A 111,311-nucleotide genomic window follows, 5' to 3' on the forward strand; every position below is an offset into this window, starting at 1 on the left:
ACGCGCGTCTGGCACCAATGCTGTGCGTTATGGGACAATGAAAGATAATGTGCTTAGCCTTGAGGCCGTGATGCCGGACGGGCAAGTGATCCGCACGGGGCATCGTGCGCGAAAATCTTCGGCGGGTTTTGATCTGACCCGCTTGCTAATCGGTGCCGAAGGCACACTGGGAATAATCACCGAAATCACATTGCGATTGCAGGGTATCCCCGAGGCCATCAGTTCAGCTCGCTGTTCGTTTCCATCGGTGGATGCAGCCTGTCAGGCTGTGATGATGACTATTCAGTATGGTATCCCGGTTGCGCGGATCGAATTGCTGGATCAGATGTCGGTCAAAGCGGCAAACGCTTATTCGGGACTGGATTTGCCAGAAACGCCACTGCTGCTGCTGGAATTTCACGGTTCGGACAGCGGTGCAGCGGAACAGGCAGAGACCTTTGGCCAAATCGCGGAAGAATTTGGTGGCAGCGATATCACCACCACTACGACAACCGAAGAGCGCAACAAGCTGTGGCAGGCCCGGCACGATATGTATTGGGCCAGCCTACAACTGCGCCCAGGCGCGCGGGGCATTTCTACGGATGTATGTGTTCCGATCTCGCGTTTGGCCGAATGTGTGACCTCCGCACAGGATAAGGCCGCTGAATTGGGTTTGCTGGCCCCAATCGTGGGTCATGTTGGTGACGGTAACTTCCATACACTTCTGTTAATCGACATGGATGACGCAAAAGAGGTCGCAAGTGCAGAGGAATTCGTCGGTTGGCTAAATGATCTTGCAATTGCGATGGAGGGCACCTGTACCGGAGAACACGGAATCGGGCAGGGTAAGCGCCCCTATCTGGTGAAAGAACTAGGTGCGGCGACAAATTATATGGCGGCGATCAAAGCAGCGCTGGATCCCGATAACATCATGAATCCGGGAAAGATTCTGTAGCCATCAGATCGATTGCCAAATGACGGAATTTTCCAAGCATCAGACACACCTGCGCCTCAATGTTGTGGGACAGATTCTTCACAGAAGAGTATCTGATTCTGAGGTTTTTTATGGGCGCGCTGCGTTTCATTGGTTTTTTGCTGATTGCGGCGATTTTTATCGCGGGTCTCGATTATTACCAGCAAGACAAAAAGCACGATGGATCACTATCGTTCAGTGGATATCTTGAGACGATCAATGACCGTTTCGGTGTGTTTAAGGCAGAACAGGTTGCCAAGCAGGCCGAGCGTGACCGTAAGAAGCGATGGGATGCGGGTGCAAAGCCCTATCTGCCATCGCCGCCAGAGGGTTGGGCCCGGTTTGATCTGGCGGATAGCGAGAGCAAAGCTGTTCAGACGGTGTTGTCCTGGTTCGAGCTTTCGCCCTTGGTCAGCTCGATTTCCAGCCAGGTGGAATTGCAGCGTCTAACGAATGAAGGGCGGGACAGTTTGATACGCAAACTGGCTCAGTCAGGTTATGTGTATGAAAAAGATGGCGACATTGTCTGGTTCGATATCACTTTGAAGCCCAAGAAAGCGCGCAACACGCTTATTGGGTTGGCGCTGGGACGGCAGGCCGATTTCATGAACGCGATGGAGCAGTCCAGCGGGTTCGCGGTTATTGATGGCGTGGCCTTTGCAGAGGTGACCGGTGATATCTCTGGCAGGAACGAAGAAAGCGATATCCGCAAGATCAAAGGTCGCATCGGATTTGATGAAGAAATTGTCCTGCGGTTGCACTCCAATACTAATGACGCGACGATTATTCAGTTTCTGGAAACGGTTGATCTGGCCAGTCTGAACGATCTGCTGGAATTCCCCTCGGTCGCGACGGGGCAGGGCATAGTCATACCGGTCGAAGAGCAGCCCGAGAAGGCGGATAAAATGTTGCATCTCTATGACAAGATGCTGGTCATGCAAGACAAGGTAACGCAGCAGAAAATCGAAAACATGGATATGGGTGCGATGATGCTGAACACGTTGACGGCGACAGAGTTCAATGCCGAAGGATTGGCGGACATCACAGGCGGCAAGGTTTTTGAGAATCAGGACAATCTGCAGATGGCATATGGAAAGGCGCTTGAGATGATTTTGCTCTCGGATCAGCGTCACGTCGATTCTGGTCCGGCGAAATCTGGTGGTGGTTTCCTCAAGGGTCTAATTCAAAAGCTTCCCGGACTCGGAGCATTGAGCGGAGGTAGTGAAGTTGCTGCGGCAACCAAATCAATGCCATCCGAAGTCCGTGTGCGAAAAGGTAACGAAGGTTCCTCTTGCGCGATGAGCGGGAATACCAAGCGTTGTTCGTTCGGTAAGAACTGATCTGCCAAATTGTTGCAAACGACGACTCGCGGCATTAGCGGGTCGTTTTTCTATTATCACTGGTCGGATGAATGTCGCGTCGAGCCCCTCAAATGCGCCATATGGTGTCAACTGAATTCAAGGGGAGACACCCGGCTATGAAAACCCAAGTCAAAGCACTGGTCGTTGGCGGCGGCGCCGTCGGGACCTCGATTGCCTATCATCTGGCCAAAGCGGGCTGGGATGATGTGATGCTGATCGAGCGGGACGAACTGACATCCGGTTCCACCTGGCACGCAGCGGGCCTGTTGCCGTTGTTTAACATGTCGTATGCCACCACCCACATCCACAAGTACTCAGTCGATTTCTACAAGACACTAGAGGAAGAAACCGGCTTGAATGCAGGCTTCGCCGTAGTCGGAAACCTGCGTATGGCACAGACACAAGAGCGTATGGATGAATACATGCTCTATGCATCCACAGCGGAAACTTGTGATGTTGCATATGAGTGGCTGACGCCCGAGCAAATCAAGGAACGTTGGCCTCTGATCGAAACTTCCGACTTGAAAGGCGCGATCTATCACACTGAAGACGGCTACATTAACCCTGCGGACGTGACCCAGGCGATGGCCAAAGGTGCGCGTCAGCGCGGTGTCGACATCGTTCGCAAGATGCAGGCCGATGCGTTCCGCTGGAACGGTACTCACTGGGAAGTCACCTGCACTAAGATGGTCGAAAAGGGCGGCAACCTCATTCCGTCAGATGAGCAGGTTGTGATCACCGCCGAACATGTTGTGACCGCGTCAGGCAACCACGCACAGCGGACCGCGAAAATGCTGGGTATCAAGATGCCCGCGATCCCGGTCGAGCATACCTTCATCGTCATGGACAAAGACCCCGAGCTGGTCAAATGGCGTGAAGCGGGCAACCCCGAGCATCCAGTTGTGCGTGATGCCGACAACGAGTCGTATGCGCGCGAAGAACGTGGCGGCTGGATTCTGGGTATCTACGAACATGGCGCTCCTGCGCAGTTCGAACACGGCGTGCCGGACAGCTTCCGCGCTGACCTATTCCCGCTGGATCTGGATCGGATCGCCGATCAGTACATGGCGATGGCCGAACGCGTGCCGTCCTGTGCTGAGTCCGGTCTGAAAGACGATTTCAACGGCCCGATCTGCTACACACCTGATGGCAACCCGCTGGTCGGTCCCGCTCCGGGGCTGCGCAACATGTGGCTTGCTGAAGGCTTCAGTTTTGGCATCACCGCTGCGGGCGGCACCGGTTATTATCTGGCTCAGATGATGGTCGATGGCGAAGCCGAGATCGACATGGCTTCGCTGGACCCCAAGCGGTATTCGTCGAACTGGATGACCACCGAGTTCGCGGCGCGCAAGAACGAAGAGTGCTATGAGCACGTCTACATCTTGCACCACCCGGATGAAGAGCGTGAAGCTTGTCGTCCGTTGCGCACCGTTCCGGCCTACGACCGTCAGAAAGCTCGTGGCGCACAGTTTGGCTGGGTCAACGGCTGGGAGCGTCCGAACTATTTCGGCCCGCTGGATGCGCCTGATAACTTCGACAAAGAAAGCCGCAGCTTCCGCCGCGGTGGTTGGTGGCAGTATGCCGTCGAAGAAGCCAAAGCGATCCGAGAAGGCGTTGGCCTGATCGATGCGTCGGCCTTCACCAAGCATGTAGTCAAAGGCCCCGGTGCGACCCAGTTCCTAGATTGGTTCACCTGCAACAAGCTGCCCAAGGTCGGTCGCATCAACCTGACCTACGCGCTGACCGCGCACGGCACCACCCGCACCGAATACACCATCGTCCGCAATGGCGAGAACAATTACTACATCGTCTCTGCCGGTGCCTGGACCGAGTACGACGCCGACTACCTTTGCAAGGCGGCCGAGGACAAGATGGAGGAGTTCGGCTACATCGAAATCCAGGACGTGACCACCCAGTGGGGCGTCTTCGCGATCGCCGGACCCAAGTCGCGTGACGTTCTGAAAGAGGTCATCAAGGACGCCGATCCGGAAACCGCGCTGTCCAACAAGCGCTTCCCTTGGTTGTCGGCCCGTCAGATCGAACTGGGCATGTGCCCGGTCAACGCGATCCGCGTGGCCTATACGGGTGAGCTGGGCTGGGAACTGCACCACCCGATCGAGATGCAGAACTATCTGTTCGACCTGCTGGAGAAGGCCGGTGAAAAGCACGGCATGAAACTGGTTGGTGCCCGCGCCCAAAACTGGCTGCGCCAGGAGAAATCCTATCGCGCCTTCGGCACCGAACTGGGCCGCGACGCGACCCCGCTGGAAGCTGACCTGCCGCGCTTTATTGATCTGTCGAAAGACTTCTACGGCAAAGCCAAGCTGGAAGAGACCGGCGTGCGCGTGAAGTGCTGCACTCTGCTGATCGACGGACCGGACGATGCCGACCCCTGGGGCCGCGAGGCGCTGTACACGCCGGAAGGTGAGCGCGTGGGTCGTTTGACCTCGGGCGGGTACTCGGTGGCGTTCGAGAAATCCATCGGCATGGGGTATGTGAAGCCTGAGCTGGCGGTCGAAGGCACCAAGCTGCAGGTCAAAATTCAGGACAAGCTGTGGGATGCGGTCGTCACTTGTGACAGCCCGTATGATCCGAAGAACGAGGTCATCCGCAAGGACGGCTGACGCTTTTTAGAAATAAGGCGGTACTCACGTAGCACCGCCTACCAAAAGCCCGCTCTCGGTGGGCTTTTTTCATGCGCTCAATTCATCAAAGCAGTCTAGTGCCTTGGCGGCGTACATCATGGACGGCCCACCGCCCATCTGGATGGCCATTGCCAGAACGTCCGAAACCTCATCGCGGGTGGCTCCCGCCTTGGCCAACGCCTCGGAATGCAGGGTAATGCAAGGCTCACACCGTACTGCGATTGACATGCCTAACGCGATGAACTCTTTGGTTTTGTAGTCCAGCGTCCCGCCTTCCTTGACAGATTTTCCCAGCGCCCCAAAGGCACGCGCCGTATCAGGAATGGCTCCGTTAAGGTTACGCAAGCTTTTGCGCGTTTCGTTCAGTGAATCCTGCCAGCTCATCATAACGTCCTTCTTGATACATATGATAATCTGCATATGAATGATGAAGAGCAAAGCAGACTTTGATCCTGATCAGATTCCAGTTTTTTGGGCGACAAATGCCAAGTTGTTCGCAGGCATCTTTACGATTTCGACCAGTTCGAGGGCGTTGTCCTTTAACATAGACAATATATATGTGTCGTCTTTGTACCCGATATCAGGGTCTTGTTGGACCAGTGCGTCGTGAAATCGCTGGTCGCCATCGCTTGTCAGGTGTCCGTCACGTTTGAAAGGGCCATAAAGCACCAAACGCCCATCCGTTTTCAGAGCGCACGCTGCTTCGGCAACGAGGGTTTCAGCCTCGGGCAAACTGATCAGGTGCAAGAGGTTGATCAGTAAAACCAAATCTTGCTGCGCCATTGATTTGTGCCAACCCTCCGCAGTCGCATCCAGATGAACGGCTGCGGCGGTGTTTGGTAAACCCTTGGTGTACGCATCGATGCTGGCGCGCCGTTCAGAGGTGACTTCGCTGGGTTGCCAATGCAACCCGGGCATCCGCTGGGCAAAGGCCGAAATGTGTTGTCCGGTTCCACTGGCCAGTTCCAGGGCCTGTCCTGATGACGGGGCGACCCGTGCCAGAAGATCGCACAGCACAGCCGTGTTTCGGCTGGCGGCTGGGGCGACGAGTTTGCTGCCGTCGCCCTCGGTGGCGACGCTGGCATTCGGGGGCAGTTTGCGTTTTGTCATCGTTACAGCCTACCGGGTGTCAGCGCTTTCACAATCGCCGCATCAAGGCGCGGCGACGCGCCAGTCACAAGATCCGCCACAAGTTGCGAGGCTGCAGGAGCGGTCTGAAACCCATACCCTCCCTGTGCTGCCGACCAGATAAACGATGGATCGGTTGGATCAGGTCCGAGCACCAGCGTGCCATCGGCAACAAAACTACGTAACCCCGCCCAATTGGTTTCTACCCGAGTTACAGTTTCAGTAACCATCGCTTCGTATCGTGCCAGTCCTTCTGCGAGAACCATGTCATCGGCGTAAGCGTCATGGGGTGTGGTTGGGTCCGCCTCGCAAGGCGAGACCAGTAGCTTGCCCGCATCAGGTTTGGCGTACCAGCTCTCGCCTGCGCCCAGCATCATTGGCCAGTTTCGCAGGTCATGTTCGCCCGGTGCGGGGATGCGCGCAATCGATCGACGGTAAGGTGTGATCCCGATGGGGGAGATTCCTGCCATCTGCGCCACCTCATCGACCCAGGCTCCGGCGGCATTTACCAGATTGCGTGCCTCAAAGGATTCTGAGGTTTCGACGGTCCAATGAACCGATTTGCGGATGCTGCTGACCCTCTGACGGGTCAGGACTGAACCGCCATTCTTGCGGACGGTTCGCGCAAAGTCCTGCAGGACGCGATCTGTATCGATATCATATGCGCTATTACTTATGGCTGCATAACCGACAGTTTCAGCATTCAGGACAGGAATGTGTCCGATGGCATCATCCGGCGAAATCTCTTGCACACCAAGATCTTGGGCGTCTTTTTGAAACAGCGCCTGTTGATCCCTTCCGCCAATCAGCATCAGGCCGCGTGGTGTTAGGTACGCATTTGTTTCAAAAAACGCAGCACTTGCCTCGTTCAATGCCTTGACCGAGTTTGGACCGTAACCCTTTTCGAACAGGGCGGCTGAACGACCCGAAGTATGATATCCCAATCCGTCCTCGGCCTCTAACACCGTAACTGTGCCGTGCTCTGACAGGCGCGCACCTGCGCTTAGCCCGGCGACACCGCCACCGATTATGAGAAAATCAATCATGCGTTTTGTTCCGTTTCCGGCCGCCAAGTGATCGAGCCGGTGGTAGGTTGACTGGCGACATTGGCGGACCATGGCACGCGTACTGCCAAACGAAAAGACACAAGCCCACCGCAATGGAAACTTGATCGTAGGCGGCCAGCCTGCTTTTAGTGCAAACAACATAAGATTCGGAGGCGGACGTGAACGCGGCAGATATTCACCCGATGGCAACGGGGCACATTCCGTCATATGTGACACAGGCAGATGGTAGCGACTTCCTCTTCACTTTCATGTTGTTTTTTACCGTCGGGATGGTCGTGCTGATCGGGGTTGCCTACTTCACGTTGCATTCGATCCCGGAAAAAATGGCGCATGAAACCAATCACCCGCAATTTCAATTGGTTGGGATTCTGGCGCTTTTGGCTTTGTTTACGCATAACGGCCTTTTCTGGGTTGCCGCCATCCTTGTGGCTGGGTTCCAGTTCCCTGATTTCGCGGCACCGCTGCGCTCGATTGCCGATGCCATCCGATCTTTGGCGCCTAGGCAGGACAAAGAACACGCTTCACCCCCTCCTGAGCCGGAAACTGAGCCCGAACAATCCAAACCCTCCGAACCGGCAGCACAGGGGCACTGAACAATGATCGAGACGATGCTGTGCGCCCTGATTACCGTGCTTCCTGACTATCTGTTTCGCCGCTTTGTGCAGGGCAAACGGATCGGACACGAGATCACGCTGTTCACCATGTGGTACGAGTTGCGCTGGGGGCTGACGACTTGCGCTATTTTGGCGCTAACCGTTATCACAACGCTGTTCTATTTTCACCCGTCCAGCAAAACAGCGGCTTCCTACTTCCGGACGGTAACGATCCTTCCGCAGCTAGGGGGGCGCGTTTCCGAAGTCTACGTGCGCAACAATGAGCAGGTGACAGCTGGACAGCCGATTTTCCGGATCGAAGACTTCACGCAAACCGCGCAGGTCGAAGCGGCGCATGCCCAGATTGCTCAGGTTCAAGCCTCGTTGAAGGTGGCGGAAACCGATCTGGCCGAGGCTGAGGCCGGGATTGCAGGCGCGCGCGCAGCTCTGGATCAGTCGCTCGAGGATCTGGAACGCAATACCACCTTACGTGACGAGGGATCCAGTGCGGTGCGCTTGGCCGAGATTGATCGGTTGGAAAATCTGGTTGCCGAGCGTGAAGCGCAGGTGAAAGCAGCCGTCTCAAAACGCGCAGCGGTTGTACAACAGATCGAAGAGCTGATCCCGGCCCAACTTGCCAGTGCCAATGCGCAGCTGGATGCGGCATTGACCGAGTTGGACAAGACTGTGGTCAATGCTGGAGTGACGGGCAGGGTTGAACAATTCGGGCTTCAGGTCGGCGACTATGTCAGCCCTTTGCTGCGCCCGGCGGGTATTCTGGTGCCATCCTCCTCCGGACATGACCGATTCCAGGCGGCGTTCAGTCAGCTTTCGGCCCAGGTGGTCAAACCGGGTATGATTGGCGAATTGGGCTGCATGACCAAGCCCTTTACCGTTATCCCGGTGGTTGTCGTCGAGGTGCAGGATGTGATCCCATCAGGGCAGATCAGGCCATCTGATGAGTTGCGGGACGTGCAGAGCAACACCAATCCGGGTTCGATCCTTGTCTACCTTGAACCGCTCTACAAAAGCATGGCCGATGATGTGCCTCCAGGCAGCAACTGTCTGGCGAATATCTATACGGATAATCATGCAAAGCTGGAGGATGAGAGCCTCGGCTTCTGGGAAAAATCGTTCCTGCATGTGGTAGACACGATTGGCGTCGTTCATGCGGCAGGCCTGCGCCTGCGACTGATCCTGATGCCAGTGAACACTCTGGTGCTGGGCGGACACTAATTTCACGCCCTAGAACCTAACCATTGCGGCGATTCAATCGCTTGAAGTCCTGACCCGACGACAGCTGGGTATCAAAACGCTCGTGGCTAATATTGCCCACGGTCCGATGGTGTTGGGTCGCCAATAAGACTGGCCACCAAGTAGACCTTCGCCGTGCGTGCAGCATTTGCTTTCTTTGAATGCAGCTATGCGGACTTAGCGGCTGTTTAGCGATTTGCTCATGCTTTTGAGAACTCGTTGATGGAGTTCGGTTGGTGCATCCTCAACTGCAGGTCTTTCGACCCATTCCAAATCCAAGTTCAGTGATCCCGCAGGTACGATTTTTCTTGCGATTTCGGGCGGCGTGGTATCGTCAGTCGTTCCATTCTTCCAGTCGTGAAAGGCTGATGAGTAACGAACGACCGCTCCGCTGGTCGACAATTCGAGCAATCCGCCCTCGGCAAAGAACGTCAGCCTATCTCCCATTTCCTCACCAATAAGTTTGAGCCTGTTTCCCAATCGATGTTTGAGGATGGCTACAAACACTATCGCTGCGGAAAACGTGAATTTATCGACAAGCATAACAACCTGCTTGTTTGCGCTTTCTGAGATCGCGTCGATCAAGGGCATCGTTAGAAGAAAGTCGCCACCAGTGTTTCCGCGAACATCAATTAGTAGTGTTTTGTTCGAGGATGCGCGCACGCATTCCACCGCGGCTGAGATGGCTTTAGGCAGCGCATTTTCCTTCGGATCAAAGAAGCTTGGTAACGCTATTGATAGCCCTAGCTCTTGCCAGTCCTTTATCTCTACAAATATCTCGGGTTCCCAGGCTGGATCAGCCTTGCCGTGCTCGTTTCTCGGGTAGAGCATCGATCCAGGAACTGTATGTTCATTGGCCACTTTCAGATTGGCTATCCGCCCATTTTCGTCCTGCACACGGAACTCGGTCGTGCCGCCGTTTGACGAAAAACCCAAACGTGCCAAAGCGTACGGCCAAGCCAGTAGAATCGGGCCGATGACCCGTTTCCTTTGGCACGTTCCCGCCAGAAATTTCTCTGCAGTGGCTTCAATCTGGCTCAAAGCTGAGCCGTTGACCGCTATCAACTCTCCTCGCGGTGCGGCTATCTCTGGCGCCGCGTCGATGAATTGAACGGAACGTCCAACGCTCACGAATCTCAGCGGTAGCACCTCGATCGCATCATTCGGGATCAGCCGTGTGTGCCCATTGCCGGGAAGTGCCAATAAACGCATCGCTGACAAAAGGAAGGCTTCGACAGAGCCCTCTGAGGCATATTGCCGGGTTTCACCAATACAGTCGTCAATCACGGCCTTTTCGATCTGTCGAAAACTGGGATCGGTCGGCAGGGCAGTTTCTAAAATTTGGTTCAGGTCTTCCGTGAGCGACATGTTTCACGATGCGCATAGCCATTCGTCAATGTCCAGATTGGGCTCAGGGCGACTAAAAAGGCCCGCAAAAACATGCGGGCCTTGTTGTTAGTTTCCAGGTCAGTTTTTACTGCGGAATTTCGCCTTCCAGCCCCTCAACGTAGAAATTCATGCCCGCCAGCGTACCGTCATCGGCGGTCTCGCCTTCGGCCAGCCAGTCACTGCCGTCCTGCTTTTTCAGCGGGCCAGTAAAGGGATGGTATTCACCGGCTGCCATCGCGGCTTTCAGCGCCAGTGCTTCTTCTTTAACGTCGGCGGGAACGGCGTCCGAAATCTCACCAATTGCTACCATGCCTTCCCGGATGCCATCCCATGTGTTGGCACTTTCCCATGTTCCGTCCATCACGGCCTGGGTCCGCGCGATGTAGTAGGGAGCCCAATCGTCGATGATTGAAGACACACGCGGGAAGGGTGCGTATTCGCTCATGTCGGAGGCCTGGCCAAAGGTGACAACGTTTCCTGCCTCTTGCGCGGCTGCCTGCGGTGCAGTCGAGTCAGTGTGCTGCAGGATCACGTCCGCGCCCTGTTCGATCAAAACTGTGGCGGCGTCAGCTTCTTTCGCAGGATCGAACCAAGTGTAAGCCCAGACGATCTTGAACTCGACGTCGGGGTTTACCTTCTTGGCGTGGATGTATGCCGAGTTGATGCCGCGGATCACTTCAGGGATCGGGTAGGAACCGATATAGCCGATGATGTTCGACTCGGTCATTTTCCCGGCGATGTGACCCTGAACGGCGCGACCTTCGTAGAAGCGGGCCGAGTAGACCGAGACGTTGTCGGCGGTCTTGTAGCCGGTTGCGTGCTCGAATTTCACATCCGGGAATTTCTTCGCGACGTTGATGGTCGGATCCATGTAGCCGAACGAGGTGGTGAAGATCAGGTCCGCGCCTTCCAGTGCCATCTGGGTCATCACGCGTTCTGCATCTGGGCCCTCAGGCACCGACTCGACGAACACGGTTTCAACCTTGTCGCCAAAGTGCTCTTCCACGGCCAGACGGCCCTTGTTGTGCTCATAGGTCCAGCCGCCGTCGCCCACTGGGCCGACATAGACGAAGCCGACTTTGGTCTTATCTTGGGCCATGGCTCCCGAGGCCAGACCCAGCGCCATTGCGGCGCTTGCCAAAAGTGTAGTGAATTTCATGTGTTACTCCCCAAGTTGGTTCAGTTGGCCTCGCTTAGTGCGAGGCATGGAAGGTCCGGCCCAATGCGGCAGGTGCGCTGCTCTTGTCGGCCGAAAGGATCACAAGCACAAGGATCGTGATGATGTAGGGCGACATTGCCAGATACTCGACAGGAATGGCAACGCCCGCTGCCTGCAAATTAAGCTGCAACACAGTGATGCCGCCGAACAAATAGGCGCCCAGCAAGACACGCCATGGTTTCCAGCTGGCAAAAACCACCAGCGCCAAGGCAATCCAGCCGACACCGGCAGTCATGCCCTCGGTCCACTGCGGCACGCGGATCAGGCTGATGTAGGCGCCGCCCAAGCCAGCGCAAGCACCACCAAACAGGATCGCCATGATGCGAATCTTGATGACCTTGTAGCCCAGCGCATGCGCCGCATCGTGGTTCTCGCCAACGGCGCGCAATATCAGGCCGATGCGTGTGTATTTCAGCGTGGCCCAGACGGCGGCCGTCAGGGCAATTCCGACATAGAGGATCGGGTCGTGCTGAAACAGGATTGGTCCAATAACAGGGATATCGCTGATTACCGGGATATGGATTTCACCCATGCTGGGCGGCTTTATTCCTACGTAGCTCTGCCCCATCAGCGCGCTGAACCCGAGGCCGAACAATGTTAGGGCCAGGCCACTGGCAACTTGATTGGCCAGCGCCACCTGCGTCAGCAGCACAAACAACAGCGATAGCACCGCGCCACCGATTGCTGCCGCAATAAAGCCCAGCCAGGGCGAACCGGTCTCGACTGAGATTGCGAAGCCGCTGATTGCGCCCACGATCATCATGCCCTCGACACCGAGGTTCAGGACGCCTGCTTTTTCGACCACCAATTCTCCGATTGCGGCCAACAAAAGTGGGGTTGCGGCCACCATTAGCGAGGCGACCAGAAGGACGGGGTTAATTTCACCAAGGTCCATATCACGCTACCTCGCTACGGGCCGCACGGATGCGGTAGTTTGTCAGAAGATCGAATGCCAGCAGGAAGAACAGAAGCATCCCCTGGAATACCTGAATGGCTGCGGCGGGCAGACCCAGCTGAGATTGGGCGATTTCACCACCAATATAAGTCAACGCCATCAGGCCTCCGGCCAGCAGGATGCCCACCGGATGCAAACGGCCAAGGAAAGCCACGATGATCGCGGTAAAGCCGTAACCGACGTTGAAATCGATGCTGACCACGCCAGCAGGGCCCGAGACTTCGAACATCCCCGCAAGACCGGCCAGCGCGCCGGCCAGACCCAAACAGAACAGGATCAGGCGGGCAGGGTTTACACCTGCGAACTTCGCCGCACGCGGGGCCTCACCTGTCAGGCGGATGTGGAAGCCCAGCATGTGCCGGTTCAGCAAGACATATGCAAAGATAACAGCGATCAGGGCAGTGACTACGCCCCAGTGCATGCCTGAACCCGCAATCAGCTCGGCATTATACGCGCTGTCGTAGGATTGCAGATTGCGCGAACCCGGAAAGCCGAACCCTTCGGGATTCTTCAGCAGGCCTAGCGAGACCGAGGCCAGCATCTGTTCGGCCACATAGACCAACATCAGCGACACAAGGATTTCATTGGTACCGAAGCGCACTTTCAGGAAGGCTGGGATCATTGCCCATAGCCAGCCGCCAAACGCGCCTGCAATCACCATGATCGGAAAGATGTAGAATGCATCCAGCGGATAGAATGCCAGACCGGCACCCGCACCGAAAATGGCCCCCATAATGTACTGACCCTCGGCCCCGATATTCCAGATACCGGCGCGGAAGCCTAAAGACAGGCCGATAGCGATCAAAACCAGGGGCGCGCCCTTAACCAGCAATTGCGGCCGATAATAGAAGGCGAACTCGCCAAACAGGGGTTCCCAGAAAATGGTTCCAATAGCCTCGACCGGGTTTTTGCCCAGAATGGCGAACAGGATGCCACCAAAAACCATCGTCGCCAGGACCGCGACCAGAGGGGTGGCATAAGACCACGCCTTGGACGGCTGAGGCCGTTTCTCCAACACAATCATTTGCTCATACCCCCGCGTTTCTCTTTTCTTTTAACTGTTTAGACATGGGCCACCTCCATGCCATGCGCGCCGCCCATCATCAGGCCGATCTCATCGACCGTCAGACCCGTAGTTTCACGCGGGGCGCTTAGTCGTCCTTCGTTCAAGGCGGCAAAGCTGTCTGAGATTTCCATCAGTTCATCGAGGTCTTGCGAGATACAGATGACCGCAGTTCCCTTGGCCGCCAGATCCAGAATGGCCTGCCGGATCGAGGCCGCCGCCGCTGCATCCACGCCCCAAGTCGGCTGGTTCACGACCAGAACATCCGGGTTTTGCAGCACTTCGCGACCAATCACGAACTTCTGCAGGTTCCCGCCCGACAGCGACCGGGCGGCATTTTCAGGACCCGGCGTACGCACGTCAAAGGCGCTAATGATCTTTTCGGCAAAGCTCTTGGTCTCGGACCACTTCAGAAAGCCGTTATTCTCTAGCCCCTCGCGGACCGACCCAGTCAGCAGAGCGTTTTCGGTCAGGCTCATATCAGGGGCAGCCGCGTGGCCCAGCCGTTCTTCGGGCGCGGTCAACACGCCCAGCTTACGCCGCGCGGTCGGGCCGAGTTTGCCGATGGGTTGACCGCTGAATTTGATCGCATCTGCGGTGGTCGGAATTTCGCCAGAAAGCACACCCAGCAATTCATCCTGACCGTTCCCCGCGACACCCCCGATCCCCAGAACCTCGCCCTTGCGGACGGTCATGTGGACGTTGCGAAGCGCGGTTCCGAATTCCGACGGCGACGGCACTGACAATCCGCTGACATCCAGCGCAACGTCACCGAACTCCCGGCCGGAACGTTCAGGTGTCTGCAGGGTCGAGCCCACCATCATCTCAGCCATATCGCGCGCTGAGGTTTCAGCTGGTACACATTCGCCCACATTCTTACCCAGCCGCAGAATCGTGGCGTGGTCGCATAGCGTTCGAATCTCTTCCAGCTTGTGCGAGATATACAGGATCGATGTCCCTTCCGAGCGCAATTTGTTCAGCGTTTTGAAAAGGATTTCAACCTCTTGCGGCGTCAGAACCGAGGTCGGCTCGTCCATGATCAGCAACTTTGGGTCCTGCAGTAAGCAGCGGATGATTTCGACCCGCTGACGCTCACCTGCAGACAGATCGCCAACCGTGCGGAAGGGGTCCAAGGGCAGGCCGTAGGTTTCGGATACTTCGCGGATACGCGACGCCAGATCACCCATTGGGGGCGGGTTCTCCATCCCCAGAGCGATATTCTCGGCGACGTTCAACGCATCGAACAGCGAAAAATGCTGGAACACCATCGCGATCCCGTCCGCACGGGCGGCGCGCGGTTCAGGCGGTGCATAGGACTGCCCCCGCAGCAGCATTGAGCCGCTGTCGGGCTTCACCAGCCCATAGATCATTTTGACAAGCGTGGATTTGCCTGCGCCGTTCTCGCCCAGCAGCGCGTGAACTTCGCCTTCACCGATGTCAAAGGACACCTGATCATTGGCCACGACGCCGGGATAGGCTTTGGTCAGCCCTTGCAAGCTCAGAAGTGGAGTGGTCACGCGCTCAGGTCCTTCTTCAATTCGTTCTGTCGGGCGGGGCGTAACAGTTGCGCTGCCACGCCAACGGCGATCATCTGCGGGTGTTTGCCCAAGCCTGGATCGCCGATCGGACAGGTGATCCGGCTGATCCGCTCGGGCGGATGCCCAAGGGCTGCAAGTCGCGACCGGAATCGCGCCCATTTCGTAGCCGAGCCGATAAGCCCCGCAAAGAGGAAATTGTGCGAAAGCAGCCGGTTGCACAGTTCCAGATCCAGATTGTGCGAATAGGTCAGCACCAGATGCTCGGCATCGGTTGGCGCGTGGCGAACCAGCTCGGCGGGTTTTGCGGTCGGAACCGGGGTTACACCGGTTGGAACCACATCGGGAAACCGCTCGGGTCCGGTATCGACCCAGGTGATTGCCAGATCGGGTAGGGGGGACAAAACGTCCACCAGCGCCCGGCCTACATGGCCTGCGCCCCAGATCCACAGATTACGCGTCGGTTTGTGAACGGGTTCGACCATCCAACCTTCGATCAGTTGGGGCTCGGGCGCGACACCCTGTCCTCGCGCTGCCGCCAGCCGACGTTTGACCGATAGCGGCATCTCTCCGCCCGAGGCCGAACGCGCGATGACGGTATCGTCCAGTGCATTCAGCGCTTCATGATCAAATACTTCACTCAGCAATGAAACTGCACCGCCGCAGCATTGCCCCATGTCGGGGCCAAGAGCGTGATGCGTTAGTCGGGTGGCGGTGGTTTGGGATCGCGCAGCTTCGGCTGCCTGATACTCCAACGTGCCTCCACCGATGGTGCCACTTTGCCCGTCCTTCCAGACTAGCATCGCGGCCCCCACTTCACGTGGAGACGACCCTTTGATGCCGGCGATGACCACCCGGACCACTGTTCCGTGGGTTTTGACCGCCTCCCTCAAAGCCTCCAAGTCAATTCCCATCAGATGCCTCCCTTCATCTTTTGGACGCCGCGCCAAACCTCTTCAGCCGTGGCTGGTGCATCAAGAGCGGGGTAGACCTCTCCACAGGCCGCGACCGCATTCGACAGGGCCAGCCATGCGGAAATCCCGAGCATAAACGGAGGTTCGCCCACCGCTTTCGAACGATAGATCGTGTCCTCACGGTTTTCGGCATCCCAGAGTGCGACGTTGAATACGTCGGGTCGATCTGAGCAGGCGGGGATCTTGTAAGTCGAGGGTGCGTGTGTGCGCAGGTTGCCCGTGCCGTCCCAGACCAGTTCCTCGGTCGTTAGCCAGCCCGCGCCTTGCACATAACCTCCTTCGACCTGCCCGATATCCAACGCCGGGTTCAACGAAGCACCGGCATCATGCAGGATATCGGTGCGTAGAATGCGGTTCTCACCAGTCAGAGTGTCGACGGCCACTTCGGTGACCGACGCTCCGTAGGCGAAGTAGAAGAACGGACGGCCTCGTCCGGCGATCCGGTCCCATTCGATCTTGGGTGTCTTGTAGAAACCGGTCGCCGACAGGCTGATCCGACCCTGATAGACCAGCGCCGCAGCTTCAGCGAAGGTGTAGCGTTCTGCGCCAACCGAAACATGGCCATCAGAGAAGGTGACAGTCGACGGATCGGCCTGATGCCGCTCGGCCAGATAGTCCGCCATTCGATCGCGGATCGTATCGCAGGCCGCCTTCACGGCCATGCCATTCAGGTCGCTGCCCGAGGATGCTGCCGTGGCCGAAGTGTTCGGCACCTTGGCCGTATCCGTGGCGGTGATTTTGACCATCTCCAGGGGGATGCCAAAGCGCGAAGCCGCCACCTGTGCCACCTTCTGGAACAGACCCTGACCCATCTCGGTGCCGCCGTGGTTCAGATGGACCGAGCCATCCTGATACACATGCACCAAAGCGCCTGCCTGATTCAGGTGGGTCAGCGTGAAGGAAATCCCGAACTTGACCGGAGAAAAGGCAATGCCCTTCTTGATCACGCTGTTCTCGGCGTTCCATTTCGCAATGGCGGCCTTGCGCGTTTCGTAATCGCTGGATTTCAGTAGGGCCTGAGTCATCCCGTGCAATTCGAAATCGCTGACCTCCATTCCGTAGGGTGTGGTATTGCCACCAGCGGGCAGAGGGCGCACGGGGGCGTCCCCGGTTTCGACCGCGCCGCGGCTTGTTAGGTCCTCATGCGGGTCGGGATGACCCAAAGGCTTTTCGGACGGCGTGATCTCGGCAATCGCATGGGCCGGTTCGTAGTAGTTTCGGCGGCGCAGTTCCACCGGGTCCAGACCCAGCTCATACGCGGCGTGGTCCATCACGCGTTCGATGCCAACCATGCCCTGCGGGCCGCCGAAGCCGCGATAAGCGGTGGCGGATTGGGTGTTGGTCTTCAGCCGGTGGCTTTCGATCCGTGCATTTGGCAACAGATAGGCATTGTCCGAATGCAGCATCGCGCGGTCGGCGACGGGCAGGGACAAGTCCTGCGCCCAGCCGCAGATGGCGTAGTGGTGGAACGAGACGCCCTGAATATGGCCGTTCTCGTCAAATCCGGCCTTATAGGCGATGCGGAACGCGTGGCGTTTGCCGGTGATGGTCATATCATCGTCGCGGTCATAGCGCATCTTGCACGCCTTGCCAGTTGCGCGAGCGGCGACCGCGCAAGCAACTGCCAGCGCATTGCCCTGGCTTTCCTTGCCGCCAAAACCGCCGCCCATACGGCGGGTCTCGACCCTGACGGCGTGCATCGGAACGCCCAATGCATCGGCCACCTTGTGTTGGATCTCGGTCGGGTGCTGGGTCGAGCTGTGAACCAGCATATCCGCGCCTTCATTCGGCACGGCCAAAGCGGCCTGACCTTCCAGATAGAAATGCTCCTGCCCGCCAAGCTCGAATGACCCTTCGATCACATGGGCGGATCCTGCAATAGCCGCATCAGCATTGCCTTTGGCATAGATGCGCGGGCCGTCTTCGAACCGACTGTCGGCGGCCAGAGCCTCTTCGACGGTTAGGATCGGGGTTTCCTCGGCATAGTCGATCTTGCCCAAACGGGCCGCCTTGCGGGCGGCCAGATGGCTGCTGGCGATGACCAGAAACACAGGCTGGCCGATATAGTGAACCGTGCCGTCCGACAGTAGCGGTTCATCATGGATCGAAGGCGATACGTCGTTGGCGAAGGGCAGATCATCCGCAGCCATAACCATCACGACGCCCTCGGCAGCCTTCACCGCAGATAAGTCCATTGCGGTGATCTTGCCTTTGGCAATCGGGCTGAGGCCAAAAGCCAGATGCAAACTGTCCCTGGGTGTTGGGATATCGTCCACATACCGCGCGGTTCCTGAAACGTGCAGCGGTGCTGCGTCGTGGGGGAGGGGTTTGGTCACGCTCATGCCGATACCTCCAGCACATTGGTCACTTCGCCCTGATCTTCCAGGAAGTATCTTTCGAGCATCGCTTTGGCGGTTTCCAGTCGATAGGTGGCCGAGGCGCGCATGTCCGTGAGTGGTGAATAATCGTCAGCAAAGGCAGGCAGCGCGGCGTCAATCGTCTCGCGCGCCCAAGGTTTACCGACCAATGCGGCCTCGACATGGGTTGCCCGTTTCGGGATGCCGGCCATGCCGCCGAACGCGATGCGCGCCTGCGTGACGATGCCGCCCGAGACGGTGATGTTGAAACACCCGCAGACGGCCGAGATGTCCTGATCGAACCGCTTGCTGAGTTTATAGGCCTTCAGGCGATCCAGCTGACGGGGGAAGCCGACAGCTTCGACGAATTCACCGGGAACGCGGTCCTGTTTGCCATAGTCGATAAAGAACTCTTCCAGCGGAACGGACCGGCGGGTGTCGCCTTTGCGCAGATGAAGGGTTGCGTCCAGAGCAATCAGCGCAGGCGGGTTGTCCCCAATGGGCGAGCCATTGGCTATGTTGCCGCCCACCGTTGCAGCATGGCGCACCTGTACACTGGCGTAGCGGCGGATCATTTCGGCGTAAGAGGGGTGAAGATCGGCCAGAGCCTCACCCATCCGATTCATGTCGACCATTGCGCCAAAGCGAATTTCATCGTCGGTGATGGTGATTTGTTTGAGATCATCGCAACGGTTGAGGAAGATTACTGGATCCAGGTCGCGCAGTTGCTTTGTCACCCACAGGCCGACATCTGTTGCTCCGGCAACCAGCGTGGCATCTGGGTTTTCAGCATAAACAGCTGCCAGTTCATCGGAAGATTCAGGCAGCATGCGCGACGCAGCAGAAGATGCGAGTGGCTTGTCTTTGACCCAGACTGGCACGGGACGGTCCTCGACCGCTTTCGCAGCGCGAATAATCGGTGCATAGCCAGTGCAGCGGCACAGGTTTCCGGCAAGCTGGGTGTCATGATCCGTGGCGCCCGTCGCATGACTGGCGACCATCGACATGACAAAACCCGGAGTGCAAAAACCGCATTGCGAGCCGTGCAGGTCAACCATTGCCTGTTGAACGGGATGTGCTTCGCCATCCGGGCCGCTTGCCCCTTCGACTGTACGAACCGCTTTGCCATGCAGCTGGGGCAAGAACAGGATGCAGGAGTTCAGAGCTTTTGCGCCGTCTTCGTCCGTCACCATGACCGTGCACGCGCCGCAATCGCCTTCGTTGCAGCCTTCTTTGGTGCCTGTCAGACCGCGATCTTCACGCAGCCAGTCCAGTAGGGTGGCCGTCGGATCGACATCCGGCAGCTCCACTGTCTCTCCGTTCAGAAGAAACGTGATGTTCATTCGAGAAACCCGTCGCGTTACCCGGTTGCGCCCGTTCGGCCCTCCTTCGATGCGACGTAGAAAGAGTGGCGGGCGGTAGCTTGCCGTCAGATGTTAGAAACAGCGCACCTTATCTGGCAAGAAAAACTGCCTATATGATACACCATTGCACCCGAGCGGCCCATGATTGTAGTGTATGTGTGAAACTTAATAAATTGAAAATAAACACTTTTTGTGAAGGTGTGCGTTCCTGCGCCCGAAGCACCTTCTGAAAAAGCCGAATAATCACCGATGATTTTTTCGGCATTCGATGGTGCCGGTTCCCGCTTTTGCAACGTCGCTGGCTGAGATAGCTTAGCCTGTATGAGCAGTTCCCCCCGATTCATTCACCTCCGCGTTCACACTGAATATTCGTTGCTGGAAGGCGCCGTGCGGCTGAAGAAGCTGCCGGACCTGTGCCAGAAGATGCAGATGCCCGCCGTCGCGGTGACGGATACCAATTCAATGTTCTCGGCCTTAGAGTTTTCGGTCACCGCCAGCGGGGCAGGTGTGCAACCGATCATGGGCTGTCAGGTCGATCTCAGTTACGTTCAGGCGCAGCCGGGAGAAAAGCCCAAAGCACCCGCGCCGCTGGTGCTGCTGGCACAATCCGAGGTGGGATATGAGAATCTGATGAAGCTCAGTTCCTGCCTGTATGTAGACAAAAGCGGGCAGTTGCCGCAGGTCACTTTGGACGAATTGGCGGAACGAGCAGATGATTTGATCTGCTTAACCGGCGGTCCAGACGGGCCCGTAGGGTTGCTGTTACAGCAAGGTCAGCGCCCTGCTGCCGAGGCTTTGGTGGATCGTTTGTCCGCGATTTTCCCGGATCGCCTTTATGTTGAGTTGCAGCGTCACCCAGGCGAAGGAGGCCAACCTGAGGCCGAGCGCTTGACCGAGCGCGGTCATGTCGAGATGGCGTATGACAAGAACCTGCCGCTGGTGGCCACCAATGACGTCTATTTTCCGACTTCGGACATGTACGAGGCCCACGACGCGCTGATCTGTATCGCCGAGGGGGCTTATGTCGACCAGCAGGACGGTCGCCGACGTCTGACCGCGCAGCACTATTTCAAGTCGCAGCAGGAGATGGTGACGCTGTTCGCCGATCTGCCCGAAGCCGTCGAGAATACGGTTGAAATCGCGCAACGTTGCGCCTTCATGGCTTATCGCCGCGACCCGATCCTGCCGAAGTTTGCAGATGATGAGGTCGCCGAACTGCGTCGCATCGCCAACGAGGGTCTGCAAAAACGTCTGGCCGTGATCCCGCACGCCGTGACACCTGAAGAATATCAGGAACGGCTGGATTTCGAACTTGGCATCATCGAAGGGATGGGCTTCCCCGGCTATTTCCTGATCGTTGCCGACTTTATCCAGTGGGCCAAGGATCATGACATTCCGGTGGGTCCGGGGCGAGGCTCGGGTGCGGGATCACTGGTGGCTTATGCGCTGACAATTACCGACCTTGATCCGCTGCGGTATTCGCTCCTGTTTGAACGGTTTCTGAACCCCGAGCGGGTTTCTATGCCCGACTTCGATATCGACTTCTGCATGGATCGCCGCGAAGAGGTTATCCGCTACGTGCAGCAGAAATACGGGCGCGACAAAGTGGGGCAGATCATCACCTTCGGTGCCTTGCTGTCGAAGGCGGCTGTGCGCGATATTGGGCGTGTATTGCAGATGCCATACGGGCAGGTTGATCGCCTGTCCAAGATGATCCCAGTCGAAGGCGTCAAACCCGTTTCCATCGAAAAGGCACTGAAGGATGAGCCGCGCCTGAGGGAAGAGGCACGCAATGAAGAGGTCGTGGACCGTCTGCTCACATATGGCCAGCAAGTCGAGGGGCTGCTGCGCAACGCCTCGACACACGCTGCCGGCGTGGTGATCGGAGATCGGCCGCTGGATGCACTGGTTCCAATATACCAGGACCCGCGTTCGGACATGCCTGCGACCCAATTCAACATGAAATGGGTAGAGCAGGCCGGGCTTGTAAAGTTCGATTTTCTGGGCCTGAAAACACTGACCGTGATCCAGAACGCGATGGATTTGATCTTTAAGTCAGGGCGTGACCTTCACATTGCTCCCGATGGCACGGAACTCTATGAACCCGCCGAAGGGGCAATAAATCAGATCAACGCCATCCCGCTGGATGACGAGGCGACGTACAAACTCTATTCGGCGGCCAAGACGGTGGCGGTGTTCCAGGTTGAATCCTCGGGCATGATGGATGCGCTCAAGCGGATGAAGCCGGATTGTATCGAGGATATCATCGCCCTCGTCGCGCTTTATCGACCCGGCCCGATGGAGAACATCCCCAAGTTCTGCGAAGTCAAGAACAAGCTTAGCGAACGCGACACGCTGCACCCGTCCATCGACCATATCTTGGATGAGACGCAGGGCATCATCGTCTATCAGGAACAGGTGATGCAGATCGCGCAGGAAATGGCGGGTTACAGCCTTGGGGGCGCGGACTTGCTGCGCCGCGCGATGGGTAAGAAAATTCAGGAGGCGATGGATGCAGAGCGACCCAAGTTCCTCAAAGGTGCTGCCGAAAACAATGTGGATGAGGCCAAGGCGACCGAAGTCTGGAACCTGCTGGACAAGTTCGCCAACTATGGCTTCAACAAATCCCACGCCGCCGCCTATGCGGTGGTCAGCTATCAAACCGGCTGGCTAAAGGCGAACCACCCGGTCGAGTTCATGGCAGGTGTCATGAACTGCGATATCCATCTGACCGACAAGCTCGCGATCTATTTTGAGGAAATCCGCAAGGGGCTGCAGCTGCCCTATGTTCCGCCGTGCGTGAATCGATCCCAAGCGACCTTTGATGTGGCCGATGGGCATTTGGTCTATGCGCTGGGCGCGCTCAAGAACGTAGGCGTCGAGGCAATGAATCTTGTGGTTGAGGGGCGTGGCGAAAAGCCTTTCGTAAACCTGTTCGACTTCGCCCGCCGTGTTGACCTGAAGAAGGTCGGCAAACGCCCGCTTGAGATGCTGGCTCGCGCCGGTGCCTTTGACGAGCTCGATAAAAATCGTCGCCGTGTGTTTGAAAGCCTTGATCCGTTGGTTCAGTATTCGGCGGCGATTCACGAGCAGAAGAATTCCAACCAAGTTTCCCTGTTTGGCGAGGCAGGCGATGACCTGCCCGAACCGCGTCTGTCCCCTTCGCCTGATTGGCTACCTGCCGAACGCCTGAGCGAGGAATTCAAGGCCATCGGATTCTACCTATCCGGCCATCCGCTGGATGACTATATGCCGGCCCTGAAGCGCAAACAGGTACTGACACTGGATCAGGTGACTGAAAAGGCGCGCTCTGGCCCATTTATTGCCAAGATGGCAGGTGTCGTTGCCGGACGGCAAGAAAGGAAATCAGCGCGCGGCAATCGGTTCGCTTTTGCCCAGCTCTCTGACCCCACCGGAGCATTCGAGGTCACGTTATTCTCGGAAACACTGGAGAAATCCCGAGAGTTTCTGGAAACCGGCGCACAGGTGGTACTGACGGCCGAAGCGACCATGGAGGCCGATCAGCTGAAACTGCTGGGCCGGTCCGTTGGTCCGGTTGATACAGTTGTGGCCGATGCGGGTGCAACGGGTTTGCGTGTGTTTGTCGAGGATTCGAAGGTTTTGCCGAACATGGCCACGGTACTGGAAGGCGCAGAGGCTTCGGCCAAAAGGGTGGCCAAGGGACCTGTTTATGTTTGTCTATTCGATCCCGGACTGCCAGGCGAGGTCGAGATGGATCTGGGCCGGGAATTTCCGATCAACCCAGAAATCAAAGGCGCGCTGAAGTCGCTTGAGGGGATATCGGAGATCGAAGAAATCTGATCCCGAACCGTAATGTTGCCACACGCGATGGACCCCGCTAGGCTGGGTGAACATCCTCAAAGGCCATTTCACAGGAGGGTTCCTAAATGGCAAGTTCAGGCAATGTTTTCAGGATATTTACACTCGCCGCGGCATGTTCACTTGCATTGGCCACTGCGGTACATGCAGACGACAAAAAGAAGAAAAACACTCTTACCGGGGCCTTGGTCGGCGCGGGCGTTGGCGCGCTGGTCGGCGATGGTAAAGGGGCTGCGGTCGGTGGGGTGGCCGGTGCGATTATCGGACATAACTGGAAGTGATCATGATGTTGAAAAATCCCATCAAATCTTCCTTCTGCGCCATGCTGTTTGTTCTTCCGACGTTTGCTTTCGCGGATGAGGCTGCTGAGCAGATGGTGCAAGACGTCCTGCCTATGATGCACTATACATGCGCCTCGATCGCCGAAGAGGCCGACGGGGACGAAGCCTTTGTTGTCGAAGTCGTAGGAAAGATGACGGCCCTGTCACTTTACAACCGCCAGATTAATATCCAGGATCATGCAGCCTCTGACGAGGAAAAGGCCCAACTGCGCGAAGCCTTCATCGCCGCGCTGTCTGAAGGTTGTGCCGCAGATAAGAACGCCCTTCTGGGCGGGGTGGTCGACAATGCAGTGAAGTCGACGCTGGGGTTGTAAGCGAGCGCTTGGTCTTGCGAGCGCTAAAGCCTGCCCACTGGACAACGCACAAGGCCCCAGCCTCTGTCCATTTGGGCGTCTTTCAGGCCTGAGACGAGACGGTCGGACAAAAAGAGAAGGTTCGGAACTTTCGGGTCCAGCCAGATGTCCGGTCCACCAAGCGCTTCAGGTATGACTACCAGTTTAGATTCCTGATTGCTTCTAGGAAGGTAGCAGGTTCCCTTGCCGATGTTGTCCAGCGGTGAACGGATATCGCCCTCTGGCCCCAAAACATCGTAGTTGCCCATGGATCGCTTGTTGCACACGTTCAGAAAATAATACCGCTCGGACGTGGTCAGGTGGTTTTCAGTCGAATCCATCAACGTCAGCGGATGAAATACCGTGCTCCCCAGATCGAACTGTTCCAGAACGGATTTGGCCGCTTCTGAAACCAGAGGATAGCCGCCGCCGCTGATAAACGGCGCAGTGTAGTATTCGGCTTTTGAGTTGTAGTACCACAGACTACCAATATGCGCTTTGGTCAGCAGCTCACCGCGTTTCCAGCCCAAGTCAGATTCCTGAACCATTCGCTTGGACCACTCAACATCCTCGGGCGACTGCCTTTCACGCCATTGAGGGGTGTATTCCTTTCGGATTACCGCTGAGATGACGTTGATGTTGTTCACCGTCGTGGCAATCCACACGCATTGCGCGTTGCTGTCCTCACTCGCCATCAGCTTGCCCTCAGTAATGCGGTGGGCGTTCGTCGCCGAACACAACGCCACCTGAGCCTTCCTGTGCGCGCTCTGCCTCGCGCTGCAGCAACATCTCAACACGGCGGGTCAGGCGGTCGATCTCGCTCTGTTGGTTTGTGACGACCGAGTTCAGCTCTTCAACCGTGCGGGTCAGATGGGCGATCTGCTCTTCCAGATGCTGCATGGGGCTCTCCTTATAGGCGTCTCATAGCGACCCTGTGACGCCCTGGCCAGAGAAACCCCGCCTTGCCCCGAAACAGACCATGGGATAGACCGCGCGCGGAACACTAAATCCCAAGGACGCCCCACATGGCCAAGCCCAAGAAACAGCCCCGCCCCAAGGCCGTAACGCCGAAAGGGTTCCGTGACTATTTCGGCGAGGAAGTCACGCAGCGCACCGAGATGCTGCGGACGATTGCAGGCGTCTATCATCGTTACGGGTTCGATGCCTTGGAAAGCAGCGCGGTTGAAACGGTTGAGGCGTTGGGCAAGTTCCTGCCCGACGTGGACCGCCCGAACGAGGGCGTATTTGCATGGCAGGAATTTGACGAAGGCGGCAATGGCGACTGGATGGCGCTGCGCTATGACCTGACTGCGCCTCTGGCCCGTGTCTATGCGCAGCACCGCAACGATCTGCCGACGCCTTATCGCCGCTATGCGATGGGTCCGGTCTGGCGGAACGAGAAGCCGGGGCCGGGGCGGTATCGCCAGTTTTATCAGTGCGATGCGGATACGGTGGGCACGGCCTCAATGGCTGCGGATGCCGAGATTTGCGCTATGCTGTCGGACACGCTGGAAACCGTTGGAATCCCGCGCGGTGACTATCTGGTGCGGGTCAACAACCGTAAGGTTCTGAATGGTGTGCTCGAAGCGATGGGTTTGGGTGAAGACGCCGCCGCCCGAGATAATGTTCTGCGCACGATCGACAAGTTCGACAAGGTGGGCGAGGCTGGTGTGCGTGAGCTTTTGACCAAAGGCCGATTGGATGCCTCTGGCGCTTTTATCGATGGTGTTGGTCTTAGCGGTGATCAGGCCGAGCCGGTGATTGCCTTCCTGACTTCTAAAGCTGCAGATACCGCCGGAACGCTGGCCAACCTGCGCGCCGCTGTGGGTGACAGCAAGATCGGTGCGGACGGGATCGCTGAGTTGGAGCAGATTGGTGCGCTGCTGGATGCAGGCGGGTATGGTTCGGACCGGATCGAGATTGATCCTTCGGTCGTGCGTGGCCTCGGCTATTACACCGGGCCGGTCTATGAGGCCGAACTGACCTTCGAAATATACGACGAGAAGGGCCGCAAGCGGCAATTCGGGTCGGTCTCGGGTGGTGGTCGTTATGACGATCTGGTCAAGCGGTTTACCGGACAGGAAGTACCCGCGACCGGCATCTCCATCGGTGTTGACCGATTGCTGGCCGCTTTGCGTGAAAAGGGGCGGATCGCGGCGCAAGCGACTGGCCCGGTGGTTGTGACAGTCATGGATCGCGACCGCATGGCGGATTACCAGACGATGGTCGCTGAACTGAGGAATGCAGGAGTCCGTGCCGAGGTCTACTTGGGCAACCCTAAGAACTTTGGAAATCAGCTGAAATATGCGGACAAGCGGAACTCTCCGATTGCGGTGATCGAAGGCGGTGACGAAAAGGCAAATGGGATCGTGCAGATCAAGGACCTGATCCTTGGCGCCAAGATTGCCGAAAGCGCCACGCTTGAGGAATGGAAAGAACGGCCCAGCCAGTTCGAAGTGCCCCGCGGAGATCTGGTTGCTAAGGTGCGCGAGATTCTGGACAATCAGGACTGACCCATGCCGAACCGTTCCCAAATACAGGCCCGCGCCGCCATGATGCGTGTCCGGTTCGAGGCGGCGGGCGCGCAGGTGGTTGATACGCCTCTGCTGCAGCCAGCCGGGACGCTGTTGGACCTCTATGGAGAAGATATCCGCGCCCGTGCTTACGTAACCTCGGACGCGCTGCGGGGTGAGCAGATGCTGCGCCCGGATTTCACCCTGCCGGTGGTGCAGATGCACATGTCCGACGGGGCTGAACCAGCAAGATACACCTATTCCGGCGAAGTGTTCCGCCGTCAGGAACACGATCCGGATCGTGCTAATGAGTATATCCAAGTCGGCTACGAAGTATTTGATCGCGAAGACCCCGCCGGAGCCGATGCCGAGGTGTTTTCGTTATTTGCCCTGCAATTGCGCGGGCTGCCTTTGCGGGCAGCGACAGGTGATATCGGTATTCTGATCGCCGCGGTCGGGGGTCTCAAGACCACTAGTCGTCGTAAGGCTGCACTGATGCGGCATCTCTGGCGGCCTCGCCGGTTCCGCGTTTTGCTGGACCGATATGCCGGACGCAAAGCTAGTCTCGAGGGGCGCGATGCTCTGCTTGACGCGGTCGACCCATTGGCGATTGACGTGCCCATGATAGGCAAGCGCCGCACGCCCGAAATTCTCGAACGGATTGATGCCCTGCGCGAAGACCGCGCTGCGCCGCCGATCTCGGACAATGAACTGGCCGGTTTGGAGACGCTACTTAATGTGCGAGAAACCATGCCTTTCGCGCTGGAACAACTGCGTGACATTGCGGTTGATCTGCCACAGATCACATCTGCTTTGGATCGTTTGGAGGCTCGTATCGCAGCCCTGCAAGCGCGGGGCGTAGATGTGGATACACTGGATTTTGAGGCGTCTTATGGCAGGACCTCGATGGAGTACTACGACGGGTTTGTATTTGGCTTTTATGCCGAAGGCCGCCCTGATCTGCCACCGGTTGCAACCGGTGGGCGCTATGATGCGCTGACCAGGCAATTGGGTGGTGGGGCCGAGATTCCGGCAATTGGCGGCGTGATCCGCCCGGACCTGATGCTCGAAATCGAGGAGGCTGCGCAATGAGCCTGAAACTCGGTGTGCCTTCGAAGGGCCGGTTGATGGACAAGACCTTCGCATGGTTTGAAAAGCGCGGCATTACACTGTCGCGCAGCGGATCAGACCGGGAATACGCGGGCAAGGTTGATGGGATTGGTGGCGTCTCGCTGATCCTATTGTCTGCAGGAGAGATTCCGCGCGAGCTGGCGGCGGGACGCATTCATTTGGGCGTGACCGGCATCGATCTTGTGCATGAAAAGCTGCCGCGCTGGGAACAGCAGGTGGAAGAGGTTGCACCTTTGGGGTTCGGCAAGGCGGACCTTATCATCGCAACCCCAGCCTGCTGGGTCGACGTGGACACTCTGGATGATTTGGATGCAGCGGCGGCAGGTTTTCGCAGGGCGCATGGCCATCGGCTGCGGATCGCTACCAAGTACCACCGTCTGGTCCGCGAATTCCTGACCGAAGCGGGGGTGGCCGATTACACGCTGGTCGACAGCCAGGGCGCAACCGAGGGGACGGTGGTGAATGAGACAGCCGAGGCGATTGCCGATATCACCTCGACCGGGGAAACACTGCGGGCGAACCACCTGAAAATCCTGTCGGATGGGCTGATCCTGCAATCGCAGGCCACGCTGTGGCGCAGCCGCGTGGCCAAATACGATGCGGCTGAAAAGACGGCTTTGAATGAGCTGCTGGACAGGTTGGCCTAAAGCACCCCAATTTCCGCTAATGCGCGGTTCAGATCGTCGGGCAGGGCGTCGTCCTGCTCGCGATTTTTAGGCAAGTCGGCAGGGGTGTCCTCAGGCTTGAGATACCGCCAGCCCTGGAATGGACGCTTCAGAGCGTTCTGCGTTCTGTGTACCTCGGGGTCCAGGACGATGGCGCAGCGGCGGATGCCATCCTCACCACGGACTTCATCCAGCCGCAGGATGCGCTGGCGGCACTGGACCACACCTTTGATCACCCAATAGATCGACCCGCCATTCAGAATTTCAGCGTCGCGCTTGGGCCACATGCGGGTGACGTGGCGCGGGTATCCGTCCTCATAGAGTGGTTTGCGGCTGTCTTGCCATGCCATCAACGTGTCGACGCTTTCTGACCCAACCGAAAGTTTGATGAGGTTTACGTACTTATCCACAGCTTTCCCACAGAGTCGTCCCAAGGGTGATCCCTATATTGTAGCCCTCATGCGCTTGTCATCAAGGTGTTGTGGTTTAGATGTGATCTGGGCTAATCTGAATGCCTCTTTCAGTACAGGGAATCACCGATGAGCCGCTTTGCCGCCCCCATCGCCGAGCAGATCTGGGATATGAAATACCGCTTCAAACAGGCGGATGGTACGCCCATCGATCAGACAGTCGAGGACAGCTGGCGGCGCATAGCTCGTGATCTGGCGCGTGTGGAAGAAGACCCGGCGCATTGGGAAAAAAAATTCTATGAGGCGCTAGAGGATTTCAAATACCTTCCTGCTGGCCGCATCACCGCCGGGGCGGGCACCGCGCGACAGGTAACCCTATTCAACTGCTTTGTGATGGGGACGATCCCCGACAGCATGGGCGGTATCTTCGACATGCTGAAAGAGGCCGCGCTGACCATGCAGCAGGGCGGGGGGATCGGTTACGATTTCTCAACCATCCGTCCGCGCGGCGCCGATGTGAAAGGGGTCGCAGCGGATGCCTCGGGCCCGCTAAGCTTTATGGACGTCTGGGACGCCATGTGCCGCACGATCATGTCTGCAGGCTCGCGTCGTGGTGCGATGATGGCGACCATGCGCTGCGACCATCCGGATATCGAACAGTTCATCACCGCGAAATCCGACCCGGCGCGTTTGCGCATGTTCAACATGTCGGTTCTGGTCACCGATCCATTCATGGAGGCCGTCAAGGCCGATGGACCGTGGGATCTGGTATTTGACGGAAAGGTCTATCACACCGTTCAGGCGCGCGATCTTTGGAATAAGATCATGCAGGCCACCTATGATTATGCCGAGCCGGGCGTGATCTTTATCGACCGGATCAATCAGGCGAACAATCTGAATTACGTCGAGACGATCTCGGCGACCAACCCGTGCGGAGAACAACCTCTACCGCCTTATGGTGCCTGTTTGCTGGGCTCGATCAATCTGGCACGGTTGGTTGCCGAGCCGTTCGAGGATGCCGCGCATCTGGACGAGGAGGCCTTGCAAGAGCTGGTGGCCACCGCCGTTCGCATGATGGACAACGTGGTGGACGCGTCGAAATTCCCGCTGGCCGAACAAGAAGCCGAGGCGCAAGACAAGCGCCGCATCGGGCTGGGCGTGACTGGTCTGGCCGATGCGCTGTTGATGTTGGGTCTGCGCTACGGCTCGGACGAGGCGGCGCGTCAGACCGAGCGCTGGTTGCACGCAATCGCGCGCGCCGCGTATCTGGCGTCGGTCGATTTGGCGAGGGAAAAGGGCGCTTTCCCACTGTTTGACGCCGAGAAATATCTGGCCAGCGGCACCATGCAACAGATGGATGACGATGTGCGCGACGCAATCCGCGAACACGGCATCCGCAACGCGCTGCTGACCTCGATCGCGCCGACGGGTACGATTTCGCTGTATGCGGGCAACGTGTCTTCGGGGATCGAGCCGGTTTTTGCCTATGCCTATACGCGCAAGGTGCTGCAAAAGGACGGTTCGCGCACCGAAGAAGAGGTTGTGGACTATGCGGTGCAGATGTGGCGCGACAAGTTTGGCGACGCCGAATTGCCCGAGTATTTCGTGAATGCGCAAACACTAAGCCCGTCCCATCACGTAAAAATGCAGGCGGCGGCGCAAAAGTGGATCGATAGTTCGATATCGAAGACAATCAATTGCCCCGAAGATATCAGCTTTGATGCCTTCAAAGACGTCTACATGCAGGCCTGGGATCAGGGATGCAAAGGCTGCACAACCTATCGCCCCAATGATATCACCGGTTCGGTTCTGAGCGTATCGGAAAGCGACGACAAAGCGCCGGGTGAAAGCGCGGATGCCCCGCATGAGGTTGACGGGGGCGAGGTCGTTTATATGTCCGAACCGCTTGATCGCCCACAATCGCTTGAAGGGTCGACTTACAAGCTGAAATGGCCGGACAGCGAGCACGCAATTTATCTGACAATCAACGATATCGTCATTGGCGGACGCCGCCGTCCCTTCGAGGTGTTCATTAACTCGAAGAATATGGAGCATTATGCTTGGACGCTGGCTTTGACCCGGATGATATCGGCCGTGTTCCGACGCGGTGGCGATGTGTCCTTTGTGGTCGAGGAACTGAAAGCTGTGTTCGACCCGCGCGGCGGGGCCTGGGTCAAAGGCAAGTACATTCCGTCCATTCTGGCCGCGATTGGCGGCGTGATCGAGCAACACATGGTCAATATCGGCTTCCTTGAGGGCGAAGGCATGGGCCTGAAATCCGATCCTCAGGCGCAGGTGGTCAACATGGACGCCCCGCGTGGCAAGACTTGCCCATCCTGTGGTCAGTTCGACATGGTGATGATCGAAGGCTGCATGACCTGCCGCAGCTGCGGTCATTCTAAGTGTGGCTGATTTGGCGTAAAAGCTATCTGCAATCAATCAAAGTCGGCTATCTTCGCGGACTTCGGATCGAAGCGAACTTAGCGCGGTGCGCCAGACGTTCACCAACATTCGACGAAAAGTATCAATATGAGGCTGTTCTTTAGCAACATTTTCGTGATTGCTACATTTCGGTCTCTTTTCCGCCCATTTTTTCGTTGATACACAAGCACAGTTACTTGTGGGATGAGTAAAAGTGCGGGCGGACAGATGAGAACCGGTTATAACGGTCGAATAGCAATATTTTGGACACAGACGGAAGTTGACGGGCTTGAGGCGGCGCCTTTGGCCCACTTGTGCGTTGGTAGCTCTTGGTCCTGGAGGGGGCGAGGGGTCCAACTCGCCGCAAGTGCTGACCAAGTTGCGCTGCACGCAGGCTCCACCGGTCTTGGATCTATATTGGCGGCCAGAGCCAGTTTCGCCAACCCCGGCGAGATCAACGAAAGTGCCAAGATCGAGTTGTCAAACGGGGCTCAGACTTTCGTTGCCGAGCTGGTGCGTGAGGTGAACGAAGCGTCTCTGGTGCTTGTGTTTGAGGATGGATGCCCTGAGCCTGATCAAGATTTCTGGGTCAGTTCGGCAGCTTCGCATATTGAACCTGTTGAGATTGACAGCGGTTATGACGACAAGGTTGTCGTGTTCCCGGCGGCTCGCGCAAATGCAAGTTCAGTGCCGGTAAGTCTGTCAAATACTGCCGGTTGGGCCGCTGAATAACGGATACTTCTCAGAAAGATTCCAACTCTAAGCAGAAATCCTACCCTTTGCTTGCTGTGGCGTGTTGACTCTGGCCGAAGCAGGGATATAAGCGCGGCTTCATTGGTGTTGGTGGCCCCCGCGAGGGGATGCCTGTCATGGGGGAAACCTCAAGAGGACAACGCCCTTCATAGTGGCCCATCGGGGCCTCGATCTAAAGAAGGAGATCAGCCGTGACCAAACGCACGTCTGCCAAGTACAAAATCGACCGCCGGATGGGCGAAAACATCTGGGGTCGTCCGAAATCCCCGGTTAATCGTCGTGAATACGGCCCCGGCCAGCATGGCCAGCGCCGCAAGGGCAAACTGTCTGACTTCGGTCTGCAGCTGCGTGCCAAGCAGAAGCTGAAAGGCTACTACGGCGACCTGACCGAGAAGCAGTTCCGCCGCATCTATGCAGAAGCCGAACGTGTCAAAGGCGACACCGGTGAAAACCTGATCGGTCTGCTGGAGCGCCGTCTGGACGCTGTTGTTTACCGCGCCAAGTTTGTTCCGACCGTGTTCGCCGCACGTCAGTTCGTGAACCACGGCCACGTTAAAGTGAACGGCAAGCGGGTCAACATCCCGTCCTACCGCGTCAAAGAAGGCGACGTTATCGAAGTGCGTGATAAGTCCAAGCAGTTGGCCGTTGTCCTGGAAGCTGTCGGCTTGGCCGAGCGTGATGTGCCTGACTACATCGACGCCGACCACTCGAAAATGACCGCGACCTTCGTGCGTGCACCGGGCCTGAGCGATGTGCCTTACCCGGTTATGATGGAACCGAACCTGGTCGTCGAATTCTACGCGAAGAACTAATCTTCGCCGACCTGTTGAGTTTAAGGGCCGCGCTTTCAGCGCGGTCTTTTTTTTATGGGGCTCTGCCCCAGTCGCTGCGCGACTCCCCCGAGATATATTTGGCCAGATGAAGAGGCGGATCAGATAGGAAGCGGGCGACTTTCGGCAATGGCCTCCATTGCGAAATAGGAGGTGACGCTGTCCAGTTCGATCTTATCGATGAGGCGTTGATAGACTTTGTCGTAAGAGGCCATATCTTCTGTAACGACCTTGAGTTGATAGTCATAGTCGCCGCCAATGCGATGGAAATCGACCACTTCAGGAATGGTCAGGACATGACTGCGAAAGGCCTGCAACCATTGGGCAGAGTGGTGGCGCGTGCGCAGCATGACGAAAACCACCAGATTCAGCCCAAGCTTTTCACGCGCGATGCGCGCCGTAGAACCTTGCAGGACACCTGTGTCGTTCAAGGCCTTTATTCTTCGCCAGCAGGCATTTTGGGACAGGCCGACCCTATCTGCCAATTCTCGCTGGGAAAGTGTTGCGTCTTTTTGCAGTTCCTTCAGAAGACGCGTGTCAATTTGATCTAATTTTTTCTCCATATAAACTCATATGACACAAAACTCGGACATATAAAGCATAAAATTGTGAGGTTTCCACAGGATGGATCAATCATATTGGAGTTAGCAATATGGAGCCTGTGTTATGACCTTGTCCAACTTTCGCGCAGAAATTCAATCTGCTGCTCACGGAAATACTCTGCGTGATGGGCTGATCGGTGAGGGGGTACTCATCCCGGGTCTGCATGGGGACGTGCCGCTTGTGTATGCGGACTACGTTGCCTCGGGTCGCGCGTTGCGACAGGTCGAAAATTTCGTGGCTGAGCATGTGTTGCCGTTCTATGCCAACAGCCACACCGAAGCCTCCTATTGCGGTTCCTATATAACCCGTTTGCGCCGCGAGGCGCGGGCCGAGATCGCCTGCATAGTTGGCGCCAAGGAAGAGGACGCGGTGATCTTTACCGGGTCTGGCGCTACAGCGGGTCTTAACCGGCTGGTTAGTCTGCTGGGAGTGCAAGAGGCTAATCAGCCGGTCGTTTTGATTGGTCCGTATGAGCATCATTCGAACATTCTGCCGTGGCGTGAAAGCAAGGCGCGGGTGATCGAGATTCCAGAAGCCGTTGACGGCGGTCCCGATATGCAGGCGCTAAAGGCGGCACTGGTAGAGCACGCAGATTCCGATCTTGTGATTGGGTCATTCTCAGCGGCGTCAAACGTCACCGGCATCATCACCGACTCTGATCCAGTGACGCGGATGCTGAAAGAGCATGGTGCGCTTGCGGTATGGGACTATGCGGGTGGTGGACCTTATTTGCCAATGGACATGGGGCCGGAAGATGCGCGGAAGGACGCGATCGTTGTCTCTCCGCATAAGTTTCCGGGTGGGCCGGGGGCGTCGGGTGTTCTGGTCGTTAACCAATGCGTTGTGAAGCGGACGTGTCCGAGTTGGCCCGGAGGTGGGACTGTCAGCTTTGTCTCGCCTTGGCGGCACGACTACAGCGCCGATCTCGCGACGCGGGAAGAGGCGGGTACACCAAATGTGATCGGAGACATTCGTGCGGCCCTGGCCTTCATTGTCAAGGATGCGGTCGGAACGGATGAAATCGCACAGCGTGAGGCGCAGTGTAACCGCATGGCGTTGGATGGGTGGTCCGACAACCCACATCTGACATTGCTAGGTGCCGAGAATGCACACCGCCTGCCGATATTCTCGTTCCTCGTGTGTGATCGGAATGGGCAGCCGGTGCATCAGCAGCTGTTTACCCGGATGCTCAGCGATATCTACGGCATCCAGGCACGTGGCGGCTGTGCCTGTGCCGGACCCTATGCGCATCGTTTGCTGGGCATTGATCGGGCAACGTCGGAAGAATTGCATGCGGCCCTGTCGGAGGGTGAGGAAATGAAGAAACCGGGTTGGGTGCGGTTGAATTTCTCTTACCTCATGAGCGAAGAGACCGTTCAGTTCATTATCGACAGCGTTAACGAGCTGTCGCGCCGGACCGAGGAGTTCGTCCCATTCTACAATGCCGATCCGGCGACGGCGCGCTTCAAAGCGGCGTAAGATAATTGCCGCTTTTCTCAACCCGTTGAGAAAGGTATGAGGGGCCAAGCTAGTGGAGCCCCTCATGAACCAGATCACACCTCAACCCGGCATAATGGACATCGCGCTGTATCAGGGCGGACAGTCGCATGTTGACGGTGTTGCGGATGTCATCAAGCTGAGTTCCAACGAAAACCCGTTTGGGCCAAGTCCCAAGGCGATCGAAGCGGTGCGCGAAAGTGCCGTTTCGCTGCATCGTTATCCCAGCACCGATCATGCCAGCCTGCGCGCCGCAATTTCTGAACGGCACGGACTGGATGCCAATCGGGTCATCTGCGGTGTCGGCAGTGATGAAGTGTTGCAGTTCGTAGCGCAGGCCTATGCTGGTCCGGGTGATGAGGTGATTTATACCGAGCATGGATTCTCCATGTATCCAATCATCGCGCGAATGGCGGGCGCGACCCCGGTCATGGTGCCCGAGAGGGATCGCCGTGTAGACGTAGATAGCATCCTTGCCGCGGTCACTGGGCAGACACGGATTGTCTTTGTGACCAATCCGGGAAATCCTACTTCAACCATGGTCTCTGACGCCGAATTGCAGAGGTTGGCGGATGCATTGCCAGCCAATTGCCTGATGGTGCTGGATGGTGCGTATGCCGAATTTGTCGATGGTTTCGATGGAGGCGCAGGGCTGGTGGACCGGTTTAGCAATGTCATCATGACCCGGACGTTTTCGAAAGTGTACGGTCTAGGTGGGATGCGCGTTGGCTGGGGCTATGCGGCGAAAGAGATTATTGATGTGCTGAACCGCGTTCGTCAGCCGTTCAACCTATCGCTGACGGCTCTTGCGGCGGCCGAGGCCGCCGTGCGGGATGAGGAATATCTGCGGTTCTGCCTGTCTGAAAATGCACGCCTCCGGATTTGGTTGTCTGATGAACTGGCGAAGGTCGGCGTTTCATCCGATGTGTCATGCACGAATTTCATCCTCGCCCGTTTTGCTGACAGGGCCGAGGCGGAAGCCTGCGATGACTATTTGAAAACGCAGGGTTTGATCGTGAGGCGGGTCGCGGGCTACAACCTGCCAAACGCGCTGCGGATCACCGTAGGTGACGAATTCGCCTGCGGCCGCGTGGTTGCAGCGATTACTGCGTTCAAAGGGGGCGCTGCATGAGCCAGATTTACGACCGTGTTGCGCTGATCGGGTTGGGCCTGATTGCATCGTCCATGTTCTGGGCGATCAAACGGGCTGGGCTTGCGGGGGAAGTGACGGGCTATGCGCGATCCGAGGCAACCCGCGAGACGGCGCGCCAGATCGGCCTCTGTGACCGGGTTTGCGAGACCGCGGAAGAGGCGGTCGAAGGTGCTGATCTAGTGGTTTTGTGTGTCCCCGTTGGCGCAATGGGACCTGTGGCGCAGCAGATTGCGCCGGTTCTGAAATCCGGTGCCACCGTTTCAGACGTGGGGTCGGTAAAGCGTCACGTGATTGACGCCGTCTCACCCCACATACCCGATAGCGTTCATTTCATTCCGGCACACCCTCTGGCCGGGACCGAGCATTCCGGGCCTGAATCGGGATTCGCCGAACTGTTCGACAACCGTTGGTGCCTGTTGGTGCCGGTCGAAGATTCCGACCCGGATGCAATCGCTCGCCTGCGGGCTTTGTGGGAGGGTCTGGGATCGAATGTCGATGAGATGGACGCCGCGCATCATGATTTGGTGCTGGCGGTCACCTCGCACGCACCTCACCTGATTGCCTATACGATGGTGGGAGTTGCGGATGATCTCCGGCGGGTTACAGACACCGAAGTCATCAAGTATTCGGCAGCTGGTTTCCGCGATTTCACCCGCATCGCGGCTTCGGACCCGACGATGTGGCGTGATGTGTTTCTGACCAACAAAGACGCAACGCTGGAGATTCTGGGCCGGTTCACGGAAGAGCTCTTTGCGCTACAGCGGGCCATCCGAACAGGTGACGGAGAGCAATTGTTCGACTACTTTACGCGCACACGGGCGATCCGCCGCGGCATCATTGATGCGGGCCAGGATACGGATGCGCCAGATTTCGGGCGGGGAAAAAAATCGACATGAGAAAGATCGGTTGCAGCCATTTGATTTTCTGCGTTGCTTTGGCGGCAACGACTGCAAATGCGGCGGCGCCTGAAACTTCTATTGTGCCGTTGACGCGCCCGGAAACCACCCAAGCGATGGTGGCAATCGTCACCCCCAACATCCGGCCGGTGCTACGGCCCGCTTCGCCGCAGGTAACGGCCGCTGCAGCCCGTCCCGCTGAATTACCATTGCTCGGGCCCGAGTATTCGATCCGCCCGTTTGTGCGCCCAGAAGAATTGGAACAACGCGTCTTTCTTAAGAAACGCAAGCTGCGTAAGGGTTCAGTCTGTGGCGATATCGATATTCAGGGTAAGCCGGTTGGACGTGTGAAGGGCAAGATCAAAGCCTGCGGGATTAAGGATGCAGTGCAAATCACCTCAGTATCGGGGGTCGGGCTGAGCCGCCCAGCGACGATGGATTGCGGCACTGCACAGGCGCTGAATAATTGGGTCGACAAAACTGTAAAGCCCACGTTCAAACGCCGAGGTCCGGTGGTCGAGCTACAGGTCGCCGCGCATTACGCCTGTAGAACACGTAACAACCGTAAAGGGGCGCGGATCTCTGAGCATGGTAAAGGGCGCGCCATCGACATTTCGGGCTTCAAGATGGCCGATGGTGAGGTGGTGACGGTTCTAAATGGCTGGCGCAAAAATCCGTCCAAGAAGCAACTGACCAAGGTTTGGCGCGGCGCGTGTGGGCCATTTGGCACGGTTCTCGGACCAAACTCTGATCGCTACCATCGGGATCATTTCCACCTAGACACCGCGCGCTACCGCAGCGGCACCTATTGCCGTTAACGCAGCACCAGTCTCGGGGCAGGACCAAGGGGCAACGGACCTAAGGCGACGAACCCATCTCGGAAATTCAGCTGTAAATCCAGCGCATTTGGATTGCCGCCCAATCCGGCCATGAACCCCAATGCGCGGGTTACCGGATCAACCGCCTGATCGGGCAGCGCACCTGCGGCGTTTGCCATCGCAATCATGTCGCGCCAATTCTCGGCCTTCATCGCGATTTCACCCGTTGGAATGCCCTGTTCGTCAACTTCCAGTTCGCCGGTGGCGAACAGACGCAGCTCACCCCATTTCATTTCTGCCAAACGCAGATCAATCGCAACGGGTTGGGGGCGACGCTGCTCAAGTGCGGTGCGGTCCCAGGGTTTGTCGAAAGTGACAAACATATCCATTTCCAGCGTTTCGAACGATTGCGGCAGGGTCGATGCTGAACGCATCAGGCGTCTCAGATCATCGCCGGGGGTAAATCCGTCGATCTTCGCAGTAATCCCATAGCTTTCGGGCGCTCCAGATTGCTCCATCACAAGGCTCAGCGACTGGCCTCCGGCTTGCGGATCACCTTCGGTTGTCAGCAGCCAGCGCTTTGAGGTCAGCGCCATTTTCTCGAGCACCAGCGCGACACCGGGTTGGAGCTGCAATTCGGCTTGTAGCGCTTCGGCCTGAACGGTCGTGGTCTGGTCGAAATAGGAAAGGCGCTGCGGCGTACTGGCAAAGCGCAGCATCTGGCGGCCGGGCCAGATTGCTGGGCTTTGGAACTCGACCCAGTCCGCACTCCACGCCGTTCCGTTGACCGGATCGGCCAAAGCGGGATTATTCAGGCGTGTGATGTGCTGAAACGGATATCCGGCCGTCGACACGTCCGAGAATTCGGCCTGCCAGCCCAGTTCTTGCTGTCGGTCAAACCAACCGGTCAGGGCGTTTCGCAGACCATAACCGGCGACAAACCAGTAGGCGCTCCACGCGAGGGCGATAAATACGAAAACGCGTACAAGACGGCGCATGATGAATGGCCCTTTTTCCTGCCTCGGATTTGATGTTTATAGGGCCAAACGGGCAAGGACCAGTGCAATGACGATGTGGGTATTCGGATATGGATCGCTGCTGTGGAACCCGGGCTTTCCGGTGGCACGCAGCGAACGCGCTAAATTGCACGGATATGCGCGGTCGTTTTGCATGCGCTCTATCCACCATCGCGGCACGGAAGAAGACCCCGGTTTGGTATTGGCGCTGGACGAACAGCCAGACGCGCATTGCACTGGATTGGCGCTTGCTGTCGAGGCAGGTCACGAAGAGCGCACTTTGGCTGAATTGCGTGAGCGTGAGCTGATCTCGTCAGCCTATCTGGAGCGGATGCTGGACGTGCATCTGGACTGCGGGCAGATCGTAAATGCAGTGACTTACGTCATCGATGCTCACCACGTTCAGTATTGCGGTGGTCTTCCATTGGAAGAGCAGGCTCAGATCATCGCCCACGCGGTTGGCGGACGTGGGCCAAATACCGAATATCTCTACAATACTGCCTCGCACTTGACCGAGATCGGACTGCACGACCCTGATCTTGAGTGGTTGTCGCAACGGGTGCGGACAATCAGCGCATAAACTCTTGGCGTCACGGGGCGAACTTCGATAGGTTCAGCCCAGAGCAGACAATACCAGGAGCCACGCGCATGGCGCAGGCACAACAGGGCGTGAGACCACATTTCTCACAACCGATCCGTCAGATTTTGATGATGCTGATCGCAATAGGGCTGTCAGGACTTGGCGTGTTCATGGCGTTGCCATATGTGCTGCCGGTTATTCAGGCCAATCTGTATCTTAACGGGTTCATTTTGCTGGTCTTTGTCATCGGTGTCGCTGCCTGTTTTCTGCAAGTCACACAACTGATCGGATCGGTTCGTTGGATCGAAGCCTTTGCCGGAGGGGTCGAACGTGACGATGTGCGCCCGCCGCAACTGCTTGCCCCACTGGCGTCGTTGTTGAGGGAACGCGGGGCGCGGTCTCAGATCAGCTCTAGCTCTACCCGATCGATCCTCGATTCCGTCGCCGAACGGGTCGAAGAAGAGCGCGAGATCACCCGCTACATCACCAACGTGCTGATCTACCTTGGCCTACTGGGGACATTTTTTGGTTTGGCCACCACTGTCCCCGCCATCGTTGATACGATCCGCAGCCTGAACCCGCAGGAAGGTGAAGAAGGTCTGGCCGTCTTCAACCGTCTGATGACAGGATTGGAAGCGCAGCTGCAGGGCATGGGCGTTGCTTTTGGGTCGTCATTGCTGGGTCTGGCCGGATCCTTGATCGTCGGTTTGCTGGAACTATTCGCGGGCCATGGCCAGAACCGGTTCTATCGCGAATTGGAAGAATGGTTGTCCTCAATCACCCGCGTTGGCTTTGCTGCGGGCGATGAGGGCGGCGCGGAACTGGCCGTGCTGACCCCAGTACTGGACGCCATGTCTGAACAAATGGATGCACTGCAGGACATGTTCTCGGCGCAAGAAGTTGATCGTACGAACGTCACGACCAAACTGGGACATTTGGTCGATGTCATCGGGGAAATGAACCAGCGTCAGGCCCAGACCGAAGGTGTTACGGCTGCGCTTGAACGTGTGGCGCTGGGGCAGGACGCTTTGTTGGATCACATGCGCGAACATGGCGCGGGCGAGGGGATTGATGCGGAAAGCCGCATGCGCCTGCGGTCAATGGATGTTCAGTTGCTGCGTATACTCGAAGAAATCTCCGCTGGTCGTCAGGACAGCATGAACGAACTGCGCAAGGATTTTGAGCTGCTGGTCAAAGCGTTGACTTTGCCACGGGGCGCCGTACGTACCCCCCCGGAAGGAGAGTAACCCATGGCGCTGTCCCGCCGCACAGGTCAACGGTTTTCGGGCTCGGTCTGGCCCGGCTTCGTGGATGCGATGACGGGATTGTTGATGGTGCTGACCTTTGTGCTGACCATCTTCATGGTCGTGCAATTTGTGCTGCGCGAAACCATTTCAGGTCAAGAGGATGAACTGACTGCGCTGTCCGACGAAATCGCCGCGCTGGCCGGGGCGCTGGGGCTGGAAGAGCGGGAAAACAGCCGTCTTCAAGCGCGTCTTGGGAACTTGAATGCAACGCTTAATCAGGTCGAAGATGATCTGGCGCAGGCACAAACCCGCATAACCGACTTTGAAGCACAGGTCGCGGCTTTGCTGGCTGATCAGGCGCGTGCGCAGGGGGATATCGCCGCGCTAGAAACGCAACGCGATGAGTTGCTAAATGAACAAGATGCCTTGAATTTGGCACTTGCTCAAAGCAGACAAGAAATCGACGCACAGGCTGAAGCCGCCCGCCTTGCCGCGGCTCGACGCGAAGCACTTGAAGCTCTCGTCGCCGAACTTGAAACCAGCGAAGATGCACAGGCAGCTCAGATATCCGAGCTAGAACAGCAACTGACCGAGGAAGAAGCCGCGCGTCTGGCCGAAGCCGCCGCTGCTGAGGCGTTGCGTGATCGATTGCAGAATGCAGATGCCGAACTGACAGCGATGACCTTGGCGCTGGAAGCGCAGCGAAAGGAAGCAGAGGATACCCTGACTTTGCTAGCTGCGGCACAGGCTGCCAAGGCAGAGCTTGAGCGTCAGTTCGGTGAGATCAATGCCGAAGAACTGAGGGAACAACTGCAGGCGGCGCTGGATGCCCAAACCCAAGCACAAGCAAATGAAGCTGAACAAAGGTCGCTGGCCGAGGAGCGCGCGGCGCTGCTGGCGCTCGCCCGAGAGGCGCTTGCATCGGAACAGGAAATCTCGACCGAAGCGCAACGTCAGACCGCGCTGCTTAATCAGCAGATGGCAGCCCTGCGCAGCCAGTTGGGATCGCTGCAGGCTTTGTTAGACGATTACGAAGAACGTAATACCGCCGCCGAGATCCAGATACAGACGCTGGGCCAGGATCTGAATGCCGCTCTAGCGCGCGCAGCCTCGGAAGAACGCCGTCGCCGACTGCTGGAAGAGGCTGAACGTATTCGGCTGGAAGCCGAGGCCGAGAAACTGGCGGGCCAAAATCAGGAACTAGCCGCACAGGCCGAGGATTTGCAGCGCTATCGCTCGGAATTCTTCGGGCGGCTGCGCGATGTGCTGGGTGATCAGGATGGCGTGCGCATCGAAGGTGACCGTTTCGTGTTCTCGTCTGAGGTGTTGTTTGCCACCGGGTCCGCAAACCTGTCTGCGGAAGGTCGTCAGGAGGTTGCCAAAGTTGCCAATATCCTGCGAGGCGTTGCCGCAGAAATACCCGAAGGGTTGAACTGGGTCATCCGTGTCGATGGTCACACCGACAATGTGCCACTTGCAGGAAGCGGACGATATCGCGACAACTGGGAGCTCAGCCAGGGTCGTGCCCTTTCTGTGGTGCGCTACATGGTTGATGCGCTGGGCATTCCACCTGATCGTTTGGCGGCAAACGGGTTCGGAGAATTCCAGCCCGTTAATCCCGCCGACACACCCGAGGCGCGCGCCCAAAACCGTCGGATCGAGTTGAAGCTGACAGAGCGGTAAGGCTGGTTCGAACCGCTGTGGATTACCTGCCAAACAAGAAAAACGCCCACCGAGAAGGCGGGCGTTTTTCGTCATAGAGGCTGTAGGTTAGTCCGCAGTCAAAAGCGGGGGCTTGTCGCCCGGAATGCGGGGCTGATCGGGGCCCAGGATTTCCAGATTCAGCTCGCCCTTCTTCATCGAGACACGGACCACGCCGCCTTTGGCCAGTTTGCCGAATAGCAGTTCCTCGGCCAGAGGTTTCTTAATGTGTTCCTGAATAACACGACCCAGAGGTCGCGCACCCATCTTGTCATCATAGCCCTTGTCGGCCAGCCATTCGGCGGCGCGGGGTGTCAGATCGATGGTCACGCCACGATCCAGCAACTGCGCTTCCAGCTGCAGGACGAACTTTTCGACGACCTGCAAAATGACCTCTTTCGGCAGCGGCGCGAATGAGATCACGGCGTCCAGACGGTTGCGGAATTCCGGCGTGAACATACGTTCGATCGCTGCGGTATCCTCACCTTCGCGCCGGTCGCGGCCAAAGCCGATGGCGGCTTTCGCCTGCTCCTGCGCACCTGCGTTCGATGTCATGATCAGGACCACGTTGCGGAAATTCACCGTCCGGCCATTGTGGTCGGTCAATTCGCCGTGATCCATCACCTGCAACAGGATATTGAACACGTCCGGGTGCGCTTTTTCGATCTCATCAAGCAACAAGACGCAATGTGGGTGCTGGTCGACACCGTCGGTCAGCAAACCACCCTGATCAAACCCGACATAACCCGGAGGCGCACCGATCAGACGGCTGACCGCGTGCTTCTCCATGTATTCCGACATGTCGAAACGCAGCAGTTCAACACCAAGCGTGTCAGCCAACTGTTTCGCCACCTCTGTTTTGCCAACACCGGTGGGGCCAGCGAACAGATAGTTGCCGATGGGTTTTTCTGGCTCACGCAGACCGGCGCGCGCCAGTTTGATCGCACTGGACAGCGCTTCGATCGCTTCATCCTGACCAAACACCACACGTTTCAGCGAGGTTTCGAGATCTTTCAGAACCTCTGCATCATCCTTGGTGACGTTCTTGGGTGGGATTCGCGCAATCTTGGCAACCACCGCCTCGATCTCTTTGACGCCGATGGTCTTGCGACGTTTGCTTTCGGCCAGCAGGTGCTGCGCTGCCCCGGCCTCATCGATCACGTCGATGGCCTTGTCGGGCAGTTTGCGGTCGTTGATATAGCGCGCCGACAATTCGACAGCTGTCTTGATCGCGTCGGCAGTATATTTGATCGAGTGATGCTCTTCGAAATATGGTTTCAGACCGCGCAGAATTTTGACACTGTCCTCGACCGACGGCTCGTTCACGTCGATTTTCTGGAACCGGCGGCTCAGCGCGCGGTCTTTTTCGAAATGCTGACGGAACTCTTTATACGTGGTCGAGCCCATGGTGCGCAGTTTGCCACCCTGAAGCGCTGGCTTCAGCAGGTTCGACGCATCCATCGCACCGCCCGAGGTTGCACCCGCTCCGATCACAGTGTGAATCTCGTCGATGAAGAGAACCGCATCAGGGTGCTCTTCCAATTCGGTCACAACCGCTTTCAGACGCTCTTCGAAATCGCCGCGATAGCGAGTTCCCGCAAGCAGGGCACCCATATCGAGCGAGTAGATGGTGGTTTCCGACAACACGTCCGGGGCCTCGCCCGCAACGATCTTATGCGCCAGACCTTCGGCGATGGCGGTTTTGCCGACACCGGGGTCACCTACCAGCAACGGGTTGTTCTTGCGCCGGCGACACAGCACCTGAATACAGCGTTCAACCTCGTCCGAGCGTCCGATCAGCGGATCTACATCACCGGCGCGTGATTTGGCGTTCAGATCAACGCAATATTTGCCTAGCGCGCTTTCTTTCTGCTCGGCGTCACCAGAGGTCGTCTGAGCCTCTTCTTCGGCTTCATCAGCACCCGTTACAGGACGATTCTCTCCATAGGCCGGGTCTTTGGCCACACCATGTGCGATGAAGTTTACCGCGTCATAACGGGTCATGTCCTGCTCTTGCAGGAAATAGGCTGCGTTGCTTTCACGTTCGGCGAAGATGGCCACCAATACATTGGCCCCGGTCACCTCTGTGCGGCCAGAGCTTTGAACGTGGATCGCGGCGCGCTGAATGACACGCTGGAAGGCTGCCGTGGGCACGGCTTCGGACCCGTCGATATCAGTGACGAGGTTTGACAGATCTTCGTCGATGAATTCGACCAAGGTGCTGCGTAACTCGTCCAGATCGACGCTGCACGCTTTCATGACGCGCACCGCATCGGGTTCTTCCAACAGCGCCAGCAGCAGATGCTCTAGCGTTGCGAATTCATGTCGCCGTTCATTCGCCGCCGCAAGGGCCGCGTGGATGGCTTGTTCAAGTGTGCTCGAGAATGAAGGCACGCGGGTGCTCCTCTGTATTGCGCCGGAAGGGGGCGGGCTGCAGGCCGGATCCCCATCCCAACCATGTCCTCATACTATTAGAGTTTGGTTGATCCCGCCCCGGCTTCAAGGGTTTTCTTTCACTTGACAGTCACATTTGTTGTGACCGTGGCCGTGATTGGGGCTTGAAACGGGTTAAAAGCTGTCTTTTTGGGCTCGAATTTCGGCGAATACGGACACGGGATCAGAGTTTTCCATGCCCAGATGGGCCTGAATCGCCGGATCAGTGGCCCTTAGAAACGGATTTGCCGCCTTTTCCAGGCCCAAAAGCGAGGGTACCGTGGGTTCTCCGGCAGCGCGGGCGCGATTAATATCGGCCACGCGGTCAAGCAAGGCTGGGTTGTTGGGATCGATGGTCAGGGCGAACTTGGCGTTTGCCTGTGTGTATTCGTGGCCTGAGCACACGATTGTTTCATCGGGCAGGGCCGCCAACTTGCTGAGAGAGGCCCACATTTGCGCAGGCGTGCCCTCGAACAATCGTCCACATCCCAGCGCCATCAGGCTGTCAGCGGTGAATACAACGCCAGTTTGGGGCATGTAGAATGCAATGTGCCCAATTGTATGACCGGACACATCAAGAACCTCGACCGGCTCACCGCCGATATAAAAAGTGTCACCTTCAACCACCGCCTGATCAAGTTTTGGCAACCGATGCTCATCTGCTTTTGCGCCGATCACACGCGCGGGCTGTTTCGCTAGAATGCCGCTCAGCCCGTCCACATGATCCCAATGATGATGGGTCAGCAACACATGGCTTAGCTGCCAGCCGCGCGAATCCAGTTCAGCCAGAATCGGAGCTGCCTCTGGCGCATCGATCAAGGCAGTCTCACCGCTGGCCGGATCATGGGCGAGAAAGGCGTAATTATCGCTGAGGCAAGGAATGGTAACGATCTCAAGAGGCATGGCCTTTTGCCCTTTCATTGCTAGACTGCGCCCAGCTAAGCCGATTGACCGGGTGTCCGCAATGCATCTTGATGTGCAGGATCTGAGGAATTTCTACTATCGCAGCACCCTGGGTCGCGCGGCCCAGGCAGCGATCCGTGGTCGGTTGGTGGATCTTTGGCCCGAAGCCAAAGGGCAAACTGTGGTCGGATTTGGTTTTGCCGTACCTTTATTGCGGCCTTACCTCAAAGATGCGCGTCGTGTGATTGGTCTTATGCCTGGTCCGCAGGGTGTAATGCCATGGCCTGCGGGGATGCCCAATGTTTCCGTTCTGACCGAAGAGACGATGTGGCCAATCGAAACTGGCCATGTGGATAAACTCGTGGTGATGCATGGTTTGGAAACTTCAAACCGACCCAGCCAATTGCTGGAAGAATGCTGGCGCGTTCTGGGGCCCGGAGGGCGTGTGCTATTTGTCGTACCGAACCGGGCCGGGCTTTGGTCGCGCTCAGACCGGACGCCGTTTGGCTTTGGGCAGCCCTATTCAACGACCCAATTGGAAAACCAATTGCGCGCGCACCACTTCGTCCCGGAAAACCATTGCTCGGCGCTTTACCTGCCGCCTTCGTTCCGTCGGTTCTGGCTAAAATCGGGCAGCCTGATCGAGAAGACTGGACAACGCATCCCAACCGTCATGGCCGGAGGCGTGCTTATGGTTGAGGCCAGTAAACTCATTCGTCCGCCTAGCGGGAGCGTTACTAAAGACACCGCGAAGCGCCCGATCAAAGCGTTGGATGGTTTGTTAAAGCCTGCGTGACAGTCCGGCGCATTTTGAAAGGAAAAAATGCGGGAAAAAGGTCACAGGAATCGCAAAAACCTGCATATTCGTAACATTTTTCAACTGCCCCAATCGGTCCAAAGGGTCGCACTTGGGTTAAGTGTATGAAAAATAATAATTTGTGGATAAAACTGTTACCGCTATAGCGTATTGCTTGGTTGGAACACCTCTGCTACATCCCCGGTGATTTTGATCCCCGCCCTAAATGGACGGGGTTTCCTCACGCCCCAAGGTAGCGGCCGCTACTCAAAATCGGGGCCTCAAATATCGGAAGGGTGGACGTGTCCGAACCAGCTTCGATTTCCACTGGCATCGCCGAGCGCTATGCCACCGCGATCTTCGAGATCGCTAAAGAGAATAATGACCTTGCAGGTCTGGAAACCGGAATCAACGATCTGGCAGCAGCATTGAGTGACAGCGCTGAATTGCGCGACCTGATCGCATCGCCTTTGGTTTCGCGCGCCGAACAGGAAAGCGCAATCACCGCTGTTGCGGACAAGATGGGCCTGCATGCCATCCTGCGCAATACGCTGGGTCTGATGGCGCAGAAACGTCGTCTGTTCGTTGTACCGCAACTGGTGCAGGTTCTGCGCGACATGCTGGCTGACGAGCGTGGCGAGGTGACCGCCGATGTCGCCTCGGCCAAGGCGCTCACCAAGACCCAAATGGATAAACTGTCCAAGACGCTGTCCGAGCGTGTGGGCAAGACCGTGACAATCAATGCGACCGTTGATGAAAGCCTCATCGGCGGTCTTGTCGTTAAAGTGGGCTCGAAAATGATCGATAGCTCGATCCGTTCGAAGCTGAACTCCCTACAGAATGCAATGAAAGAGGTCGGATAAATGGGAATCCAAGCTGCAGAGATTTCTGCAATCCTGAAGGACCAGGTCAAGAATTTTGGTCAGGAAGCCGAAGTGGCCGAGATCGGCCGCGTGCTGAGCGTCGGTGACGGGATTGCCCGTGTATACGGCCTGGACAATGTGCAAGCCGGTGAGATGGTCGAATTCCCCGGCGGCATCATGGGTATGGCGCTGAACCTGGAAAGCGACAACGTCGGTGTTGTTATCTTCGGTTCTGACCGTGACATCAAAGAAGGTGACACTGTTAAGCGCACCAACTCGATCGTGGACGTTCCGATCGGTGACGAGTTGCTGGGCCGCGTTGTTGACGGTCTGGGCAACCCGCTGGACGGCAAAGGCCCGATCAACGCGACCAAGCGTGGCGTTGCAGACGTTAAAGCGCCGGGCATCATTCCGCGTAAATCGGTTCACGAGCCGATGGCAACGGGCCTGAAATCGGTTGACGCAATGATCCCAATCGGCCGTGGCCAGCGTGAGCTGATCATTGGTGACCGTCAGACCGGTAAAACCGCCGTTGCTCTGGACGCGATCCTGAACCAGAAAGTTTACAACGACGCAGCAGGCGACGACGAGTCGAAGAAGCTGTACTGCGTGTACGTTGCGATCGGTCAGAAGCGTTCGACCGTTGCTCAGCTGGTGAAGAAACTGGAAGAGTCCGGCGCGATCGACTACTCGATCGTTGTGGCGGCAACCGCGTCCGACCCGGCACCGATGCAGTTCCTTGCACCTTACGCCGCAACCGCGATGGCCGAATACTTCCGCGACAACGGCCGCCATGCGCTGATCATCTATGATGACCTGTCGAAGCAGGCTGTGTCCTATCGTCAGATGTCGCTGCTGCTGCGCCGTCCACCCGGACGTGAAGCCTATCCTGGCGACGTTTTCTACCTCCACTCGCGTCTGTTGGAACGTTCGGCAAAGCTGAACGAAGACTTCGGTGCGGGCTCGCTGACCGCTCTGCCGGTTATCGAAACTCAAGGTGGTGACGTTTCGGCGTTTATTCCGACCAACGTGATCTCGATCACCGACGGCCAGATCTTCCTGGAAACCGAACTGTTCTATCAGGGTATCCGCCCCGCCGTGAACACCGGTCTGTCGGTTTCGCGTGTGGGCTCCTCGGCTCAGACCGACTCGATGAAGTCGGTTGCCGGTCCAGTTAAGTTGGAACTGGCTCAGTACCGCGAAATGGCTGCCTTTGCGCAGTTTGGTTCTGACCTCGACGCCGCGACCCAGCAGCTGCTGAACCGTGGTGCGCGTCTGACCGAGCTGATGAAACAGCCGCAGTACTCGCCGCTGACCAACGCTGAAATCGTCTGCGTAATTTTCGCCGGTACCAATGGTTACCTCGATAAGATCGACGTGTCCGATGTTGGTCGTTACGAAGCTGGCCTGCTGGCGCATCTGCGTGGCAAGCACGCGGATCTGCTTCAGTGGATCACGGACGAAGATCCCAAGATCAAGGGTGACGCTTCCGACAAGATCAAGGCTGCGCTGGACGAATACGCCGCAACCTTCGCTTAAGGGAGAGGCGGGCATATGCCAAATCTTAAGGACCTTAAAAACAGGATCGAGTCGGTCAAATCGACCCGCAAGATCACCAAGGCCATGCAGATGGTCGCGGCTGCAAAACTGCGTCGCGCCCAGGAATCTGCCGAAGCCTCGCGTCCCTATGCCGAGCGGTTCAATGCCGTGATGGCGGGGCTGGCGGCTTCGGTCGGGGGCAGCGACAGCGCCCCCAAGCTGCTCCGTGGCACGGGCAGTGATGATGTCCATCTGCTGGTTGTCATGACAGCTGAACGCGGCCTGTGTGGCGGCTTCAACTCGAACATCGCCAAGCTCGCTCGCCAAAAGGCGGACGAGTTGCGCGCCAAAGGCAAGACGGTCAAGGTTTTGACCGTCGGCAAAAAAGGTCGCGACGCGCTCAAGCGTGATTTTAGCGATCTGTTCGTTGGACATATCGACCTGAGCGAGGTCAAGCGTCTGGGGTATTCCAACGCGCAAGACATCGCCAAGGACGTCCTGTCCCGCTTTGACGGGAGTGAGTTCGACGTTGCCACGATCTTCTACTCGAAGTTCGTCAACGTTGTGACCCAGATCCCGACGGCACAGCAGGTCATCCCCGCCTCGTTCGAAGACGAAGCGACGGGTGACGACAGCGGTGCGGTATTCGACTACGAGCCCAGCGAAGAGGCCATCCTGGCCGACCTGCTGCCCAAGGGGGTTGCCACCGCGATCTTCTCGGCTCTGCTCGAAAACGGAGCGTCTGAACAGGGTGCACGGATGTCCGCAATGGACAACGCGACACGCAACGCGGGTGAGATGATCGACAAGCTGACGATCCAGTTCAACCGCTCGCGTCAGGCCGTGATCACCAACGAGCTGATTGAAATTATTTCCGGCGCCGAAGCGCTGTAGAGACATACCGGAGACGAAACATGGCGAATGCAAAAGGCAAAGTCACACAGATCATCGGGGCCGTCGTCGACGTGCACTTCGAAGATCAGCTGCCTGAAATTCTGAACGCGCTGGAAACCACCAACAACGGCAAGCGCCTGGTGTTGGAAGTTGCTCAGCACCTGGGTGAAAACACCGTCCGTACCATCGCGATGGACGCGACCGAGGGTCTGGTCCGCGGCGAAGCCGTGACCGACACTGGTGCACCGATCTCGGTTCCGGTTGGTAACGCCACTCTGGGCCGCATCCTGAACGTGGTTGGCGAGCCGATCGACGAAAAAGGCCCGGTTGAAGCAACCGAAGCCCGTGCGATCCACCAGCCCGCACCGACTTTTGACGAACAATCGACCGAGTCGGAAGTTCTGGTAACCGGCATCAAGGTTGTTGACCTGCTGGCCCCATACGCCAAAGGCGGTAAGATCGGCCTGTTCGGCGGCGCCGGCGTTGGTAAAACCGTTCTGATCATGGAACTGATCAACAACATCGCAAAAGTGCACTCGGGCTTCTCGGTGTTCGCGGGTGTTGGTGAACGGACCCGTGAAGGCAACGACCTGTACCACGAGATGATCGAATCGAACGTTATTAAACCGGACAACCTGTCGGAATCGCAGGTGGCCCTGGTTTACGGTCAGATGAACGAACCTCCGGGTGCGCGTGCGCGTGTTGCTCTGACCGGTCTGACCCTGGCCGAGCAGTTCCGCGACCAATCCGGTACTGACGTTCTGTTCTTCGTCGACAACATCTTCCGCTTCACGCAGGCGGGTTCCGAGGTTTCGGCTCTGCTGGGTCGTATTCCTTCGGCGGTGGGCTACCAGCCGACCCTGGCCACCGACATGGGTGCCCTGCAGGAACGCATCACCTCGACCAAGTCGGGCTCGATCACGTCCGTGCAGGCGATCTACGTGCCTGCGGACGACCTAACCGACCCGGCGCCAGCAACCTCGTTTGCTCACTTGGACGCGACCACCGTTCTTAACCGTGCGATCTCGGAAAAGGGTATCTACCCGGCGGTTGACCCGCTCGACTCGACCTCGCGTCTGCTCGACCCGGCCATCGTTGGTGAAGAGCACTACAAGGTCGCAACCGACGTTCAGCAGATTCTCCAGCGCTACAAGTCGCTGCAGGACATCATCGCCATCCTCGGCATGGACGAACTGTCGGAAGAGGACAAACTGACCGTGGCACGTGCCCGTAAGATCGAGCGCTTCCTGTCGCAGCCGTTCGACGTGGCCGAAGTCTTCACCGGTTCGCCGGGCGTTCAGGTTCCTCTGGATGTGACCATCGCGTCGTTCAAAGCGGTTGTTGCTGGCGAATACGATCACCTGCCCGAAGCGGCCTTCCTGATGGTTGGCGGCATCGAAGAAGTGATCGCCAAAGCGGAGAAGATGGCCGCAGAAGCCGCCTAAGGAGTATCCCTGATGGCAAACACGATGCAATTCGACCTCGTCAGCCCCGAGCGGAGCCTTGCTTCGCTCGAGGCCACCGCGGTCCAGATTCCCGGCGCGGACGGGGACATGACGGCAATGCCCGATCATGCCCCCACAATTACAACTCTGCGCCCGGGCATCCTGAAGGTCGAAGCACCCCAAGGCTCCAGCGAATACCTGGTCACCGGTGGGTTTGCTCAGATCAATGGTGATGGCCTGTCGGTTCTGGCCGAAAAGGCCATTCCGGTTGCCGAAGTAACACGTTCGCATCTGGACGATCTGATCGCCGAGGCCCGCACCTCGCACGAGGCGGCCAAGGCCGGTGACGATCAGACGATCGTCGACGATGCTGCCAAGTTGCTGGCTGACATGGAAGCCCTAGGAACGCATATGAGCCTGTAAGGGTTCATGACATTCTGATCACTTGGAACGGCCCTGTATACGCGGGGCCGTTTTTTTGTCGTGATTTTGCCATTCGCTGAAGTTAAGCTGCAGGAATTGAACAATAAAAGACGATAGATGAAAAAGTTTCAAACCCATCCCATCGGCATTGATCAGGGCGAGGAGGTCTTGTTTTCCGATTTCGCCGATGGTGGCGTGATGTGGACTGGTGAGGGCCCGCGAGAGCGTCGCGTAAGCGTCCGTTTTTCAGAAGTGTTCCGCTCTGTGCCAATCGTCCAGATAGGCGTGGTGCTTTGGGATGTGGATACGTCTTCCGCTTTACGCGCTGAAGTTCAGGCCGAAGATATAACGCCGGAAGGATTCAATGCGGTGTTTCGCACCTGGTCTGATACGCGTATCGCCAGAATTCGGGTGAATTGGACCGCAATTGGAGATGTTTCGCATGAAGACGATTGGGACATCTCGTGAAGCAGGCCTGTTCGTGACATAAGATTGCGCACCTTCGCGCGTCGTCCCATAAAGAAGACTGGCCACCCCAAATAGCGGCTAACGCAACCGGAGGATCATACAGGTGTTTGCAAGAGATCATATCGAATACGAAGCCTTGGACCTTCCGGATCGTATGGACTTGTCTGATGAAGAAATGCTGGCCGAAGCGCGAGCGTTCTACGACAAGATGAAACGCCGCCATACCGTGCGTGACTATTCGGACCGGCCCGTCGAGCGCACGGTCATCGAAGAGTGCATTCGCGCAGCCGGAACAGCGCCCTCAGGGGCCAATCATCAGCCCTGGCACTTTGTGGCCATCTCGAACCCTGAGATGAAACGCCGTATTCGGGAAGAGGCAGAAGCTGAGGAGCGCAGGTTTTATGAAGGCGGTGCCGGAGATGAATGGCTGAAGGCGCTTGAACCAATCGGGACTAACGATCAGAAGCCGCATCTGGAAGACGCACCGTGGCTGATAGTGATTTTCGCCCAACGTTGGGGTCATTTCGATGATGGAGATCGGTTCAAAAACTACTACGTGCCTGAAAGCACGGGCATTGCCACGGGCTTTTTGTTGACGGCGCTGCACCATGCAGGGCTGGTTTCACTGACCCACACACCCAACCCGATGAAGTTCCTGAATAAACTGCTAAACCGCCCTGATCATGAAAAGCCTATTATGATCGTAGCTGTAGGCCACCCGCAAGACGACGCGAAGGTGCCAAAAGTTGCAAAGATGAAAAAACCGTTGGAAGAAATCATGACGGTCGCCGAATAGGTAGGCCGTCATGAATTCAGACATTATCTATGGTAGCCAGCAGTTTTTTCGATCAATCCATATGATAAAGTGACTCGTAGATCGGCGTCAGTGTCTTGTCTTCGAACAAAGATGACACGCTGGTGCCATTCCAAATGTTCAGGATCGCCTGCGTAAAGATCGGCGCGGTGGGCACGATGCGGATATTGGCGGCCTTGTTGATCTCAGCCGTAGGCTGGATCGTGTCCGATAGGACCAGAGATTTCATCACCGAATTGGTCACACGTTCAACCGCCGGTCCACTCATGACACCGTGGGTGATGTAAGAGTGTACTTCCTTGGCGCCGTTATCCATCAGCACCTGGGCAGCTTTGCACAGAGTGCCAGCGGTATCGCAAATGTCATCGACAATCAGGCAGATTTTGTCTTTCACGTCACCAATGACAGTCATCTCGGCCACTTCGCCTGCCTTTTCGCGGCGTTTGTCAACGATCGAAAGGGGCGCATTGATGCGTTTGGCCAATTCACGGGCACGTGCAACACCGCCGACATCCGGCGAGACCACCATCAGGTCGTCCATCTGATCCTTGAATTGTTTCTTCACATCCAGGGCAAAGATCGGAGAGGCATAAAGGTTGTCCACCGGCATGTCGAAAAAGCCCTGAATCTGGGCTGCGTGCAGATCCATGGTTAGAATCCGTTCGATACCCGCACCAGTCAGCATGTTTGCCACCAGCTTGGCGCTGATTGGTGTGCGCGCCTTGGTGCGGCGGTCCTGACGGGCGTACCCGAAATACGGAATGACAGCGGTGATCCTGGCTGCGGATGAACGGCGCAGGGCATCTGCGATGATCAGCAGCTCCATCAGATTGTCATTGGCGGGGTTCGAGGTTGGTTGAACGATAAACATATCCTCACCGCGCACATTCTCGAAAACCTCGACGAAAATCTCTCCGTCGTTGAACCGTTCGACCCGTGCATCGACCAGCCCCTGGTCAACGCCGCGATGCAGGCTCATGCGACGTGCAATGGTTTCGGCAAGCGGAAGATTGGCGTTCCCAGCGATAAGCTTGGGTTCGTGAAGTGTCGGCATCGGCTGATTTTCCCCGGGCAGCAGTGGCAATGTGACAGATTCGTGATGTTGACACCGCTTAGCATGGGTCTACCGTCCCGCAAAGATAACGCAGCGGAGAAAGTGAACATGGCCCAGATTGACTACTTTTTTGCGACACTCTCGCCCTATTCCTATCTGGCGGGAATGCGCCTTGAAGAGATCGCGGCAAAACACGGTGCGACGATCAACTATAAACCATTGGATATTGTTGCCCTGTTCGGCCGGACAGGTGGAACGCCACCAAAAGACCGACATATATCTCGCATCGAATACCGCGGGCAGGAATTAGTGCGCCAAGCGCGTAATCTGGATATGCCGTTGAACCTGCAGCCTGCGCACTGGCCGACGAACATGGCACCGTCCTCTTACGCTGTGATCGCAGCAGTACAGGATGGATCAGGTGATGTGGGTAAACTTTGCCATTCCTTCTTGCGTGCCTGCTGGGCAGAAGAAAAGGACATCTCTGATGATGGCGTGATCCGGGATTGCTTGGAACAGGCAGGATTTAGTCCAAATCTAGCTGATAGTGGCCTGTTGGTAGGTGCGGAAACCTACGCCGCAAATCTGGAAGAAGCCGTGGACCGGGGTGTTTTCGGGGCACCTTTCTACATCACACCGGACGATCAGAGGTTCTGGGGACAGGACCGTCTTGATGATCTGGACAAGCATCTGGCTGAGATGAAATAGCCGGGGCAGGGAGGCACGGCTACAAGAGGTTCAGAAACCGATCGATCTGGTCGGTTTCGATGGACCAGTCACAGACAAGGCGGCAGGCCAGCATCTCGTCTTCGTCGACACCGTCCAACGTATCGCCCCACAGGTGATAAACGGCGCCGGCCTCGTGCAGGCGCTTGTGTTGGCTGCGAGGAAAGCTTGCGAAAATCATGTTTGCCTGGGGTTCATGCAGGAATTCTGCCCCGACTGCCCGCAGACCACCCGCCAATCGCGCGCAATTGGCATTCGCTTTGCGAGCTGATTTCAGCCACAGGTCATCCTGCAGATAAGCAGCCATCTGGGCCGACAGATAACGGTGCTTGGAAAACAGGTGCGCCCCGCGCTTGCGCCGCAGCTCGAACTCCCAAGCTTTGCTTTCGTCGAAGAAGATTACGGCCTCGACACCCATCAGCCCGTTTTTGGTGCCGCCAAAGCTGACTGCGTCAACACCAGATTTCCACGTCATCTCTGCCGGTGAGCAATTCAAAGCGACCAGAGCGTTAGTGAAGCGTGCACCATCCATATGCACCGGCAACCCATACTTCTTGGCAACGCCACACAAGGCTTGAAGTTCGGCAAGCGAGTAAACCGAGCCACGCTCGGTCACCTGAGTGATCGAGACAGGCCCGCGCTGCGGACCATGCACGCCGCGGGTTTCTTCCCCCTCAATGGACTTGGTCAATGCTTCGGGGGTCATCTTGTCGCCACCCGGCACCAGAGTCAGTTTCGCGCCGGTGTAGAATTCGGGGGCATTGCACTCATCCTCATGGATATGAGCAACGGGTGAACAGAACACGGTTTCCCACGGCTTGCTCAGCGTTGCCAACGCCAGTGAATTCGCTGCCGTTCCCGTAGCGACCAGATAAACTGCCGCACCCGGTGCTTCGAAAATGCCGCGGATTTGGTCGCGCACTTCGTTCATCAAGGTGTCGGCGCCATAAGCCATCTGATAGCCCTGATTGGCTTCGGCCAATGCGGCCAGAACTTCGGGATGAACAGGCCCGGAATTATCAGAGGCAAAATGCATTAATTCGGCTCCTCGATGATGTAGTCTTCCCACTCTTCCATGGGCGTTTCGAATTCAGATACGGTTCGCCGCTGCACGGAGACTCCGGCGGTGTGAACGCTTTCAGGCGTACCTGATAGCAAAGGGTGCCAGTCGTAAAGCGGTTTGCCTTCCCAGAGCAGTCGATAGGCGCAAGTCTGGGGCAGCCAATAGGCATGGTTGTCGATGTTATCGGGTGTCATGACGATGCATTCGGGCACGAATTGGTGGCGGATATCATATTGGGTGCACCGGCAAGTTTCGTCATCCAGCAGGCGACAGGCAACACAGGTCAATGCGACCTCGCCCGTATCTTCGTCTTCCAGCTTGTTAAGACAGCATTTGCCGCAACCATCACACAGGGCCTCCCACTCACGCTGGTTCATCTTGCGCAGCGGCTTGCGTTCCCAGAATCGGGGCGCGAGGCCAGCTCGATCGATTGGATCCGTAGTCATGTACTGGCCAGTATCTCTCTCGCGCGCGCGCAATCGGCATCCATCTGCGAGATCAACCCGTCAAGGCCGTCGAATGTCATTTCGGGCCGCAGATAGTCGACCAGACCAACGGACAGCGTGGCACCGTAAAGATCACCTGAGAAATTGAACAGAAATGTCTCGATGTTAGGAACCTCGCCTTGGAACATGGGCCGGGTCCCGACCGATGCCGCCCCGTGATAGCTGCCCTGATGCGGGCCATCCAGGACGTCGACCAAAACTGCATAAACGCCGAATCTCGGAGGGTGTAGTCCTTCGATCGACATATTGGCTGTCGGGTACCCCAACTCTCGTCCGCGTTGCTCGCCTCCGACGACCTCACCCTCGATCCGGTGCCAGTGCCCCAGCATTGTTGCCGCATCGCGCGGGCGCCCCTCTGACAGAGCTGTCCGGATCGCAGTCGACGAAACCACATTCTCGGTGCGCTCCAACAGGGGCGCGATTGTCACACCGAACCCCATCTCTTCGCCAAAGCGAACCAGGTCCTGAGGGTTACCGCTGCGCCCTTTGCCAAAACAAAAATCGGCACCCACGACAACATGAGAAAGCCCCAGACCATCGCATATGACATTTCTCGCAAAAGCTTCGGGCGTCATACCCGCGAGCGTTGAATTAAAAGGCAGTTCATAAAGCTTCTGCACGCCGAGTTTTTCCAGCCGGTGCGCGCGTGCATTGCCGCGCATCAGACGAAAGGGCGGTGCCTCTGGGGAAAAATACTCTCGTGGATGCGGCTCAAATGTCATGACCCCCAGCGGCGCGTTCAATTCAGCATTGCGCGCCAACTCGATGACGGATTGATGGCCAAGATGAACACCGTCAAAGTTCCCGATGGCGACACTTGCGCCTCGGTCTTCTGGTTCAACAAACTGGAAGTCCCGGATGATATGCATGCGGCTTGCCTAGCGGGACTGCCCGTCAGGTTCAAGCCGCAGTTCGGTTAAGGTGGATTATCAGTCGAACTTGCGGCTCGGAGCCAGCACCATGGCCTCACCCACCAACACTTTCTTTCCGTCAACTGCGCAGTGGCAATCCAGTTTCACCCGACGTTTGGCAAAATCGATATCGATCACCTTGACCTCGGCATAAACCATGTCGCCCGGACGCACCGGCGCCAGAAATTTAAGCGATTGTCCCATGTACACGGTTCCATGTCCGGGCAGCTGCTCTCCGATCACGGCAGAGATCAGGCCGGCGGTCAGCATGCCATGCGCAATGCGCCCTTCGAAAATCGTATCGCGGGCATAGTCATCATCCAGATGAACCGGATTCCGGTCGGTCGATACTTGAGCGAACATCTCGATATCTTCATCGGTCACGACTTTGCGCAAGTGCCGTGACATGCCCATTTCGATGTCTTCGATGCAAATCGTTCCGCGCGGAAGGTTGTCCAACATGCTGCCCTCATTCGAGATCGAAAGAGCAACAAAAGACCATCATCTGCCGCTCGTCGGCAACTTTATTACTTCGCAGTTGCAGAAAATCAAGTCTTTTTTGCTATCTCAGGCGACCAATCGAATAGGTTGGATTGATCTGTTCCTTCTCGTTATGAGCTTTCAACGCGTCTTCGTCTGGATGATGTGATGTTTTGGTTTCTGCGGCTGCCAAACCGCCGGTGATGAAGAGGGTATCAATGCCTTCCCCCATGCCTCCAGCGATATCTGTTTGCGGCCCGTCCCCTATGGCAAGTATTTCAGAATCCGACACATCAACCCCAATCGCCTGCAACCTGCGCCGGGCCAGATCGTAGATCGGCGGGTGTGGCTTACCGAAATATAGGCTTTCACCACCCATCTCGGTATAAAGTCGGGCCAAAGCACCTGCGCACCATTCGCGCGTTTCGCCTCGGTCCACCACGATGTCCGGATTTGCGCAGAGCAGTTTCATCCCTTTCTGCTTGGCATAAAGAAAGTCGGGCCGGTTCACATCTGGGTCCGCCATCGGGTCGAACGGGCCGCAACACACGATGCCTTCGGCCGCGTCCAGCGGAACGCGTTCAATGTGGATCGGATGATCCAGCAGTTTCAGGGGTTCAAAAAAACCGGCATCCCGCTGCCATTCCCCCATGAAGTAGACTTTTTCGCCAATCGCCCCGCGAAACATCGCTGAACGCGCCGAATCACCGCTGGTTGCAATCGTGTCATAGGAATCTGCCGGCACATTGAAATGTAAAAGCTGCTCGGCAACCCCGGCCCGAGGCTTGGGGGAATTGGTTACAAGAACCACCGTGCCACCACGTTGACGATAAGCTTGCAGTGCCGCGACGGCCTCTGGGTAGGCAGTTATCCCATTATGAACGCAACCCCACAAATCAACAAACAGCGCTTTGTAGCGGTCAGAGATTTCAGCGAGTGAAGAAACGATCTGGGTCATGGCGCGCCTCGTGCAGCAGGGAATGCGAGATGTCAAAGCCTATGGCAGAGCGTGGCGCAATTGGCCAGAGGTGCAGCCCAAGGCGGAGCGGCCGAAATCAACCCCCCTTGTTCATCTGGCCAAAAATATCTCGGAGCACGAGGCAGAGCCTCGCAAAAAAAAGCGCCCGGTTTCGGGCGCCTTTGATGATCTAAATTCAAACCTTGAGGTTCGGAATGATCTGCTTTTTCCGGCTCATCACGCCGGGCAACACAACCGCGTCACCGTCCACGGTTGCGCCAAAGCTCTTCTCAGCGACGCTTTTCACCAGATCATTTGGAACCAATAGCGTCGCTTCTTCGTTCAAAATATCGACCACGAACAGCAACACCTGATCAACGCCGTCTTCCTTGGCCACATCAGCCATCGAGCTTACGATGCTGTCCTTGCGATCCAGCACGACACCGGGGGCAGTGGTTTCCAGAACCGAGACCCGGAACTTGGTGCCGTCGACTTCGTATTCTTTGCTGTCCATGCGGATCAGTTCGGCGTCCGAGAATGACGATACATCCGATTTTGCTGCAAACATGTCGGCGGCGTAGGCCGAGACATCCAGACCAAGTTCAGCCGCCAGTTTCTCAGCCACGGCGCGGTCGTGCGCGGTGGTTGTGGGTGAGCGGAATTCCAGTGTGTCCGACAGGATGCAGGTCAGCGCGGCACCTTTGATCGCGTCGGGCATCTTGGCGGCGTCGTCACCCATCAGGTCGACCATGATGGTTGCCGTGCAGGCCAGCGGGCGCACAGTGATGTCGATGGGGCCTTTGGTTTCAAGCCCGCCAACCAGTTTGTGGTGGTCGATTATGGCGCGGATATCGGCGCTGTTGATGCTGGCGGGCAGCTCGGCCGGATTGTTGGTGTCGACGATGACAACCGGTGCATCCTCGGCCACGTCCTCGATGATTTGCGGCTTGAGCAGGTCCCAACGCTCAAGCATAAAGGCGGCTTCGGTGTTGGGTTCGCCTAGCAAAACGGGCTGTGCCTGTTCACCTTTCACTTCGTTCAGATACCACGACCACAGGATTGGAGAGCCGGTGGAATCGGTGTCGGGAGATTTGTGGCCAAAAACTAGCGTTGTCATGTCTCGTGTCCTGAAGAATATGGATTTGCGCGCCTTATAGGGTGGTCAAACACGGTTGTCACCCGGAAGCAAACTTGCTGCGACCCTTGGTCTGAAAACCTAGAATTCAGCGCGTTCCAGTGTATATCCGGCTTGATGTAGCTGGTTCAGTAAGCCGTAGTCGTTGCTCAGATGTCCGGCCCCGACAGCGATCACCGCGGTCTGATCCTTCAGGTCCAGAATCTTTTCCATCCAGTTGGCGTTGCGTTGCACCAGAAGCTGATCCTCGAACCCTTTCCATTCGGCGTTAAACTCTTCTGGTGTCATCCCTGAAGCTTCAAGTCCCTGAATTTTCGCAAGCTCAATGATCGCGGCGTGCTGCTCTTCGATATAGGCGTTCGCCATGGTGATCATTTGGTCGTCCCCGGCCTGCAGCGCCCCGGCCAGCCTGGTCAGTGACGCCACTTGTTCCTCCAGAGGATGGCTGTCGAACATGGCGATCAGATCCTCGATCCGCTCTAGCGAATACTGGGGTATCCCGTGTTGTTCGGCCAGTTCCGTCAGGCGCGTGTCCATGCCGCGATCAAAGTCTGGGGTATTCATCAGGCAAGGCGGAATGCCCAACATCATGCTTAGAAACCAAGGGCGCATCTTGGCGGCCATCCAGGCGGGAATGCCACGCTCGGCCAGAGTCGCGGACAGCGCTGTCCAATCTTCTTCCGACATCAGGTCAATCAAAGTGGGGCCGGACGTAATCAGGACCGGGCTGAAATCATCGGCCAGATCTTTTTCGAACGCGTCCATTTCGTCCTGCGTGACCTCGAAGAAAAACGCGTCGGCCTGACTCAGAGCTGGCTCCAAGCGCTCGACCACGGGTGCCATGCGGGGGTCGCTGGTGTGGAGGGTGCCGATCAGGTGCAAGACGGTCCCGTCTTTTGTCGCGATCCAGTGGTTGCCCTCCGGAAACGGAATGTCACTGATTGTCTTCTCGAGATCAGCTTGACTTTCGGCCGACAGGTCAAGCCTAAGATCTCTCCCTTCGCAGGCCGCATGGGCGGTAATCGGAAGCAAAAGGCCGAGACAAAAGCTGAGCAAGCGCATATGGAACCTTCCGGAAATGGCGAATATGACCAAGACGTACTCCTGCCTTCTTGTAAGTTGCAATGTAGTTTGTCTTCAAACCGTGGCTGGCAATCCGCGCGAAACTACATAGCATAGCGTTATGAAGCTCGAGCAGGATCTCTATCCACCCATCAAAGCCTTGTTGGAACGTCAGGGATATACCGTGAAAGGTGAGGTTGGCGCCGCCGATATTGTTGCTCTGCGGGATGGGCAGGAGCCGGTGATCGTGGAACTCAAGCTGCGCTTCAGTCTCGCGCTGTTTCACCAAGCCATCACACGACTGAAAATAACCGATCAGGTCTATATTGGGGTCTGTAAACCAAAAGGCCGGGTAGCGAGACGGGCGTTGAAGGATAATCTGGCGCTGTGCCGCCGCCTGGGATTGGGCCTGATCACCGTGCGCTCTGATGGAGCGGTCGAGGTTCAATGCGATCCCGGCCCCTATGCGCCGCGCAAGGATAAGGTCAGGGCTAAGCGATTGCTGCGCGAGTTTGAAAGGTTGCAGGGCGATCCCAATGCGGGCGGTGCCACGCGTCATGGGATCGTAACGGCCTATCGGCAAGATGCGCTAAAATGCGCGGCCCATCTGGCAGAGAACGGAGCGGGCAAGGGGGCCGATGTCGCAAAGGCCACTGGCGTAAGTGCGGCGACACGTTTGATGTACGACAATCATTACGGCTGGTTCGAAAAAGTGGAAAAGGGCGTCTACGCGCTGTCTGAGGCAGGGCAAGAAGGTCTGAAACACTGGGCGTACAGCTGGGATCAGCCAGACTAGGTGCCTTGTTCTTGCCTGCTTATCGCGCCAGGCAAAAAAATCTTTCACATATTGTTGACTCGCTTCCTGCAACTCCCTAGCTATGCGTCGTTATCACTCATGAGACCCGAGTGCTAACGCCTCGTCAGTCGGCGAGGGGAGGATAACAAACTTTGAGCCCAAGGAGCTGCAAAGATGGCATTGAAACCGCTTCATGACCGTGTGCTGGTTCGTCGCGTAGAAAGCGAAGAGAAAACCGCAGGCGGACTGATCATTCCCGACAGCGCAAAAGAAAAGCCCAGCGAAGGCGAAGTCGTTGCAACCGGCGAAGGCGCGCGCAAGGACAGCGGCGAACTGATCGCGATGGCTGTAAAAGCTGGCGACAAGATCCTGTTCGGCAAATGGTCGGGCACCGAGGTTCAGGTCAACGGCGAAGAGCTGCTGATGATGAAAGAAAGCGACATCATGGGGATCATCGAGTAAGCGCACCCGCTTTCTCTGATCTTCATTTCAACAGATATTCTCAAGGAGAGACAACATGTCTGCAAAGGACGTCAAGTTTGACACCGATGCCCGTAACCGCATGCTGGCCGGTGTAAATGTTCTGGCCGATGCTGTTAAAGTGACCCTGGGCCCGAAAGGCCGCAACGTGGTTCTGGACAAATCCTTTGGCGCGCCGCGCATCACCAAAGACGGTGTTTCGGTTGCCAAGGAAATCGAACTGGAAGACAAGTTCGAAAACATGGGCGCGCAGATGGTGAAAGAAGTCGCCAGCCGCACCAATGACGAAGCCGGCGACGGCACCACCACCGCAACCGTTCTAGCCCAAGCCATCGTTCGCGAAGGTCTGAAGCAGGTTGCTGCTGGCCTGAACCCGATGGACCTGAAGCGCGGCATCGACCTGGCAACTGCCAAGGTTGTCGAAGGCATCAAAGACGCTTCGCGTGAAGTCAAAGACTCGGCAGAAGTTGCTCAGGTTGGCACCATCTCGGCCAACGGCGAAGCCGAAATCGGCCAGCAGATCGCAGACGCGATGCAGAAGGTTGGCAACGAAGGCGTTATCACCGTCGAAGAAAACAAAGGTCTGGAAACCGAGACCGATGTTGTCGAAGGTATGCAGTTCGACCGTGGCTACCTGTCGCCTTACTTCGTCACCAACGCAGACAAGATGATCGCAGAACTCGACGACTGCATGATCCTGCTGCACGAAAAGAAACTGTCCTCGCTGCAGCCGATGGTTCCGCTGCTCGAGCAGGTGATCCAGTCGCAGAAGCCGCTGCTGATCATCGCGGAAGACGTTGAAGGCGAAGCGCTGGCGACCCTCGTGGTCAACAAACTGCGCGGCGGCCTGAAAATTGCTGCTGTCAAAGCACCGGGCTTCGGCGACCGCCGCAAAGCCATGCTGCAGGACATCGCGATCCTGACCGGCGGTCAGGTGATCTCGGAAGATCTGGGCATGAAGCTCGAGTCTGTCACCATGGACATGCTGGGCACCGCCAAGAAAATCGAAATCACCAAAGACGAAACCACCATCGTGGACGGTGCTGGCGAGAAAGCCGAGATCGAAGCACGTGTTGCTCAGATCCGCACTCAGATCGAAGAAACCTCGTCGGATTACGACCGTGAGAAGCTGCAAGAGCGCGTTGCCAAACTGGCAGGCGGTGTTGCCGTTATCCGCGTTGGCGGCATGACCGAAGTTGAAGTGAAAGAGCGTAAGGACCGTGTGGACGATGCTCTGAACGCAACCCGCGCTGCCGTTCAGGAAGGCGTTGTTGTGGGCGGTGGTGTTGCTCTGGTTCAGGCCGGTAAAGCACTGGAAACTCTGGAAGGTGCAAACGCTGACCAGAACGCAGGTATCAACATCGTTCGTAAGGCAATCGAAGCGCCTCTGCGCCAGATCGCCGAGAACGCTGGTGTCGACGGTGCGGTTGTTGCTGGCAAAGTTCGCGAAAGCGACGACGCAGCATTCGGCTTCAACGCTCAGACCGAAGAATATGGCGACATGTTCTCGTTCGGTGTGATCGACCCGGCCAAAGTTGTCCGTACCGCTCTGGAAGATGCGGCATCGGTTGCGGGCCTGCTGGTCACCACCGAAGCAATGGTTGCCGATAAGCCCGCCAAAGAAGGCGCGGCACCTGCCGGCGGCATGCCCGACATGGGCGGCATGGGCGGCATGATGTAAGCTGCTTAAGCCTTAGTGCTTATTTATGGGGTCGCCTTTGGGCGGCCCCGTTTTTTTGTTCGGAACACCGTTGTGCCTTCGTACCATCGGCGACAGAACGTTCTGATCCGAGGAGGATCGGGATTGGTTTGGCAATCGGGAATGTAGTGTGCAAATCCCTTTGAAACGGCTATGCGGTTGATATGCGACTGTTTCTTCTGACCGCTTTAACCATGTGCGCCTTCGCTGCGAATTCGATCCTGAACCGCCTTGCTATCGACAGTGGCGCAAGTGATCCGGCGGGATTTGCCATCATCCGGGTTTTGGCTGGTGCCTTGGTTTTAACGGTATTGGTGGCGCTTCGGGGTAGCTCGATCCCTGTTTTTAATCGTCGACGTATTGTTGGGGCCGGGTCACTGTCGCTTTATATGATCGGGTTTTCAGTAGCTTATCTGACGCTTGATGCCGGGCTTGGTGCGCTGATCCTGTTCGGGGTTGTGCAAATTACCATGTTTGCGATTGGTGCTATGACCGGTTCTGCACCCACGTTGAGACAGATATTGGGTGCCGGTATTGCGCTTGGTGGACTGGTGTTTGTTCTTTGGCCTGCTGGGACGGTTCAGGTCGACCCGACAGGGGCCGGCTTAATGACGGCTGCCGGGGTCGGGTGGGCCATATATTCCATCGCGGGCCGGTCCGAACCAGATGCATTGTCGGGAACTGCAGCAAATTTCATCATGGCGTTGCCCGTCACGGGATTTGCCCTGTTCCTGCTGGGAAGCAATTGGCAAATGTCTCCGCTTGGCTATGGGCTGGCTGCGCTTTCCGGAGGCGTCACGTCCGGTCTCGGCTATGCGCTATGGTACCGTGTCGTGCCACAGCTTTCACCGGCGGTGGCCGCGATCGTGCAACTCAGCGTTCCAGTTATCGCAATTGCTGCCGGGGTCATCCTGTTAGCCGAGATGGCAAGTCTAAGGCTTCTGCTCGGCGCCGGATTTGTACTCGGCGGCATCGCACTGGCGGTGCTGCGCCGGAACCGTGGCTAGGGGTTCCCTCGGCCTGGGTTAGGCCTTATCTGGCGTGTATGAAATTTCTTGCTGTTCTCCTCTTGTGCCTTATGCCTGCGGTGGCCAATGCGAAATGCGTGGTCCTTCTGCACGGCCTCGCGCGCACAGAGGCCTCGTTTACCGTCATGGAACAGCTTTTTCATGCGCATGGTTACACTGTGGTTCGTCCAGGTTACCCTTCGACAGACCTACCAATACCAGACCTCGCCAACCAGACTTTACCAGCTGCGTTCGCCGCCTGCGGGGAGGATACGGTTAACGTTGTAGCGCATTCGATGGGGGGCATTCTGCTGCGCTATTGGTTGCAGGACAACGACCCCGAGAATCTGGGACGCGTTGTCATGCTCGGACCTCCTAATCAGGGCAGCCAACTGGTAGACGAGCTTGGCGCCTGGGAGGTTTTCGGCTTTCTGAATGGCCCTGCAGGGCTTGCGTTGGGAACCGGACCAGAGGGTATTCCACGCCGCCTGCCGCCCGTGGAGTTCGATTTGGGGGTGATTGCAGGCGAGAACTCATTGAACCCATTGTTCTCGTCTCTGATCGATGGTCCAGATGACGGCAAGGTATCGATAGAGACCACAAAGGTTGAGGGTATGGCTGATCACATCGTCTTGCCGGTAACGCATACGTTCATGATGAACAACCCGCGGGTCATGGCGCAGACCCTGCATTTCATCGAATTCGGACAGTTCGATCCACAAATCACCTGGCTTGACGGGGTGATGGATATCATCGACCAGATCTGTCTTGGGGAAGATTGCTCGGAACCGGACTCGGAGCCCACTCAATGAACTCATTGGAACTGACATTGACCGGCGCGAATGTTCTGTTGCCCGGCGAAGGGGTGTCGCGTGCTGAACTGACGATCGCCGAAGGTACCATTCAATCCGATAGGGCAGGGCGGCAGATTGATTTGTCAGGATACCTCATCCTGCCTGGCATCATTGATTTGCATGGCGACGGTTTTGAACGTCACATCGCGCCCCGGCGCGGTGCCATGAAGCAGATGGCAGAGGGCATTTTATCGGTCGAGGCGGAACTGGCCGCGAATGGAATAACCACAGCTGTTCTGGCGCAGTTCCACAGTTGGGAAGGCGGCGTGCGCGGGCCCGAGTTTGCTGGTCAGGTTTTTGACGCCATCGCTGCGGTTCGGGATGATGTTGTAACCCAACTGATCCCTCAACTGCGCTTCGAAACCCATATGCTGGACGACTATGACGGGCTGCCCGAACGTATCGCGGATTGGCAGGTGCCTTATGTGGTTCTGAATGATCATCTACCTCATGACCGGCTGGCTGAGGGGCGAAAACCACCCCGCTTGACGGGGCAGGCACTGAAGGCGGGACGGAATCCCGAAGTGCATTTTGAGATGCTGAAGGCAATGCACAACCGCAGCGCCGAGGTGCCAGCAGCACTGGACAGCCTTTGCACTGTCCTTGCGAACCGAGGAATTCGGCTCGGCAGCCATGATGATACAACGCCGCAGGATCGTGCTGAGTGGCGCGAGCGCGGGGTGATGATCTCGGAATTTCCGGAAACGCTGGAAGCCGCCGAATGTGCCCGGGCGGGCGGAGATCACATCATCCTCGGCTCACCCAATGTTGTGCGGGGCGGCTCACATAAGGGAAATGCCAGCGCGGTGGATCTGATCTCGATGGGTTTGTGTGATGCATTGGCATCGGATTACCACTACCCCAGCCCGCGCCGCGCTGCGCTGATGTTGGTAAAATCTGGCCTGCTGGATATTGCGAGCGCCTGGGCGCTTGTCTCGTCCGGTCCCGCGCGGGTTTTAGGCCTGAAGGATCGCGGAACGTTACAGCCCGGATATCGTGCTGATCTGGTGATACTCGATGCGACAACCCACAAAGTCGCCGCCACACTATCAGGCGGGTGTGTCAGCTATATGTCCGGTAGTATCGCAACACGTTTCTTGAGCTGATCCCGGCTTCATCTGGCTAAAAATACCTCCGCCGGAGGCATCGCGCTTAAGCGCGATCACCTCATCGCGAAATCCGGTTGAAATGCCCCATCTTGCGGCCGGCCTTGACCTCGGCCTTGCCATAGAGATGCAGTGCTACGTCCCGTTCGCGTGAAAGCTCGGGTACGCGGTCCATGTCATGCCCGATCAAATTCTCCATCACGACGTCCGAGTGGCGCTGACCGTCGCCCAAAGGCCAACCGGCCACGGCGCGAATATGTTGTTCAAACTGATCCACGGCGCAGCCGTTCTGGGTCCAGTGACCCGAGTTATGAACGCGCGGCGCGATTTCATTCACGATCAATCCTTGTGGCGTCACAAACAATTCGACACCCATGACGCCGACATAATCCAGCGCGTTGAGAATGTTGGCGGCCAGCAATACCGCATCTGTCCGCTGCGCCGGAGACAGGCGTGCCGGTATTGTGGTCGTGTGCAGGATACCATCGCGATGGACGTTCTCTCCAGGATCGAAACAGGCAACTTGCCCGTCCAGACCGCGTGCTGCGATGACCGAAACCTCGTGGCTGAAGTCCACAAACCCTTCCAGTATGGACGGCGCGCCCGCCATATCGGCCAGTGCCGCCCCGGCATCTTCGGGTACGCGCAGCCGGGCCTGACCTTTACCGTCATAGCCGAAGCGGCGGGTTTTCAGGATGGCGGGGGTGCCAATGTCATCAATTGCGGCGCGCAAGCTGTCCAAATCGGAGATGTCTGCAAAGGGCGCGGTTTGCAGGCCTAAGCCTTGTAGAAATGTCTTTTCGGTCAAGCGGTCCTGACTGACCCGCAACGCCTCTCGACCCGGGTGAATGGGGCGGTGTGCCTCAAGCAGATCCAGCGCCTGGGTGGGGATGTTTTCAAACTCGTAGGTGATCACGTCCACCGACTCCGCAAAGGCCTTCAATGCGTCGGCGTCATCATAGGCGGCGGTCGTCACCTGATTTGCAACTTGACCGGCCGGAGGATTTGCGCCCGGCTCGAATATGTGGGACTTGAACCCCAACCGTGCAGCCGCGATCGAGAGCATCCTGCCCAGCTGACCGCCCCCCAATATCCCGATTGTCGCACCGGGCGTAAGCATATCTGACATCGTCATGTCTCCAATCTCTTGCCAATCGCACTCAGTGCAGCACGCAAGGCATCATGCGCGCCCTCGGATTGCAAAATATCCGTCATCTGAAGGCTCAGTGTGCCCTCGGTCGCAAGCGCGTCACGCTCGGCTGCCAGTTGGCCCGCATGCTCTTTGTGCATTGATGTCAGAAACCCTGACACAAGCTGCGTGGTGTAGAATTCGGCCCGGTCTTTGTCGCCGGTCTGATCAGCCAACCAGTCGGTGCCTGTTGCCATAAGATCCAGGATACCTGGCACCATGGCGCAGATGGCGAAGTGGGCGTTCAACGCGGCCTCATTGGCAACCTTGACCACAGGATTTTCGGGCTCGAACAAATCTGCCAAGAGGCGATCGTTGCCGTAAGCGGCCAATGGGCAACCTCCTGTCTGAAGGAAACCCAGCGGAATCGTTTGCACAAAATCCGATGCCGGCGCGCACAGGCAGGATAGCTGCTCCTCAGAGACGGCGGCCATCACTGAAACGATTTGCTGATCTGCGCGAAAGCTTAGCGGGGCCAGAACGTCCTCGGCCACATGGGGGCGCAGGCAGAGAAACACGATCTCGGACGCATCAATCACGCCTTGCGGAGTGCCAACTCGGACCCCAAGCTCGGCCTGCAGAGCCGAGGAGACTTGGGCATTGCGCTCGGTGACGTAAAGATCATGACCTTTAGCAGCCATCAGCCGCGCGATTGGCGCAGCGATGTGGCCTGTGCCGATGAAACCGATACGGCTCATTGCTGAGGTTCTTCCGGGATCGAAGCAGAGAGGGCCTCACGCCAGGCGTCGAGCCGATCCGCAAGCGCAGAATCCTGCAGCGCCAGAATGCCCGCGGCCATCAGGCCCGCATTGGCCCCGCCGGCCGAACCGATAGCCATGGTCGCAACCGGAAAACCTTTGGGCATCTGCACGATGGAATAGAGCGAATCCACACCCGACAACGCGCGGGTCTGCACCGGAACGCCAACTACCGGCACGCGGGTTTTCGACGCCATCATGCCCGGCAAATGCGCCGCACCTCCCGCACCCGCGATAATGACCTGCAAGCCGCGCGACACGGCGGTTTTGCCATAGTCCCAAAGACGGTCCGGCGTGCGGTGGGCTGAGACGATACGCGCCTCATATGCGATGCCCAGCTCATCCAGAATATCGGCGGCCTCTTTCATCGTAGGCCAGTCCGATTGGCTGCCCATGATGATCCCTACTTTCACATCGCTCATCCGCTTACGCCCCTGCCATCGGAAAGAGCGCGCACTATAGCCAAATCCGCATATGTGGCAATGTGGTACGCGCGTCTCAGGCGATGATATCGGGGGTCAATCTGTCTTCGATCAGACGGATTATGTCTTTCAGGCGCAGTTTCTGCTTTTTTAGCCGCTTGATCGTCAATTGGTCCGAGGTCCCCTTGGCCTGCAAGGCCTCGATCGCTTCGTCCAAATCACGGTGCTGGCGTCGAAAGACCTCTAATTCCACCCGCAGGACTTCATCGGTTTTCATCGAAAGATCGGTGGGTGCGTTCATGGACGACTCAGTGTTTCAAGTGGTGCTTCTAACACAAGATAGTGTGTCAGGGTTTATCCGGCCAGACCTTGTGGACATCCCTGTATCTTCCCATATTCTATATCACGCGGTTGCCGACATCGGGACCGCAGAATACGTCGCTTTGACAATGAAGGACGAAAATACGTGTCGAAACTTACCTTAGGCTCATACCCGCATCTTTTGGGGTTCGAGCAGTTGGAACGCCTTCTGGAACGGTCTGCAAAGGCCGGAAATGAAGGATACCCGCCCTATAATATCGAGCAGACCTCGGATTTTTCCTATCGCATCACCTTGGCGGTTGCCGGGTTCGCGGAAGAGGACCTGTCGATTACCATCGAGGATCGCCAGTTGGTGATCCGGGGCCGTCAGCGCGACGACAGCGAGGGGCGCATATTCCTGCACCGTGGCATCGCGGCGCGTCAATTCCAGCGCATGTTTGTGCTGGCTGACGGGGTCGAGGTAGGCGAGGCGATCATGGAAAACGGTCTGCTGCATGTGGACCTGACCCGCGCCGTGCCTGAAACCGTGGTTCAGACAATCAACATCAAGAAGGGGTAAGAGCAATGAATACACCGATTGAGATCAACGCCGAAGGCAATCGGATTGTCTATGTAAAGGCCGTTGATGTGGCAGACCTTCCGCAGGATCTGCGAGAGCAGGCAGGCGATCTGGATCAGCTGTATGCTGTCCACGATTCCGATGGGCAGCAATTGGCACTGGTTGCCGACCGCAAGCTGGCCTTTGTACTGGCACGCGAACATGACCTGTCCCCGGTGGCCGTTCACTAGGCCACCAAACATTCCGCCGAATTGACGTGACATTTTCTGCCTAAGCGGTGATCGTGCCGCTGATTGAAACGCAGGAGTGCGCGATGAGCTGGTATGATTTCGATTGGGTGGATGCGTTCAGCGATCAGGCCTTTGGTGGCAACGGCTGCGCAGTTGTGCATGGGGGTGCAGGGCTGTCGAACGCGGTTTGCATGGCATATGTGCGCGAGACTTCTCTGGTTGAATGCACTTTTACCGGGCCATCCGATATCGCTGATATCCGGGTCCGGTACTTCCTGGCCAGCCGGGAAATCCCATTTGCCGGGCACCCGACCATAGCAACCGTTGCAGCGATGCGATCACGGGGGTTGTTTCAGGGTGATGCTCTGACGCTTGAGACCGGAGCAGGGATTGTATCGATCAAACTAAATGGTGATGACATCGAAATGACGCAGGTCGCCCCGCGATTCGGCGATCATGTGCCCGCAGATCTGGTTGCCACCGCCATCAGCCTGCCGGAAGAGTTGGTAATTTCTCCACCGCAGTTCGTTTCAACCGGTCTGCCCTTTTGCATTACGGTCCTGCGCGATCACGAGGCGCTGCGCGCTGCCAAGCTGGATGTTGCTTTGCTCAGTCATATTACCGAAAAGGCCGGTTTCTCGGGGTCGGACATGGCTGAACCGTTTCTTGTAACACTGAAAGGCGCAACGACTACGGGCGACACATTCTCGCGCCTGATGATGGCGCCCCCCAGCCCGCCCGAGGACCCGTTCACCGGATCGGCCACCGGTGCGATGGCGGCCTATCTCTGGAAACAAGGACTGATGGACAAAGAGACATTCATCGCCGAACAGGGCCATGACATGGGCCGCCCCGGTCAGGCGACCGTGACACGCGTTGGACCTTCGGATGCGATGACGGGGATCAAAGTTGCCGGGCGCGGCCATGTCCTGATGCGCGGGCAGGTGAATTTGCCCGACTGAACCAGACCCGCACCTGCGAAAAAGGCCCTCAGAAATCTGAGGGCCTTTGATGTATTTTTTCGTCTTAAGTGATCAGGATGCTGCAATCAGCCCCATGCTTTCCAGCTTAAGCAGAACCTGATGTGCGCAGTTGTCAACCTCGACATTCTCGGTCTCGACGCGCAGCTCTGGGTCTTCAGGGGCGTCGTAAGGGTCGGAAATCCCCGTGAACTCTTTGATCTTGCCCTCACGTGCCAGTTTGTACAGACCCTTGCGGTCTCGGCGCTCGCATTCTTCAATGCTGGTCGCGACATGCACCTCGCAAAATGCACCGAATTGTTCGATCTCTTCACGCACAGCACGACGGGTAGTTGCGTAAGGCGCGATAGGAGCACAGATGGCAATACCGCCGTTCTTGGTTATCTCAGACGCGACATAACCGATGCGGCGGATGTTCAGATCGCGATGTTCCTTCGAAAAGCCCAGTTCCGAAGACAGGTTCTTACGCACGATATCCCCGTCCAGCAGGGTAACCGGACGATCCCCGGTCTCCATCAGCTTGACCATCAAGGCGTTGGCAATGGTGGATTTGCCCGAGCCTGAAAAACCGGTGAAAAACACGGTGAATCCCTGTTGCGAGCGCGGCGGGAAGCGGTTGCGCAGTTCCTGAACAACTTCGGGGAACGAAAACCATTCCGGAATCTCCAGCCCTTCGCGCAGACGGCGGCGCAGTTCAGTGCCCGAGATGTTGAGGATCGTGACGTTGTCCTTGTCCAGAATCTCGTCATTCGGCTCGTATTGCGCGCGTTCCTGCACGTAGACCATATGTTTGAAATCGACCATCTCGACGCCGATCTCGTCCTGATATTTTCGGAACAAGTCTTGCGCATCATAGGGGCCGTAGAAATCCTCACCGGCAGAGTTTTTGCCTGGACCTGCGTGGTCACGACCGACGATGAAATGGGTGCAGCCGTGGTTTGCGCGGATCAAACCGTGCCAGACTGCCTCGCGCGGGCCAGCCATGCGCATCGCAAGGTTCAGCAGCGACATCGACGTAGTCGAGGCCGGATATTTATCCAACACGGCTTCGTAGCAACGCACGCGGGTGAAATGATCCACATCGCCCGGTTTGGTCATGCCAACCACGGGATGGATCAGCAAGTTGGCCTGTGCTTCTTTTGCGGCACGGAAGGTCAATTCCTGATGCGCACGGTGCAAAGGGTTACGGGTCTGGAACGCAACGATCCGGCGCCAGCCCACTTTGCGGAAATAGGCGCGCAGCTCGTTCGGCGTGTCGCGGCGGGCTTTGAAATCGTAATGCACGGGCTGCTGGATGCCAGTGACCGGGCCGCCCAGATAAACTTTGCCCGCTACATTGTGCAGGTAATTCACAGCCGGGTGCGCATCATCATCAGCGCCAAAGACCTTTTCCGCCTCACGCGCCTTGTCTGGTGTCCAGCGGTCGGTCACGGTCATGGTGCCGAGGATCACGCCTTCCTGATCGCGCAGGGCAATATCCTGGCCCAGCTCGATCGATGCGGCAAAATCTTCGTCAACATCCAGGGTGATCGGCATTGGCCACAGCGTCCCGTCGGCGAGGCGCATGTTTTCGACCACGTTGTCATAGTCTGCCTCGCTCAGGAAACCTTTGAGCGGGTTGAACCCACCGTTCATAAGCAGTTCCAAATCGCAAATCTGCCGGGGCTTAAGATTCCAGCTGGTCAGATCAGATGCTTCGATCTTCAGTTTTTGTGCAGATTCATAGGAAACATACAATTCAGGGATTGGGGCCAGATTGCTTAACATCGTCATCGGAAAACTCTTATTGCGTTACTGTTGGCATTTGTTTCAAGGGCGTGTGCCTCGGCCTGAGGGTGAAGTCCATAGACTCGCAAAAACTAAGGATGAAATGTGTGGTTTTTTCACGAAATGGAACGGTTTTCTGTTTTTTGTTTCAGGTTATTGAAAAAATCCCGCCGCTCAAGCTCATTAGGCACATTCTCAGGCAATCTGTTCCAAAGGCGAAGTCTGCGACTTAAGGTCGGCTGCGTGCCTGACGGGCAGGGCGGGGACAGGTTCAGAGACACCGCGCAGGCTGAATTCCCGTAGATCGCGGGGATCACATTGTAACCCAGCCGCGTCCAAAACCTTGTCCGACACAAGGAGTTCGACCCCCAACGCTTTGGTTTCAGCCTCCAAACGGCTGGCAACGTTTACAGCGTCTCCAATGATGGTGCGTGGCGCGTGTTTAGCTGCTCCGATTTCGCCCAGCACAAGATCACCAAGATGTAGACCCATACCAATGCGCACAGGTTGGCTGCCTTCTGCTTGGAGCTGCTGGTTGAAACGCTCCAATGCGTGTCCGATCCCAGCCGCCGCCCTCAGACCGGCACTTGCCGAACTTGCGGCGTTGGCTGTTTCGAACATCGCCAGCAACCCATCGCCCATGTATTTGTCGACAACCCCGCCTTGTGCCGTGATTGCTGGGACAATTGCGTCAAAGAAACGATTCAACAGAAAAACGATATCATACGGCAATTGCCCCGTTGTGCGGGCGGTGAACCCGCGCATGTCCAGAAACAGAACCGCCAGCTGCCGTTCTTGCCCCTGGCTCGCATGCGCACGATCACGCGCGCCGTCGGGGCGGAAAACACGAAATACAGTGAGCGGGTCGGACGGCCGCATCTGGCAGGCCAGGCGAGTCCCCTCTGGCGCGCTGATCGCTTTCAGGCTGCGGGCTTCAACTTCGGTTGGTGGGTGCAACTGATCGGCGCCATCTTCAACCACAACGCGACAGGTCGTGCAGCGCCCCTTGCCGCCACACAGCGCGGTATGTGGGATGCCGTTTGCGCGCGACATCTCCAAAAGGGTCATGCCTTTCTCCGAAACAACTTCTGGACCGTTGACATAGCGCACCCGCACCGAATGCCGCCGCCGCCAAAGCTTGCGCCCGAGATAGACCAAGCCTGTTAGTGCAAGCGCGGCCCAGAATACCCACTGCGTATAGTCTGTGACGGAAAACAAAGACTGAAACTCTTCTTGCGAAGGCCAGTTATAGTATTCGACATACTGTTCTCGTAGATCGGGGTCGGCAAAATCGGCCCAGATACGCCGCCCCTCGGTCAGAAGGCCTGCGAAGGCGAAGCCCGGTACAAAGACGGCGAGACCGATCAGATATGGAACCATCGCGCGCCACCATGTGGTCAACCGTAACCACATGTGTAGCCCAATACATCCGTGGACCCACACCAGCAGAAGTAATAGGCTTTGGAACCAGATCGCGGTGCTGGGCCACATCAGAATGATGATGTAACCCATTTCATCATTCACCCCAAAAATCTCATGCGCGTATCGGGTCTGAACCAAATGTGAGATAAGCTGCAGCGGGATCAACAGGCCAAGAATAACCTGAAGCGCGACGCTGAAAGGCATTCTGAGCGTCCGGCGCTGCGCGAGTGAGATAAGCGCCAGTCCCATGTGCATCAGCAATGCGCCATATATCACGACGCTGCCGATCTCATTACGGCTGACAGCTTTACGTCCGCCCTGCATCCCGTGCAGCAAATCAGTGTGAAACAGACCAAGGCCGATATTGATGAAATGAAAGAACGCAAAGACAAACAGCACGAGGCCGCTTGCGATTCTGAGCCGGCTCATCCATCCGCCGCGCCAAAGAACGTTTTCCAAAAGCTCACCTGTTCTTCGCGTTACTATGGTTGATCCTGATACGGTGCCGGGTGCCGGTCAAGATAGGCGCGGTCACCTTTCGGGGAACCAGTCGCAGGGGGCACCTGCGGTTTGTATCATCTGGTGTTCTGCGTTGAACAACACCAAATGGCTCAGTTTAGGACGCGAGCGCGAACTGTATAGCAGTCCATCCGCGCCGTATGTGCGGGCCTTGTCCGAAAATCGCCATGTTGGAGAGGGTATGCCGGTTGCCCGCATGTCTTGCCAGACGATCGAGGCAGAAGGTTGCCCCCGCAAATCCAATACTTGCGCCTTGGATATCTTCAAGCGATGGATCGTCCGTGGAGGGTCGCACTGCGAGACATAGCGCCGAATGGCGATCCCGGCCCCTTCAGCGCTAAGCGACGCATAAAGCGCGAATTGGCCAGAATGATGAAACCGTCCTTCGGGGGCACGGGCCGATGAGAGCGGGTCACCCGATTGGGTGCGGAACAAAATTCTCCAGACGAGGCCGGAGAATTCTGTGATCATCTTAGTCGTTCTCCGCCAAGAATCGTTCTGCATCCAGCGCGGCCATGCAGCCCATACCGGCGCTTGTCACAGCCTGACGGTATACGTGGTCGGTCAGGTCTCCGGCAGCGAAAACTCCCGGAACCGAAGTTTGCGTCGTGCCCGGCTTGGTCACGACGTAGCCACCCATGTGGGTTTCCAGCGTATCTTTGACCAGCTCATTTGCCGGAGCGTGGCCGATAGCGACAAATACGCCTTTGCACGGAATCTCCGTGATTTCGCCGGTCTTTACATTCTTGACCTTGACGCCTTCCACACCCAGTGGGGCATCGGTTCCGATCACCTCATCCAGTTCGTGAAACCAAAGCGGCTCGATCTTTTCGTTCTTGAACAGCCGATCCTGAAGGATCTTTTCAGCTCGCAACTCATCGCGGCGGTGGATCAGAGTGACTTTGCTTGCGAAGTTGGTCAGGAACAGCGCTTCTTCTACGGCAGTATTTCCGCCGCCGATCACAACGATTTCCTGACCGCGATAGAAGAAGCCGTCACAGGTGGCACAGGCTGATACGCCAAACCCTTTAAATTTCTCTTCCGAGGGAATGCCTAACCACTTGGCTCGTGCGCCCGTAGCCAGAATCACCGCGTCAGCGGTGTAGACGGTGCCACTGTCGCCTTTGGCTGTGAAGGGACGCTCGCTTAGATCGAGATCGCTGATGATATCGCCGATCACTTCGCATCCCATTGCCTTGGCGTGGTCCTGCATCCGAACCATCAGGTCTGGACCTTGAACCTCGGTGTCACCCGGCCAGTTTTCCACCTCGGTTGTGGTGGTCAGCTGCCCACCGGGTTCGATACCCTGCACCAGGATCGGTTCCAACATGGCCCGGCTTGCATAAACGCCCGCGGTGTATCCTGCAGGTCCCGACCCGATGATCAGAACCTTGGTGTGTCGTGTTTCGGCCATGGTATCCTCACTCAAACTGCCTCGGCGGACGTGTTGTCCGGTGCGGATCGATATAGCGACCGCAGGGCAGGGCTTAAAGCCCCTTCATATTGCAGGTCCGTGATGTGCCTAGTGTTTGGCTTTGCGGCCAATTATGTATCTGAAATAACGAAAATTGCGTGGCTGTGAAATATTATTGCGCCTCCCGGGGCTGCTGATATAACAACTGAAAAACTCAGGAGCATTCGATGGTCACGACCCGGTTGGATGAAATCGACCGCAAAATTCTTGCGGAACTGCAGGCCGATGGCCGTATGACCAATGTTGAGCTTGCCAAGCGCGTAGGAATATCCGCTCCTCCTTGCCTGCGACGGGTGCGGACGCTGGAAGATTCGGGGTACATTCGCGGCTATCATGCCGAGGTGAACGCCCGCGAGCTTGGGTTCGAAGTGCAGGTCTTTGCCATGGTCGGACTTGAAAGTCAGGCTGAATCCGAACTCAGCGCTTTTGAAGACCGGTGTCGGGAATGGCCATTGGTTCGCGAATGCCACATGCTGAATGGCGAGGTTGATTTCATCCTGAAATGCGTCGCGCCGGATCTCAGCAGTTTTCAGCAATTTCTGACAGGCGAGTTGCTGACCACGCCAAACGTGGCCAGCGTCAAAACTTCGCTTGTTATCCGAGGCGCAAAAGACGAGCCAGGCGTACCATTTGACGTGCTGGAAGACCGGATGAACCGGACGGCCTGAACCTACCTTTTGTTTGATCCACAGGACAGGGTGGCAGCATCGCCGCCAGTGCCAGGGTTAAAACCCAACTCAGTAAAATCTGCATAATGCCCCACGCTTGCAGTACAGTAATAGTTAACCAGTTCACGCTGTCATAGCGTCAATTTCACCATCTCCGGCTCTTGGCAAGAGCAACGGACCGAAATCATTCAACGATTCGATATGTGAGAATAGATTCAAATAGATCGAACGCAAAGAGTGACTGATCATTCGGACCGCATTGATGCCCGGATGATAGGTTTCGAACTGCAAGCCATCGACCCGAATCACCGAATGCCGCGCGACGCAGATATGAAACAGCTCAACCGGAGTCGGTGGCAGCGTTTCAATGACGCCCATTCCATCCTGAAACTCACTGACGGGTGTCAGCATGGGCTGCCCGCCGTTCAGATGACGCATATGCGTGGGCGTACCCAGCAGACGTGCGGCGGGGCCTGTGATGACGCCCGACATCGGTTTTTGCATTCCGAACGTGTCGGCCATGATCCGCGTCAGCGGCCGGGTTCGTCCGCGCGTATCCTCGCGTCCGGGAATCAGCGTGACGGACCCTTTCCAAAGCACGGTTTCCGATGATCCGTCCTGAGTGAGTACATCATCACCCGGCAGCAGATCTTCGATGGCCATCTGGCCTTGCGGTGTCTCAACCAACGATCCGCGTGTGAACGCACAGAACGCATCTTCAAACATCGGCAAGGCTGGTGCGATATGGCGCGTCTGTGAAATATCCCCGTTTTTCAACAGACTGCACACTTCATAACGTCGAAGCTGTGCCTTTTGCTTCGTTCCCGGACGAGGCGCTTCGCGCAACAGCGCTGACGTCTCGACCGCGTTTCTGGCAGCGCGGGCCAGAGAATTTGGAATAGTCATGGTATTCCGTCCCCTCTAAATTCCGTCCGACGGCTTGAACCCCCGTGCAACATCGCCGGACGACCTTGTTCTTTGTCTGTAATCAGATGGGTAAACACAGGCTGGTCGCCGCGAATGCACAGCGCCGTAGCAGAATACACCAGTGTTTTGGTCAAGTTCTTGACCCCCCAGACAAACTCGTAAACCGCAGGCTGCAATTGCCTGCACACACACGCTCCGAAACCTGGCCGCAATCTTGACTGCGACCCCACATACCGAACCGGAGCATCATCCGGTATGCGTTTGCCCGTTGAGACCGGCAGCTGGTCCCATGGGGTTGCTGTGTCAGCGTCGTGCCGCCAGACGGCGCGCAACTCTGACAGAGTGACTTGAAACCCGCTTCCAGGGCATTTCCGGTTCTTGATCCCTGACAGCCGCAAAAACGGCGCTGAGAAAGCGTGATTTCGATTTCATATCCATTGTCCTGCTTCGATAGGGCGGATCGCCCCGTTCCCGTTTATGAAGCCAATGTGACGCTGATTTGCGGCGCCTATAAGGCTGATCCGGGATGAATTGAGGACAAATTAAAGGTTTCAGGTACCTCTTTGTTAATTCCGCCCATGCAATGAGGTCCCGAGCCGGGATAACCGTCTGTGCATTGGCGAAAATTTGAGACGATTCTGACTCTGATAAACACAAGAAATGTGGCAGAAACTGGGCAAAGCTGCCTTATTTCGGGCCAGATTTACAGCCGGATCGCGGAAATCAACCTGCCGTAGTCGGCCTCATTGGCATGGGTCGAGCGCCGGTAGGAATAAAACCTGTCAGGGTCGGAATAGGTGCAGTGGCGGACCCACTCGGCCTGGCCGATACCCGCTTCGCGCAGGCGGTGCAGGCCAAAGGCGGGCAGGTCGAATTGCATTCGATCACCTTTGCCATTTGCAAAGAAACGCGCGTTCTCGGGCGTGTCGGCAAGGAAGTCGTCCAGAAACTCGGCGCCGACCTCGTAAGCGCTTTGTGAAATCGTCGGGCCGATTACGGCAACTGTGTTGTCCCGGCTGGCCCCCAGCGCTTCCATTGCGTCCAAAGTTGCCTCCAGCACACCGTCCAACGCCCCGCGCCAGCCGGCATGTGCGGCCCCGATCACATTTGCGTCAGGATCGGAAAACAGCACCGGCTGGCAATCGGCGGTTAAGATCGTAAGCGCCAGACCCGGCGTTGATGTGACCACTGCGTCAGCTTTGGGTTTGTCGCCCGTCATCGGCCCATCGACTGTAATCACGGTCGGAGAATGCACCTGATGCACGCCGATCATCGCCTCGGGGGCTACTTCCATCGCTTCGGCGACGCGCCGACGGTTCAAAGCTACGGCCTCGGTCAAATCTGTCGACCCGGTTCCGCAGTTGAGTCCTTCGAAGATACCAGAAGATGCGCCACCGCGGCGGCTGAAGAACCCGTGTCGTACGGGGGACAGCATGTCTGAGGTAATGATTTCCAGTGTCATGGTTCCAGTCCCGGTGGCGGCGTGGCGTTTGGCGGATAAAGGCCCAGTACTTTGAACAGGTTTCCCATTTCGTCGGGGTGCGTCAACCGTCGATGTGCAGAGACCAGCGCCTCAAGCTGTGACCCGCTGAGAGGGGCGGCAAGCGATTGCGCGCGCGCGGTGATCCCGAGCCGCTCAAGAAACACACCCTGCGGGGTCAGTTTTGTATAAGCGCAGCCCGAAGTATGAGACGCCTTCGCCAAGACCTCAAAGTCGACATGTGTGGTCAGATCCGCCTGACCGGGCTGATCCAGGGGATCGACACGTTCATGCGCTTGCAACGCCTGCAATGTGTCGCCAAGCGAGCGCCAGTCACCATAATCGATGATCAGCGCGGCTCCGCCGTTACGAGCGATCTGCCCGGCAACAGAGTACATAATGGAACTGGCAGCAGCGCACAGTTCTACCAGATCTCCGTCCTGCGTATCCTCGACACGTTCGCTGAGCGCAGCTTGTGCCGATTGCGCACCAAGACCGAACGCAAGCGATGCACCATTTTTGCCAACTAACCTCTCGCGCCAACCTTCGCCTTCGCGCAGGAACTGGCGGATGGGCAGGGCATCAAAGAACTCGTTTGCCACCAGAAACAGAGGAAGATCTTCAAAATCAGAAATTGCCTCAATCCACTGAGGTTCATACCCTTGCAGTGCCTTGGCTTGTACGTCGCGCAAAACAGGTGAAGCTTCGAGCAATGCGATCTTGGCTGCTTTGTGAAAGCCAGGCACCCTCTGAGTGGCGCGCAGGATGTCTGCTATCAGGGTGCCACGACCAGGGCCAAGCTCGGCCAGAACAATCCGTTCAGGTTTGCCTTGCGCCAGCCAGGATTGCGCCAAACACAACCCGATAAGCTCCCCGAACATCTGACTGATTTCAGGCGCTGTAATGAAATCGCCCTGAGCGCCCAGCGGATCGCGGGTTGTGTAGTATCCATGTTCCGGATGCATCAGACACTCGGTCATGTAGTCAGCGATGGTCATAGGGCCATCATTCTGGATGCGCAGGAGCAGACGATCCTTCAGGTTCATGATCTGCGTCGTGCCCGAAATGCCAACCAAAGGCCAAGTGCAATCATTGGTAGCGACAAGAGTTGCCCCATCGTCAATCCATATCCGCCAACATGCCACGCCAACCCTAGCGGATTCCCGGGCGATACAAATTGCGCATCGGGTTGACGGAAGAATTCGACAAAAAACCGCGATGCGCCGTAGCCAGCCAGAAATACGCCCATAACCAGACCTGGTTTTTGAAACGCGCCGCGCCGGTAGGCCAGCCATATCAGAATCGCCCCGAGGACCAGACCCTCGAGTGCTGCCTCATACAGTTGCGAAGGGTGGCGGGCGCACATCCCTGCAACAACGCCGGGACAGTCTTGGGCCGTGGTTCCGGGAAAGATCACCGCCCATGGCAATTCACTGGGTCGACCCCAAAGCTCGGCATTAGTGAAATTCGCCAATCGTCCCAGCAACAACCCGGGCGGCACTGTGTAGGCAACCAGATCACCCAGCGAAAGAATCGGTGTAGCGTGGCGCCTGCCGAACAGATACGTGGCGATCACCACGCCCAACAGGCCGCCATGGAAGGCCATGCCACCCTGCCAAACCATCAGAATTTCCAGTGGATACGCAAAATAATATGCGGGTTGATAGAAAAGGACGAACCCCAATCGACCACCAAGAATTACACCCAGTATGATCCAGGTGACCAAATCCTCAAGCTGATCGGGTTGCATCGGTGGTGTGTCATCAGCCCAAAGCACAGGCCGCCTAAGCGCCATCAGCGCCATGCGCCAAGCAATCAGGATGCCGACGATATAGGCCAGCGCATACCACCTGAGCGCAAACTCCATCCCGAACAGAGAGATCGAGAAAATTTCGGGTGACAGATCGGGGAAATTCAAAACAGCCTGCATGTGCGTCTCATTGCCCGGGGTTTGCGTGGCAAGTCAACCTTGAGCCCAGGCCAATCTTTACCCATATAGAGAGCAATCGCGAAATCGGAGAAAGCCCATGCAAACCCGTAACAAGATTCTGGACGATATGTCTCAACTGATGACCAATGCCATGGGTGTGGCGCAGGGGGCACGAGAAGAGGCCGAGAATGCGATGAAATCCATGATGGACCGCTGGCTGGCCGACCGGGATTTCGTAACCCGTGAAGATTTTGATGCTGTGCGTGCCATGGCGCAGAAAGCGCGCGAAGAGAACGGTGCACTTGAACAGCGAATTGCCGCGCTCGAGGCGAAGCTGGACAAGTAACGTCCGCAGGAATTTAAGATTTTGGGTAAAAGCATCCGCCGCGCAATCCGAACTTGGATTGTGCGGTGTTGTGCATTTTGCCGCTCTGCAGAAATTTATCAAGACAAAGCTGCATCCAACGCCAATATTTTGATCGGCGTTGCCAACTGTCCACAACTTATTGCTGTTATCCCCAATAAATAGGGTTGCCAGAGCTGTGCTCACATCGCACCATATTTAGTACAGGCAGACTGGGGAAGCCCGGCTTGTAGAGCAGGCAACTAGCGCTGGGGCGCTGCCAGCCCCAAAATGCTAGAGATTAGTGAGGTGGCATTATGGCCCTTTCCGAGCAGTATCTCGAAGAAGACCTTCATCCGATCGACATTGTTGAACATCTTGCAGAACATCACGACTGGGATTTTGACCGGATCGGGGATGATCAGATTGCCATGGCTGTCGAAGGACAGTGGCGCACATATTCGATAACTTTGGCCTGGTCGAATTACGATGAAACGCTCCGCATGGTGTGTTCCTTTGAGATGGAGCCTCCGGCCGAGCGCGAAACCGAGCTTTATGAGCTACTGAACAAGATGAATGATCAGTGTTGGGCCGGGGCGTTTACCTACTGGGCCAACCAGAAATTGATGGTCTATCGCTATGGCTTGGTGCTGGCCGGTGGTCAGACGGCCAGCCCAGAACAGATCGATACCATGATCACCGCAGCGGTACTGAGCGCCGAGCGCTATTACCCCGCGATCCAACTGGTGACCTGGGGAAACCGAGACCCCGAAGAGGCGATGCAAGTCGCCATTGCAGAGGCCTACGGCCGCGCGTAAAGCTTTGCCCCGAACCATAGGGGAGGGGCAATCATGGATATCTCGCGCGTCGCCGAACAGGGGTTGGTGCTTCTGGGATGCGGCAAGATGGGTTCAGCAATGCTTGCGGGTTGGTTGGAACATGGCCTGCCCGCAGCATCTGTTTGGGTGATTGATCCTTACCCCTCGGATTGGCTGAAGGCGCAGGGCGTCAACATCAACACTCCTCTCCCCGAGGCACCCGCAGTTGTACTCGTAGCGGTCAAACCACAGATGATGGGCGAAGCCCTGCCAGCCATTCAAGCGCTGGGCAATGGTGACAGTCTTTTCATATCGGTCGCAGCGGGTACATCGCTGGCCACTTTCGAGAACGTCATTGGGGCAGATACGCCGATCATCCGTGCGATGCCAAATACGCCTGCGGCGGTTCGGCAGGGGATCACGGCGCTGATTGGGAATGCCAACACCTCGGACGCGGATATCCTACTGGCTGAAAACCTGCTTTCGGCCATTGGTGAGACGGTTCGATTGGATGATGAGACACAGATGGATGCCGTCACCGGGGTCAGCGGTTCGGGCCCGGCCTATGTATTCCACCTGATCGAAACACTGGCGCAAGCTGGCGAAGCGCATGGTCTGCCACCGGAACTGGCAATGAAGTTGGCCAAATCAACCGTCGCCGGGGCAGGGGCGTTGGCGATGGCCGCTGACGAGCATCCGTCGCAATTGCGAGTTAACGTCACCTCTCCCAACGGCACCACTCAGGCCGCACTGGAGGTGTTGATGCATGAAGAAGAGGGTTTCCCAGACCTGCTACATCGTGCCGTCAAAGCTGCAACCGACCGATCTAAGGAGTTGTCTCGTGAGTGAGATTTCATTCGACGAATTTCTCAAAGTCGACATTCGTGTAGGTGAGGTGATACGCGCCGAGCCGTACCCGGAGGCCCGCAAGCCCGCGATCAAGCTGTGGGTCGATTTTGGCGATGAGATCGGTGAGCGCAAAACTTCAGCCCAGATCACCGCGCACTACGATCCGGCGACGCTGGTGGGCAAGCAGGTGATGGCCGTGGTCAACTTTCCCCCGCGCCAAATCGGTAAATTCATGTCCGAGGTTTTGGTGTTGGGTCTTCCCGACGAAAACGGTGAGATCGTGTTGATAGGCCCCGATCGCGCTGTGCCCATCGGTGGAAGGATGCATTGATGAAACTGCTGATTGCCCGACCGATGACATCGGCTGTCCAAGTGCGCGCCCGTGCCGAATTCGATGTGGAAATCCGCAGTGAAACCACGCCTCTGACGCATGAAGAAATGTTGCGGGCGCTGACTGAATTTGACGTCGTGGTCCCGACGTTGGGCGATCAGTTCGTGGCAGAGATCTTTGCTCAGGTGCTAGAGCCTCGCTGTAAACTGCTGGCAAATTTCGGAGTTGGTTACAATCATATCGACGTGGACGCCGCACATGCTGCCGGAGTCGCGGTTACCAACACGCCGGGTGCCGTCACCGATGCCACCGCCGATGTTGCCATGACACTTTTGCTCACGACGGCCCGCCGTTCAGGTGAGGGGGAAAGGTTGGTCAGGTCAGGCCAGTGGCAGGGGTGGCATCCTACACAGATGCTGGGCCAACATGTGACCGGCAAAAAGGTGGGCATCATCGGAATGGGCCGCATAGGTCAGGCCATTGCCCGGAGGTGTCATTTCGGATTCGACATGACCGTTGCCTATCAATCACGCAGTCCAAAACAGCTGGACTTCCAAGCAGAGTACATCCCTGAACTCAATGCATTAGCTGCGGCAGTGGATTTTCTTGTCATAGCAGTCCCCGGAGGAGCTGAAACACAACACTTGGTCAACGCACAGATTTTGGCTTCGATGAAGCCCTCGGGCATTGTGATAAACATTGCGCGCGGTGAAGTTGTGGACGAAGCCGCCTTAATCCAAGCGCTTCATGCGGGTCGGATTGCTGGCGCTGGGCTGGATGTCTACGAGTTCGAGCCCAAGGTGCCGCAGGCCTTGTGTGACATGGGAAATGTGACTCTGCTGCCCCACCTCGGCACCGCGACCGAAGAGGTGCGCACCGATATGGGTCACATGGCGTTGGACAATGTCGCGGCGTTCGTGGCCGGGCGAACGTTACCCAACCCGGTTTAGGAACCCACCGCCTCGCGCCAGTGTTTGCGGCAGAGCGAGACATAAGTCTCGTTCCCTCCAATCTGTACCTGCGCCCCTTCAGTGATGGCGTTCCCGTTTTCATCCTGACGAATCACCATCGTCGCCTTTCGCCCGCATTCGCAGATGGTGCGTACTTCGCGCATCTCATCGGCCAGAGCCAACAATGCTGCCGACCCGGGGAACAGTTTACCCTGAAAATCCACCCGCAACCCGTAGGTCAACACTGGGACCTTCAGATCATCTACGGCGCGCGCAAGTTGCCAGACCTGCTCTTCCGAAAGAAACTGGGCTTCATCAATGAATACGCAGGCGATGCCCCCTTGTGTCAGGCGGTTTTCGATCATGGCAAACACATTGTCGTCGGGACGAAACATGTCCGCTCGTTCCGAGATTCCGATTCTTGATGCGATCCGCCCCTCACCGGCGCGTCCGTCAATGGCGGCTGTCATCAGGTAGGTATCCATGCCGCGTTCGCGATAGTTATGCGAGGCCTGCAGCAACACGGTCGATTTGCCAGCGTTCATAGTCGAATAGTTGAAATAGAGCTTTGCCATGCCGTGGGTCTAATTCGCATGTGCTGCCTGGGCAAGCCGTCTCATGGGGGTAAATCGACGCCACCATCGCTACAGCTGAGGTTGAGCAAATGCTCTTGGGGATGGATTACCTCGCCTTCGCGACAGTGGCGTCGTCGGCCTACAAGTGGCCTATACAATGCAAGGCTAAAATCCTGCCCCGCATACACTCTTTACCGGCTCGAACAGCCGCCACTCACTCACAAAATCCCTGCATATCTGAGGGATAGTCAATTATTGCCATTTCAATTATGAATCGAATATGGGAAATTTCCCCACCCTTTCCCCCAGCATGGACAGGCAGAGGGGGCAGGGCGCAGGTAACAAGGGTAGCAAAATGGCAGATATCGGGGCCTATCTGAAAAAGCATACCGAAGCATTGGTTAAGGATGTCGGAATCGAAGCAGCGTGCGAGATCACCGGGAAATCCAAAGCCACGCTTGGCAGGTACTATTCAGACAACGCAGAACATTCTGACCGGTTCATGCCGGTGGATGCTGTTGCCCGGTTGGAAAACGCGGCTGCCTATCCACACGTGACTGCGGCATTGGCGGATTTGAAGAATATCACGCTTTCTTACGATGGACGAAACTCGGACAGCCCACGTACGGGCGGGGTAAATTCCGATGTCATTGCGCTGAGCCAACGTTTTGCCATGCTGATGACGGAATACCAGTCGGCGATAGAAGATGGCATCATCACGGTGAACGAGGCGAAGCGGCTGCTGAAAGAAACCAGTATGCTGCAACAGGTTCTGATCGAAATGAAGCTGCATCTGGAAGAGGAAAGCGTCAGTTAAGGTGTCATGTCCCTGTACTGAATTGTTGTGAATGCGCAAAATAAAGGCGGCCCATGTGCCGCCTTTTTGTTTGTCTGCTGGGCAGATTAATATTCAGCGTTCATCATTGTTGGCGTTCTTGCCGCGCCCGGGGCTTGCCCCCTCTGGTCCGTTGCCGCCACCGTTATTGCCTTTGGCACCGCCTTTGCCTGGCTTGTCACCACCGTCGTGGCCACCTTTACCACCGCCTTTGCCGGGCTTATCACCACCGCCGTGACCGCCTTTACCACCGCCTTTGCCGGGCTTGTCACCACCGCCGTGACCGCCTTTGCCGCCGCCTTTGCCGGGTTTGTCACCACCGCCGTGACCGCCTTTGCCGCCGCCTTTGCCGGGTTTGTCACCTCCGCCGTGGCCACCTTTGCCACCGCCCTTACCGCCTCCATCGCCAGGACTGCTTCCACCATCACCCGGATCACCGTTGCCGCCGGAACTCCCGCCGCCGTTGCCCGAGCTTCCGTTTTCACTCGAGCCAACGGAATTGGAGGATGGATCTCTGCTGCGCTCTTCACCGGCATTGGTGTTGGAAATCGACGCAGTGGGCAGATCGCTCAACAACTGAGTCAGACCGGGGCATTGCGCCGAGGTGTTCTGCAGGATCGAAGCAAAATCAGATCGTTTTTGCAGATGTGATACAAACCCTCGCGTGACCTGCGAACAGCCGCAGAGCGTGTCAAAATCGCCTTCATTGGCGGCAACACGCGCGGTGTTGACCGTGCAGGTTTGCGGTTCTGCGATTGCCGCGCCGGACGCCATGACCCCAATGAAAGGTGCGGCGACCAAGGCGGCCAGTCCAACGCGAGTATTATTTCCCATAACAGCGGGCTCCCATAACTACATCACTCGGATGCACAGGGCATCCGGATCTTGATGTGTCGGTCAGAGATGAAGGAGCGGTTGAGCCCGTCTGAATAATTCTTGAGAAAGCGGTTTGGTCTTGCAGCGATTCCAGCAGCGCAGTTAAGGCGCGCGCTTATTGATGCCGTTTGACGATCACAGAACCCACCGAATACCCGGCTCCGAACGAGCAAATCAGGCCCACATCGCCCGCATCCAGATCATCGGAATGCTTTGAGAAGGCGATAATCGACCCGGCGGATGAGGTATTGGCGTAGTCTTGCAGAATGTTGGGTTGCTCACCCGGTTCTGGCTCACGCCCCAGAACCTTCTTACCGATGAAGTCGTTCATCGTCTTGTTGGCCTGATGCAGCCAGAGGCGTTTTAGATCATCACTACTGATGCCCTCTGCCTCCATATGGTCACTGATATGTTTACTGACCATGGGCAGGACCTCTTTGAACACCTTGCGACCATTCTGCATGAACTGCATGTCGCGGCGATCCACCAGACCATCGGGGCGCGATCGGCGGAGGAAGCCGTTATTGTTGCGGATATTGTTGGAAAACGCAGTTGCGCACCGGGTCGAGACAATCTCGAAATGTGGGCCTTGGGCGTCTTCGATCCGCTCGATCAGCGTCGCGGTCGCGACATCGCCAAATATGAAATGGCAATCCCGGTCGCGCCACTCGAGATGACCCGAGCAGATCTCGGGGTTGACGACCAGCGCCGCCCGGACCGAGCCCGAGCGCACCATATCCGCCGCCGCCTGAATGCCGAATGTGGCCGAGGAACAGGCCACGTTCATGTCAAACCCGAATCCGCTGATCCCCAATGCCTGCTGAATCTCGATCGCAACTGCAGGATAAGCACGTTCATGGTTCGAAGCGGCGCAGATCACCAAATCGACATCCTCGGCGCTGCGCCCCGCTTGTGCTAGCGCCTTAAGGCACGCATCCACCGCCATCTCGGTCATGATCCCAGGCTCGTCGTCGCAACGCTGGCGTAGCGCGGGATGCATGATCTCGGGGTTCAAAACACCGGTCTTGTCCATCACATACCGGTTCTCGATCCCTGAGGCCTTCAGGATGAACTCTTCCGAGGAATGCTGCATCGGTTCCATGTCGCCCGCTGCAATCGCATCCGCGTTTTCGACGTTCATCCGGTCGGCATAGGCATTGAACGCTTCCACCAGTTCAGCGTTGGTGATTATGTTTTCTGGTGTATAGACACCGGTCCCGGTGATGGCAGGAGTGTACATGGCTGGCCCTGAGTTCATGATCTGCACAAAATGCAGTCCCTATTCGTATTGATCAAGACGTGTTGACCTAAGGGAATGCACCGCCTCTCGCTTCATAACTTGAATAGTTCAAAATTCGAAGTATATTTCGCCGCGACTCGCACGGAAAAGATTCATGTCAGACGATATCAGCATGCGGTTAGGACGCCTCAGCCCTGAGATTCAGGCGATGATGGGGGTCTACGCGCTTTATTGGAAACTGGAAGAGAGCTTTGACAGCATCGAAACAGACCTGAGCCATCAGGAATGCCACATGCTAATCAAGCTCGATGCGCCCAAACGTATGGGAGTGCTGGCCGCAGATATGTTGACAGTGCCGTCAACGATTACGGCGACCGCCGATGCACTTGAACTGGCGGGGCACCTGACCCGACAGCGTGATCCCGAAGACCGTCGCGCCTGGCTTTTGGTGCTGACCGAACAGGGCGAAGAGGCCCGCAATATGCTGGTGGCCGTGGCGGGTGAGCTTTTCCACAGCGCATCGGGTCTGAACACCGAAGAAACCGCCGAGTTCGCACGGCTGGCTCACAAAATCCGTGACAACATTCTGAAAACCGGAATTCCCGAGGGATTGACGAAATGAAACTCCTGACCTCTGTTTGCCTCGCACTGTCCTTGTTGACTGCGCCTGCCATGGCGCAAGAGCCTGCCAAGCCTGTGAAACTGATGCAGGTAAGCGAAACCTCTCCCGGCTTTTCGCGCCAATTCTTTGGTCGGATCGCCGCTCGTCAGACAGTTGATCTGGCGTTTCAGGTCGCAGGGCAGATCGTTGAGATGCCTGTGACCGAAGGCTTTGTAATCCCAAAGGGTGAGTTGATTGCCCGCCTCGATCAGGAACCGTTCGAACTGCAGCGCGACCGGACGCGCTTGCAAAAAGATCAGGCGGATCGAACACTCGCCCGCCTGTCGCGTCTGCGTGGAACCGCAGCCAGCCAGGTTGCCGTCGATGATGCCGAAACAGCTGCGCAACTGGCTGCGATTGCGGTTCGAGATGCAGAATATGAGTTGGAGCATGCGACGCTGACCGCTCCGTTCGACGCGCTGGTTTCAAGCCGTGCAGTTGAGGCGTTTACAACTGTTTCTGCGGGTACTCCGATCGTGCGGATTCACGATATGTCTGAACTGCGTATCGAGGTGGATGTGCCCGAAATCCTATTTCAGCGGTCCGGACAGCAGGACGACATCACGATTACTGCCAAGTTCCCTGTCAGCGATGAGATCTTTCCGCTGGAAATAAGGGAATTCGATGCTGAATCCTCAAGCGTGGGCCAGACCTTTCGCATCCAGTTCGGTTTGACACCGCCCGAGGGATTGCAGATTCTTCCCGGTTCCTCCGTGACCGTCACGGTGCAGGTGCAGGATGAACGCACCGGTATCATCATCCCGCCAACGGCTGTAGTTGCTGATGCCAGCGGCGCGCTGGGCGTTCTGGTCTTCTCGCCTGCTGGCGCCGACGAAGGCACCGTCCGCCGGGTTCCCGTGACTGTTGAACCTACGCAGAGCGGTGATGTCCGCGTGCTCACCGGCCTGATGGATGGAGACCAAATCGTCGTCGCCGGTGGGGGTGCATTGTCCGATGGTCAAACTGTCCGCCGCTTTGTCGGCTTCTCGAACTGAGGGCGGTTTCATGAGCATCGCACGCGCTTCGATCGACCGGCCTCTCTATACGTGGCTGTTCATCCTGATTGCCCTGTTCGGCGGCATTTGGGGTTTCACGTCGCTAGGTCGCCTTGAAGACCCGGCCTTCACCATCAAACAGGCGGTGATCGCCACGCAATACCCCGGTGCGACTGCCGAACAGGTAGCGCTGGAGGTTTCAGAACCGCTGGAATCTACCATTCAGCAGATGGGCGAGGTGGATGTCATCACCTCGGTCAACCAGCCGGGACAGTCGCTGATCGAGGTTGAGATTAAATCCACCTATGACGGCAGTGAGTTGCCCGACATCTGGACCCGTCTGCGCGCCAAGGTGCGCGATGCAGCACGCGGTCTGCCTTCGGGCGTGGGTGCGCCTTATGTGAATGACGGGTTCGGGGATGTGTTCGGCCTGTTCTATGCCGTTACGGCAGAAGGGTTTTCTGACGCCGAGAAGCACGAACTGGCGACCTTCCTTCGCCGCGAATTGCTGACGGTAAGCGGTGTTGCAGATGTCGAGGTTCAGGGCTTGCCGGATGAGGCGATCTTTATTGAGCCGGACCTGTCGATCTCGGTCAATCAGAACGTTCCGCTGCAGGCGATCAACGAAGCTATCGCAAACGCGGACTCGGTCAACGCTTCGGGTTCGCTGCGATCCAATAGTGACCGCACCACGATCTTGACGGCCGAGGGCTCGGACAGCGTGTCGGCGATCGCCGGCCTGTCGGTTGGATCGCAGGGGCAGGTGATCAATCTGTTTGATATGTCAGATGTCTATCGCGGGCGGCAGAACGACCCCGATATCATGATCCGATTCAACGGCGCTGAAGCTTTCACGCTGGGTATCGCTGGGCTGGCCACTGAAAACATCGTCGAAGTCGGGCAGCGTGCAGATGCCAAACTGGCCGAACTGGATTCCGAAATCCCCTTTGGTGTCGAAATCCTGCCCATCTATCAGCAGCATGTTGTTGTCGATGAGGCCTCGAACGCCTTCCTGCTGAACCTCGCTATGTCAGTCAGCATCGTTGTTGCGGTTCTGGGCATTTTCATGGGCTGGCGCGCCGCAATTGTCGTTGGGTCCACCTTGTTGCTGACCGTTGTGGGTACTTTGCTCTTCATGTCGATGTTCTCGATCGAGATGGAACGGATCTCGCTGGGCGCTCTGATCATCGCCATGGGGATGCTGGTCGACAACGCCATCGTTGTGGCCGAAGGGATGCAGATTTCGATGTTGCGGGGAAAATCCTCGCGCGATGCTGCGGAAGAGGTTGCGTCAAAAACGCAGATCCCACTTCTGGGCGCGACGGTGATCGGGATCATGGCTTTTGCCGGGATCGGGCTCAGTCCTGACGCGACCGGGGAGTTCCTGTTCTCGTTATTTGCCGTGATCGGCATTTCACTACTGCTGAGCTGGGTTCTGGCGATCACGGTGACACCTTTGCTCGGACACTATTTCTTCAAGCAGGGCAAAGAGGGTGAGGTGGATGCCTATGGCGGCATCCTGTTCCGCGTCTACGGTGCAATCCTGAACTGGGCGCTTCGGTTCCGATGGCTGGTAGTGGCCGGGTTGATCGGGGTCACAGTCGTCTGTTTTGCGGGCTTTGGACTGATGAAACAGCAATTCTTCCCAAACTCGAACACGCCGTTGTTCTTCGTGCACTACAAGCTGCCACAAGGCACGCCGATCGCCCGCACGGCGGAAGATATGGCCGTATTCGAGGACTGGCTGGCCGAACGTGATGACGTCGTCTCGGTTGCCACATTCGTCGGGCAGGGTGCCACGCGGTTCATGTTGACCTACGCTGCCGAGAAGCCAAACCCAAGCTATGGACATATGATCATCCGCACCGAGACTTTGGACGATATTCCTGCCTTGCAAGCCGATCTTGAGGAGTTCGGTTCGGCCCAGTTCCCCGAAGGCGAATTCCGCACCAAACGCTTGATTTTTGGTCCCGGTGGCGGCGATCCAATCCAGGCTCGGTTCTCGGGTAGTGATCCGGTTGTTCTGCGTCAACTGGCCGAAGAAGCGGTACAGCGCATGTCAGCCGCATCTCCGAATGCGCTGCATGTGCATCACGACTGGCGTGAGCAGGAATTGGCCGTGCAGCCGATCTATGCCACCGAGCGCGCCCAAACAGCAGGCGTATCGCGCGAAGACATTGCGGCTACGTTGCAGTTTTCGACCGATGGCATCACGGGCGGCGTTTTGCGCGAGCGCGACCGCCAGATCCCGATCATCTTGCGCCGTCCGGCGGATGGGGACTATTCGATCGTCGATCAGGTGGTTTACTCCGATCAGTCGGAACGTTTCGTTCCAATCGAGCAGATGGTGGATGGCTTCGACTACAAGGCGCTCAATACGCTGGTTCATCGCCGTGACCGGGTGTTGACCATCACTGTTGGAGCAGACATCCCCCCTGACATGACCGCCGCGCAGGTCCACTCCGAAGTACGCAGTGCCATTGAAGCGATGGAACTGCCGATCGGCTATCGTATGGAATGGGGGGGCGAGTTCGAGGATTCAGGCGATGCGCAGGCCAGCCTTGGGCGGCAGTTGCCGCTGAGCTTGCTGATTATGGTGTTGATTTCCGTATTGCTGTTCAATGCAATCCGGCAACCGGTCATTATCTGGCTACTGGTCCCGATGTCCGTAAATGGCGTGGTTATCGGTCTGCTTGGAACAGGCCTGCCCTTCACCTTCACAGCGCTATTGGGGCTGTTAAGTCTCTCAGGCATGCTGATCAAGAACGGCATTGTACTGGTCGAAGAAATCGATCTGGTCCGCGCTACTGGTAAAGCCCTGCGTCCTGCGATTGTAGAGGCCTCTGTCTCGCGTCTGCGCCCGGTAATGTTGGCGGCGATCACGACGATTCTGGGGATGGCACCGCTTCTGACGGATGCGTTCTTTGTGTCCATGGCAGTCACAATCATGGGCGGTCTGGCCTTTGCCACGATCCTGACCATGGTTGCCGCACCTGTCTTCTACATGTTGTTTTTCAACCGTGAAGAAAAGCGACGTCTGGCTGCTGGTTGATCATCCGCCCGAATCCTCCTTTGGATCATAATGGTAATAAAAACAGGATAGCTTGTTGCCATCGGGGTCGCGCAGATAGGCCACATAGAATCCGGGCTCGTAATGGGGGCGGACACCAGGTTTGCCTTCATCTGCACCGCCGTTTTTCAAACCCGTGGCATGGAAACGCCGGACCTGATCGGCACTTCTGGCGGGAAAGGCGATCATCGTGCCATTGCCGGTACTGGCGGGGGCTCCGTCAAAAGGTTTGCAGATCCAAAACCCGGTGCCGCTGTCGGGGTCGGAACCCCATCCGGCCCAGCCATCAATCCAACCGGGCAGGCGCGGCTGGCCAAGAACCGCGAAGATCGCATCATAAAAGCGGATGGCCCGAGGCAGGTCGTTGCTTCCGTATGTGGTGTAGAGGTCCATGAGCACTCCTTCCCCGCCCATCATGTGGGCGATGTGCAAGGAGGGGAAGAAAAAAGACCCCGGCCGAGGCCGGGGTCCATTCATTCATACCGTTGCCGGGGCTTAGCCCTGCAGCGATTTCACCTCAACATCGCCTTCGGCCTGCGCCTTGATCGCCAGCGCGGCGGCATAGCTTGCTGCGGCTGTGGTGTAATAGGGGATCTTGTCATACAGCGCGATCGACCGGATTGATCGGCTGTCTTCCACCGCCTGTGCGCCTTCGGTCGAGTTCATGACCAGCTGCACGCCGCCGTCCTTCATCAGGTCGGTCACATCCGGGCGGCCTTCGTACACTTTGTTGACCACGCCGCACGGCACACTTTCTTCAGTCAGCCAGGCTTGTGTGCCGCGGGTCGCAACAAGCTCAAAGCCTTGCTCAACCAGAACACGCGCTGCTTCGAGCATATCCGGCCCTTTGTCAGCATCCTTGATCGAGATAAACGCACGACCTGCGCTGGGCAGCACCATACCGGCCCCCATTTGTGCTTTAAGGAAAGCGCGCGGGAAGTCGCGATCCCAGCCCATGACCTCTCCGGTCGAACGCATTTCAGGGCCCAGGATGGTGTCAACGCCGGGGAAGCGGGCGAAAGGCAAAACGGCTTCTTTTACCGAGAACCATGGCATGTCGGGGTCGGCCAGCGTCATCTGGTCGGCGATTTTGGTGTCATCGACCGTTTTGTAAGGGGGGCGTTTCGGGAAGTTCGCCAGTTTCTCACCGGCCATTACACGCGCAGCGATAGAGGCAATGGCGCTGTCAGTGGCTTTAGCCACAAAAGGCACGGTGCGGCTGGCACGAGGGTTGACCTCAATCAGGTAAATCTCGTCATCCTTGATGGCGAACTGCACGTTCATCAGGCCGACGACATTCAGCGCCTTGGCCAGCTTGAACGCCTGATCCTTAATCTGTTCGATGATCTCTTTCGACAGCGAATAAGGCGGCAGCGAACAGGCCGAGTCGCCCGAGTGCACGCCGGCCTCTTCGATGTGCTGCATGATGCCTGCAACATGCACGTCGTTACCGTCGCACAGCGCGTCCACGTCCAGTTCGACCGCACCGGCCAGATAGCTGTCCAGAAGAACCGGGCTGTCGCCGGATACCACTACGGCCTCATTGATGTAGCGGCGTAGCTGATCCATATCGCGCACGATTTCCATCGCGCGGCCGCCCAGAACATAGGAGGGGCGGATGACCAGCGGGAAGCCGATATCTTCGGCAATCTCCAGCGCCTTTTCGTCGGTCGAGGCGATGCCGTTCTTGGGCTGCTTCAGGCCCAGTTCATTGACCAGCGCCTGGAAACGCTCACGATCTTCGGCGAGGTCGATCGCGTCGGGCGTGGTACCGAGGATCGGGATACCTTCAGCCTCCAACGCATTGGCCAGTTTCAGCGGGGTCTGCCCGCCAAACTGAACGATCACTCCATGCAGCGTGCCGGCTTCCTGTTCCTTCGTAAGGATTTCCATGACGTGTTCGAAGGTCAGCGGCTCGAAATACAAACGGTCCGAGGTGTCATAGTCCGTTGAGACCGTCTCGGGGTTGCAGTTGACCATGATGGTCTCATATCCGGCTTCGGTCAGCGCGAAACAGGCGTGGCAGCAGCAGTAATCGAACTCGATGCCCTGGCCGATCCGGTTCGGACCACCACCAAGGATGACGACCTTTTTGCGGTCGCTTGGACGTGCCTCGCATTCGACCTCACCCATCATCGGGGCTTCGTAGGTCGAGTACATATAGGGGGTCTGCGCCTCGAACTCAGCCGCACAGGTGTCGATGCGTTTGAAGACGGCGTTCACACCCAGATTGCGGCGGGCGCGGCGGACGTTGTCTTCGTCACGGCCGGTCAGATTGCCCAGACGCGCGTCGGTGAATCCAAGCATTTTCAGTTTGCGGATACCGTCCTCGGTAACCGGCAGACCATCTTTGCGCACCTGACGCTCGGCCTCGATGATCTCGCGAATGCGGGCCAGGAACCACGGGTCGAACTTGGTGACGCCGAAAATCTCATCGTCGGTCAGGCCGTGACGCATGGCCTGCGCGATTGTGCGCAGACGATCGGGGGTCTGCTGGCTGATCGCCTTGATCACGGCGGCCTTGTCGTCGGCTTCTTCCCAGACTCCGACGTTCAGACCGGGGATTTCGATCTCATCAAAGCCTGTCAGACCCGACTCCATCGAGGCCAGAGCCTTTTGCATCGATTCGTGAATGGTGCGGCCGATGGACATGGCCTCACCCACCGACTTCATCGCGGTGGTCAGGTAGGGTTCGGAACCGGGGAATTTCTCAAAGGCAAATTTCGGGATCTTGGTGACAACATAGTCGATGGTCGGCTCGAACGAGGCCGGGGTGACCTTGGTGATGTCATTGTCTAGCTCGTCCAGCGTGTACCCAACGGCCAGTTTTGCGGCGATCTTGGCAATCGGGAAACCGGTCGCCTTCGAGGCCAGCGCAGAAGAGCGGGACACACGCGGGTTCATCTCGATCACGACCATACGACCATCAACCGGGTTGATCGCCCACTGCACATTTGACCCGCCGGTTTCCACGCCGATCTCGCGTAGCACCGCAATCGAGTGATTGCGCATGATCTGGTATTCTTTGTCGGTCAGCGTCAGGGCAGGGGCCACGGTGATCGAGTCACCGGTATGCACGCCCATCGGGTCGACGTTTTCGATGGAACACACGATGATGGCGTTGTCAGCGGTGTCGCGCACCACCTCCATCTCGTATTCTTTCCACCCCAGAAGACTTTCATCGATCAGGATCTGACCGACGGGGGACGCATCCATACCCGAGCGGCAAATATGGATATAATCCTCGCGGTTATATGCGACACCGCCGCCGGTGCCGCCCAGCGTAAAGGCGGGGCGGATGATGGCGGGCAGACCAACTGTTTCGAGGGTTTCAAGCGCCAGTGCCACACCGGCGTCGAGATCTTTCTTGCCGTTCTCATCCTTGGGGGCCGTCACGATCTCGGCTTTGGGGTTTTCGATGCCCAACCTATCCATCGCCTCGCGGAACAGGGCGCGGTCTTCGGCCATTTCGATCGCGTCTCGCTTGGCGCCGATCATCTCGACGTTGAACTTATCCAGCACGCCCATCTCTTCCAGCGCCAGCGAGGTGTTCAGGCCGGTCTGTCCGCCCATAGTGGGCAGTAGGGCATCGGGGCGTTCTTTTTCGATGATCTTGGCGACAACTTCGGGCGTGATCGGCTCGATATAGGTCGCATCGGCTAGCCCCGGGTCGGTCATGATCGTTGCAGGGTTCGAGTTCACCAGAATGACCCGATAGCCTTCCTCGCGCAGCGCCTTACATGCCTGAGCGCCGGAATAGTCGAACTCGCAGGCCTGACCGATAACAATGGGGCCTGCCCCGATGATCATGATCGACTGGATGTCGGTTCTTCTCGGCATGGCTTGGCCCCTTCAATTGTCCGCGAGTCAGGGCACCGCCCCAGCGCCCAAATTGTCCTGCGTTATAGGGACCGCGCGAAAAGGTGCAAGAGGTATCGGAAACGGGTTTGAAATTGCCGCTTTCCCCTCTTTCCCTTGGCGCGCTATTCTCTATACCGCGCAGCACGGCAAATGAGGATGCAATTGCGTATTCGTTTCGATCAAGGACCAGCTGGGCGCGGAACCCGGTTTGAGCGTCCGTCCCGGATTATCCGCGCGGATAACGCGGCGGAGGTGCCCCAGGCTCTGGCGGCGCTGGATCAGGCGCGCGCGGATGGGGCCTGGCTGGCAGGATACGCAAGTTATGAGCTGGGCTACGTGCTGGAACCACGTCTGGCAGACCGGCTGCCAGAAGGACGACGCCTGCCACTACTGTGTTTCGGTGTGTTTGACGCACCGGATCGCGTTGGACTGCCAAAGGCGTCGGGCAGTGTCACTGCGTTTCAGCCCCGCTGGGACGAGGCGCGATATACGCAGGCCTTTCGTACAGTGCATGAGGCGATTGGTGCGGGTGACATTTATCAGGCAAATCTGACCTTCCCAATTGATCTCGATGTAACCGGAGACAGCGTTGCGCTTTATGCGGCGCTTGCGGCTGGTCAACCCGTCGGCCACGGCGCCTTGGTTGAGCAGGAGGGGCTGCCTGATCTGCTGAGCCGCTCGCCCGAACTGTTTTTCCGAACCGACGCCGAGGGCCGGATCGAAACGCGCCCGATGAAGGGAACTCAACCGCGCAGCGAGGACCCAGTCGAAGACGAGCGTCGACGCGCTTTCCTGTCTTCGGATGAAAAGAACCGGGCCGAAAATCTGATGATCGTCGATCTGCTGCGCAACGATATTAGCCGGGTCGCGCTGGCCGGATCGGTGAAAGTACCCGAGCTGTTCAAGGTTGAGACCTATGCGACTGTCCATCAGATGGTCTCGCTTGTGCAGGCGCAGTTACACCTTGGCGTAGGCCTTTCTGATATTCTGACCGCCTTGTTCCCGTGCGGATCAATCACCGGAGCGCCAAAGATTCGCGCGATGGAGATCCTGTCCGAACTGGAACCTTGGCCTCGCGATGTTTACTGCGGAACCATCGGTTGGGCGGCCCCGGACGGTCGGTCGGAATTCAACGTGGCCATCCGGACCCTCATGGTTGAAGGCGGCAAGGCGACCCTTAACGTAGGCGGCGGGCTGGTCTGGGACAGCACCGCGCCATCGGAATATGAGGAGGCGCTATGGAAAGCCCGCTTCGCCCACCAACTGAGCCTGATTTCCGTCTGATCGAAACTTTGGCCTACAGGCCGGGGCAGGGGTTCGTCAGGCTTGATCGTCATTTGGCCCGCATGGCGCGCACAGCACAGAAGTTCGGCATTGATTTTGACCGAACCGCCGCTTGGACGATTTTGGATGCGAGTTTGGGTGAGATTGCATTGCGCTGCCGTTTGACCTTGGACGCGGATGGTAAATTTGAACTGACGTCCGGAGAATTGGCTGCCAATCCGTCCGTCTGGCGTGTGGATTTGGCCAAACAGAGACTATCATCATCGGATATCTGGCTGGGTTACAAAACGACCCGACGGGCCGTCTATGACATGGCGCGGGCGGGCTTGCCGCTAAGAGTTGATGAGCTTTTGTTTTTGAACGAACGGGATGAGCTTTGCGAGGGCACTATCACGAACCTGTTCCTGACCATGCCCGACGGCAGACGACTGACGCCTTCACTGCGATGCGGATTGCTTCCCGGGGTTTTGCGCGAGGAATTGTTGGATAATAAAGAAGTTACCGAATCCGTTCTGACCTTGACCGATCTAAAAAACGCGCAATCTATCCACTGTGGAAATTCCCTTCGGGGGCTGATCCGTGCGGAGCTTGTGGCACCTTGAGCAAAAATACCGAATGGGTGGAGACCCCTGTTACCAACTCACGCCTCAGGATTGAGTTTGTGCTCTTTTTTGTGGCGGTTCCCATAGCCATCGCGACATTGTTCCCGCCAAACTGGATGTTCCCCTCGCTTTTTGCGTTTACCGGACTGGGCATACTGCTGCTGCAGGATACGCCCGGTTTTTCCTGGGCGGAGCTTCGGTATGGCTGGCGAAACTGGTCGTGGACCGAAGTCTTTGCATTTACCCTGTTCATGGCTGCCTTCTGTTCCGCCCTGGTGCTGTGGGCGCGACCGGATGCAGCCTTTGTTTTGCTGCTGCATCGGCCAGAGATGTTGATATTCATCTGTATCGGCTACCCGTTGTTGTCCGCTCTGCCACAAGAGCTGCTTTTCCGCTCTCTCTTTTTCCGACGCTATCACGCGATCCTACCTGAAGGGCGGGCCGCATACCTTTTGAACGCTGGCCTGTTTTCGCTTGCGCACCTCATGTACTGGAGCTGGGTAGTAGCCATCATGACTTTCGTCGGAGGCCTCCTGTTCACCTGGGCCTACCGCAAGCGCGGATCATTCTTTTATGCAGTTCTTCTGCACGCAATTGCCGGTAATATTATCTTTGCGGCAGGGCTGGGCGTCTATTTCTACTCGGGCAACGTGCAAAGGCCGTTTTGACGGCGCGACCCGCCTTGACTTTCCAAGCCTGACGGGGTGTATCGGCGCGACGAATTCTGCGCCCGAAGGGATATGATCCATGCACGCCTATCGCAGCCACACCTGCGCCGCTCTGACCGCCGCCAATGTCGGTGAAACCGTCCGCCTGTCCGGTTGGGTGCATCGTGTCCGAGATCACGGCGGCGTACTGTTCATCGACCTGCGCGACCATTTCGGTGTGACCCAGGTTTTGTGCGACGGCGATAGTGCGGCATTTGCTGAACTGGAAAAGGTACGGTCCGAGTGGTGCATCCGCATCGACGGCACTGTCAAAGCCCGCGACGCTGATCTCATTAACCCGAAATTGCCGACAGGCGAGATCGAGGTTTATGTGCGTGAGCTGGAGGTTCTTGGTGCTGCCGACGAATTGCCGTTGATGGTGTTCGGCGATCAGGAATACCCCGAGGAAACACGTCTGCGCTATCGCTACCTCGACCTAAGACGCGAGGCGATGCAGCAAAACATGACCCTTCGCTCGGACGTTGTCGCATCTATGCGCCGCCGGATGTGGGATCAGGGATTCCGTGAATATCAGACACCGATCATTACCGCATCGTCGCCCGAAGGCGCACGCGACTTTCTGGTCCCCTCGCGACTACATCCGGGCCAGTTCTACGCCCTACCGCAGGCCCCGCAGCAATTCAAACAGCTGATCATGGTGTCGGGCTTCGACAAATATTTCCAGATTGCACCCTGCTTCCGCGATGAAGACCCGCGTGCAGACCGATCGCCCACCGATTTCTATCAACTCGATCTAGAGATGTCGTTTGTCGAGCAGCAGGATGTGTTCGACACCATCCAGCCCGTGCTGACTGGTGTGTTCGAAGAGTTCGGGGGCGGGCGCAAGGTCGATCAGGAGTGGCCGCAGATTTCCTACAAGGACTCAGCCCTATGGTACGGCACCGACAAGCCTGACCTGCGGAACCCCATTAAGATGCAAGTGGTCTCTGACCACTTCCGCGGTTCTGGCTTCGCGATTTTCGCGAAGCTGTTGGAGCAGGAAGGCACCGAAATCCGCGCTATCCCAGCGCCGAGCGGTGGCAGCCGCAAATTCTGTGACCGTATGAACGCATTTGCCCAGAAAGAAGGTCTGCCCGGTATGGGTTACATTTTCTGGCGTGATCAGGGCGAGGGTATGGAGGCCGCAGGTCCACTGGCCAAGAACATCGGCCCCGAACGAACCGAGGCGATCCGTCAGCAATTGGGTCTGGGCGTCGGTGATGCCGCGTTCTTCCTGGGTGGTAAGCCAAAAGCCTTTGAAAAGGTGGCCGGAAAGGCCCGTGACGTGATCGGAGATGAACTGAATCTCACCGAGAAAGACCGCTTTGCCTTTGCCTGGATCGTCGATTTCCCGATCTACGAGCAGGACGAAGAAACCGGTGCGATTGATTTCGAACACAACCCCTTCTCGATGCCGCAGGGCGGGATGGAAGCTTTGCAGGGCAACCCTCTGGACGTACGCGGGTACCAATATGATCTGGCCTGTAACGGCTACGAATTGGTTTCGGGTGCCATCCGGAACCACAAACCCGAGATCATGCTGAAAGCCTTTGAACTGGCGGGCTATGGTGAAGACGAAGTGAAGTCCCGCTTTGGCGCACTGTTCAATGCCTTCCACTACGGCGCCCCGCCGCACGGCGGCTGTGCCGCAGGTATCGACCGGATCGTGATGCTGCTGGCGGATGAGGCCAACATCCGCGAGGTCATGATGTTCCCGATGAACCAGCGCGCCGAAGACCTGATGATGGATGCGCCATCCGATCCGACCTCGGATCAGTTGATGGAACTGGGTCTCAGGATCATCCCGCAAGACTAAATCTAGCCGCCCGCCCTGAGCGGGCGGTTTACGTTTGGGGCAGTGCAATACAATCGGTGTATTCGCCGCGCCACGCAAATCGGAGTTGCGTGGTGGTCTCAAAACAAGCTCAACTCAATCCAGTGGATTTGCGGCATCCCGACGATTGCGGATGCTCCTGGCCGTCTGTCGTGTCAGGCGGTAGACCCAGATGCAAAGGATCGATGCGGTAATAAAGTACGCGGTCAGCATCTCAGATCGCCTCTTGCCGCTCGAGCCGATCCTGAACCAGACCCGCAATCCGTGCAGCCTGGGCGGTGACCGGTGTCCCCTGCGCACGAGATTGGGCAAGGTCCCGGGCTGCTTCGGCAAGCACAGTATCTTCGGCGTCTCGCGCAACGCTTTGCAGGAATTGTACCGCATAATCCAACGTGCGCTGATCAGTGGGGCCGGTAAGCACGTCGGCTATATGGGCCATGTCGTCCCGATAGGCCAGCGGATCGGGCTGAACGATATTATCCCTGACGGAATCCAGACCTCCTGGGCGGCGATCTTCGGGCAGAAGTTCAAGTATGGAGGTCTGGAAATAAGCGACCGAGGTCAGGGGTTTGGCCAGAAACCCATCTGCACCTGCGCGTCTGGCGATAACCTGCATGCTGTCATCGCCAGACAGCCCGAGAATGACACCGATGCGGGGTACAGCGTGGGTCATTTCGGCTATCAGGTCAGCGCCGGACCCGTCAGGAAGACCCATATCGACGATCAGGACCGAGGGACGATAGATTTGCAGATGGCGCCGCGCTGATTTCAGACAATCCGCACGACGGATACGCGCACCGCTATGCAAGCACATCAATCGTATTGCATCGCATGCATAGCGGCTGTCTTCGACCACAAGGATTGTTTGGCCCAGCAGCGGTCGCATCTTGGTGGCCAGCGCTGGAGAGGCGAAAGGTCCCGAATCGTCCATGGCAGAACTCCTGTTTAGCAGATGCCTCACGCTAGGAACTTCTGGCTAATACAGGGTTAACGACGATTTGGCGCACTTGTCCTTTGGGTATACTGCCCCCATAACCGCTGCAACGCAGAAGGAAGGAGAGTCCCATGATTGGTCGCCTGAACCACGTAGCCATTGCTGTTCCCGACCTGGAGGCCGCATCGTCCCAGTATCGCAATGCGCTTGGCGCTAAAGTCGGCGCTCCACAGGATGAGCCGGATCATGGGGTCACCGTGGTCTTTATTGAACTACCCAACACCAAGATCGAATTGCTGTATCCGCTGGGTGAGAACAGCCCGATCAACGGGTTTCTGGAAAAGAACCCATCAGGCGGCATCCACCATGTCTGCTATGAGGTCGAGGATATCATCGCAGCCCGCGATCATCTGAAAGAGACCGGTGCGCGCGTTCTGGGATCGGGTGAACCCAAGATCGGAGCGCATGGCAAACCGGTGTTGTTCCTGCACCCGAAGGATTTCAACGGATGCCTCGTTGAGCTGGAGCAGGTCTGAAGTCGATGACCATTACCGCCGCTCTGGTTCTTTTCGCTGTAATTTGGTTTCTGACCTTGCTGATTGTTCTGCCTGTGCGCATCAAAACGCAGGGGGATCTTGGGGATATTGTTCCGGGCACTCATGCGGGTGCGCCGGAAGTCCATCACATGAAGAAGAAGCTGTGGATTACCACCGGGATATCGGTGGTGCTGTGGGCGATCATTGCAGGCATCATTATCTCCGGCGTAATCAGCGTGCGCGATTTCGATTGGCTGAACCAACTGGAGCCGCGCGAGTAGCTCAGGTTCGGCTACCCGACAGACCGTGATAAATGTGTGTGAAGGTCGCCGCTCCTAGGATCGGGATCAACAGGTTGACCAATGGCACAGAGAGCGGGACCGCCATAAGAATACCGGCGACCCAAATGGTTGTCGCGTGCTTCGCGCGCAGCTTTCGCGCCCCCTCGCGCCCCAGTCGGCGCATCGCAGCCAGGGTGAAATATTCTCTCCCCAGAAGAAACCCGTTCATACCCCAAAAGATAAACAACGCGAATGGCGTGAAGAGTGCATAGAGGATCAATGCCAACAGGTTGGCAACAATCAGTACACCCAGAAAACTGAGCGTATCCCTTAGCGCATCGCCAAAGGGGATGCGCTGAGCCGGCGGCAGACCGGGGTAATGCTTATCCTCAACCGCCTGTGCGACCTCATCCAGAAACATCGAGGTGATGGCTGACGCAACGGGGACCATCAGAAACACCGACAGCACCATCATCAGCAGGAATGATGACACGCTGAGCAGGTCGTTCAACCATGTCACCTCACCCAGTATTGGCAAGGTGGCCTGATCGCCGACCAGCGCGTTGATCAGCCACAAAAATCCGGCATAGGCAGCCACCAACAACGCGAATGTCAGGCCAACACCCAACAGAAGTACCTTGCGGAATCTTGGGTCGCCGATCTGTCCCAGCGCCTGTAGAAACGACTGGATGATGATCATTCGGAAACCCATTGGGTTAGTGCCTCCACATTGGGGCGCGGTCGTTCGGGAGGGGTCGTACCTTCGGTTGCGATATGGATAAAGCCTGCAATCTTCTCGTTTTCGGCCAAGCCAAGCCCCTGTTCGCAAAACTCGCGATCATGCGATTGCCAGCCGGACAACCAATTGGCCCCCCAACCTGCGGCCAGCGCTGCGTTCAGCAGAGCCAGACATACCGCACCCGCTGAATAGGTCTGTTCAATTGCCGGTATCTTGTCAGAAGGTTTCTGCACCTCAATAACAGCAACCGCCAAATGGCCCATTTCGAATTGGCTGCGCGCCTTGGCGATATCTTCGGGCGATTTTCCCAAGGTGAGACCACAAGTTTCTGTAAGATCTGCAAGGCGTTGCATGGCCCCATGCTCGACAACAACAAAACGCCAGGGTTCCAGCTTTCCATGGTCCGGGCTGCGCGCTGCAGCAGTCAGCAGCGGCCTCAGCTCTTCCCGGGTCGGGGCCGGGGCTACCAGTGTTTTGGCCGGACGAGACCGGCGCGCGTGCAGAAAATCCAGCGCAGCTTGGTTCTTCAGGGTCATATGTTAACTTCCTTCACATGGCAGTCTGTATGTCGGAGGCATACTGTTCTCTTTCAAGGGCAAACTGCTCATCAAAAGGCGACAAATTCAATCTGAATTGCTGCTTGTGATCAGACGCAAGATCCAAAAGGAACCATTAGTCTTTGGTGCTCTCGGACTCACGTATCTGATAAACGCCCTCGGGCAAATCCAGCGCAGCGGCCAGATCGCGTACCTGCTCTGGTGACAGGGTAATCTTCTGAATCTGATCGGTCCGCGGGTCCAACTGCTCAAGTGTGACGCATTCAGCGAAGTTGTTGATGACGACATCCTCTTGCAAAGGCTTTGCGCCTTCGTCCACCAGCGTAATCACCGTCGAGTCGAATTCGTGTTCAATTGAAAACATATGTGCAGAGTGCAGGGCATAAGATCGCAATGCAACCCGTTGCAAGCTGTAATCGGCTGTGGCCCGGCCTTAAATGCCGCGCTATGCTTGTCTGCCGACAGAGTGACCGAAAGGAATGTGAATGCGCCGTCTTGCCCTGTTGCTGGTGATGCTGTTGGCGGCTTGCGATATGTCGCCTGTTATCGCGATCCCGGCCGATCAATGGCGGCCATCGTCATCAGAACAAAAGGACAGGGCGCGCGTATTCGAGCAGGTCAGCCGGGCTGTCGGAACGACCGCAAGCCGGGAATGCCGCCGCCAATCGAGGACTGCCAATTGTGATTTCGTGATTTTGGTTGATCTTTCGTCAAAGGCCCCAGCGAATGCGTTTCAGACCTTGGACAAGGATGGGCGGCCGCTAGTCGTTTTTACACAGCCGATGATCGATGCAACGCAGAACGCGGACGAGATGGCCTTTGTCATGAGCCATGAGGCCGCCCACCATATATTGGGTCACATCGCCCGGCAGGCGCAGAACGCCAAAGAAAGCGCGCGGATATTCGGTGAACTCGCGCGCAATCAGGGCGCGGACGATGCAGGTATTGAGCGCGCACAGGCGCTGGGTGCTGAGGTCGGGGTGCAGAACTACACGCGTGAGTTCGAATTGGAAGCGGATCGTCTGGGGACACAGATCACTTACGCGGCGGGGTATAACCCGCTGGCCGGGATGGCTTTCTTCCAACGCATTCCTGATCCGGGTGATCGTTTCCTTGCCACGCACCCTCCCAATGCCCAGCGGGTCGAAGTTGTGTTGCAAACGGCTCGGGAACTGGGATTACGGTAATGGTCAACTTAACCCGATTGGGTGTCGTTCTCAGTGATCGCGGGTCGAAATATGCTGTGACCGGCGCGGGGGTCACCAGTCGTGCTGATGTCGATGCGGTACTGGCGGAACTGAAATCCGACAAGGCATATGCGAAGGCAACTCACAACACTTGGGCGGCCATCTTGCCAAACGGTGCGCTCAAGGCTGATGACGGAGAGTCTGGCGCGGCAATGGTCATTTTGCGGATGATGGAGCGGGCTGAGCTGACGGATCACGTAATCATCGTGACACGCTGGTACGGTGGCAAGAAGCTGGGCGGGGACCGCTTTCGCCGCGTGCAGGACGCCACGCGGGCCTATCTGGACCAGCTGGCAACCGGGCATTGACCTGAGTCAAGGGCACTGTGCGGGGCATGCGTTACTCTTTCCATAGAGTGACTGGAAAAGGAAACCGCATGTCTGATCGTGAAACGCTGCGACGTCACGCCGACCTTGTAGATCGGATGGCCACGACGCTGGGCGTAGATTTGCAAGAAGTTGCCATCAAAGGGGCCTTACAGTTCGACGAAATCTCGGACGCGGTATTGCGGTGCACGGAATGCCCGAATCCGGGCCATTGCAAGGCGTTTCTGGCCAAGAACCTGACAGCGCCCGACACACCTGAATACTGCCGCAATCACGAGCTGCTGAACAGGCTCAAGCCGTAACGCCAAAGGGGGGGGGTACCGTGCCACGACTTGGACGGATCATGACCCATCTTCGTCTTGTATTGCGAATGGCACAGGCGACGGGAACCGACCTTGCCACCGCACATCGCGACGGGCACCTGAGCCAACAGGAATGGGCAGATATGGTTCAGCTCTGCCGCGGGTGCGAATGGGCGCGGGCATGCCCAGACTGGTTGAACGAGAACGAAACGCCGAAAGCGCGCCCTGCACCTGCCCAAACCGGCACAGGTTCGCCACCTTGAGGGTCAGCAAGCAAAGGTGATCAAATGGATCGAACATCTCTGGGCGAGATCGAAAAACACTTTTGGCTGACACGCTCGGTCGCGCGATCCTTAGGGATTTCTCTGACCGAAGCAATGGCCGAAGGGAAACTGACACCTGCCGACTACGCTCAGCTGGTGACCCGATGCCGGGGCGCAATATGCGACGAACGTTGTCAGATATGGCTTGCCGCACAACAAGGATTGGCTGGGGAAGCGCCTGATTTTTGTGCCAATGCTCAGGTTTTTAACGACTTGACCTGACCTTCAGAGCTTATTGTGCGTTCCGTCGCATAACGGCGGGTTGGCGCAATGCTTGCAGCCACAGAAGAAGACCTTCTTGCTGGCATCAGCAGTATATTTTACGGGTTCAAACGACGTATCTTTGTGCGAACCATCGCAAAACGGTTGCCGCTTGGATTTGCCACAGGCGCACCAGAAATAGGTTTTTCCTTCGGTCACTTCGACCGGATAGGGCGATTTCTGGGCGATGATCGGGGCGTCTGACATGTGGCTACTCCGTCTTTGGCTGATGTCGAAGTCAAAGTTTAGGGCTCTTTGTCAAAAAAGGTAGACTGCGAATGAAAACCCGCCTTCCAGCGTGGTTTCGCCTTTATTCACGAATGCGTTATCGATTCGGTTGCCATATGAAATTCTTGGTCCTATTCTGATACCGGCCCCGAAAAACTGGGCAATATCAGAAAAGTAATAGAGGATTGATGGACATGAAACTGAAATTTGCTGCTATCTGCGCCACGGCCGTTGTATTGACTGCGTGCTCGCAGCAAGAGGAACCGACCCCGGTTTACATCCAGCCCGACTATGACAAGTTTGGTACACCCAGTTGCTCGGCAGGCTATGAACTGGCCACAACCGAAGCAGGCCAGACCGTATGTAACCCGGTCACCCAATAAGTATTAAGCAGGCGGTTCTGATCGCAGGGCCGCCTGCACACCTCTAAAAAGAACACCGCCCTCGAGGCGGTTTTTTCTTGCCTTTCTGCTGTGGGTCGCGGACGTCTTCTTGAAGGACGACTGATCGGAAACCCCATGCGCAAATTCTTTGACCACCTAAAGGATCGTACCCGCTGGAGCTGGCAGGGCCTGGCTGCAACCTGGCGGCAAGAGTATTCGTTTCGTGGGTGGGTTTGGGCCAACCTGATTTCGGCTTTATTGGCGCTTGCACTCCCTCTAGGTACGGCAGAACGGGCGCTGATCCTTGCTTTGGGCATTCTGGTCTTGGTGGCCGAGTTATTTAATACGGCCATCGAGCGTGCCGTCGATCACACCTCGACCGAGCACCACGCGTTGGCGGGGCAAGCCAAGGATGCAGCAAGTGCAGCGGTGGCGTTGTCTGCAGTCGCTGCCGGAGTGGCGTGGATCGTGATTTTGATCGGCTTGCTCTAGAGACAGACGCCTTTCGTTACGCCGAGGGGTGCAAACGCCCCCACAAGTCGTATTCTCCGGCTTCATCTACCTCGACTGTGACGATATCACCGGGTTTCAGGCCTTCGAAGCCTTCGTCGATAAACAAGTTGCCGTCGATTTCTGGAGCATCGGCCTTAGTGCGGCAGGTCGCGGCCTCTTCATCCACCTCGTCTACGATGACATCGAGTTTTTGGCCAACCTTTGCTGCCAGCTTGGCCTCAGAAATGGCCTGAGCTTTCTCCATGAAACGCTCCCATCGCTCTTGCTTGACCTCGACCGGGACGTGATCCGGCATGTCGTTCGAGCGGGCGCCATCGACATTTTCGTACTGGAAACAGCCGACACGATCCAACTGCGCTTCGTCCATCCAGTCCAGGAGCGTCTGGAACTCTGCCTCGGTTTCGCCGGGGTAGCCGACGATGAACGTGGACCGCAAAGTGATATCCGGACAAATAGCGCGCCAGTTGGCAATCTCGTCCAGAGTTTTTGCCCCGGCGGCAGGGCGGGCCATACGTTTCAGAACATCGGGATGCGCATGTTGGAATGGAATGTCGAGATACGGCAGCACATTGCTACCCGCATCTGCCATCAGCGGGATCAAATCGCGCACATGGGGGTAGGGATAGACGTAATGAAGCCTGACCCACGCATCGAATTGGCCGAGTTCCCGTGCCAGATCGGTGATATGGCTGCGCACCTCCCGATCTTTCCATGGGTTCACGTCATACTTACGATCCAGCCCATAGGCCGAGGTATCCTGTGAGATCACAAGCAGTTCGCGCACACCGCTGTCGACAAGTTTCTCAGCCTCGCGCAGCACTGCATGGGCCGGGCGGCTTGCGAGTTTACCGCGCATGTCGGGGATGATGCAAAACTTGCACTTATGATTACAGCCCTCGGAAATCTTGAGATAGCTATAGTGGCGCGGGGTAAGTTTGACGCCCGAAGCGGGCAGCAGATCGACATAAGGGTTTGGATCGGGTGGTACGGCTGCATGTACTGCGTCCAGCACTCGTTCGTACTGATGCGGTCCTGTAACCGCCAGAATGCGCGGATGGTGTTCCCGGATATAGTCAGGCTCAGCCCCCAAACAGCCGGTCACAATGACCTTGCCGTTTTCAACCAATGCCTCGCCAATTGCGTCCAGCGACTCGGCCTTGGCGCTGTCCAGAAACCCGCAGGTATTCACAATAACGGCATCAGCACCCGTGTAGTCCGGCGAAATGCCGTACCCCTCGGCCCGCAACCGGGTCAGGATGCGTTCGCTGTCAACCAGCGCTTTTGGACAACCCAGCGACACCATTCCAAGGGTCGGTTGGCCACGGCGGGGCGTCTCGGCGATCCGGGCCTCTGGGGCTAGATCGGGGCGGAGGTTCGGTGGGTTCGTGCTCATGGCCGGGCATATAGAGGGGAAAGCTTCCCCTTGCAAATCCCGCCCGCTCGGGGCTGACTTGAAACAGAGCAGAAAGGCCGGAAAGGCAGACCCATGAAGTGGCTCATTCGTTTTCTATTTCTCATAGTTGCAGCCTTCGGGCTGATCATTGGTGCCTTGCTGCTGATGCCGGGCGAAAAACTGGCGACAATACTCGCTGAACAAGTCAAGGCGCAAACAGGCCGCGATCTCGAGTTGACCGGTGACGTCAAACTGTCATTTTGGCCGGTATTGGGGATGGAAACCGGCCCTGTGACATTTGGCAATGCGCCTTGGGCCGGGCCGGAACCGATGCTTCGTGCCCAAAGCCTCGCGGTTGGGGTCGATGCCTCGGCGTTGTTGTCTGGGAATATCCGGATCAAACGGGTGTTGGCCGATAGCCCGGTTCTACGCCTTGAACGCGCCGATGGGCGCGGCAACTGGGAGCTGCATCAGCCAGGTAACTCCTCGCAAACGGGCGCTACGGCGCAAGCCGTTGAAAGCCGACCCATCACGCTCGAGCGGTTGGAACTGACCAATGCGCGACTAATCTATCTTGAGAATGGCGCGGTTAGTATGGATTTTGCCGATGTCGATCTTTCGGCCCGCTGGCCTGACCTAACGGCCCCTATGGAAATGCAAGCCAGTATATCCGTCCCCGGAGGCAGCGTCGCAGTGGACCTTACCATCCCCGACTTGCCCGCATTTTCCAGCGGCGCTGTCACGCCGTTGCAGCTGAGCCTAACCGCGCCTGGCGGAGATATTCAGTTCTCGGGCCGGGTGAATCTGGCCGGCGAAATGGATGGCAAGACGACGGTCACGGCCAAGGACACCCAAAGGATGCTGGCCGCGTTTGATCAGGGAGGAGTCACCGTGCCCGAGGGACTAGGACAGGTCGCGAGCGTATCCGGGCAGATGACCTATACCCGGGACGGGCGGATTTCATTGCGCAACATGATCGCGGTTCTGGATCAAAACCGGCTTGAGGGCGAAGCTGACATCCAGATTTCAAATCCGCCCCAGATGACTGCGCGTCTGAACGCGGGCGATCTCGACTTATCGAAGGTAAGCGGAGGCAACGCTTCTGACGGCACCTTAGATACGGAAGGGTGGTCAAAAGCCCCAATTGATGCGTCGTTTCTGGCGCTGGCAAATGGCAAGATCCGCTTGCAAGCCACCTCGATTGCGGTTCCGGGTATGACCTTTGGGAAAAGTGATCTCACACTCAGCCTTGATCGGTCGCGGGCTGTATTGCAGATGCACCCGGCCTCGCTGTTCTCGGGGCAACTGAATGGCCAGGTGGTCGCCAATAATCGCAACGGTCTGTCGGTTGGTGGAAATCTGAAAGCCGCCAATATCGATATCAACGAAGCGCTCGAAACGCTTGCGGATATCAAACGGCTTTCGGGCACCGGTTCAGGCAATCTTGAATTTCTGGGCGTCGGACAGAGCGAAGATCAGATCATGCGATCGCTCAGCGGCAACGGAGATATCGAGGTCGGGCGGGGCGTTATCTCGGGGCTGGATCTTGACCGCCTTATGGGGCGGGGAAAGGGATCGGGTGGTACGACCGTATTCAACAGCCTTACGGCCAGCTTTACGATGAAGAATGGCGACTTGACCAACAAGGACCTGTTGATGCAGCTGGATAATTTCCGGGCGGACGGTACGGGCCGCATTGGCTTAGGAGCTCGCGATATCGATTATCTGTTCACACCGGTCGCCCTGCGCGCCAACTCAGGGCAGGGGATATCGGTACCCGTCCGAATTAAAGG

Annotated in this window: 112 protein-coding genes (1 of these 112 running past the window's edge); 63 read left to right on the top strand and 49 right to left on the bottom strand. The window is 57.1% G+C overall.

Translation table 11 applies throughout. From position 1 onward, the window contains the following. From ACRZ9U_RS02905 to ACRZ9U_RS02915, 3 genes are all read left to right on the top strand, one after another. Positions 1-934 (top strand): FAD-binding oxidoreductase (locus ACRZ9U_RS02905; RefSeq protein WP_480901288.1); only part of this gene is annotated, 934 nt, incomplete at its 5' end. A 59-nt stretch (positions 935-993) separates the two neighbouring features. Next, positions 994-2,292 carry a hypothetical protein gene (locus ACRZ9U_RS02910; protein ID WP_480901289.1) on the top strand — a complete coding sequence of 433 codons (1,299 nt, stop codon included), beginning with the start codon at positions 994-996 and terminating at the stop codon, positions 2,290-2,292. Between the two features lie 137 nt (positions 2,293-2,429). Next, a complete protein-coding gene (locus ACRZ9U_RS02915; protein WP_170401943.1) occupies positions 2,430-4,937 on the top strand; it encodes a GcvT family protein in 2,508 nt (835 codons plus the stop codon). Positions 4,938-5,006: 69 nt separating this feature from the next. Here ACRZ9U_RS02915 and ACRZ9U_RS02920 read toward each other — a convergent pair whose 3' ends face one another. The 3 genes from ACRZ9U_RS02920 to ACRZ9U_RS02930 form a co-directional block, all read right to left on the bottom strand. Then, positions 5,007-5,342: a carboxymuconolactone decarboxylase family protein gene (locus ACRZ9U_RS02920; protein ID WP_170401940.1), complete on the bottom strand. Its 336-nt coding sequence runs from the start codon at positions 5,340-5,342 to the stop codon at positions 5,007-5,009. Between the two features lie 72 nt (positions 5,343-5,414). Next, the gene (locus ACRZ9U_RS02925) at positions 5,415-6,068 is read right to left on the bottom strand and encodes a DUF938 domain-containing protein (RefSeq protein ID WP_170401937.1); all 654 of its coding nucleotides are present in this window, start codon (positions 6,066-6,068) and stop codon (positions 5,415-5,417) included. A gap of 2 nt (positions 6,069-6,070) precedes the next feature. After that, complete coding sequence (locus ACRZ9U_RS02930; RefSeq protein ID WP_170401934.1) at positions 6,071-7,132, bottom strand: NAD(P)/FAD-dependent oxidoreductase; 1,062 nt, start codon at positions 7,130-7,132, stop codon at positions 6,071-6,073. A 203-nt stretch (positions 7,133-7,335) separates the two neighbouring features. Between ACRZ9U_RS02930 and ACRZ9U_RS02935 the strand changes: the two genes are divergently transcribed. Both ACRZ9U_RS02935 and ACRZ9U_RS02940 read left to right on the top strand, forming a co-directional pair. After that, positions 7,336-7,746, top strand: coding sequence for a hypothetical protein (locus ACRZ9U_RS02935; protein WP_170402857.1), 411 nt, complete (start codon positions 7,336-7,338; stop codon positions 7,744-7,746). A gap of 3 nt (positions 7,747-7,749) precedes the next feature. Beyond that, on the top strand, positions 7,750-8,982 hold the full coding sequence (locus ACRZ9U_RS02940; protein ID WP_170392496.1) for an HlyD family secretion protein: 1,233 nt from the start codon (positions 7,750-7,752) through the stop codon (positions 8,980-8,982). A gap of 195 nt (positions 8,983-9,177) precedes the next feature. Here ACRZ9U_RS02940 and ACRZ9U_RS02945 read toward each other — a convergent pair whose 3' ends face one another. The 8 genes from ACRZ9U_RS02945 to xdhA all read right to left on the bottom strand — a co-directional run bounded on the left by ACRZ9U_RS02945 (position 9,178) and on the right by xdhA (position 19,835). Beyond that, the gene (locus ACRZ9U_RS02945) at positions 9,178-10,212 is read right to left on the bottom strand and encodes a S41 family peptidase (RefSeq protein WP_480901291.1); all 1,035 of its coding nucleotides are present in this window, start codon (positions 10,210-10,212) and stop codon (positions 9,178-9,180) included. 262 nt (positions 10,213-10,474) lie between these two features. Continuing rightward, positions 10,475-11,548 carry a BMP family ABC transporter substrate-binding protein gene (locus tag ACRZ9U_RS02950; RefSeq protein WP_170392494.1) on the bottom strand — a complete coding sequence of 358 codons (1,074 nt, stop codon included), beginning with the start codon at positions 11,546-11,548 and terminating at the stop codon, positions 10,475-10,477. Positions 11,549-11,582: 34 nt separating this feature from the next. After that, positions 11,583-12,503, bottom strand: a complete 921-nt coding sequence (locus ACRZ9U_RS02955) for an ABC transporter permease (protein WP_170392493.1) — start codon at positions 12,501-12,503, stop codon at positions 11,583-11,585. Between the two features lies 1 nt (position 12,504). Beyond that, the gene (locus tag ACRZ9U_RS02960; RefSeq protein ID WP_170392492.1) at positions 12,505-13,587 is read right to left on the bottom strand and encodes an ABC transporter permease; all 1,083 of its coding nucleotides are present in this window, start codon (positions 13,585-13,587) and stop codon (positions 12,505-12,507) included. Between the two features lie 38 nt (positions 13,588-13,625). Further along, positions 13,626-15,143: an ABC transporter ATP-binding protein gene (locus tag ACRZ9U_RS02965; RefSeq protein ID WP_170401928.1), complete on the bottom strand. Its 1,518-nt coding sequence runs from the start codon at positions 15,141-15,143 to the stop codon at positions 13,626-13,628. Beyond that, on the bottom strand, positions 15,140-16,075 hold the full coding sequence (gene xdhC, locus ACRZ9U_RS02970) for a xanthine dehydrogenase accessory protein XdhC (RefSeq protein ID WP_170392490.1): 936 nt from the start codon (positions 16,073-16,075) through the stop codon (positions 15,140-15,142). The genes ACRZ9U_RS02965 and xdhC overlap by 4 nt, the downstream gene beginning before the upstream one ends. Next, positions 16,075-18,477, bottom strand: a complete 2,403-nt coding sequence (xdhB, locus tag ACRZ9U_RS02975; RefSeq protein ID WP_170392489.1) for a xanthine dehydrogenase molybdopterin binding subunit — start codon at positions 18,475-18,477, stop codon at positions 16,075-16,077. The genes xdhC and xdhB overlap by 1 nt, the downstream gene beginning before the upstream one ends. Next, positions 18,474-19,835 (bottom strand): xanthine dehydrogenase small subunit, encoded by a 1,362-nt coding sequence (xdhA, locus tag ACRZ9U_RS02980; protein WP_170401925.1) that lies wholly within the window; start codon positions 19,833-19,835, stop codon positions 18,474-18,476. Before xdhA ends, xdhB begins: the two co-directional genes overlap by 4 nt. A 342-nt stretch (positions 19,836-20,177) precedes the next feature. Here xdhA and dnaE point away from each other — a divergent pair, with 342 nt between their 5' ends. From dnaE to ACRZ9U_RS02995, 3 genes are all read left to right on the top strand, one after another. Beyond that, positions 20,178-23,678, top strand: a complete 3,501-nt coding sequence (gene dnaE / locus ACRZ9U_RS02985) for a DNA polymerase III subunit alpha (protein ID WP_170401922.1) — start codon at positions 20,178-20,180, stop codon at positions 23,676-23,678. A gap of 86 nt (positions 23,679-23,764) precedes the next feature. Then, positions 23,765-23,977 (top strand): YMGG-like glycine zipper-containing protein, encoded by a 213-nt coding sequence (locus ACRZ9U_RS02990; RefSeq protein ID WP_170392486.1) that lies wholly within the window; start codon positions 23,765-23,767, stop codon positions 23,975-23,977. Between the two features lie 41 nt (positions 23,978-24,018). Continuing rightward, a complete protein-coding gene (locus ACRZ9U_RS02995; protein WP_480887109.1) occupies positions 24,019-24,351 on the top strand; it encodes a hypothetical protein in 333 nt (110 codons plus the stop codon). A 23-nt stretch (positions 24,352-24,374) separates the two neighbouring features. On the opposite strand, the gene ACRZ9U_RS03000 is transcribed toward ACRZ9U_RS02995, so the two are convergent. Both ACRZ9U_RS03000 and ACRZ9U_RS03005 read right to left on the bottom strand, forming a co-directional pair. Then, complete coding sequence (locus ACRZ9U_RS03000) at positions 24,375-25,064, bottom strand: imm11 family protein (protein ID WP_170401916.1); 690 nt, start codon at positions 25,062-25,064, stop codon at positions 24,375-24,377. Between the two features lie 10 nt (positions 25,065-25,074). Continuing rightward, positions 25,075-25,269, bottom strand: coding sequence for a SlyX family protein (locus ACRZ9U_RS03005; RefSeq protein WP_010443294.1), 195 nt, complete (start codon positions 25,267-25,269; stop codon positions 25,075-25,077). A gap of 125 nt (positions 25,270-25,394) precedes the next feature. On the opposite strand from ACRZ9U_RS03005, the gene hisS reads away from it, so the two are divergent. Genes hisS through hisG form a run of 3 tightly spaced genes read left to right on the top strand, consistent with a single transcriptional unit; the run spans position 25,395 to position 28,660 of the window. Then, entirely contained in the window at positions 25,395-26,882 is a 1,488-nt protein-coding gene (gene hisS, locus ACRZ9U_RS03010) for a histidine--tRNA ligase (protein WP_170401912.1), read from the top strand. 3 nt (positions 26,883-26,885) lie between these two features. After that, entirely contained in the window at positions 26,886-27,974 is a 1,089-nt protein-coding gene (locus tag ACRZ9U_RS03015) for an ATP phosphoribosyltransferase regulatory subunit (protein WP_170392482.1), read from the top strand. Then, on the top strand, positions 27,971-28,660 hold the full coding sequence (gene hisG, locus ACRZ9U_RS03020) for an ATP phosphoribosyltransferase (RefSeq protein ID WP_170401909.1): 690 nt from the start codon (positions 27,971-27,973) through the stop codon (positions 28,658-28,660). The genes ACRZ9U_RS03015 and hisG overlap by 4 nt, the downstream gene beginning before the upstream one ends. Here the strand turns inward: hisG and ACRZ9U_RS03025 are convergent. After that, positions 28,657-29,088, bottom strand: coding sequence for a DUF1489 family protein (locus tag ACRZ9U_RS03025; protein WP_170392480.1), 432 nt, complete (start codon positions 29,086-29,088; stop codon positions 28,657-28,659). The genes hisG and ACRZ9U_RS03025 overlap by 4 nt on opposite strands. A gap of 129 nt (positions 29,089-29,217) precedes the next feature. Between ACRZ9U_RS03025 and ACRZ9U_RS03030 the strand changes: the two genes are divergently transcribed. From ACRZ9U_RS03030 to rpsD, 3 genes are all read left to right on the top strand, one after another. Continuing rightward, the gene (locus ACRZ9U_RS03030; protein WP_170401907.1) at positions 29,218-31,500 is read left to right on the top strand and encodes an adenosylcobalamin-dependent ribonucleoside-diphosphate reductase; all 2,283 of its coding nucleotides are present in this window, start codon (positions 29,218-29,220) and stop codon (positions 31,498-31,500) included. A gap of 426 nt (positions 31,501-31,926) precedes the next feature. Further along, positions 31,927-32,241, top strand: coding sequence for a hypothetical protein (locus ACRZ9U_RS03035; RefSeq protein ID WP_480761297.1), 315 nt, complete (start codon positions 31,927-31,929; stop codon positions 32,239-32,241). 212 nt (positions 32,242-32,453) lie between these two features. Next, positions 32,454-33,074, top strand: a complete 621-nt coding sequence (rpsD, locus tag ACRZ9U_RS03040) for a 30S ribosomal protein S4 (RefSeq protein WP_170392466.1) — start codon at positions 32,454-32,456, stop codon at positions 33,072-33,074. A gap of 119 nt (positions 33,075-33,193) precedes the next feature. Here rpsD and ACRZ9U_RS03045 read toward each other — a convergent pair whose 3' ends face one another. After that, positions 33,194-33,655 carry an Lrp/AsnC family transcriptional regulator gene (locus tag ACRZ9U_RS03045; RefSeq protein WP_170401903.1) on the bottom strand — a complete coding sequence of 154 codons (462 nt, stop codon included), beginning with the start codon at positions 33,653-33,655 and terminating at the stop codon, positions 33,194-33,196. A gap of 103 nt (positions 33,656-33,758) precedes the next feature. On the opposite strand from ACRZ9U_RS03045, the gene ACRZ9U_RS03050 reads away from it, so the two are divergent. The 4 genes from ACRZ9U_RS03050 (at position 33,759) to ACRZ9U_RS03065 (ending at position 38,059) form a co-directional block, all read left to right on the top strand. Then, complete coding sequence (locus ACRZ9U_RS03050) at positions 33,759-35,174, top strand: aminotransferase class V-fold PLP-dependent enzyme (RefSeq protein WP_170401901.1); 1,416 nt, start codon at positions 33,759-33,761, stop codon at positions 35,172-35,174. A gap of 64 nt (positions 35,175-35,238) precedes the next feature. Then, positions 35,239-36,324, top strand: coding sequence for a histidinol-phosphate transaminase (hisC, locus tag ACRZ9U_RS03055; protein ID WP_170401900.1), 1,086 nt, complete (start codon positions 35,239-35,241; stop codon positions 36,322-36,324). Next, positions 36,321-37,241 carry a prephenate/arogenate dehydrogenase family protein gene (locus ACRZ9U_RS03060; protein ID WP_170401899.1) on the top strand — a complete coding sequence of 307 codons (921 nt, stop codon included), beginning with the start codon at positions 36,321-36,323 and terminating at the stop codon, positions 37,239-37,241. Before hisC ends, ACRZ9U_RS03060 begins: the two co-directional genes overlap by 4 nt. Then, positions 37,238-38,059 carry an extensin family protein gene (locus ACRZ9U_RS03065; RefSeq protein ID WP_170401898.1) on the top strand — a complete coding sequence of 274 codons (822 nt, stop codon included), beginning with the start codon at positions 37,238-37,240 and terminating at the stop codon, positions 38,057-38,059. The genes ACRZ9U_RS03060 and ACRZ9U_RS03065 overlap by 4 nt, the downstream gene beginning before the upstream one ends. Here ACRZ9U_RS03065 and ACRZ9U_RS03070 read toward each other — a convergent pair. Next, entirely contained in the window at positions 38,056-39,057 is a 1,002-nt protein-coding gene (locus tag ACRZ9U_RS03070; protein ID WP_170401896.1) for a DUF2125 domain-containing protein, read from the bottom strand. The two genes, ACRZ9U_RS03065 and ACRZ9U_RS03070, sit on opposite strands and share 4 nt — an antisense overlap. Before the next feature lie 67 nt (positions 39,058-39,124). Here ACRZ9U_RS03070 and ACRZ9U_RS03075 point away from each other — a divergent pair, with 67 nt between their 5' ends. From ACRZ9U_RS03075 to ACRZ9U_RS03085, 3 genes are all read left to right on the top strand, one after another. Then, positions 39,125-39,655, top strand: coding sequence for a gamma-glutamylcyclotransferase (locus tag ACRZ9U_RS03075; protein ID WP_170392457.1), 531 nt, complete (start codon positions 39,125-39,127; stop codon positions 39,653-39,655). Between the two features lie 68 nt (positions 39,656-39,723). Further along, positions 39,724-40,902, top strand: a complete 1,179-nt coding sequence (locus tag ACRZ9U_RS03080; RefSeq protein WP_170401894.1) for a biopolymer transporter ExbB — start codon at positions 39,724-39,726, stop codon at positions 40,900-40,902. Between the two features lie 3 nt (positions 40,903-40,905). Then, entirely contained in the window at positions 40,906-42,585 is a 1,680-nt protein-coding gene (locus ACRZ9U_RS03085) for a peptidoglycan -binding protein (protein ID WP_170401890.1), read from the top strand. Positions 42,586-42,672: 87 nt separating this feature from the next. Here ACRZ9U_RS03085 and clpA read toward each other — a convergent pair whose 3' ends face one another. Together clpA and gloB are read right to left on the bottom strand one after the other, a co-directional pair. Beyond that, positions 42,673-44,997 (bottom strand): ATP-dependent Clp protease ATP-binding subunit ClpA, encoded by a 2,325-nt coding sequence (gene clpA / locus ACRZ9U_RS03090; RefSeq protein WP_170401887.1) that lies wholly within the window; start codon positions 44,995-44,997, stop codon positions 42,673-42,675. A 174-nt stretch (positions 44,998-45,171) separates the two neighbouring features. Beyond that, positions 45,172-45,939 (bottom strand): hydroxyacylglutathione hydrolase, encoded by a 768-nt coding sequence (gloB, locus tag ACRZ9U_RS03095; RefSeq protein ID WP_480901295.1) that lies wholly within the window; start codon positions 45,937-45,939, stop codon positions 45,172-45,174. Between the two features lie 61 nt (positions 45,940-46,000). Between gloB and ACRZ9U_RS03100 the strand changes: the two genes are divergently transcribed. The 8 genes from ACRZ9U_RS03100 (at position 46,001) to ACRZ9U_RS03135 (ending at position 53,163) form a co-directional block, all read left to right on the top strand. Beyond that, on the top strand, positions 46,001-46,735 hold the full coding sequence (locus tag ACRZ9U_RS03100; protein WP_170401881.1) for a methyltransferase domain-containing protein: 735 nt from the start codon (positions 46,001-46,003) through the stop codon (positions 46,733-46,735). 302 nt (positions 46,736-47,037) lie between these two features. After that, positions 47,038-47,598, top strand: coding sequence for a F0F1 ATP synthase subunit delta (locus tag ACRZ9U_RS03105; RefSeq protein ID WP_480901296.1), 561 nt, complete (start codon positions 47,038-47,040; stop codon positions 47,596-47,598). Beyond that, positions 47,599-49,137, top strand: a complete 1,539-nt coding sequence (atpA, locus tag ACRZ9U_RS03110; protein ID WP_480901297.1) for a F0F1 ATP synthase subunit alpha — start codon at positions 47,599-47,601, stop codon at positions 49,135-49,137. A 15-nt stretch (positions 49,138-49,152) separates the two neighbouring features. Beyond that, on the top strand, positions 49,153-50,031 hold the full coding sequence (locus ACRZ9U_RS03115; RefSeq protein ID WP_170401874.1) for a F0F1 ATP synthase subunit gamma: 879 nt from the start codon (positions 49,153-49,155) through the stop codon (positions 50,029-50,031). A gap of 20 nt (positions 50,032-50,051) precedes the next feature. After that, positions 50,052-51,476 (top strand): F0F1 ATP synthase subunit beta, encoded by a 1,425-nt coding sequence (gene atpD, locus ACRZ9U_RS03120; protein ID WP_039537698.1) that lies wholly within the window; start codon positions 50,052-50,054, stop codon positions 51,474-51,476. A gap of 12 nt (positions 51,477-51,488) precedes the next feature. Beyond that, entirely contained in the window at positions 51,489-51,899 is a 411-nt protein-coding gene (locus ACRZ9U_RS03125; protein ID WP_170401872.1) for a F0F1 ATP synthase subunit epsilon, read from the top strand. Between the two features lie 117 nt (positions 51,900-52,016). After that, positions 52,017-52,367 (top strand): H-type lectin domain-containing protein, encoded by a 351-nt coding sequence (locus ACRZ9U_RS03130; RefSeq protein WP_170401869.1) that lies wholly within the window; start codon positions 52,017-52,019, stop codon positions 52,365-52,367. 103 nt (positions 52,368-52,470) lie between these two features. Continuing rightward, positions 52,471-53,163 carry a nitroreductase family protein gene (locus ACRZ9U_RS03135; protein WP_170401865.1) on the top strand — a complete coding sequence of 231 codons (693 nt, stop codon included), beginning with the start codon at positions 52,471-52,473 and terminating at the stop codon, positions 53,161-53,163. A gap of 52 nt (positions 53,164-53,215) precedes the next feature. Here the strand turns inward: ACRZ9U_RS03135 and ACRZ9U_RS03140 are convergent, their stop codons facing one another. Continuing rightward, entirely contained in the window at positions 53,216-54,235 is a 1,020-nt protein-coding gene (locus tag ACRZ9U_RS03140; RefSeq protein WP_170392433.1) for a ribose-phosphate pyrophosphokinase, read from the bottom strand. 108 nt (positions 54,236-54,343) lie between these two features. On the opposite strand from ACRZ9U_RS03140, the gene ACRZ9U_RS03145 reads away from it, so the two are divergent. Further along, positions 54,344-54,943, top strand: coding sequence for a 2-hydroxychromene-2-carboxylate isomerase (locus tag ACRZ9U_RS03145; RefSeq protein ID WP_170401862.1), 600 nt, complete (start codon positions 54,344-54,346; stop codon positions 54,941-54,943). Between the two features lie 19 nt (positions 54,944-54,962). On the opposite strand, the gene ACRZ9U_RS03150 is transcribed toward ACRZ9U_RS03145, so the two are convergent. The 7 genes from ACRZ9U_RS03150 to ACRZ9U_RS03180 form a co-directional block, all read right to left on the bottom strand. Continuing rightward, positions 54,963-55,997: a threonine aldolase family protein gene (locus ACRZ9U_RS03150; protein ID WP_170401858.1), complete on the bottom strand. Its 1,035-nt coding sequence runs from the start codon at positions 55,995-55,997 to the stop codon at positions 54,963-54,965. Next, entirely contained in the window at positions 55,997-56,470 is a 474-nt protein-coding gene (locus tag ACRZ9U_RS03155; protein ID WP_170512517.1) for a YcgN family cysteine cluster protein, read from the bottom strand. The genes ACRZ9U_RS03150 and ACRZ9U_RS03155 overlap by 1 nt, the downstream gene beginning before the upstream one ends. Continuing rightward, on the bottom strand, positions 56,467-57,399 hold the full coding sequence (locus tag ACRZ9U_RS03160; RefSeq protein WP_170392424.1) for a bifunctional riboflavin kinase/FAD synthetase: 933 nt from the start codon (positions 57,397-57,399) through the stop codon (positions 56,467-56,469). Before ACRZ9U_RS03160 ends, ACRZ9U_RS03155 begins: the two co-directional genes overlap by 4 nt. Before the next feature lie 60 nt (positions 57,400-57,459). Next, positions 57,460-57,903, bottom strand: coding sequence for a MaoC family dehydratase (locus ACRZ9U_RS03165; RefSeq protein WP_074736482.1), 444 nt, complete (start codon positions 57,901-57,903; stop codon positions 57,460-57,462). Positions 57,904-58,003: 100 nt separating this feature from the next. Continuing rightward, the gene (locus ACRZ9U_RS03170; protein WP_170392423.1) at positions 58,004-58,879 is read right to left on the bottom strand and encodes a TIGR01459 family HAD-type hydrolase; all 876 of its coding nucleotides are present in this window, start codon (positions 58,877-58,879) and stop codon (positions 58,004-58,006) included. Between the two features lie 196 nt (positions 58,880-59,075). Then, the gene (locus ACRZ9U_RS03175) at positions 59,076-59,996 is read right to left on the bottom strand and encodes a manganese-dependent inorganic pyrophosphatase (protein ID WP_170735587.1); all 921 of its coding nucleotides are present in this window, start codon (positions 59,994-59,996) and stop codon (positions 59,076-59,078) included. A gap of 99 nt (positions 59,997-60,095) precedes the next feature. Then, positions 60,096-61,076, bottom strand: coding sequence for a TraB/GumN family protein (locus ACRZ9U_RS03180; RefSeq protein WP_170401850.1), 981 nt, complete (start codon positions 61,074-61,076; stop codon positions 60,096-60,098). 121 nt (positions 61,077-61,197) lie between these two features. Between ACRZ9U_RS03180 and ACRZ9U_RS03185 the strand changes: the two genes are divergently transcribed. The 6 genes from ACRZ9U_RS03185 (at position 61,198) to ACRZ9U_RS03210 (ending at position 67,018) form a co-directional block, all read left to right on the top strand. Further along, positions 61,198-61,872: a DUF2161 family putative PD-(D/E)XK-type phosphodiesterase gene (locus tag ACRZ9U_RS03185; RefSeq protein ID WP_170401847.1), complete on the top strand. Its 675-nt coding sequence runs from the start codon at positions 61,198-61,200 to the stop codon at positions 61,870-61,872. Positions 61,873-62,046: 174 nt separating this feature from the next. Next, on the top strand, positions 62,047-62,334 hold the full coding sequence (gene groES, locus ACRZ9U_RS03190) for a co-chaperone GroES (RefSeq protein WP_010441779.1): 288 nt from the start codon (positions 62,047-62,049) through the stop codon (positions 62,332-62,334). Positions 62,335-62,389: 55 nt separating this feature from the next. Beyond that, complete coding sequence (gene groL / locus ACRZ9U_RS03195; protein WP_170392413.1) at positions 62,390-64,033, top strand: chaperonin GroEL; 1,644 nt, start codon at positions 62,390-62,392, stop codon at positions 64,031-64,033. 182 nt (positions 64,034-64,215) lie between these two features. Beyond that, positions 64,216-65,058: a DMT family transporter gene (locus tag ACRZ9U_RS03200; RefSeq protein WP_170401844.1), complete on the top strand. Its 843-nt coding sequence runs from the start codon at positions 64,216-64,218 to the stop codon at positions 65,056-65,058. A gap of 38 nt (positions 65,059-65,096) precedes the next feature. Then, positions 65,097-65,870, top strand: a complete 774-nt coding sequence (locus tag ACRZ9U_RS03205; protein WP_170401841.1) for an alpha/beta fold hydrolase — start codon at positions 65,097-65,099, stop codon at positions 65,868-65,870. Continuing rightward, a complete protein-coding gene (locus ACRZ9U_RS03210) occupies positions 65,867-67,018 on the top strand; it encodes an alpha-D-ribose 1-methylphosphonate 5-triphosphate diphosphatase (RefSeq protein ID WP_170401837.1) in 1,152 nt (383 codons plus the stop codon). The genes ACRZ9U_RS03205 and ACRZ9U_RS03210 overlap by 4 nt, the downstream gene beginning before the upstream one ends. Positions 67,019-67,079: 61 nt before the next feature. On the opposite strand, the gene ACRZ9U_RS03215 is transcribed toward ACRZ9U_RS03210, so the two are convergent. The 4 genes from ACRZ9U_RS03215 to ACRZ9U_RS03230 all read right to left on the bottom strand — a co-directional run bounded on the left by ACRZ9U_RS03215 (position 67,080) and on the right by ACRZ9U_RS03230 (position 69,688). After that, positions 67,080-68,147, bottom strand: coding sequence for a 5-(carboxyamino)imidazole ribonucleotide synthase (locus ACRZ9U_RS03215; protein WP_170401834.1), 1,068 nt, complete (start codon positions 68,145-68,147; stop codon positions 67,080-67,082). A 2-nt stretch (positions 68,148-68,149) separates the two neighbouring features. Then, positions 68,150-68,905, bottom strand: coding sequence for an NAD(P)-binding domain-containing protein (locus ACRZ9U_RS03220; protein WP_170401831.1), 756 nt, complete (start codon positions 68,903-68,905; stop codon positions 68,150-68,152). Beyond that, positions 68,902-69,387: a 5-(carboxyamino)imidazole ribonucleotide mutase gene (gene purE, locus ACRZ9U_RS03225; RefSeq protein WP_170401828.1), complete on the bottom strand. Its 486-nt coding sequence runs from the start codon at positions 69,385-69,387 to the stop codon at positions 68,902-68,904. Before purE ends, ACRZ9U_RS03220 begins: the two co-directional genes overlap by 4 nt. Positions 69,388-69,463: 76 nt before the next feature. Beyond that, positions 69,464-69,688 (bottom strand): YdcH family protein, encoded by a 225-nt coding sequence (locus tag ACRZ9U_RS03230; protein WP_010441787.1) that lies wholly within the window; start codon positions 69,686-69,688, stop codon positions 69,464-69,466. A gap of 165 nt (positions 69,689-69,853) precedes the next feature. Between ACRZ9U_RS03230 and ACRZ9U_RS03235 the strand changes: the two genes are divergently transcribed. The 3 genes from ACRZ9U_RS03235 to ACRZ9U_RS03245 all read left to right on the top strand — a co-directional run bounded on the left by ACRZ9U_RS03235 (position 69,854) and on the right by ACRZ9U_RS03245 (position 71,459). Next, entirely contained in the window at positions 69,854-70,267 is a 414-nt protein-coding gene (locus ACRZ9U_RS03235) for an Hsp20 family protein (RefSeq protein ID WP_010441788.1), read from the top strand. Between the two features lie 5 nt (positions 70,268-70,272). Further along, positions 70,273-70,497 (top strand): DUF1150 family protein, encoded by a 225-nt coding sequence (locus ACRZ9U_RS03240; protein ID WP_170392397.1) that lies wholly within the window; start codon positions 70,273-70,275, stop codon positions 70,495-70,497. Between the two features lie 83 nt (positions 70,498-70,580). Continuing rightward, entirely contained in the window at positions 70,581-71,459 is an 879-nt protein-coding gene (locus ACRZ9U_RS03245; protein WP_170401825.1) for a PhzF family phenazine biosynthesis protein, read from the top strand. Between the two features lie 72 nt (positions 71,460-71,531). On the opposite strand, the gene ACRZ9U_RS03250 is transcribed toward ACRZ9U_RS03245, so the two are convergent. The 4 genes from ACRZ9U_RS03250 to trxB form a co-directional block, all read right to left on the bottom strand. Then, complete coding sequence (locus tag ACRZ9U_RS03250; RefSeq protein WP_170401822.1) at positions 71,532-73,250, bottom strand: bifunctional sulfate adenylyltransferase/adenylylsulfate kinase; 1,719 nt, start codon at positions 73,248-73,250, stop codon at positions 71,532-71,534. A 189-nt stretch (positions 73,251-73,439) separates the two neighbouring features. Beyond that, positions 73,440-75,095, bottom strand: a complete 1,656-nt coding sequence (locus ACRZ9U_RS03255) for an adenylate/guanylate cyclase domain-containing protein (protein ID WP_480886510.1) — start codon at positions 75,093-75,095, stop codon at positions 73,440-73,442. 102 nt (positions 75,096-75,197) lie between these two features. Then, a complete protein-coding gene (locus tag ACRZ9U_RS03260) occupies positions 75,198-75,656 on the bottom strand; it encodes an RES family NAD+ phosphorylase (RefSeq protein ID WP_170392389.1) in 459 nt (152 codons plus the stop codon). Position 75,657: 1 nt separating this feature from the next. Beyond that, positions 75,658-76,599, bottom strand: coding sequence for a thioredoxin-disulfide reductase (gene trxB / locus ACRZ9U_RS03265; RefSeq protein WP_170401816.1), 942 nt, complete (start codon positions 76,597-76,599; stop codon positions 75,658-75,660). Positions 76,600-76,826: 227 nt separating this feature from the next. Here trxB and ACRZ9U_RS03270 point away from each other — a divergent pair, with 227 nt between their 5' ends. Continuing rightward, a complete protein-coding gene (locus ACRZ9U_RS03270) occupies positions 76,827-77,327 on the top strand; it encodes an Lrp/AsnC family transcriptional regulator (RefSeq protein WP_170392385.1) in 501 nt (166 codons plus the stop codon). Positions 77,328-77,450: 123 nt separating this feature from the next. Here ACRZ9U_RS03270 and ACRZ9U_RS03275 read toward each other — a convergent pair whose 3' ends face one another. The 4 genes from ACRZ9U_RS03275 to lgt form a co-directional block, all read right to left on the bottom strand. After that, positions 77,451-78,233, bottom strand: coding sequence for a Hint domain-containing protein (locus tag ACRZ9U_RS03275; RefSeq protein WP_480592003.1), 783 nt, complete (start codon positions 78,231-78,233; stop codon positions 77,451-77,453). A 724-nt stretch (positions 78,234-78,957) separates the two neighbouring features. Then, the gene (gene pgeF, locus ACRZ9U_RS03280; protein ID WP_480901301.1) at positions 78,958-79,716 is read right to left on the bottom strand and encodes a peptidoglycan editing factor PgeF; all 759 of its coding nucleotides are present in this window, start codon (positions 79,714-79,716) and stop codon (positions 78,958-78,960) included. Then, a complete protein-coding gene (locus ACRZ9U_RS03285) occupies positions 79,713-80,780 on the bottom strand; it encodes an SAM-dependent methyltransferase (protein ID WP_170401810.1) in 1,068 nt (355 codons plus the stop codon). Before ACRZ9U_RS03285 ends, pgeF begins: the two co-directional genes overlap by 4 nt. Then, complete coding sequence (lgt, locus tag ACRZ9U_RS03290) at positions 80,777-81,664, bottom strand: prolipoprotein diacylglyceryl transferase (RefSeq protein ID WP_170401806.1); 888 nt, start codon at positions 81,662-81,664, stop codon at positions 80,777-80,779. Before lgt ends, ACRZ9U_RS03285 begins: the two co-directional genes overlap by 4 nt. Positions 81,665-81,761: 97 nt before the next feature. Here lgt and ACRZ9U_RS03295 point away from each other — a divergent pair, with 97 nt between their 5' ends. The 5 genes from ACRZ9U_RS03295 to ACRZ9U_RS03315 all read left to right on the top strand — a co-directional run bounded on the left by ACRZ9U_RS03295 (position 81,762) and on the right by ACRZ9U_RS03315 (position 84,955). Further along, a complete protein-coding gene (locus ACRZ9U_RS03295; RefSeq protein WP_170401803.1) occupies positions 81,762-82,010 on the top strand; it encodes an accessory factor UbiK family protein in 249 nt (82 codons plus the stop codon). A 314-nt stretch (positions 82,011-82,324) separates the two neighbouring features. After that, positions 82,325-82,825, top strand: a complete 501-nt coding sequence (locus tag ACRZ9U_RS03300; protein WP_010441802.1) for a type III secretion system chaperone family protein — start codon at positions 82,325-82,327, stop codon at positions 82,823-82,825. A 33-nt stretch (positions 82,826-82,858) separates the two neighbouring features. After that, on the top strand, positions 82,859-83,674 hold the full coding sequence (proC, locus tag ACRZ9U_RS03305) for a pyrroline-5-carboxylate reductase (RefSeq protein ID WP_170401799.1): 816 nt from the start codon (positions 82,859-82,861) through the stop codon (positions 83,672-83,674). Next, positions 83,667-84,005 (top strand): tRNA-binding protein, encoded by a 339-nt coding sequence (locus ACRZ9U_RS03310; RefSeq protein ID WP_170401796.1) that lies wholly within the window; start codon positions 83,667-83,669, stop codon positions 84,003-84,005. The genes proC and ACRZ9U_RS03310 overlap by 8 nt, the downstream gene beginning before the upstream one ends. Then, on the top strand, positions 84,005-84,955 hold the full coding sequence (locus ACRZ9U_RS03315) for a 2-hydroxyacid dehydrogenase (RefSeq protein ID WP_170401793.1): 951 nt from the start codon (positions 84,005-84,007) through the stop codon (positions 84,953-84,955). The genes ACRZ9U_RS03310 and ACRZ9U_RS03315 overlap by 1 nt, the downstream gene beginning before the upstream one ends. Here the strand turns inward: ACRZ9U_RS03315 and ACRZ9U_RS03320 are convergent. Then, positions 84,952-85,530 (bottom strand): thymidine kinase, encoded by a 579-nt coding sequence (locus ACRZ9U_RS03320; protein WP_170401790.1) that lies wholly within the window; start codon positions 85,528-85,530, stop codon positions 84,952-84,954. The genes ACRZ9U_RS03315 and ACRZ9U_RS03320 overlap by 4 nt on opposite strands. A gap of 355 nt (positions 85,531-85,885) precedes the next feature. On the opposite strand from ACRZ9U_RS03320, the gene ACRZ9U_RS03325 reads away from it, so the two are divergent. Further along, positions 85,886-86,347, top strand: a complete 462-nt coding sequence (locus tag ACRZ9U_RS03325; protein ID WP_170392365.1) for a hypothetical protein — start codon at positions 85,886-85,888, stop codon at positions 86,345-86,347. 93 nt (positions 86,348-86,440) lie between these two features. On the opposite strand, the gene ACRZ9U_RS03330 is transcribed toward ACRZ9U_RS03325, so the two are convergent. Together ACRZ9U_RS03330 and ACRZ9U_RS03335 are read right to left on the bottom strand one after the other, a co-directional pair. Continuing rightward, entirely contained in the window at positions 86,441-87,199 is a 759-nt protein-coding gene (locus ACRZ9U_RS03330) for a hypothetical protein (protein ID WP_170401787.1), read from the bottom strand. A gap of 157 nt (positions 87,200-87,356) precedes the next feature. Then, positions 87,357-88,481 (bottom strand): beta-ketoacyl-ACP synthase III, encoded by a 1,125-nt coding sequence (locus ACRZ9U_RS03335; protein WP_170401784.1) that lies wholly within the window; start codon positions 88,479-88,481, stop codon positions 87,357-87,359. 154 nt (positions 88,482-88,635) lie between these two features. On the opposite strand from ACRZ9U_RS03335, the gene ACRZ9U_RS03340 reads away from it, so the two are divergent. From ACRZ9U_RS03340 to ACRZ9U_RS03350, 3 genes are read left to right on the top strand one after another with little or no spacing between them, the layout of a single operon-like run. Next, the gene (locus ACRZ9U_RS03340) at positions 88,636-89,103 is read left to right on the top strand and encodes a MarR family transcriptional regulator (protein WP_170392361.1); all 468 of its coding nucleotides are present in this window, start codon (positions 88,636-88,638) and stop codon (positions 89,101-89,103) included. After that, the gene (locus ACRZ9U_RS03345; protein WP_170401780.1) at positions 89,100-90,137 is read left to right on the top strand and encodes an efflux RND transporter periplasmic adaptor subunit; all 1,038 of its coding nucleotides are present in this window, start codon (positions 89,100-89,102) and stop codon (positions 90,135-90,137) included. Before ACRZ9U_RS03340 ends, ACRZ9U_RS03345 begins: the two co-directional genes overlap by 4 nt. A 10-nt stretch (positions 90,138-90,147) precedes the next feature. Then, complete coding sequence (locus tag ACRZ9U_RS03350; RefSeq protein WP_170401776.1) at positions 90,148-93,189, top strand: efflux RND transporter permease subunit; 3,042 nt, start codon at positions 90,148-90,150, stop codon at positions 93,187-93,189. Here ACRZ9U_RS03350 and ACRZ9U_RS03355 read toward each other — a convergent pair whose 3' ends face one another. Both ACRZ9U_RS03355 and carB read right to left on the bottom strand, forming a co-directional pair. Further along, positions 93,190-93,600 (bottom strand): VOC family protein, encoded by a 411-nt coding sequence (locus ACRZ9U_RS03355; RefSeq protein WP_170401773.1) that lies wholly within the window; start codon positions 93,598-93,600, stop codon positions 93,190-93,192. It lies immediately after the preceding gene. Positions 93,601-93,702: 102 nt separating this feature from the next. Then, entirely contained in the window at positions 93,703-97,047 is a 3,345-nt protein-coding gene (gene carB, locus ACRZ9U_RS03360) for a carbamoyl-phosphate synthase large subunit (RefSeq protein WP_170401770.1), read from the bottom strand. Positions 97,048-97,224: 177 nt separating this feature from the next. On the opposite strand from carB, the gene ACRZ9U_RS03365 reads away from it, so the two are divergent. From ACRZ9U_RS03365 to aspS, 4 genes are all read left to right on the top strand, one after another. Next, entirely contained in the window at positions 97,225-98,352 is a 1,128-nt protein-coding gene (locus tag ACRZ9U_RS03365; protein WP_170401766.1) for an aminodeoxychorismate synthase component I, read from the top strand. Beyond that, positions 98,307-98,954: an aminotransferase class IV family protein gene (locus ACRZ9U_RS03370; protein WP_170392351.1), complete on the top strand. Its 648-nt coding sequence runs from the start codon at positions 98,307-98,309 to the stop codon at positions 98,952-98,954. The genes ACRZ9U_RS03365 and ACRZ9U_RS03370 overlap by 46 nt, the downstream gene beginning before the upstream one ends. Then, positions 98,951-99,622: a type II CAAX endopeptidase family protein gene (locus ACRZ9U_RS03375; RefSeq protein WP_170392349.1), complete on the top strand. Its 672-nt coding sequence runs from the start codon at positions 98,951-98,953 to the stop codon at positions 99,620-99,622. The genes ACRZ9U_RS03370 and ACRZ9U_RS03375 overlap by 4 nt, the downstream gene beginning before the upstream one ends. A 79-nt stretch (positions 99,623-99,701) precedes the next feature. Next, on the top strand, positions 99,702-101,477 hold the full coding sequence (gene aspS, locus ACRZ9U_RS03380) for an aspartate--tRNA ligase (protein ID WP_170401763.1): 1,776 nt from the start codon (positions 99,702-99,704) through the stop codon (positions 101,475-101,477). Between the two features lie 232 nt (positions 101,478-101,709). Here aspS and ACRZ9U_RS03385 read toward each other — a convergent pair whose 3' ends face one another. Next, positions 101,710-102,426: a response regulator gene (locus tag ACRZ9U_RS03385; protein WP_170401760.1), complete on the bottom strand. Its 717-nt coding sequence runs from the start codon at positions 102,424-102,426 to the stop codon at positions 101,710-101,712. 134 nt (positions 102,427-102,560) lie between these two features. On the opposite strand from ACRZ9U_RS03385, the gene mce reads away from it, so the two are divergent. Further along, entirely contained in the window at positions 102,561-102,965 is a 405-nt protein-coding gene (gene mce / locus ACRZ9U_RS03390) for a methylmalonyl-CoA epimerase (protein WP_170401757.1), read from the top strand. A 5-nt stretch (positions 102,966-102,970) separates the two neighbouring features. Further along, a complete protein-coding gene (locus tag ACRZ9U_RS03395) occupies positions 102,971-103,246 on the top strand; it encodes a DUF1467 family protein (RefSeq protein WP_170392343.1) in 276 nt (91 codons plus the stop codon). 1 nt (position 103,247) lies between these two features. Here ACRZ9U_RS03395 and ACRZ9U_RS03400 read toward each other — a convergent pair whose 3' ends face one another. The 3 genes from ACRZ9U_RS03400 to ACRZ9U_RS03410 all read right to left on the bottom strand — a co-directional run bounded on the left by ACRZ9U_RS03400 (position 103,248) and on the right by ACRZ9U_RS03410 (position 104,906). Further along, positions 103,248-103,946, bottom strand: coding sequence for an EI24 domain-containing protein (locus tag ACRZ9U_RS03400; protein ID WP_170401754.1), 699 nt, complete (start codon positions 103,944-103,946; stop codon positions 103,248-103,250). Beyond that, the gene (locus tag ACRZ9U_RS03405) at positions 103,943-104,521 is read right to left on the bottom strand and encodes a nitroreductase family protein (RefSeq protein WP_170401751.1); all 579 of its coding nucleotides are present in this window, start codon (positions 104,519-104,521) and stop codon (positions 103,943-103,945) included. The genes ACRZ9U_RS03400 and ACRZ9U_RS03405 overlap by 4 nt, the downstream gene beginning before the upstream one ends. A 136-nt stretch (positions 104,522-104,657) precedes the next feature. After that, positions 104,658-104,906: a hypothetical protein gene (locus tag ACRZ9U_RS03410; RefSeq protein WP_170392337.1), complete on the bottom strand. Its 249-nt coding sequence runs from the start codon at positions 104,904-104,906 to the stop codon at positions 104,658-104,660. Positions 104,907-105,027: 121 nt separating this feature from the next. On the opposite strand from ACRZ9U_RS03410, the gene ACRZ9U_RS03415 reads away from it, so the two are divergent. From ACRZ9U_RS03415 to ACRZ9U_RS03435, 5 genes are all read left to right on the top strand, one after another. Next, complete coding sequence (locus tag ACRZ9U_RS03415; protein WP_170401748.1) at positions 105,028-105,729, top strand: M48 family metallopeptidase; 702 nt, start codon at positions 105,028-105,030, stop codon at positions 105,727-105,729. After that, positions 105,729-106,097 carry a YigZ family protein gene (locus ACRZ9U_RS03420; protein ID WP_170392333.1) on the top strand — a complete coding sequence of 123 codons (369 nt, stop codon included), beginning with the start codon at positions 105,729-105,731 and terminating at the stop codon, positions 106,095-106,097. Before ACRZ9U_RS03415 ends, ACRZ9U_RS03420 begins: the two co-directional genes overlap by 1 nt. 68 nt (positions 106,098-106,165) lie before the next feature. Then, positions 106,166-106,417 carry a DUF6455 family protein gene (locus ACRZ9U_RS03425; RefSeq protein ID WP_170401746.1) on the top strand — a complete coding sequence of 84 codons (252 nt, stop codon included), beginning with the start codon at positions 106,166-106,168 and terminating at the stop codon, positions 106,415-106,417. A gap of 20 nt (positions 106,418-106,437) precedes the next feature. Beyond that, the gene (locus ACRZ9U_RS03430) at positions 106,438-106,680 is read left to right on the top strand and encodes a DUF6455 family protein (RefSeq protein WP_480901302.1); all 243 of its coding nucleotides are present in this window, start codon (positions 106,438-106,440) and stop codon (positions 106,678-106,680) included. A 24-nt stretch (positions 106,681-106,704) separates the two neighbouring features. Continuing rightward, positions 106,705-106,962 (top strand): DUF6455 family protein, encoded by a 258-nt coding sequence (locus ACRZ9U_RS03435; protein WP_170401741.1) that lies wholly within the window; start codon positions 106,705-106,707, stop codon positions 106,960-106,962. Between the two features lie 3 nt (positions 106,963-106,965). Here the strand turns inward: ACRZ9U_RS03435 and ACRZ9U_RS03440 are convergent, their stop codons facing one another. Further along, positions 106,966-107,208 carry a CDGSH iron-sulfur domain-containing protein gene (locus ACRZ9U_RS03440; RefSeq protein ID WP_170401738.1) on the bottom strand — a complete coding sequence of 81 codons (243 nt, stop codon included), beginning with the start codon at positions 107,206-107,208 and terminating at the stop codon, positions 106,966-106,968. Positions 107,209-107,423: 215 nt separating this feature from the next. On the opposite strand from ACRZ9U_RS03440, the gene ACRZ9U_RS03445 reads away from it, so the two are divergent. Then, positions 107,424-107,612: a hypothetical protein gene (locus ACRZ9U_RS03445; RefSeq protein ID WP_255611743.1), complete on the top strand. Its 189-nt coding sequence runs from the start codon at positions 107,424-107,426 to the stop codon at positions 107,610-107,612. Positions 107,613-107,747: 135 nt separating this feature from the next. After that, the gene (locus ACRZ9U_RS03450; protein ID WP_170401735.1) at positions 107,748-108,104 is read left to right on the top strand and encodes a diacylglycerol kinase; all 357 of its coding nucleotides are present in this window, start codon (positions 107,748-107,750) and stop codon (positions 108,102-108,104) included. 16 nt (positions 108,105-108,120) lie between these two features. Here the strand turns inward: ACRZ9U_RS03450 and rimO are convergent, their stop codons facing one another. After that, positions 108,121-109,518, bottom strand: a complete 1,398-nt coding sequence (gene rimO / locus ACRZ9U_RS03455) for a 30S ribosomal protein S12 methylthiotransferase RimO (RefSeq protein ID WP_170401732.1) — start codon at positions 109,516-109,518, stop codon at positions 108,121-108,123. Positions 109,519-109,611: 93 nt separating this feature from the next. Here rimO and ACRZ9U_RS03460 point away from each other — a divergent pair, with 93 nt between their 5' ends. Continuing rightward, on the top strand, positions 109,612-111,311 hold the 5' portion of the coding sequence (locus ACRZ9U_RS03460; protein ID WP_170401729.1) for an AsmA family protein. Its footprint extends 229 nt past the window's final position; only the first 1,700 of its 1,929 coding nucleotides appear in the window; its start codon is at positions 109,612-109,614; the stop codon falls past the right edge of the window.

It is taken from the genome of Ruegeria sp. D7, assembly GCF_056534355.1.

Bases quoted from the DNA above. Each gene is read 5' to 3' on its own strand.
- ACRZ9U_RS02910 (WP_480901289.1), top strand. From the start codon at position 994: ATGTTGTGGGACAGATTCTTCACAGAAGAGTATCTGATTCTGAGGTTT.
- ACRZ9U_RS02915 (WP_170401943.1), top strand. From the start codon at position 2,430: ATGAAAACCCAAGTCAAAGCACTGGTCGTTGGCGGCGGCGCCGTCGGG.
- ACRZ9U_RS02920 (WP_170401940.1), bottom strand. From the start codon at position 5,342: ATGAGCTGGCAGGATTCACTGAACGAAACGCGCAAAAGCTTGCGTAAC.
- ACRZ9U_RS02925 (WP_170401937.1), bottom strand. From the start codon at position 6,068: ATGACAAAACGCAAACTGCCCCCGAATGCCAGCGTCGCCACCGAGGGC.
- ACRZ9U_RS02930 (WP_170401934.1), bottom strand. From the start codon at position 7,132: ATGATTGATTTTCTCATAATCGGTGGCGGTGTCGCCGGGCTAAGCGCA.
- ACRZ9U_RS02935 (WP_170402857.1), top strand. From the start codon at position 7,336: ATGGCAACGGGGCACATTCCGTCATATGTGACACAGGCAGATGGTAGC.
- ACRZ9U_RS02940 (WP_170392496.1), top strand. From the start codon at position 7,750: ATGATCGAGACGATGCTGTGCGCCCTGATTACCGTGCTTCCTGACTAT.
- ACRZ9U_RS02945 (WP_480901291.1), bottom strand. From the start codon at position 10,212: ATGCGTTTATTGGCACTTCCCGGCAATGGGCACACACGGCTGATCCCG.
- ACRZ9U_RS02950 (WP_170392494.1), bottom strand. From the start codon at position 11,548: ATGAAATTCACTACACTTTTGGCAAGCGCCGCAATGGCGCTGGGTCTG.
- ACRZ9U_RS02955 (WP_170392493.1), bottom strand. From the start codon at position 12,503: ATGGACCTTGGTGAAATTAACCCCGTCCTTCTGGTCGCCTCGCTAATG.
- ACRZ9U_RS02960 (WP_170392492.1), bottom strand. From the start codon at position 13,587: ATGATTGTGTTGGAGAAACGGCCTCAGCCGTCCAAGGCGTGGTCTTAT.
- xdhC (WP_170392490.1), bottom strand. From the start codon at position 16,075: ATGGGAATTGACTTGGAGGCTTTGAGGGAGGCGGTCAAAACCCACGGA.
- xdhB (WP_170392489.1), bottom strand. From the start codon at position 18,477: ATGAGCGTGACCAAACCCCTCCCCCACGACGCAGCACCGCTGCACGTT.
- xdhA (WP_170401925.1), bottom strand. From the start codon at position 19,835: ATGAACATCACGTTTCTTCTGAACGGAGAGACAGTGGAGCTGCCGGAT.
- dnaE (WP_170401922.1), top strand. From the start codon at position 20,178: ATGAGCAGTTCCCCCCGATTCATTCACCTCCGCGTTCACACTGAATAT.
- ACRZ9U_RS02990 (WP_170392486.1), top strand. From the start codon at position 23,765: ATGGCAAGTTCAGGCAATGTTTTCAGGATATTTACACTCGCCGCGGCA.
- ACRZ9U_RS02995 (WP_480887109.1), top strand. From the start codon at position 24,019: ATGCTGTTTGTTCTTCCGACGTTTGCTTTCGCGGATGAGGCTGCTGAG.
- ACRZ9U_RS03000 (WP_170401916.1), bottom strand. From the start codon at position 25,064: ATGGCGAGTGAGGACAGCAACGCGCAATGCGTGTGGATTGCCACGACG.
- ACRZ9U_RS03005 (WP_010443294.1), bottom strand. From the start codon at position 25,269: ATGCAGCATCTGGAAGAGCAGATCGCCCATCTGACCCGCACGGTTGAA.
- hisS (WP_170401912.1), top strand. From the start codon at position 25,395: ATGGCCAAGCCCAAGAAACAGCCCCGCCCCAAGGCCGTAACGCCGAAA.
- ACRZ9U_RS03015 (WP_170392482.1), top strand. From the start codon at position 26,886: ATGCCGAACCGTTCCCAAATACAGGCCCGCGCCGCCATGATGCGTGTC.
- hisG (WP_170401909.1), top strand. From the start codon at position 27,971: ATGAGCCTGAAACTCGGTGTGCCTTCGAAGGGCCGGTTGATGGACAAG.
- ACRZ9U_RS03030 (WP_170401907.1), top strand. From the start codon at position 29,218: ATGAGCCGCTTTGCCGCCCCCATCGCCGAGCAGATCTGGGATATGAAA.
- ACRZ9U_RS03045 (WP_170401903.1), bottom strand. From the start codon at position 33,655: ATGGAGAAAAAATTAGATCAAATTGACACGCGTCTTCTGAAGGAACTG.
- ACRZ9U_RS03050 (WP_170401901.1), top strand. From the start codon at position 33,759: ATGACCTTGTCCAACTTTCGCGCAGAAATTCAATCTGCTGCTCACGGA.
- hisC (WP_170401900.1), top strand. From the start codon at position 35,239: ATGAACCAGATCACACCTCAACCCGGCATAATGGACATCGCGCTGTAT.
- ACRZ9U_RS03060 (WP_170401899.1), top strand. From the start codon at position 36,321: ATGAGCCAGATTTACGACCGTGTTGCGCTGATCGGGTTGGGCCTGATT.
- ACRZ9U_RS03065 (WP_170401898.1), top strand. From the start codon at position 37,238: ATGAGAAAGATCGGTTGCAGCCATTTGATTTTCTGCGTTGCTTTGGCG.
- ACRZ9U_RS03070 (WP_170401896.1), bottom strand. From the start codon at position 39,057: ATGCGCCGTCTTGTACGCGTTTTCGTATTTATCGCCCTCGCGTGGAGC.
- ACRZ9U_RS03075 (WP_170392457.1), top strand. From the start codon at position 39,125: ATGACGATGTGGGTATTCGGATATGGATCGCTGCTGTGGAACCCGGGC.
- ACRZ9U_RS03080 (WP_170401894.1), top strand. From the start codon at position 39,724: ATGGCGCAGGCACAACAGGGCGTGAGACCACATTTCTCACAACCGATC.
- ACRZ9U_RS03085 (WP_170401890.1), top strand. From the start codon at position 40,906: ATGGCGCTGTCCCGCCGCACAGGTCAACGGTTTTCGGGCTCGGTCTGG.
- gloB (WP_480901295.1), bottom strand. From the start codon at position 45,939: ATGCCTCTTGAGATCGTTACCATTCCTTGCCTCAGCGATAATTACGCC.
- ACRZ9U_RS03100 (WP_170401881.1), top strand. From the start codon at position 46,001: ATGCATCTTGATGTGCAGGATCTGAGGAATTTCTACTATCGCAGCACC.
- atpA (WP_480901297.1), top strand. From the start codon at position 47,599: ATGGGAATCCAAGCTGCAGAGATTTCTGCAATCCTGAAGGACCAGGTC.
- ACRZ9U_RS03115 (WP_170401874.1), top strand. From the start codon at position 49,153: ATGCCAAATCTTAAGGACCTTAAAAACAGGATCGAGTCGGTCAAATCG.
- atpD (WP_039537698.1), top strand. From the start codon at position 50,052: ATGGCGAATGCAAAAGGCAAAGTCACACAGATCATCGGGGCCGTCGTC.
- ACRZ9U_RS03125 (WP_170401872.1), top strand. From the start codon at position 51,489: ATGGCAAACACGATGCAATTCGACCTCGTCAGCCCCGAGCGGAGCCTT.
- ACRZ9U_RS03130 (WP_170401869.1), top strand. From the start codon at position 52,017: ATGAAAAAGTTTCAAACCCATCCCATCGGCATTGATCAGGGCGAGGAG.
- ACRZ9U_RS03140 (WP_170392433.1), bottom strand. From the start codon at position 54,235: ATGCCGACACTTCACGAACCCAAGCTTATCGCTGGGAACGCCAATCTT.
- ACRZ9U_RS03145 (WP_170401862.1), top strand. From the start codon at position 54,344: ATGGCCCAGATTGACTACTTTTTTGCGACACTCTCGCCCTATTCCTAT.
- ACRZ9U_RS03150 (WP_170401858.1), bottom strand. From the start codon at position 55,997: ATGCATTTTGCCTCTGATAATTCCGGGCCTGTTCATCCCGAAGTTCTG.
- ACRZ9U_RS03155 (WP_170512517.1), bottom strand. From the start codon at position 56,470: ATGACTACGGATCCAATCGATCGAGCTGGCCTCGCGCCCCGATTCTGG.
- ACRZ9U_RS03160 (WP_170392424.1), bottom strand. From the start codon at position 57,399: ATGCATATCATCCGGGACTTCCAGTTTGTTGAACCAGAAGACCGAGGC.
- ACRZ9U_RS03165 (WP_074736482.1), bottom strand. From the start codon at position 57,903: ATGTTGGACAACCTTCCGCGCGGAACGATTTGCATCGAAGACATCGAA.
- ACRZ9U_RS03170 (WP_170392423.1), bottom strand. From the start codon at position 58,879: ATGACCCAGATCGTTTCTTCACTCGCTGAAATCTCTGACCGCTACAAA.
- ACRZ9U_RS03175 (WP_170735587.1), bottom strand. From the start codon at position 59,996: ATGACAACGCTAGTTTTTGGCCACAAATCTCCCGACACCGATTCCACC.
- ACRZ9U_RS03180 (WP_170401850.1), bottom strand. From the start codon at position 61,076: ATGCGCTTGCTCAGCTTTTGTCTCGGCCTTTTGCTTCCGATTACCGCC.
- ACRZ9U_RS03185 (WP_170401847.1), top strand. From the start codon at position 61,198: ATGAAGCTCGAGCAGGATCTCTATCCACCCATCAAAGCCTTGTTGGAA.
- groES (WP_010441779.1), top strand. From the start codon at position 62,047: ATGGCATTGAAACCGCTTCATGACCGTGTGCTGGTTCGTCGCGTAGAA.
- groL (WP_170392413.1), top strand. From the start codon at position 62,390: ATGTCTGCAAAGGACGTCAAGTTTGACACCGATGCCCGTAACCGCATG.
- ACRZ9U_RS03200 (WP_170401844.1), top strand. From the start codon at position 64,216: ATGCGACTGTTTCTTCTGACCGCTTTAACCATGTGCGCCTTCGCTGCG.
- ACRZ9U_RS03205 (WP_170401841.1), top strand. From the start codon at position 65,097: ATGAAATTTCTTGCTGTTCTCCTCTTGTGCCTTATGCCTGCGGTGGCC.
- ACRZ9U_RS03210 (WP_170401837.1), top strand. From the start codon at position 65,867: ATGAACTCATTGGAACTGACATTGACCGGCGCGAATGTTCTGTTGCCC.
- ACRZ9U_RS03215 (WP_170401834.1), bottom strand. From the start codon at position 68,147: ATGTCAGATATGCTTACGCCCGGTGCGACAATCGGGATATTGGGGGGC.
- ACRZ9U_RS03220 (WP_170401831.1), bottom strand. From the start codon at position 68,905: ATGAGCCGTATCGGTTTCATCGGCACAGGCCACATCGCTGCGCCAATC.
- purE (WP_170401828.1), bottom strand. From the start codon at position 69,387: ATGAGCGATGTGAAAGTAGGGATCATCATGGGCAGCCAATCGGACTGG.
- ACRZ9U_RS03230 (WP_010441787.1), bottom strand. From the start codon at position 69,688: ATGAACGCACCCACCGATCTTTCGATGAAAACCGATGAAGTCCTGCGG.
- ACRZ9U_RS03240 (WP_170392397.1), top strand. From the start codon at position 70,273: ATGAATACACCGATTGAGATCAACGCCGAAGGCAATCGGATTGTCTAT.
- ACRZ9U_RS03245 (WP_170401825.1), top strand. From the start codon at position 70,581: ATGAGCTGGTATGATTTCGATTGGGTGGATGCGTTCAGCGATCAGGCC.
- ACRZ9U_RS03250 (WP_170401822.1), bottom strand. From the start codon at position 73,250: ATGACGATGTTAAGCAATCTGGCCCCAATCCCTGAATTGTATGTTTCC.
- ACRZ9U_RS03255 (WP_480886510.1), bottom strand. From the start codon at position 75,095: ATGAGCCGGCTCAGAATCGCAAGCGGCCTCGTGCTGTTTGTCTTTGCG.
- ACRZ9U_RS03260 (WP_170392389.1), bottom strand. From the start codon at position 75,656: ATGATCACAGAATTCTCCGGCCTCGTCTGGAGAATTTTGTTCCGCACC.
- trxB (WP_170401816.1), bottom strand. From the start codon at position 76,599: ATGGCCGAAACACGACACACCAAGGTTCTGATCATCGGGTCGGGACCT.
- ACRZ9U_RS03270 (WP_170392385.1), top strand. From the start codon at position 76,827: ATGGTCACGACCCGGTTGGATGAAATCGACCGCAAAATTCTTGCGGAA.
- ACRZ9U_RS03275 (WP_480592003.1), bottom strand. From the start codon at position 78,233: ATGACTATTCCAAATTCTCTGGCCCGCGCTGCCAGAAACGCGGTCGAG.
- pgeF (WP_480901301.1), bottom strand. From the start codon at position 79,716: ATGACACTGGAAATCATTACCTCAGACATGCTGTCCCCCGTACGACAC.
- ACRZ9U_RS03285 (WP_170401810.1), bottom strand. From the start codon at position 80,780: ATGAACCTGAAGGATCGTCTGCTCCTGCGCATCCAGAATGATGGCCCT.
- lgt (WP_170401806.1), bottom strand. From the start codon at position 81,664: ATGCAGGCTGTTTTGAATTTCCCCGATCTGTCACCCGAAATTTTCTCG.
- ACRZ9U_RS03295 (WP_170401803.1), top strand. From the start codon at position 81,762: ATGCAAACCCGTAACAAGATTCTGGACGATATGTCTCAACTGATGACC.
- ACRZ9U_RS03300 (WP_010441802.1), top strand. From the start codon at position 82,325: ATGGCCCTTTCCGAGCAGTATCTCGAAGAAGACCTTCATCCGATCGAC.
- proC (WP_170401799.1), top strand. From the start codon at position 82,859: ATGGATATCTCGCGCGTCGCCGAACAGGGGTTGGTGCTTCTGGGATGC.
- ACRZ9U_RS03315 (WP_170401793.1), top strand. From the start codon at position 84,005: ATGAAACTGCTGATTGCCCGACCGATGACATCGGCTGTCCAAGTGCGC.
- ACRZ9U_RS03320 (WP_170401790.1), bottom strand. From the start codon at position 85,530: ATGGCAAAGCTCTATTTCAACTATTCGACTATGAACGCTGGCAAATCG.
- ACRZ9U_RS03325 (WP_170392365.1), top strand. From the start codon at position 85,886: ATGGCAGATATCGGGGCCTATCTGAAAAAGCATACCGAAGCATTGGTT.
- ACRZ9U_RS03330 (WP_170401787.1), bottom strand. From the start codon at position 87,199: ATGGGAAATAATACTCGCGTTGGACTGGCCGCCTTGGTCGCCGCACCT.
- ACRZ9U_RS03335 (WP_170401784.1), bottom strand. From the start codon at position 88,481: ATGTACACTCCTGCCATCACCGGGACCGGTGTCTATACACCAGAAAAC.
- ACRZ9U_RS03340 (WP_170392361.1), top strand. From the start codon at position 88,636: ATGTCAGACGATATCAGCATGCGGTTAGGACGCCTCAGCCCTGAGATT.
- ACRZ9U_RS03345 (WP_170401780.1), top strand. From the start codon at position 89,100: ATGAAACTCCTGACCTCTGTTTGCCTCGCACTGTCCTTGTTGACTGCG.
- ACRZ9U_RS03350 (WP_170401776.1), top strand. From the start codon at position 90,148: ATGAGCATCGCACGCGCTTCGATCGACCGGCCTCTCTATACGTGGCTG.
- ACRZ9U_RS03355 (WP_170401773.1), bottom strand. From the start codon at position 93,600: ATGGACCTCTACACCACATACGGAAGCAACGACCTGCCTCGGGCCATC.
- carB (WP_170401770.1), bottom strand. From the start codon at position 97,047: ATGCCGAGAAGAACCGACATCCAGTCGATCATGATCATCGGGGCAGGC.
- ACRZ9U_RS03365 (WP_170401766.1), top strand. From the start codon at position 97,225: ATGCAATTGCGTATTCGTTTCGATCAAGGACCAGCTGGGCGCGGAACC.
- ACRZ9U_RS03370 (WP_170392351.1), top strand. From the start codon at position 98,307: ATGGAAAGCCCGCTTCGCCCACCAACTGAGCCTGATTTCCGTCTGATC.
- aspS (WP_170401763.1), top strand. From the start codon at position 99,702: ATGCACGCCTATCGCAGCCACACCTGCGCCGCTCTGACCGCCGCCAAT.
- ACRZ9U_RS03385 (WP_170401760.1), bottom strand. From the start codon at position 102,426: ATGGACGATTCGGGACCTTTCGCCTCTCCAGCGCTGGCCACCAAGATG.
- mce (WP_170401757.1), top strand. From the start codon at position 102,561: ATGATTGGTCGCCTGAACCACGTAGCCATTGCTGTTCCCGACCTGGAG.
- ACRZ9U_RS03395 (WP_170392343.1), top strand. From the start codon at position 102,971: ATGACCATTACCGCCGCTCTGGTTCTTTTCGCTGTAATTTGGTTTCTG.
- ACRZ9U_RS03400 (WP_170401754.1), bottom strand. From the start codon at position 103,946: ATGATCATCATCCAGTCGTTTCTACAGGCGCTGGGACAGATCGGCGAC.
- ACRZ9U_RS03405 (WP_170401751.1), bottom strand. From the start codon at position 104,521: ATGACCCTGAAGAACCAAGCTGCGCTGGATTTTCTGCACGCGCGCCGG.
- ACRZ9U_RS03410 (WP_170392337.1), bottom strand. From the start codon at position 104,906: ATGTTTTCAATTGAACACGAATTCGACTCGACGGTGATTACGCTGGTG.
- ACRZ9U_RS03415 (WP_170401748.1), top strand. From the start codon at position 105,028: ATGCGCCGTCTTGCCCTGTTGCTGGTGATGCTGTTGGCGGCTTGCGAT.
- ACRZ9U_RS03420 (WP_170392333.1), top strand. From the start codon at position 105,729: ATGGTCAACTTAACCCGATTGGGTGTCGTTCTCAGTGATCGCGGGTCG.
- ACRZ9U_RS03425 (WP_170401746.1), top strand. From the start codon at position 106,166: ATGTCTGATCGTGAAACGCTGCGACGTCACGCCGACCTTGTAGATCGG.
- ACRZ9U_RS03435 (WP_170401741.1), top strand. From the start codon at position 106,705: ATGGATCGAACATCTCTGGGCGAGATCGAAAAACACTTTTGGCTGACA.
- ACRZ9U_RS03440 (WP_170401738.1), bottom strand. From the start codon at position 107,208: ATGTCAGACGCCCCGATCATCGCCCAGAAATCGCCCTATCCGGTCGAA.
- ACRZ9U_RS03445 (WP_255611743.1), top strand. From the start codon at position 107,424: ATGAAACTGAAATTTGCTGCTATCTGCGCCACGGCCGTTGTATTGACT.
- ACRZ9U_RS03450 (WP_170401735.1), top strand. From the start codon at position 107,748: ATGCGCAAATTCTTTGACCACCTAAAGGATCGTACCCGCTGGAGCTGG.
- rimO (WP_170401732.1), bottom strand. From the start codon at position 109,518: ATGAGCACGAACCCACCGAACCTCCGCCCCGATCTAGCCCCAGAGGCC.